The organism is Paraburkholderia sp. GAS82, assembly GCF_050436285.1.
Classification (GTDB): domain Bacteria; phylum Pseudomonadota; class Gammaproteobacteria; order Burkholderiales; family Burkholderiaceae; genus Paraburkholderia; species Paraburkholderia phenazinium_B.
Genome location: NZ_JBNDLX010000002.1, coordinates 115,344 through 230,686 on the forward strand (window position 1 = coordinate 115,344; position 115,343 = coordinate 230,686).

Below are 115,343 nucleotides of genomic sequence, written 5' to 3' on the forward strand. Positions count from 1 at the left end.
CGCTGCGTCCCTGCATGGCGCAACGCACGCGATAGATGGTCTGCGGCGTCTTGTGATCCATCGTCCAGTGGAACCCGCGCGTGGCGATCCCTTGCTGAGCGCGCCTTCGAAACATCCGCACTGCGTCCTGCAGTGGTATTTCGACGACCTTGGCGCGCTGGAGACTGCGCTTGAAAGCGACGGCGGCATCCAGGCCGCCCTCGACATTTTGGGTACGTCTTCACATCAGAGCCTCTTCGCGCAGCAGGTCATGGCTGTGCGGACATTCGCTACGCCTGCAGGTGCGGGCGCACCACAACAATCCGCCGAACGATGCACGTATCTCGTCAGCTACGAAGGCGAAGCTGACGATTTCAATGCCTGGCTCACGCACTACTTCATTCACCATCCGCCGCTCATGGCCGAGCTTCCGGGCATCCGCGAGCTGGAGATCTACACGCGGGTCGACTACCGCAGCGGCCTCGCCTTGCCGCGCGCCACGGCAATGCAGCGCAACAAGGTGGTATTCGACGATCCGCTCGCCCTGTCGGCCGCCCTGGCCTCTCCGGTCCGCGCCCGTATGAAGCGCGACTTCGATCGCTTTCCGACGTATAGCGGGAGCACCCCGCATTACCCGATGCGCAGCATTTACGGTAATCTGCGCGAGGAGCCAAGCGATCGAAGGTCATGACCAAATCAAACCCGGGCGATACCGATCTGAATCTGCTGCGCGTGTTCATGGCCATCTGGGATCTGCGCAGTCTGACTGCTGCGGGAGACCGCCTGGGCCTGACGCAACCGGCCGTCAGCCATGCACTGCGCAGACTCCGCACGCTGTTCGACGATCCGCTATTTGTCCGCACGCCTACTGGCATGGCCCCCACCGACGCGGCCGCCCACCTGTATCCGCCACTCGCCCAGGCATTCGGGATCATCAACGTCGCGGTGCAGCAGCTCACGAAATTCGACCCGGCAACGGCTGAACGGGTTTTTCGCGTATCGATGTCCGATATGTCGGAGTTCTATTTCCTGCCGCCGATCCTCGCCATGCTCGAGCACACGGCGCGCGGCATCCGGATCGAAGTCACCAATTTTCCGGTCGAATCGGTGACCGCTGCCATGCGTAGCGGCAAGGTCGATCTTGCGCTGGGTTATGTGCCGGGACTCGATCCCGGCTGCGTCAGCAAGACGCTATTCGTCGACGAGCACGTTTGCGTCGTGCGAGCCGGCCATCCTTTGCAAACGCCGGCGCCCACCAAAGAAGACCTCGCGGGTCTGCGTTACGTGTATGCCAGCACCAACGCGACTGGCCACCGAATGGTGGAGCAATGGCTGGAGGATTTGAATCTCAAGCGCGATGTCGTGTTGCGCTTGCCGCATTTCGTCGTGGCGCCCGAAATCGTCAGGCACACCGATCTCGCGGTGATTTTCCCGCGGAGCATCGCCCAGCGCTTCAATCAGAACGGGGCGTTCCGGATTCTGCCCTTGCCTTTCGCGCTCCCGCCCATCGAGATTCAGGTGCACTCGCATGCGCAGTTCTCGGCCGACCCGGGCATCGCGTGGTTGCGCGAAGCGATCTACGGAATGTTTCATCAGGCCGGCTTTTAAAACCCACTTCAAGAACTCGTTTGCCGCGCCACTCATTTGCTGCACTGATACCCGGCTCCATTTTCGGCGAATTTGACGCACCGAAATGGCGCGTTGAAACTGTTTGCCATGCGGAGCCCTCCCGATGAGGTCGCAACGCCCGACTCTTTCCTCCCGAGCAAACATGGCATCCGTGCAACCATCCACCCCGTCAATCGCAACTGCGGCGTCCAATAGTACGGCCCTTACCCGGATCGTCGTCGCCTCCGTCGCAGGCAATGCGATGGAGTGGTACGACTTCTTCGTCTACGGAACCGCTGCGGCGCTTGTCTTCGGGCAACTATTCTTTCCCGCCAATGCCGACCCGCTTATCGGTACGCTAGGCGCATTCGCTGCATTCGCCATCGGCTTCGTCGCAAGACCGCTCGGTGGCATCGTGTTCGGCCACATCGGCGACCGCCACGGCCGCAAGGCGTCGCTGGTGTGGACTTTGTTGATCATGGGTGTCGCGACCTTCGGGATCGGGCTATTGCCGACTTATGCCCAGGCCGGACTGTGGTCGCCGGCCGCGCTCGTCGCACTACGCCTGCTGCAAGGCGTGGCATCCGGTGGCGAATGGGGCGGCGGCGTGCTGATGATCAGCGAGAATGCGCCGCCGAAAAAACGCGGCTACTACGCCGCGTGGAGTCAACTGGGCGTGGGCGGCGGTTTCGTTCTGTCTTCAGGCGCCTTTCTCGCTGCGCAGGCGCTACCCCACGCGCAGTTCCTCGCCTGGGGTTGGCGCCTGCCGTTCCTCGCGAGCGTCCTGATCTTTGCGCTCGGCGTCTATATCCGCTACAACCTGCCGGAAAGCCGCGAGTTCGAAAACGCGGAGCACGCAGGCAAGACATCGCATATGCCGGTACTGGAAGCAATCAAACGGCATCCTAAGGAAATCCTGATCGCGATGGGTCTGCGCGTAGCGGAAAATGGCGGTGCGTATATTTTTCTCGCGTTCTCACTGGTCTACGGCAAGTTCGCCGGCATCGCCAGCTCGACCATGCTCACCGCCGTCATGCTGGCCATGGTGGTCGAAATGGGCGCCATGCTGCTATGGGGCAAGCTCTCGGACAAGCTGGGACGCAAGCCCGTCTACCTGATCGGTGCCGTATCGCTCATGGTCATGGCATTCCCGTTTTTCTGGCTGCTGAACACGCATTCCACGCCTCTGATCTACCTGGCACTCGTGCTAGGCACGGCGGTCTGCCACGGCGCGATGATCGGCACCCTGCCTGCGCTCGTTGGCGAGCTATTCAGCACCGAGGTGCGTTATTCCGGCGTTGCACTTGGGCACGAGGTGGCATCGATTTTCGCGGGCGGCATGTCTCCGCTGATTGCCGTTGCGCTGCTTTCGCACTACCACGCGTATTGGCCCGTTTCGCTTTTTCTCATGCTGCTCGGGCTCGTGACCGTCGTCACGCTGCGCTTCACGCACGAGACGCGCGCCTCGACGTAGCGCAGGGCCTCGTTCCTTTATAACTGGTCGAATTTGCGCACCGACTCGATCAGCAGGTTTCTCATCCACACAATGCCGTCCTCGTCGTGAAAGTGCTCGTGCCAATGCATTGTCACCGAGGCCGCCGGCAAGCGAACCGGCAGATCGTAGATCTGAAATGCCTTGGCTTTGTTCAGGATTTGCGCGAGACGCTTTGGTAGCGTCGCGTAAAGATCCGTCACCATCAGGATGTTCGGCAACGCGACGAAGTGAGGTAATTCGAGTGCGATATTACGACCGACGCCCTGCGCCCGCAGCGCGTCGTCCAAAGCGTGGTGACTGTGCTCGAGAGAACGCACCTGAATGTGCGACGCGCCAAGAAAATGCTCGAGATCGAGCTTCTTTCCCGTCGGCAAGCCTCGGCGTCGCCGCGTCATACATACGTATTCCTCTTCGAACAGCAACTGGTGGCGTGTGCGCGCCATCAGTTCGGGAAGATTGCCGATGGCAAAGTCCAGCTTGCTGGAACGCAGCGCATCTTCCATTTCCTCCACGGGCATCGGCTGCACGATGAGCCGGGTACGCGGTGCCTGTTCGTGCAATGCCTTGCAGATGACGGGCAGATAGGCCATTTCGCCCGCATCGGATAGCGATAGCCGAAACGTGCGTGTGCTCACCGCCGGATCGAATGACTCTGCGTAGCGCAGCGCCTCGCGCACGGTGTCGAGCGCACGGCCCACGATCGTCGCGAGTTCCAGCGCGATAGGCGTGGGCTGCATGCCCGAGCGGGTACGGATGAATAGCTGATCATCGAATAGTGTGCGCAGGCGGCCAAGCGCATAGCTCACGGCCGGCTGCGAAAGCGCGAGACGTTCCCCCGCCTTGGTCAAACTGCGCTCTTCCACGATGGCTTGAAACACCCGCAGAAGGTTGAGATCGATATGGTCAAGCGAAGTCATGGGAGCAGCCTATTATTTGCGTCACTTATTCGTCGACTCATTTTAGATCGATTTGACCGATATTGGCTACACGCCGAAACTAGTGAAAACGCTAGCGCGCAGCACACTGCGCCCCCGGCCCCGACACAACTTCCAAGCGACTCTACCGTGACAACCCAGAGACACTGATGAGCGACACCCACTATCAAACCATCAACACCGACGCCCTGCATCGTCGCGTACAGCCCGACCGCATTGCACCGTCCATGTACTACGACCCGGCGCTCTTCGAAGCGGAACTCGAGCGCATTTTCTACAAGACGTGGATCTGGGTCGCGCACGCAAGCGAGCTGCCGAACCCCGGCGATTTCCGCACCACGACGATTGGGCGTCAGCCCGTCATCGTGGTACGCGACAAGAGCGGCGCGGTGAACGTGTTGCAAAACCGCTGCCGCCATCGCGGCGCCACCGTCTGCGAGGAACACAAGGGCAACGCAAAAGGCTTTACGTGCCCCTATCACAGCTGGTCGTACGCGCTTGACGGCACGTTGCGCGCTCTACCCTATGGCGACGGCTACGAAGGCGTCTGCGAGAAAAACGAACTTCCGCTGAAATCGCTGCGCGTGGGCATCTATCAAGGCCTGATCTTCGCGAGCTTCAACGAAGAGATCGAGCCGCTGGAAGACTTTCTCGGCGGCGCCAAGCCGTGGATCGATCTGTTCATGAAGCAGGGCGCCGGCTATCCGATCAAGGCGAACGGCGAGCATAAGTTCAGATTCAAGGGCAACTGGAAAATCCAGCTGGAAAACACCACTGATCTCTATCACTTCCCGGTCGTTCACAAGTCGTGGATGAAATCGATCGACGACGAAACAGCCGCTGTGATCACCAGCTTCATGACAAGCGACGACGCCTTCTGCCGCTCGCTCGGCAATGGCCATAGCCTTGCGGTGCTCGTGCCGGAGCTGGTCGATCTCGACCACGACGACGGTGCACCGTTGCCCGAGCGCTTCAACGATCTCGCCACGAAGCTGGCCGAGCGTCACTCGCCCGATGAAGTCCGGCGCGTCGTGCGCTCGCTGATGGGCGTCGGCTTCAATCTGAATCTGTTTCCGAATCTGGCGTTGTCGATGGCGTTCTTCCGCGTACTGCGGCCGCTGTCTGCAGAGGAAACAGAAATCCGCCACGTCGCGCTCGCGATGGACGGCGGACCCGATGAAGCGAACCGCGTTCGCCTGCGTATTCATGAGCACTTCCAGGGTCCCTTCGGGTTTGGCAGCCCGGACGATGCGGAAGCGTGGGAACGCGTTCAGCGCGGCTCGCACGCCGGCCCCGATGTGCCGATCCTGGTAAACCGCGGGCTCAACCGCGAGGCCACCGCGGCGAACGGCGAAAAGACCGCACATGCCACCGACGAGACGGGCATGCGCGAAGCGTACAGGCAGTGGCGTGCAATGATGGAGCAGGCATGATGGATGAGCGCAACACCCCTTTCTCGCAGCAAACCTTCGCGCGGGCCGTCGAGTTCATCTGGCGCGAAGCCGAGATGCTCGACCGCCGCGACTACCGTGCATGGCTCGATCTATGGGATACCTCAGGTTTCTACGTAGTGCCGATCGATCCCAGCACGACCGACTACGCAGCCTCGTTGAACTACGCCTATGACGATCAGGATATGCGCGAAAAGCGCGTGCAACGGATGACGTCGGGCTATTCCGCATCGGCCTCAGATGCCGCACGAACCGTGCGCACCGTGTCGCGCTTCACGTTTGAAAGCACTACCTCGGAAGTGGTCGAAGTGAAATCGGCGCAGGTGATCGTCGCTTACAAGCGCGGCGTCACGACAATCTTTGCAGCAGACCTCTCGCACACGGTCAGCTTTGCGAGTGGCGAACCACGCCTCGTTGAAAAGGTCATCCGTTTGATCGATTCGACTGAAGCGCTCAGCGCAATCGGCTTCCTGCTTTGATTGCTCCATGAAAATGCATCGACCGTGAGCCGACGGACGATGCATACAACCGGTATCTCTCTCATGCCTACACTCGAAGTCTATTTGGCCGCGGGTCACAGCGATGCCAGGAAAGCGGCGTTGATTCACGGAATGACGCAAGCGACTGTCCGTGCGATCGGCGCGCCCGCCGAATCGGTGCGCGTGCTGCTCAGCGAGTTGCCCGCGGCGCACTTCGGTATTGGCGGCAAGAGCGCAGCCAACGGCGCGGCGCCATCCCTGCCGGTCATTGTCGCGATCCTGATTGCCGGTCGCACCGACGCGCAAAAGCAGGCGTTGATCTCTGCGCTCTCCGCCACCGGCGCTGCGATACTGGATGCCCCCATCGAGGCGACGCGCGTCATCATCAAGGACATTCCCAACACTGACTTCGGCATTGGCGGTCAGACGGCACGGGTGCTCGGGCGCTGACAGCTGACGGGGCGTGTGCCTCCCGACCTGTGGCGCTACCGGGATAAAAGCATATGTTGGTCGGGAATTGGTCGTACCGTCCGCAACGAATGCGCAGGAGTGAAGCGACATGACACGGAATGACAGCCCTCAAGGGCAGAGCACGCTCGAGGCACTCCAGGCGCGCATCTCGGCACTCGAAGCCGAACGCGCTGTCCGCAAGACAATCTCGCGGTATATGGCGCTTTGCGACGTTCCTTCAGCCGCCAGCAGCGGTGAATCTTTGGCGGCGCTGTTCGCCAATGACGCAATCTGGGAAGGTATTGGCTCCCAATACGCGCAGAAATTCGGTCGCCTGGAAGGACGCGCAGAAATCGTCACGATGCTGCAGCGGTATCTCCCGCCCACCCCGCACTTCACCACGAATGTGCACTTCCTGACGGCGGAAACAATCGAGGTCGCGGGCTCGTCGGCCAAGGGGCGCTGGGTAATGCTTCAGGCGTCCGGCTACGTCGACGCTCCAGCACAACTGATCTCCGCGCGCCTTGAAGTCGATTTCTCGCCCGCACCTGACGGCGACCGGTGGCTCATCCAGCATTTTCGCACCGAGCGTCTGTTCGACGCGCCCTGGCACGTCAATCCTCGAAACGACACGACATCATGACAGCCTTTATCAGTCAGTTTTCCTTACGTTCTAACGAAGCCGCGAGCGCGCCGACGATTGCGATCAAGGACACGATCGACGTTGCTGGCCACCCGACCACCGCGGGAAGCCGGGCGCTCGCCGGCTCACCACCTGCGGCACGCCATGCCGACGTGGTGCAAAACGTGCTCGATGCGGGTTGGCATATCGTCGGCAAGGCGAACATGCATGAACTGGCGTTCGGCATGACAGGTATCAACGATTTCACCGGCACACCGCGCAATCCGCAAGATCCAGTGCGAATTCCAGGGGGTTCGTCGAGCGGCTCGGCGTCGGCGGTCGGCCTCGAGCTCGTGGACGCGGCACTCGGTACTGACACCGGCGGCTCCATCCGCGGACCCGCAGCGTGTTGCGGAGTGATTGGCCTCAAGCCCACGTTCGGGCGCGTGTCGCGTGTCGGCGTCGCACCCGCCGAATCGTCGCTCGACTGCGTTGGCCCGTTTGCCCGTGACATGCGAACGCTCATCGCTGCGATGGCGGGGATCGACCCAACATTCGGTATCGGCGCCGCAAGCGAGGGGCGTACAGGGATCAACATCGCATGCGTGTCGGTGGAGGCCGACGCCGACATACTCAAGGCTGTGCAGAACGCGGTCGATCGGGTCGGAGGCAATACGCGATCTATCGAGCTTCGCCTTCTTCAAGACGCGTTCGACGCGGGACTCGCATTGATCAATGCGGAGACCTCGCGCGCTTTCGGACACCTGGCCGGAGCCGGTCGACTCGGCGCCGATCTCGAAGCGCGTTTGCGCCTCGCTGCCGCGACGACGGCCGCGCAGTTAGAGGCGGCGGAGCAGGTGCGGCGCCGGTTCACGGAGGCAGTCGACCACGCTCTCGCCGACGTGGACGTGCTTGTCATGTCCACCTTGCCTACTCTGCCCATCACAGTTGAGGCTGCGCGCAGCGGTACGTCGGTTATCGCCATGTCGTCACTAATTCGCCCGTTCAATCTGAGTGGTCATCCGGCACTCAGTATGCCGATACCTGTTGCCAATTCGTCGCTGAAAGCAGGCTTGCAGATTATCGGGCGCAAGGGTGCCGACGAACGGGTATGTGCTGTCGCAGCGTGCTTTGAGGCCGCGCTTGCGACGTGATTATCCCGGCGCCCATTATTCGCGATCCGGGAAGATTCTCTTCCGCAAAAGCGAGAATCCTCCGGATCCGGTCGCGCTCGTCCAGCGCTTTACGACGTGGCGTTCACCCTAAACTGTCGGCATATAGCCCCTTACGCCAGAAGATGACGATGCTGTGCGATGAACTGTTCTGGCGTCGTCAGCGGCTGACCAACGATTTCAGCCGCGCTGTTGTCGACGCCCACCAATAGCTGTTCCTGCTGATCGACCTTGATCGCCTTGAAATGCAATCTGATTTCGGAGAGCATTGAAGATGCATCGGCCAGATTGCTCGACTTCATGAAGGAAAGTGCGGCGTCTGGTAAGCCAACGACTCAATACGTCGACAGATATCTCACTGAGCAACACCGCGACGAGAGGGGAGACGGATGCCTGATCGCAGCATTGGGGAGCGAGATTGCGCGCGAGCCTGCGGCTCAAGCTGCATTCACGCGGCATGTGGAGGGTACGCTCAAAGGCTTAACCGAGCCACTTGCAAAGGCAAAAAAGAAAAATGCTCGTCGCGATGCGATCCATACGCTTTCGAGCATCGTCGGAGCCATCATTCTGGCTCGCGCGGTTGATGACCCTGAACTCTCGGAAGAGATTCTCCGCGAGGTGCGGGCGGTTCTGGACTGAATGCGTGCCTATCGGGTGATGTGCAATTGAACAGGCGACTGTCCCTCGTCACTCCCCTTCCTCACAGGAGCCCAACCTACCGACGTTTGCGGCGAAGTTCGCGCCCTGCGTATACAGCCAAAAAAAGGCCAATAAGCGTGGCCGCTACGGCCAACGATTCATCATGCCGTCCGCTGTCGATCGACCGCGTTGCATGAAACCAGAGGCTCATTCCGATCGCCGTCATGAGCAAGCCAAAGATAAGCCCCCACACCGGTCCCGCCGTACTAGAGCTTTCTAATCTGTGAGACATCTTCATCGCTGCACTTCCCCGCCCCGAGTTTTTTTGATTGCCGCTTCCTGCTAGTTCAGCCTTCGCGCCGCCTGGAAGTAGCGTACGCGATCAAAAAAAAGCCATCAACAGGCTAAAGCCAGAATACGGCGCACTGAACTATCATCAGAGTGCCGCGAGGCGCACCCTTCATCCGATGTATTAACGAGGAGCTGACGATGTCGATTGAAAACGTTATCTACCGTGCTCACGCCGATGTGACGGGAGGCCGCGAAGGCCGCGCCGTCGCGCCGGAAGGCGGATTGGACCTGAAGCTGACGAGACCGAAAGCGTTGGGTGGCGATGGCGAGAAAGGTACCAACCCCGAAGAGCTTTTTGCTGCTGGTTACAGCGCGTGCTTTATCGGTGCAATGCAGTTCGTTGGTCAGCGCGACAAAATCGCGGTCCCGGCAAATGTGTCGGTCAACGGAAACGTGGGTATCGGGCCCATTCCTAATGGCTTCGGCATCGAAGTCGAATTGAAGATCTCGTTGCCGGGCATGTCGCGCGAAGCGGCCCAGGATCTGATCAACCGCGCGCATATTGTGTGCCCCTATTCGAATGCTACACGCAACAACATCGACGTGACACTGACACTCGTCTAAGCCGTCAAGCGGTTCGATCCGTTGCAGGTCACGCTGATCGGTGACCTGCCGTCCCTTTACTCGGTTTGGAGCGCTGAAAGCCGTGTCAACGGCGCTTCATCTTGAGCACACGAGAAATCTGACCCAGCGTAAAACCGCTGTTCTTGACGTACTTTTCGTAGTCAAGGGGCGCGGTAAGTGATTCCTCAGTGACGTATTCCCCCATATAACGAAAGCGGTCGGACGCGGTTCGCACAAAGACAGGTACGGGTTCGGTCTGTCGCGCAAGCGTTCGACCGGCCGCACGTGAAGCCGCACTGCTGTCGCAAACAATGACGTCTGGGGCGTAGGGATTCAGATCTTGGCGCAGTCGCGCGGCGACTACCTTGCCACCCTTCACAGGCAAAAATGCCTGCTTGCATCCGCCCGTCACCCTGTGAATATCTTCCCGGGAATATTCTTTTCCGATTTCAAACATGCTCTCACTCCTGACAATAACGCCTGACTGAGGTCCAGTAGCGTCAAGCGGAGCGATGATATCGGTCCCGACCTAAATCCCTTGTAAAGAGTGTGAGTGCCTTGGTAAAGGACGTATACAGCCCAAGTCGAACAAATCGGCATACGTGCCGGCCGCGCGCGAACGGCACGACACGACATGGCGATGATGAACGCCGGCTCCAGCAGTTGCTCACTTGCCGCCAGTGACGTCGAGGAACGTGCCGGTAATGAAGGAAGCCTCGGCACTGGCTAGCCATAGGATCGCCCGCGCAACCTCTTCAGGCTGGCCGCCTCTTCCCATAGGGATCGAATCCTTGACGCGATCCACCCGTCCCGGCTCTCCGCCGCTGGCATGCATGTCAGTGTAGATGTGCCCTGGGCGAATGCAGTTGACGCGTATCCCATCCCGCGCAACTTCTTTTGCAAAGCCGGTAGTGAATGTCTCAAGAGCGCCCTTCGACGCGGCGTAGTCGACATATTCGTTTGGACTGCCAAGCCGCGCCGACGCCGACGAGATGTTGATCACGGCGCCGCCTGGTCCCTTGTGACGAAAGGACATCCGCTTCACCGCTTGCTGTGCACAGAGGATAGGACCGATCGAGTTGACAGCAAAGATGCGCTGCATCCGCTCGAACTCAAGATCCTCCAGCCGGGACTGCCGTGCAATGATCGCGGCGTTGTTCACCAGCACATCGATCCGCCCGAACTCACGGTCGATCGCGGCGAATAGCTGAGCGACCTGCTCAGGGTCCGCGCTATCTGCGCGCACAGGTAACGCTCGACGCCCCGCAGCTTCTACATCGGCCGCCACCGCAAGGGCGGCAGCTTCGTCGGAGACGAAACTGATCGCCACATCGTAGCCATGTGCGGCAGCAAGACGCGCAGTCGCTGCGCCGACGCCACGACCACCACCCGTTATCAGAATTAGCGGCGCCTGCGGGACGGTATTCATTTAGCGAACCTTCGTGTGTTGGTGGGATAACAATTGAGCGCTGGGACCGGCTGAATGCTGGCGGCTCATTGGCTACTCACCGACTGCCTTCGCCGATTCGCCCTAACGCAGACAGACAAGAATAACGATCGTGCGATGCAAAGACAAAGCAGATTAAATACGGGCCCGGGTTAGAAAAACTCTTTCGATGACGAGCACGTTGCCCTCCGCGTGAGGAATGACGATATGTGGCTTAACATTACGATCTGCCGGGAGCCGGCCCCTCTCATTTGCGAGCTTACGATAAACTGCTACACGCATCGACAGCAAGCCGTCCATGATGGGCTGCCAAATCATCGCAACCCTTCGATTCCTCACCCTTTCGATCAGCGGCCAGTTGTTCTCCATCGCTACTGCTGCAAACACTGCGAACGGTTCCTATGAAGCGAATCCCTCTGAATGCGCTGTTGCACGAAATCCGCGCCTGCACGATCTGCGCGCCCGTGCTGCCGCACGCCCCCCGCCCGATAGTCGCGGCATCCGAAAGCGCGCGGGTTCTGATAATCGGCCAGGCACCGGGGGCGCGAGTGCACGCGTCGGGCGTTCCGTGGAGCGATGCAAGCGGTACCCGCTTGCGCACGTGGCTCGGCCTCGACGATGCGACCTTTTACGACGACACGAAAGTTGCGCTTGTGCCGATGGGCTTCTGCTTCCCAGGGCGTGGCGCAAGTGGCGACTTGCCGCCACGGCCCGAGTGCGCTGCACATTGGCATCACGATCTGTTGGCACAGATGCGCTCGGTCCAGCTCACCTTGCTGATTGGTCAATATGCACAGCGCTTTGGACTCGGCGAAGCATGCGGGGAGACACTGACCGATACGCTCCTGCGATGGAGAGACTTCAGCCCGAAAATCATTCCGTTGCCCCATCCGTCGCCGCGCAACATTGCGTGGTTCAAGCGCAATCCGTGGTTCGAAGCCGAGGTGTTGCCGACGTTGCGTGAGCGTGTTGCGCAGGCGTTGTCTGCTTCTGCGTAGCGGTATGCGGCAGGTCACTGGCGCCACGAGTCAGAGCGCGGGACACTGCCGTAATTTTCAGCTAAGTTTTGATGGTCAATCTGTACACGGTACCAGGTACCACAACATTTAAAGCCTAACGCACGGGACGATCATGAAGCTCAGATGGACAGCCTTTTTTCTCGCGCTCATCGCGAGCGCACTGATTTCCGGATGCGCCACGCCGGTAGAACGGGCCAACGAGAAAGACGACCTGCTTGCAGCAGCGGGCTTTCATATTGTTCCGGTGACAACCGACCAGCAACGTTTGCAACTGAACACGTTGCCACCGAACCGTGTTGTGCAGAAGGTAAAGGACGGAAAAGCCGTCTTTCTCTACGCAGACCCTTATTCATGTGGCTGCCTGTATATCGGTGATGAAAACGCCTGGGACAACTACAAGCGGGAGCAACTTCAGCAACATTTCCTTGACCAGGAGCGCATGAGCGCCGAGATGAATGAGAATGCAGCGTGGAATTGGAGCATGTGGGGCCCGGGCTGGTGGGCCTACTAATCGAGCCCTTGCCCCCAAGCGCTCTGAATCACGCAAACTGAACGAGAGCGGAACGAACTGATTCAGCCTACAACTCGATCCTTGTCGTGGAACTGCTGCATCCAGTAAGGATATGGCAGCTGCGGCTGCGAAACCTGATTCAGGCGTTCGGTCTGCTCTGCGTTCAAGGCGATCTGCTGAGCGTCGAGGTTAGCGCTCAGTTGATCGTGCGTGCGCGCGCCTACGATGATGGAACAGATTTCGCGGCGCTGCAGAATCCAGGCCAACGCCACCTGAGCCGGCGACGCGTTCAACTCCGTGGCGATGTCGCGCAATACACCCACGACAGGATCCGCCTTTGCAGGATCGACCGGCGGAAAATTCAGCCTGGTTCGACGCCCCGTTTCGCCGCTGCTTCCCTGCGTGTACTTACCGCTCAGGTATCCGCCCGCGAGCGGACTCCACACTAGCAGCGCGACATCATTCGCCTTTGCCACGGGCGCGATCTCATGTTCGACGTCGCGGCTCGTCAGCGCATAGTGAACCTGATTGCTGACGATGCGGGCCCGGTGCGTGCGGGCGGTAATTCCCTGTGCACGCTCCAGATCGCCCGCGCTGAAGTTGCACACGCCGATGTGCCTCACCTTTCCCTGCGTGACAAGATCATCCAGCGCGCGAAGCGTTTCTTCGAGCGGAACAAGTTCATCGCGGTCGTGCAACTGAAACAGGTCGATATGATCGCGGCCAATGCGCCGAAGACTCGTTTCCACCGACCGCATGATGTGCGAGCGGCCGAGCCCAACGTCGTTGTGACCGGCTCCTGTGCGTAGCCGAACTTTGGTCGCGACCAGCATGCGCGATTCGTCGAGCCCGAGGTCGGCCAACACCTGTCCGACGACCGTTTCTGACTGTCCTTGCGAATAGGCGTCAGCTGTATCGATCAGGTTGATACCGCGCTCGACGGCCATTGCAACAAGCTGGGTGGCCTGCGCACGGTCGAGACCGGCAATTTCGCCCCAGATTCCGGTACCGGCACCAAAGGTCATGGCGCCAAGACAAAGACGGGAAATGCGCAGCCCTGAACTGCCGAGTGTGCTGTATTCCATAGCGAACCTCTTGATATGAATCTCTTGATGAACGATGGCGGAAAACACCCGGTGACGCGGCATCCTGCTCGCGTCACCGGGTGCGCCTGCTCTAACCTGCCTGGGAGACAAGGCTTCGCACGACGGTTTCCAGTTCCACTTCGCCCTTGACGATGCCCGCTTCCTCGCCTTCGAAGGCGATCCAGCCTTCATTGAACCCGTCGAGCATGCGCATACGCGGCAACGGTTCCTTCATCCCCTGAGAGCGGAACAGCGCCTCCCACGTTTCGCGCAGCACCACTTCCGCACGAACCGGACGACCGAGGACCTTTGCAAATGCCTCGGCCAGATCGTTAGGACTCACACGTTGTGGCCCCTCAAGCTCGACGACACGCACGCCGCGCCAGGTTTGTTGAAGCAGTTGTGCGGCAACTCGACCGACGTCCGCGGTTGCGACCATCGGCACAGCCTTGTCGAGCGGTTGCAGAAAGCTGGCGATCATCCCTTCGTCACGGGCCGGCGCAACGTCCCATGCGGCGTTTTCCATAAACCAGCCTGGCCGCAGGAATGTCACGGGCATCGATAACTCACGAAGCGCTTGCTCCATCAGCGTACGTTGCGTGAGCAGATTGGTCTCGGTGGCCTGCGCGCCGATCGTCGACAGGCAGACCACCTTGCCGGGTGCCGCGGACTCAAGCGCACCGCGCACGGCGTCAATGACAGCACGTGCCTCGGGAAAGCCAGGCAACGGATCGAAGTCGGATGGCGGCAGAATGAAGACCCCTTGCGTGCCCTCGAACGCGGCGGTGAGGGAAGCCGCGTCGTCCATGCTGGCTGTCACCACCTCACACCCTTGCTCGGCCCACGACCGTGCCCGGGCGGCATCGCGTACAACCGCGCGTACCGGTTGGCCCGCTGCGAGCAACGTGCGCGCCACCGCACCGCCGACCTTTCCTGTTATACCTGTGATTGCATACATTGCAGTTTCTCCTTGCATAGATAGTCGCGGCAGGGAAGTTGAACGGTCATCTCGTGCTCCCTGGAAATTGGAATGAAGTGAGGTTGAAACGTACTGTTGGGGTGCATTGTGGGCAAATTCGATAAGAAACTGAATGACATGAATGACACTTGTGAAATGACGGATAGTCACTAATGAGTCATAGTGCAGTTTTTGACGCACTGTGCAGGGTCAGCCCAATGAGATCGCCCAGCGAAAATCTCTCCAGCGGTATCAGCGTATTTGCTGCCGTCGTCGATGCGAAGACGTTCGCAGCTGCGTCCGAATTGATGGGCATGTCACCGCCCGGGGTTAGCCGGGCAATCGCCCGGCTCGAAAAGCGGTTGAAAATACGGCTCTTCAATCGGACGACCCGCGCCGTTTCCCTCACTGAAGAGGGCCGACGGTTCTATGAGCAGGTCATGCCGCACCTAAGAGGAATGGAAGAAGCGGCCACAGCCGCTGCAGGAGGCGTCGCGACAGTACGTGGAAAGCTGCGAATCAACCTTGATCCGGCCTTTTTGCGAATCGCTCTGAGCCCGAAGCTCGACGAATTCATGGATGCGCATCCTGAACTTGAACTCGAGTTCATTGCGAGAGATCAGCTTGGTGACCTCATCGTCGACGGCTTCGATCTCGCCTTGCGATTTGGCAAACCCCGTTCATCCAGTCTGGTTGCGCGAAAGCTTCTGGACACTGCAGTTGTTACAGTCGCAGCACCCTCATACCTCGCTCGCCGGGGTCGGCCAACGGAGCCCCAAGAGCTGGGGCGCGGCGTGCACAGGTGCCTCGAATTCCGGAACCCGGAAACAGGAAAGCCGTATCCGTGGGAGTTTCATCGCAAGCGCAAAAAGCTTGTTGTCGAAACGAATGGACGGCTCACGGTGAATGATCCAAGCGCGCTCCTCAATGCGTGTCTGGCAGGCTCCGGCGTCGCGCAGGTGTTGCTGCTCGGAGCCGAGCCCCTGATCCGCGAGGGACGGCTCGTCAACCTGTTCCCAGACTGGCCGGATGAGCGCTTCCCGCTCTATGCATACCATCCATCGCGGCACCACACGCCGGCCAAGACAAGGGTATTTCTTGACTTTATCGTCGCCTTGACGAGTACAACTTAGCAAATCGACTTCATGGGTCAATGAGATGCGGCGAAATCGTCGATCTTTGCAGCTGGGGATAGCGCGAACGATGCCCGCATATCCCGAGCTTCATCGACCGGCGAGCGCCCGAAAAAGCGCTTGAACTCGCGACTGAACTGCGATGGACTTTCGTAACCGACACGCGCCGACGCGGAGGCCGCCGTCAAGCCGTCGCGAATCATCAGCAAACGCGCCTGATGCAGACGCGTCGACTTGATGTATTGAATCGGCGAGGTCAACGTAACAGTTCTGAAGTTGACGTGAAACGCGGGAACGCTCATCCCCGCCTCTTCCGCAAGACTACTGACATCCAATGACTGCGCATAGTCGGTGTGAATTCGCCGCAGCGCTTTCGCCACCCGCCCGAAGCGGCCCTGATGCGCGAGCGCGGCCCTCATCGCTGCACCACGTTCCCCGATCAATACCCGGTAGCAGATTTCCCGCACGATTGCAGGCCCCAGTACCTCGGCGTCCAGCGGTGAACTCAGGGCTTGCAGCAGACGCAAGGTCGCTTCGGCCAGGTCTCCTTGAAGCGGCGTCGATACGATCCCGAGCGGTGTGCCTTGCTGATGGCGTCCGGAACGGTCGATCACCAAAATCAGATCGGTCAGTTCGATCAGATCGAGGCGCAACGTCACGGCCAGCATCGGCTCGGACTCGCTTGCTTCGGTTTCAGTCGAGAACGGCAGGGGCACGGACAGAATCAGATAGTGCTGGGCATCGTATACGTACACCTCTTCGCCCAGAAAACCCAGCTTGCGCCCCTGACACACGATCACGATGCTGGGCTCGTACAGCACCGGGGTGCGCCCCAGCGGCCGGTTCGAGCGCATGAACCGCACGCCCTCCAGCGCGGACTGGGTGTACCCCTCATTCGGCGCCAGTCGCTCAAGCAGACTCACCATTCTTGCAGAAGCAGCGTTGTCGGCAACGGTCACGAGAACTCCTCTCTCACCGGATCAGGTGGAGGAATTCTACTGGATGCGATCGACCGGCTGCGTCCACTTCAATAGGAATAGGCAATGCCGCAATTGTCGCGTGTATTCGCGCGCAGGCACCCGGCTCATAAGATTGGGTCATCGGTTGCACGGTGCAGCCGAAGCGCCCGGGAGACCGCGCCGCGATTGCCTTGCCGCTTCATGCGCAAACTTCGCTGCCTCTCCCTTGGACCAACCGGCACAGATTGCCGAAACGGAGAACGCAACGTGGCAACGCAAACCAGTCAACCTAAAGTCATCCTCATCACCGGAGCAAGCAGCGGTATCGGCGAAGCAGCGGCCCGCCTGCTCGCCGCCCAGGGACACCAGCTCGTGATCGGCGCGCGCCGCACGGAGCGACTCGCGGCGCTGGCCGAGGAGATCCAGACGAGCGGCGGCTCTGTTCGTTACCGGGCACTTGACGTCACGTCTAGCGCCGACGTCAACGCGTTCGCCCAGTTCGCATTGGACGCCTTCGGCCGCATCGACGTGATCGTCAACAACGCCGGCGTGATGCCTTTGTCACCCTTGAGCGCGACAAAAGTGGACGAATGGAATCGCATGATAGACGTGAACATCCGCGGCGTGCTGCACGGCATCGCTGCCGTCCTGCCGGTCATGGAGCGCCAGGGGTTCGGCCAGGTCATCAATATGTCCTCGATAGGCGGCCTGTCCGTCTCGCCGACGGCCGCCGTGTATTGCGCCACCAAGTTCGCCGTGCGCGCCATCTCGGACGGCCTGCGGCAAGAAACCGACAAGGTTCGCGTGAGCGTGATCTGCCCGGGCGTCGTGGAGTCGGAGCTGGCCGATTCGATCTCCGACGACACCGCGCGCGCAGCGATGCGCGACTTCCGCCGCGTTGCGCTGACGTCGGACGCGATTGCACGCTCGATCGCCTATGCGATCGAGCAACCGGCAGACGTCGATGTCAGCGAAATCGTCGTACGTCCGACGGCGAGCCCTTTCTAACCATTCTCATCCCTCAACTCGAAGGAGATATTCACCATGACTTCATCTGCGCAAACCAACCAGCCGTTCGCCGGCAAAGTCGCTATCGTCACCGGAGCGGCTAGCGGCATTGGACTCGCCACCACCGAACTGCTGCACTCGCAAGGCGCCAGCGTGATCGCCGTCGGACGCGGCACCAACGTCGAAGCGTTGGGCCGTCCGGGGATCGTCCCGCTTATCGCCGATGTCGCGCATGAGGAAAGCGCGGTGCGTGCCGTGTCCACCGCAATGGAACGCTTTGGCAAGCTAGATATTCTCGTCAACAACGCCGCGATCATCATTAACAAGCCGGTTGTCGAGATGACGCTAGACGACTGGAATAGCATTCAGGCGGTCAACTCCACCGGTGCGTTCCTGTTCTCGCGCGAAGCTATGCGCGCGATGATGCCGGCGAAGACCGGTGCCATCGTCAACGTTGGGTCGTATGCATGCTATCAGGCGTTTCCGCTGATCGCCGCCTACGCGGCTTCGAAAGGTGCGCTCGCCCAGTTGACGCGCGCCATGTCGCTCGAAGCGATCGATCACGGCATTCGTGTCAATGCCGTGGGATCCGGCGACGCGGTCACGAACATCACGAATCACATCCACAAGGATGGTCCGGCCTTCCTTGCCGAGCACGGCAAAAACTCGCCCATCAAACGGGCGGCCGACCCGCGGGAAATTGCTGAAGTGATCGCCTTTCTGGCGTCCGAGAAGGCCAGCTATATCGTCGGCGCGGTCGTGATGGCGGACGGCGGTATGAGCGTAGCGCTCAAGTAAGACTCGGACCAGATTCTTTTAAACCGTAGCATTTGGTTAATTCTGTACTACTCATTTATCAAGGAAATTATCATGAGCAATTCTGCAAAAATCTGGTTCGTCACTGGCGCATCGAAAGGCGTCGGCCAACGACTCGTGCGGCAACTCCTCGCTCGTGGCGATCACGTCGCGGCGACCTCGCGAACCGTGGCGTCGCTGACGGAAGCCATCGGCCCCGCCTCGGCACAATTTCTTCCGCTGCAAGTGGATCTGACCAGCGACCAGAGCGTACGCTCGGCCATTGAGCAAACCATCGACACGTTTGGCAAGATTGATGTGATCGTCAATAACGCCGGCTATGCCCAGCAGGGAACCGTCGAAGCCCTCTCCGAAGAAGAGCTTCGTCAAAATTTCGAAGTCAACCTGTTCGCGCCGCTGACGGTACTGCGGCACGCGCTCCCGCATCTGCGCAAGCAGCGTGGCGGGCATATCATCAACATCGCCTCGATCGTCGGTTACCAGGGCGGCTACGCCGGCTGGGGCAGTTATGTGGCGAGCAAGTTCGCGCTTGCGGGCTTGACCGAGTCGCTCGCGGTCGAGGTGGCCGAGTTTGGCATCAAGGCAACGGTGGTGTACCCGGGGCCGGTGCGCACGGAGTTTTTGTCGAGTGGCGCGCTGGCAGTGGCCAAACGCCAGATTGATGAATACACCGAAGCAAAGGCGTCGCTCGATCTGCACCTGGGCACGCTGCACGGCCATCAGGCCGGCGATCCGGACAAACTGGCCATGTTGATCATGCAGGCCGTGAACGTCGCCGAACCGCCGGTGCACCTGTTCGCCGGCAAGATCGCCAACGAACTGGCGGCACAAAAAGCCGCAGCGGTTCAACGCGACCTTGATGCATGGAAAGGCTCATCGGAAGCAACGGACTTTGCCGAGTAACGTCAAAAGCGGGCAGCGCCCAGCGATGGGCGCTGCTTTACCGGAGAAATCCAACGTTCAAGTAAATAGCGAGCAAAAATCCCTATCGTTTGCTCGAATCCGGCACTATCGTCATAGTAACGACGCGCGCCGCTGGATTACGCTGCCGGCCACATATTCTGCAGCATGGGTGCCAAGGTGGCTCGGCAAGAGTTAGCTGACCCGCGTGATCGAACGAGGCCATTTTCCACATGGATCACTACGTCTTTTCTGCCTTCGTGTTTGTGCTCGTTCTTTCGAGCGCAGCGCTAGGGTCGTATGTACGCTCAAGACTGGCAGATCACCACTTTGAGGAATCCTCGCTTGCCGCGATGCGTATTGCCGTTGGTCTCGTAGCGACGCTGTCGGCATTGGTGCTGAGTCTGCTGATTTCGTCCGGGAAGTCCTCGCTTGACCTGGTCAATACCGCGCTCCAACACAATGCTGTCACGATGATCCGGCTAGACCGAACCCTGTCCCAGTTCGGTCCATCGGCCGACGGCCTGCGCCTTCAAATAAAAAACGACTATGGCCGATGGATCTCCTTTCTGTTTTCCAACAAAACGGGAACGCCCGCAGAGGCAGAGACGCGAGAAATCCTCCAGAGTACTTACGACATTCAGGGACGCATTTTCGCTTTGCAGGCTGCCGGCCCCTCACAGGAGAGATTCCGTGACCACGCGATGGAACTTTGGGACGACATATTCGCCGGCCGCTGGCTCGCGTTCGAACACAGAAAGGGCCTGATTCCAACTCCTTTGATTGCGGTCCTCGTCGGCTGGCTGGTGGTCATATTCGGCATATTTGGTTTCAGCGCCCCAAGAAACTGGAGCATGTGCGTCGTGTTTCTTCTTTGCGCCCTATCGACTACAACTGCCGTGTTCGTTGTCCTCGATCTCGACACACCCTTCCAGGGCATGGTCAATGTATCGAAGACGCCGATGATGGATGCACTCAAGTTCATCGGCAACTCCTAGGGCGCATGACATGCTCCCTCTAAAGACATCGGGGCCCAGGCTGACGACTCCCCTCCTCATTCGACGCTAATAGTCGATTAATACACTTGACGTGTTGCGTCGATCATCATCGAGTCAAGGAGCGTCCATATGAACAAGCCGCTAAGATCCACGGCACTCGCGATTACATTGGCGTGTGTCACGCTGTCAACCGCCGCTCACGCGCGAACCGTGAGCTATCCGCATGAAGCGGCGTGCGTGGCGCCGTCTGCTACGTCATCGATCTATGCAGGTCATCACGAACAGATCGCGAACACACCACGCGGTCCGCTCGCCTACTACCGGTTTGGTCATGGCAGTCCGCTTCTGCTCGTCACGGGCTATCGCGCGACGGTGTCCGAATGGGACGCAGCGTTTCTCGCCGAACTCGCGAAACACCATGATGTCATCGTCTTCGACAATCGTGGCATCGGACGTTCGATGCCGGACGCGTCGAACTTCACCATCGACGACATGGCGAGCGATACTGCCGCATTGATCGACTCGTTGGCGCTAAAGCATGCGACGGTCGTCGGATGGTCGATGGGCGGCTCGATCGTGCAGCAACTCGCGATCGACAAGCCCCAGGCGATCGGCAAAATGGTGCTGATGAGTGCGTTGGCGCCGGGCCGAGCCGGCTCGCCGGTGCCTGCGGATGTCATGGCGAAACTGGCGGGCAGCCCTGGCGTCACGTTCAACGACATCATGGCCGTTCTGTTCCCGGCACCAAGCGTACAAGACGCCGAACGGTGCTTCGCCAAGGATATGTTCAAGCCGTCCGGCTACCAGTCATCCGCCATTTCCAACGCGGTTACGGATGGCCAATCCGCCTCGCTCAAAGAGTGGGAAACGGACGATGCAGCCGCTGATGCATTGCGCTCGGTGCGTATCGATACATTAGTGCTGTCGGGAACCGACGATGCCGTCGTCGCCAAAGAGAACGCCTTGGCGCTCACGCACTTATTGCCGCATGCTCATCTTCTGCTGGTTGAGCACGCGGGACACGCGATGATGTATCAATACCCGGTCGCACTGGCGCGTGCGATCGATTCATTCGCGCGTCACTGATGTGCTGCAATTGAGGACGCGAAAAGCGGCGAACGGGGATAGAGGACGTTGCGCCGCGCGTCCGATCATTAGCGCCAGTAGCCGTATCCATATCCATAGTGCCCATACCATCCGCCCGGGCGGCCGTAATAACCGACGACCACGGGCGGCGCATACACGGGCGGAGGGGGCGCGTAATAGATGGGCGCAGGCGGCGGTGCATAGACCGCCACGGGCGCGACGGGCACCGCGGCCACCATCGGCATCATTGGCACCGCCGGCACTCCGACGCTCAAACCGACGAATACATGAGCCTCGGCAACACTCACGAGGCCGACGCTTAACACGGCGGCGACTACCGCCTGGCGAATCCCTTTCATGTCTTTCTCCTTGACCTCCGGCGCAGCGCATTGACTGCATCGGTTGACATGCATTCTGGTCGATGAAAGTGAGGAGAGAATGAGGGACTGTTGATGGATGAAACGGCCGTGGATCGCGACGTAATTCGTTGAGACGGTGCTACATATGTCCCTCGTTTCTGCCCGATTCACGGCGTCTGCGATTCGTTTGTCTATGCGCAGAGGGCAAGTTCCGACCGTCACTCAGACGGTGAGCTGGTTTCCCTCATTCGCGAGATCGACGCAAAGTACCGTGCAGGGGGTTGCCCAAGAGCTTTTTTGAACATGGTGATGAATGCAGTCACGGACTCATAGCCGAGATCACCGGATACCCGCTGTACCGATGCCCCGCCCGCCAGTTCTCTGATGGCGAAGAGCAAATGGAATAACTGCCGCCAACGACCGAAAGTCAGCCCCGTCTCGGCAACGATCAAGCGGGCCAATGATCGCTCGCTCATCGCCACGCGCCTGGCCCATTGCTCGATTGTGCGGCGGTCACCTGGGTTGGCACGCAACGCGTTCTCAATCTCAGTTATTTTTGGATGGTCGCTGACCGGCAGGCAAAGCCTTTCCATTGGCATTCGTGCCAACTCATCCAGCAGCACGCGTGCGAGACGATCAGTATGGCTATCTGGTTCGTACTCTTGATCAATGCTGGCCAGATGCAGGATCATCTCTCTCACCACCGGCGAGATCGCGAGCGTACAACACTGCTTCGGCAAATCAACGAGGTCGGGCTCGACGAACAGGTAGTACAGCTTTGCGTTTGCTGTTGTGCGATTGCTGTGGGGCAATCCTCCGGGAATCCATACGCCACAATGCGGGGGCACCATCCACAATGCCTTGTCCACCTGGCACGTTACCGCGCCATGCAGCGCAAGCACCAGTTGACACTTGCGGTGCTGATGCACCGGGATCTCAGCTTCGTATTCCTTGACCTGAAGCCGAAACGCTAATGCGGGCCGATCGCTCCTGTCGGGATTAAGCTCAGAGATGAAGGTATTGGACGTCATTTTTCGACTGCGATCTTTACTCGCGATACGTTTGTTGCTGGCAAACATTCAAGCGCCAGTTCCCGCATGTCGCATGGGCCGCGACATGCGGTGAACACGAAGACGAGGCTCGCTATTGCAACCGATCAGGCAGACATCCGCGCCTCAAATACCGATGTTAGCTCGCTTTCCCGACTGACCTGATCACCAGACAGTGCGTATCCAGCCATTGCTCCACCCTCTTCGACAAATATCGCGTACACGCCCTTGCTATCGCTATTCTGCATCTGCCACCCACCACGGGTACCGACCGGAGGCAAGACGACGCGTACTGGGTGCGCTGGAGTCTTGACGTCGATAGGCATCGGGGGATAGTGCACCGGAGTGGCCACTCCGGTCAGCGTTGCGGCCAATGCTCGCGCCCCATGCTGAACTGGCTCGAGGAACGGCAACACGCTGCCGTCCAGTTCTGCGCAATCTCCGATTGCGTAGATGTCCGGTGCGGATGTTTGCAAATAGCGATCGACAACGATGCCCCGGTTGATCTGTAATGGCGGCTCGGCGCGGACGGTTTGCGGAATGAGTCCGATTGCGGCAATCACTACATCGCACACGATATGAAGGCCGTTGTCGCCCGTTATCACAAGCTGGCGTCCATCAGTCTCTGCGGTATCGATGGATTCGATGATCGCACCGGGATGCCACTGTACGCCCTCGGCGACCAATGCTTGCGTCACCGTGTCGGCCGCTTCGGGCGGCAAGAATCGGTCTAGCATACGCATCGACACGTCGAGCAGGTCGACGCTATAGCCTCCAGCGAGCAAATCGTTTGCGAGTTCACACCCCACCAGTCCTGCGCCGATTATCGCTACCTTTGACGCGCCGTCAAGCGCGGCAAGCAACGTCTCGTACTCCGAAAGACTGTTAACAGATAGCACCCGGCTAACGGCATTTCCACCGAACTGAGGAACCCGTGCCTGCGCCCCGACTGCCAGCACGAGCTTGCCGTACCCGATCTGCCCACCCTCGGACAGATACAGACTGTGCGCGACCGGATCGATCCACTCGACGCTCAGGTTCGGCTCGATCTCGGCATTGAGCCGTTTCGCCATCTGCTCCCTGGGCGTGCCCGCCAATTGCGCCAGGCTCATCTTCTGGGCAAAAGCATTGGACAACATCGGCTTTGAATATTGGTTGCCGTCATCGCAGCTCAACATCAACAAACCTACGTTCCGGTCGCGACGTCGTAGTTCGCGGGCCACTGTATAACCCGCGAAGCCGGTGCCAACGATAACGATAGGGTATTCGGTGCCGCGGCTCATGGTGTCACCATTTCAGACGGGTACGACAATGAGTGTGTCCACGCAGCTCGAATCGAGTACGGCGATCTTCTCGCGAAAGAGCAGACCTTCCGTAGTCTCGACGATTTCGTCATGCCATACGCCGGAAAGGAACAACATGCTGTCTCCGCTCTCCATAATCCGCACGACGGCAAACCCCATGCGCGTACGGATCGTCCCATCTTCGGTGGTCTCCACGTGCAATGCACCGAGCAAATGTCGATACCGTTGTGGCTCGAAGATATTTGCCTTTTTCATCGAGTTGATCCGGTCGATCAGCATGCCCTTGCTGTTGCACTGAATAATGCCGATAGGCAACGACTTGCGACGCGCTTCTCGCGTCGTGATCTGATAAAAGCAGACATCTTCGAAAAAGTCAGGCCACTCCTGATAGCGTTCTTCGTCGATGCAGTCAGCGTAGGCGTCGTACAGCGGCCTTACGCGATGAAAAAGTTCGGTGGATCCCGACACGATTGCCTTCCTTGAATAAGTAGATCTTATGTGCGCGGCGCACCGCGGCGGCGCCGCGCGAACTGTAGAACTATTTGCGTGAACAGGTCACAGTTGCATGTACTTGCGATACGTCTGCCAGAATCCGCGGACTGACGCTTCACTGACGCGTGATTCCTGGCTTTCAACAGTTCGCCCGCCCATTTCGAGCACTGTCTCACGGCCCTGGTTGCCGACGATCGCACGCTGGACGAAGCTTCCGATCACACCGTCTTCCATCGAAACGAGGCCCGCTGGCCCCACCAGGTTACTCAGGGCTACGCGGATATCGGTCTCTTCCTGAGTATCCGATTCGTAGCCGAACATGATCCACACGAGCTCGCAGCCGTTCACACCACGCGGAATGAGCAGACGCAATGCAAGCGAGTTCTGGATTTGCTGGACGATAAGATTGGGGAAAATGCCTTGAATGGCGTGCGTGATGCCGTCTTCGAATTCAGGCCAGCTTTTGAGAATCCGACCGTCGTGCAGCGCAAATTCGTCGTTTTGCGCACGAATGCCGCCGCTCTCGTAGTCTGTACCGCTACCGGAGTCGGTCGCCATTTTCGAGTAGCTGATGTGGTGGCCACCATCGCCCTCAAGAATCAGGCCGCCCTGCATTGAAAGCCGGTTCAGCTTGAAAGTGGTGAAGAACGTATGAAGCAGGCTTGCGTGATAGGAGTCCTTTACGTTTTCCATGTACAACTTCCAGTTGTTGTGCATGTATTGCGAAAACGTACCGAGAATCCTGATCTTCTTGGCAAAAATACGCCGGATATGGGCGCACATCTTTGGTCCAAGAAACTCCTCGAGGTCTGGCGCAGTTTCGTCGAAAGATACGAACAGGAGACCACAGAGCGTTTGGACACGCAGTTTCTGAAGATTGTGATCGCAGGTACGGAAATCTTCGGGCAAGCCACCCTTGCCGCGCACACCCTTATGGAACGCGACGGTCTTCAGGTTTCCCTCAAGATCGTACGACCAGTTATGGTAGACACATGTAAAAGCATCGCGATTACCGGTTTTCTCATAGCACAGCGTTGAGCCCCGATGCGCGCAACGGTTGACGAAGGCGCTATAGCTGTCGGCGGAACTCTTCACGACCACGACGGGCGTGTCGCCGACGAAATTTGTCTTGAAGTCGCCAACGGCAGGCACTTCCACGTCGACGCCAACAAAGTTCCATATCGGCCCCTTGAACAAGGCATCCTGTTCATTTTCGTAAAGCGCATCGTCCGTATAGATCTCGAACGGAACCCGGCTCACGCCTGCTTCCGGCCATTGGATACGTTGATCCTGCAAAACTACGTCGCCCATCCTCGCCTCCTGAAGTTACATTGAGCGCGGGCCGCCTTTCGCGACATCCGCGTTCACCCTGTTGCTGCCCCGCACTCGCTGATGAGCGCCTGAGCCGATGCTTAATTTCCGGCGTCCGGAAGGTCCACCCAGACCTCGTCGCCCCGGACGTCTACCTCATAGGTCGCCAGATCGACAGTCAGCGGCGAACAAAGCGCCTTACCCGACCGGATGTCAAAGCGCCCCTGATGCAACGGACACTCGATTTCGCCGTTCTCCTGATACCCATCACTTAGCAGAGCAAACTGATGAGTACAGATATTCGACGTTGCATACACGGCGTCACCGACGAGATACACCGCGATTCGATGCCGCCCCACACTGCAGGCCGCCGGATAGTCCGGCGATAGCTCGGACAGTTTCACAACATTCAGCCAGGACACGTTCACCCCTCCCAAGGAAAGCCGCAGTGCGGCGAACAGACGTGACGACAACGGCTTGTGTCCGTGCTGCTCTTTCGACATATCGTATATCGCATTTTTTTGGATCGCAAGTTATTTTGGCACTCCGGCTCAGTTGAATCCCTATTTGTAGGGGTTCTAAGGGCATTTTTGGGCGAGATCCAGAGGAACACCGTTCGATTTCCGCATATTTATACCAAAGTATAAATATTCGGCTACAATCTGGGCGGATTGGTGCCGCGAGGGCAAAAGGACCGGATTGCCGGCTGACGAGCAGGCTGAGCGTTCTGACTGGTACTGCATCCTGTGGAGGAAAGCGCAATGATCCGCTCGGCTGTCGCGTGTGCGAGCGAGCCCGTATAATTTCGGTCTGCGCCGGAGCTTATCCAGAACATCAATGATCCGGACATGACTAGGATGGGTTGAGAGAAATGCCAGTAAAAGCTCGAATCGGGCGCGCGCTTGCGCGCCGCGAGTCGATGCATGTTGCCATTCTGGAACAGCTTCGGCTCGATATCGTGGAAGGCCGCTGGCAAGCCGGCGAGCGCCTGCCGGAACCCCTGCTTTGTGAGGAATTTGGCGTATCGCGCACGCCGCTACGCGACGCGTTCCGGATTCTGGAAGCAGAAAGGCTAGTCGAGCTGATACCGCACGTCGGTGCCGTGGTGACGGCACCCGATGCCTCGGACATCACTGGTGCATTCGAGGTGCTGGCATTGATCGAGGGCGCCGCCGCCGAATCCGTCGCACGCAGGCAGCCCCCCGAGGTGCTAAAAAAGCTCAGCAAGACGACCGAACTCATGCAGATTGCTTTGGAAAAAGGCAATCATCGCCGGTACTTCGAGCTCAATGACGACTTCCATTACGCGATCGTCGAAGGGGCTGACAACCCCGTCATGCGACAGACTCACGAGCATCTGATGTGGCACGTGCACCGCATCCGGCACACAATCAACCGCCACCGCCCATTCAGCCGTGAGGCCGGAACGGGCGAAGAGCATCAGGCAATCATTCAGGCCATTCTCGATGGAGACGCGGGACGCGCTTTTGCGCTTTCGCGCGCGCATCTACTGGGCGTGGGTGCCGCGACTCTGACCGACGCCGGACTGGTTCAACCCGAGGCTGCAGGCGAGTCTGCCTGAGGGGCAAGCTTATTTCGCAGCTGCCGCCTGCAGGCCGCCCACCACGAAGCTCGTCAATTGCTCAAGCACCTCGACCGGATCTCCGGGATTGCAAATATCCTTGGCAAGCACTTCTAGCCGGTGACTGTCTGAGAATGCGTAAAGATAGGCGCCGATCATTAGCGTCACACGCCAGTACAGATCTTTTTCGGGCAATCCCGGCAACACCTTGCGCAGCGCGTCCACGTAAGCCTTTGTCGATTCGCTATACGCCAGACTACGCAGCTTGTACGACACTTCCGGCGGTTCGGTGTGGAGCCGCGCCTGCAGCCTGATGAAGGCCCGTCCCGAAACCGTTGCGCGCAAGTCAACGATCGGCTTCAGAAAGGCACGGACGATTTGCTCGAGCTTGGCATTGTCGCCGTGTGCCTCTATCTGTTCGAGTAGCTGCACCCGGTCAGCCGATATCTTCGTCGCGCGACGCAGAAATACCTCTTCAAACAGCTGCTGCTTGGTGCCGAAATAATAGGTGATCAGCGCCTGGGTCACACCACACGACACCGCAACCTCGCGTAGCGTCGTACCCGCATATCCGCGGTGAGAAAAATCGACCTCCGCGGCGTCCAGGATGCTTTCTTTCTGGTTCTCAGTAGCCCCTGCGGGCCGGCCCAGTGCCCCGCGACGCCGCAAAGCACCCTGAGGGTGTTCTGATTTATTCATGGCTGTAGTTTTGAAAATCCACTTTGCGGAAACGATTGCCCGCGCCTCTGTTGAGCCGCGCAAATGGAATTATACGGCCGCACAGTAAAGAACGCCTCTCGTAGCACCACCATAGTGCAACCCAGCCGACCATTACCCTGGACAACGAGTTCACATCCCGCGCATTTATCGCATACGTATACCCTGAGCAGACGTAATTATTCAATCGTATAATATTGACTGAACGTCCTTGGTCCAGGTACGAATGACAGATAAGCAACCGGTTTGCATCATGCAGAGACATCCCAGGAAATGGCTTCCGGACGAAGGGGCATTGACCGTTTTCACGCTCTGCTTCGTGGGTGGATGCATGGACTGTGTAAGTTACCTGCTGCTCTTTCATGTCCTGCTGGGCGTGATGACTGTCAACACCATGATCGGCATTATTGGAATAATTCATCACACAAATATTCACGACGCCATATTGCACCTGTCGACGGTAGCTGGATTTTTAATGATGGTGTTGGGTCATCATTTAGCAGCCAGGCGAAAAGGGAAGGCTCAGACCAGTTGCGCGTTTTATTGCCTCATCCTGGAGCTTGTCATAATCCTTGCGTACGCGTGCATTGCCAGCGAGTTGCATCACAAAGGGATGCTACGAGAGCCCAACATTATTGTGTTCGGGCTGGTATGTCTGGGCTCATTTGCTGTGTATCTTCAGAACACCGTCGTGCCGTCGACCTCGGGCTTCCCCACGTCAACGATGGTCATGACAGGCAACTACATTTCGCTGCTTACGCATTCCGTGAATATGATTTTGAGCTCCGACGAAAAGGCGAAGGCCCGTCAGGCCGCTAAGCACTTTTCGCTAGTGCACGCTCACTTTTGGAGCGGGGTTGCGGTCATGGCGTGGGCGACACAATACTTCGACTTCCTGGCTCTGTTCGTGCCGTGCCTGGCGCTTGGGTTGCTGATCTGGAAGCTCAAGGGATCAACCGCGCACACTGGCAATACGATCGTGTAGGAGAGCTGCTGCGTTTTCGCTGTCGCGCCGATCGCTTCGAGCGGTCTCTCCAAACAGTATCCGGAGTCTTTTACCCCGCCGAACACCATGTCCTTGCTGGCGTCGCGGGCTGATTGACCACAGCACACCAACCTCAAGGCGCTGCGCCAAAAGCCGCTCTACGCAACGAAACTGAGCTCCAACATATGAGGGTTTACCCCAGCTATATATAATTTTATGGCTATATAATATCAAAGCGACAGCGTTGAAAGCTTTCGCGGGCGGTAAAGACATACTTTCCGTCGATGTGGCTTTAGCTGCCGGGTGTCAGCCGTGTGGCTCGCTGCGCGGCTGGCGCTCTCGCATAAGGCCTGTCCGACCTGTGGGCAGTTCGAACGGCAGACCCAACATCGCAGTGGAGAGAAGTCTTGGAAACACGGAAAGTAAACATTCACGACGTGATCGATGAACATCGTATCGGTCGCACCCAGCGCGTCGCGCTCGCCCTGTGCGCGCTGCTGATGTTGTTCGATGGCTTCAACACGCAGACTATTAGCTACATCGTCCCTGTTCTAGCCAGCGAATGGCATCTTCCTAAATCTATCCTCGGCACCATTTTTTCAGCGGCTTTCGTGGGGCTGCTGATTGGCAATTTCGGCATCTCGCCGCTTTCAAACCGGTTCGGGCCAAAGAAGATGACTGTTTTGTCCACGGCCGCGTTCGGAGTTCTCACACTGCTCACCGTCCTGGTAACTAACGCACCGCAACTCATCGCAATCAGACTCCTTACCGGAATCGCCCTCGGAGCGGCCGCACCCTGCGCGATCGGTCTTACATCCGAATTCAGTCCGAAACGGACCCGCGCAACTTTTGTTCTGCTGATCTATGTCGGCTACTCTCTCGGCTTCACTGTAGCGGGCTTCTGTTGCGGCGCCATGATCCCAAGCTTTGGCTGGGCCGGTCCTTTATGGGTCGGTGGTCTCGGGCCTATTGTGCTGACACTGCTGCTCATTCCCTTCCTGCCTGAGTCCGCCTCTTATCTTGCGCGCCGCCGCTCACCCGTCGATCTGTTGCGTGCTGCCCAGCGGTTCTTTCCCGGGTTCATCTTGCCGAAAGACGCCGTACTGACTTCGAATGAAGACGCAACCAGCGATACACGTGTAAAAGGTCTGTTCTCCAGGAATCTTCGCCTAGGGACCTTTCTGCTGTGGGGCGTGTTCGTTATCAACCTTGCGGAATTCTATTTCCTTCAGAGCTGGTTGCCGACGGTACTGCATTCGCTGTCCTATCCCTCCGCATTTGTCGTCTGGGCGACCGCTGTGAGCACGATTGGCGGCATGGTGGCCGGTCTCCTTATGGGACCGTTGATGGACCGTATAGGCCCATACATGATCCTGTCGGCCCTCTATCTGTTCGGCGGAATATCCATGCTGGCAATTTCGGTCGCGCTCGGTGCGACGCACTGGATACTCGTGTTCGCGGTGTTCTGTGGCGGGTTCTGCATCAGCGGTGGCCAGAAAGGTGTCGTCGCTCTCGGATCGATTTTCTATCCAGCCGGGCTACGGGCGGCGGGAGTTGCATGGGCGTACGGGGTTGGCCGTCTCGGAGGCGCCGGCGGAACTTACCTGGCCGGCGTCCTGTACGCAGCGAATTGGGCACCCGATGCGATCTTCCGTGTTGCGGCAGCACCGGCCGTCGGCGCCGCGATTTTCGTCGGGATCATGGGGTTGCGTTACAGCGGTGGCCGGGCGCTCGAGCCCTCGGCGGTGGTGCGAAACATCAGATAAGTCACCGGACCGTGCGCAGGCTACGTAATACGCCTGCTGCGGTACGGTGAGGCGGTGAACGCCCGTTAAGCCGGGGACGGGCAGCGCGCCGGCACAGAAAGCACGAACCCCCATTAACCAAGTCAGGTCTTTTAACAATAATTAGGAGTCACGATGAAAAAATCATTGATTGTTTTCAGCTTATGTGCTGTCACAAGCTATGCGAATGCACAAAGCTCAGTCACGCTGTTCGGTCAGATCGATGAGGCGGTCGCGTATATTAACAACGCCGGCACCGGCTCCTCGTATCGCTTACGTAGCGGGACATGGTTAGGTTCGCAATGGGGCCTCGCCGGTACCGAAGATCTCGGCGGCGGCTACAAGGCGTACTTTCACCTTGAGAACGGGTTTGATGTGAACACCGGCAAGCTTGGACAGGATGGCCGCGAATTCGGCCGCCAGTCGTACGTGGGAATTGGTAGCCCCTACGGCAACCTGAGTCTTGGTCGTCAATACGACGAGGTCGTCGATTATGTCGGTCCGATCATGGCGAATGGCCGGGGAACGGCTCCTATCTACGACATCGATAACACTGCTAACGACTGGACCACCAGCAACTCGCTCAAGTACACCAGCCCGACCTACCGGGGTCTTTCGGTGGCCGCGCTGTATGCGTTTGGCGGAGTCCCAGGTCAGTTCTCCAATGACAGCGTGGCGAGCGTCGGCGCCGGATATACCGCCGGCCCTCTCCAGATCGGCGCGGCTTACACGTCGGTGCGTGACCCATACGCGGTGTGGTATGACAGCACCGGCGCGTCAAGCATCCTGGTTTACGGGAAGTACTTGCCTACTGCGCGAGACCTGAATATCGCGGCGGGAGGCGTTGCGTACACGTTCGGTAAGCTGACTGCCCGCGTTGCGGTTTCACATTCCGACCTCACCGATTCGATCAACGGCGCAGATGCCCAGTTCAACATCTATCTGGCGCAGGCTGACTACAGGGTTAATCCATTCCTGCGCCTCGCAGCGGCGATCGATGTGATCAATGGCAGTATCGGTTCGCTAAATCAGCATCCTAAATATCTGGAATACAACCTGGTTGCCGACTATTTCATCTCCAAGCGTACCGATCTATACATGTGGGCTATCTACGGAAAAGCGGATGGCGGTGCAACACAGATGCAGATTGGTCAACTGCCCGCGTCGTCAACCGACAAACAGTTCAATATCAATTTTGGCATTCGACATCGATTCTGAGCGTGCTGCGATCGATATCGGCAGGCTCGTAGAGCTTGCCGGCCAGGTGAGGCATCGACCAGCGAGCTCAGGCTGGCGATACCTCACCCACTCTGTACCGCGTTCGATCCCTCACGACATGAAAGTCAGATTCGCAGCCACACGAGACATGGTATCCATCACACGGCCGCTTATCGGAAGAAACGTTGACAACAGCCGCTTCGGTTTTGCGATGGCGAGTGAGCCGCTCCCAAAACGCTGGCAACATGCATTCCGTCACCATCAGTGGCGCCTGCAGTCGTGTGAATACAGATCGTCGGGCAACGAACAGATACGGCAAGCGGCCTGAAACTTGAGCCGCACCCAAACCGTAAAGTGGATGACGCGCGTTGATGCGTCGACTAGAAAGCGCAGATCGGCTTACGCTAACGTCCCCGTAAAGCAGTTCGCCCAGCGGCCGAGCACGTAACCGCCGCATCGCCTGCCATACGCCAAGGCTAGCTTCGAGGGGCGTCACGCTGTGAGCAGCGACGCAGGGAACACCATCAACGGCAAGCACAACTTCGCGTATCCACGCGCGCTCGCGGGGCGCCAGTTGCAGTGCGTCACGCTCGTCGGACCAGGGCAGCCCAACAACCTCACGCGTGACACGCACATCTACCACTCCAAGCGTGCGCAGATGCGCAGTCAGCGAACCGCCCAGCGTCAGCCAGTGTTTTTGGAAAGCATCGAGGCTGGGCCTGGCGGTCGTGCACCAGCAGCAGCCGCTAGCGGAATCAAGGTGAGTCCGCCTAGCACGCATTGTGGGCTCTTCCCGTGCGCGCAGGTCCACCGATAAGCAATGGCATATCCTGGCTAAGTGTCAGCGAACGTTCCTGCCGCTGCTTTTTTCAATTGCGCCAATTGCGTCGTCGAGCGGCATAACCGCCGCATATTTCTGCGCCATATCGAAGAGATTCGCCTCGTGCGGTGCAATTGCGCGATCTCCCACGCAATCGGCAAGGACCAGCGGTCGGAAACCGTACGACATTGCGTCCACAACGCTTGCACGCACACAACCGCTTGTCACGGCACCGGCAACCAGCAAAGTCTGTACGGCGCGCTCCGTAAGCCACGGGGCGAGTTGCGTGCCGAAAAACGCCGATGGCACCGTTTTCCGCACAACCAACTCACCGCTTTCAGGTGTGAGTTCATCGACGATGGCGCTATTGGGATTGTCTTCGGTAAGCGACGCCATGCCAGGAACCTTTACCGAGAAAACGTTGTTACTGCTTCCGTCGTCGGCGTAGACAATCCGGCTGTGTGCAACAGGCCACCGATTTCGACGCGCAAGCGCAAGCGCTTCGACAGTGCGAGCGATTGCGGGACCGATGTTTCCGCCGCCGAACACATCTGGATCTGCGAATCCAATAACGAAATCGACGATCAGGAGTCCGACATTGCCTTGAACCGGCAATGGCGTTCCGAATCCTTGCTTATGGTAAACACCCGCTTCGGCATGTTCTGAAAGATCGGTCATCGTAGTCCTTGTCAGTGTTGGGCCGTATCCGCTACCCGACCATCGGCGACGACCACTTCATCGTCGATTCGCACGGTGCAGTTACGCAGTGGAATGTCAATGTGACACGTGGTGGTGCGGCTGCCGCCGCCTTCGTTGTTAGGTCCGAGCGAGAACAGGAAATTACCCTCGAAGGCGCGCGCGTCCATTCCAATGGTTGCTTCGCGGTCGTACAGACCAAGCGTCGACCAGCGCGCACGACGTTGCAGTCCCCAGCCAATGTGGGAGATCGCGTAGCCTTCGGGATCGTTGAAGGTTTCCATGTAATCGCGCAACAGTGCAGCGTCGATGCCGCCTTCGATCTTCGTCGCATAGCCCTTTTCCACCGTCAGCACGATCGGCTCGCCGACGTAGCGTTTCTGCGGCAGCAGGATGTCGCCGCGATCGATCACGATCGTGCCACTGGCGGTTCGGTCATTCGGGAAGGTCAGTGCAAAGCCGCTAGGCCAGTGGTCCCAGCGACCCGGCTTGTCGACGAAACCATATTCGGCGATCGCAGGAAACTCACCCATAGGGCACACAAGCGATGTGCCTGCTGGCGACGTAACGCGCATCTCGCGCGCGGCGCTTATCTTTTTCGCAGCGGCCAGCACGCGCTCGCGGTCGGCGTATGTCGGTACCAGCCGCGCCAACACTTCGGGCGGCTCAACTGCAAGTAGGATCTTCGTGCCGGACTTGAGGATGTCGTGTTGCTCGGGCGAGAAAAGCAACGTCATCAGATCAAGCACGAGGTCGCTCTCTTTCAGCGCGGCAATCGCCGCGCGGTTGCCTGTCAATGGCGTCGTGCCGAGGTACGCGAGCGAGTCGCGGCTAAATGCCTTCTCGCCATTTACCGGTGGTAAGTCAAGCCGGTTGACGACTGCGCCCATCGACTGTGTTGCGATGAGTGCGCAAGCGAGAGTCTGCGGGTGCGTGGAGGAACTCGTCAAGATGGTGACGGTTTGCCCGCGTTCGAGGCGGGACAGCGTAAGCACTTCCTTCCAGGCTTCGACCAGTTGATGGTCGCTGATAGGCATGGCGGCTCCTTCGGGGCTGGCAAATAGGGGGCTGGCGAGCTCAAACGAGCGGCGCGCCGAGAAAGTCACCGAACGCCGCGTAAAAGCCCGTCGCGTTGTCCCACGGAATCATGTGGCCCGCGTTCGGCACACGCACATGCTGCATCGACGGCGTCGCACGTTGCAGTTCGGCGACATCCTCGTCACGCACAACGTCGCCGCGCTCAGCCGTGATCAGCAGAGACGGCACGTGCAGTTGCGCAGCGTCCGCATGGAAGTCGTCGATGTGAAAGCCTTCAAACGATGCAATGATTGCGCGCTCGTCGCAGGTGTGCAGCCACTCGGCTCGCAACTGGAGCTCCTGATCGGTCCACGTCGGCAAAAACGCGCGCATTGCCTCCGCGCCCACGCCGGCTCGAGCGAGCGCCATCGAATCGACGTACCACGGCAGCTTGCTTGGATACTCGCGACGGCCAGGACCCGACACCGGCGGGTCCACCAGCACGACCGATTCGAGGCCAATGGGCTTGCATGTCGCCGCGCGCGCTGCAATGCGTGCGCCCATCGAATGGCCTACAAGCGTGAATCGCTTCACACCAAGCGCGTCTGCGAATGCCACTACATCGTCGGCTTGCGCGGTCAGGCTGTAGTCAAGCGTTGGCGACGCCTCTGACAAGCCGCGGCCACGCACATCGATCACGTAGGTATCGAACTCACGGCCGAACACTTCACACACAAATCCCCACGTAATGGCGGGACTCGTGATGCCTGGAATCAGGATGATCGCGGTGCGCTCACTCCGCGTCCCATGTGTTCCACCGTAGCGGAGATAGTGCTGGCGAATACCGTTTGCGGCAACGTTCGCGCCGTACTGAAGAGTCGTAAACATAGGGGCGTCCCTGTGAATTTGCGAGGCTCAGTACGCGCCGGACAGCAACGCGCCCGCACCCGGAACGATACGTTCGAGGTCCAGTTCGCGCAGCATTGCGTACGTGGTTGCGATCGCCGCAGTAACGACCGGCTTTCCTGTCATCGCCTCGACCTTTGCAACCGCCGGCAGCGATGGCATCTGCACACACGCCGACAACACGATCGCGTCGGCATCCTGGTAGCGCAACTGCTGCACGATCGCCGGCAGGTTGGCCGGGTCGTGGCGTCCGACTTCCAGGTTGTCGGGGATTTCGAGTGCACGGTAGTCGAGCACCTCGTAGCCTTCGTTGCGGACGTAGTCGACGACCAGCTCCGTCAAAGGCTTCATGTACGGTGCAACTACAACGATGCGCTTCGCGCCGATGACCTTTAGCGCATCAATCAGCGCGCCGGCGCTGGTCAGCACCGGGGCGTGGGCGTCGTTAGCAGCCGTGTGCTTTGTGAGTCGCTCCTGCGATGCACGATGGTAGCCGTGGCCCATTGCCATGATCGCAACGAGACATGCGTAGCCGAGCACATCGACGCGCGCGTCAGACAGCTCAACCGCGCAGCGGTCGGACTCCGCATCCATTGCTGCCAGTTCTTCCTTGACGACCTTCTTCATGCGCATCCGGCTCGAATGGAACGTGAAGCGCTCCGGCCGGATGGCCTCCCGCAGGCGCAACATTGCGGGAATCTCTGTTTCCATCGTGGTATTTGAGCTCGGCACAATCTGGCCGATGCGATAAGTCTTGGTCATGTGTGTTTGCCTCGAACTCTAGATTAGCTTCGCGTTAAGCCACCGCTGCTACACGCGGCTGGAAGTCCGCCGCGTTGTATGCGTACACCCAGTCAGCCTGAATGCCCGAAGCGTGCGGATTGATCCACGACTTGAACTGATATATGAGGTCGCGTTTGCGCTGGGCGAAAAGTGTCGGGAGGTGATAGGTCCGTCCACGTTCACGCGACTCCAGCTGTACCCGGCTGGTGCGTGGAATGCGCTCTGCTTCGTAATCGCGCAGGGCCGATGCGACGTCGGTGCCGTGCCCAGCGAGCGAGCGCGCCAGCACGTAGCCATCCTCGATCGCCATCGCCGCGCCTTGAGAAAGGAACGGCAGCATGGGATGGGAGGCATCGCCCAGCAAGGTGATCCGCCCTTTCGACCACGTCGTCATTGGATCGCGGTCGAACAGACCCCATTTGAATACGGAGTCAACGCGATCAAACAACTGCGTAATGTTCGGATGCCAGCCAGCGAACGCGGCGAGCAGTTCTTCGCGAGTGCTAGGCGCATTCCACGACTCTTCGACCCACTCGGCGGTCTCATTGACTGCAACGATATTGACTGCCTGCCCGCGACGAACGTAGTAGGTAACGATATGTGATTTCGGGCCCAGCCAGAACGATGAATCAGGGCTCACGAAATCAAAGTTCCCGTCCACCGGAACAACCGCCCTGAAGCACATGTTGCCGGTGAACTTCGGCGCATCGTCGCCGAACAGTTTGTTGCGGACTGTCGATCGCACGCCGTCCGCGCCCACGATCAGATCCGCTTCGAACTCCGAACCGTCTGCGAAGATAGCTGCGGCGCTATCACCTGTTTGCCTGATATCGACACACGCCGACGAAAGCGATGCAACGCCAGCTGGCAACGAGTCGACCAGCAACTGATGCAAATCAGCACGGTGAACATGAAAAAACGGGGCATTGTAGAGACGCGGACACTCGTCCGCCAGCGGGATGCGGAAAATCTCCTTTGCCGTGTCCCAGTTGCGGCCAACGATGGCCTGAGGCAGAAACGCGACTTTTCGCAGTGCCTCTCCCAGACCCAACGCCTCAAGTACCTTGACGGCATTTGGCGTGACCTGAATGCCAGCGCCGATTTCACCGAACGCGTTAGCGCGCTCAAAGGCATGCACCTCGATCCCGTGCTGCGCGAGCGCGCTTGTGAGGGCAACACCTCCGATACCGCCGCCAACCACGCCAACCCGAAGTTTTCTAGTCATCTTGCTTACTCTCCGCTGAATGCTCGAGCCGAATCAGCCATGCGGCCCGCACTATTTGGCCATACAATTAATTTATGCGACGAACCATTCTGTTCAACGGCCGCAATCCGGCGGCTCGAGACTCAATCACGACACCCTGCAACCGAATTGTTCCGCACGGACCGGAAATACCACCGCGGATCGCGCTTACCGCTGCGGCCTTCACCTCACTGGCCGGCCGCTGTGCCTGAGTCCGCCGCGGCGATTAATTCAAACCGCAACTTTACTCAACGGTGAAGAGAGACGCGCAACGCCCCACCAATCTGCTGCATGGCAGAGTGCATCGCTTCAGTCACCGTCGACTCGAGACCACTGTCCTTGGTCGCCGCAATCATGTCGTCCAGGACCTCAGCTGCATCCGCCGACGTTTGGTCGGGCAGCACCGCGGCAATCGCATTAAGGGCACCGACAAGACCAAGGATTTGTCCCCGCATCGTTTCGAGCTCATTTTCCATCGACCACTCCTCCATAGCTTCAACGCAACTGCTGTTAGCCGACGAATGACGCCCAAGTCCTCTGCATCCGCCGTTGGTTTGTACCTGCAGTTAATTATATGATCGTAAAATTAATAGCGCAAGCCCGATTTTTGCCGTGCCGATCACCGAGCATCTACATCGGCAAGCCTGCTCGAGTTCGCCGGCAAGTCGACCAATTCCCCCAGAGGCCGCTATGCCAGTGCCGTGACGGGCAACAACGCAATGGGACTTTTCATTGGCCGCGCGGGCGCAAATTCAGCGCGGCGCAAACCGACGTCAGCACGGCCGCAAGGAAGGCAATACGATCCGTTCCGCACCGCTCCGTCCTGTCACAAACATGGTTAGTGCCCGGTGTGCTGCGTTAGGCAGAATTGAGCGTTCCGCCTGAAGACGCCTGGCCCGAGCCCACGGCCGGTCCTTCCTGCCGAAGCTGCTTTTCGCTGGTCAGACGTAGCCATACAGGGTGAAAAGCAACGAGTAGGGAATTTCGTGTCCCGCAACGTCGTACGCGACAAGGTCCACCTCTTCAACGATAAACATGGATGCGAGAAATTTCCCGATTGAGGAAAGAGTACGAGTTAAAGATGCCGCACAGTTGGGCAATTTAGCTGGGCTCATTTGACTTTGGCCAAGGTAACAATGCATTAAAGAGGGATGACGGTGGTCGCTTTGCCACCAACCCGGAATTGAGTTTCTGGATTTGTATGTTTCGGATAACTGAATTACATGTGTGTCGAAAAATGCAATCCTTGAGAGATACTCTAGCGACAATCGCCCGATCTGGATTTGGCTAAAACGACAATTTACCTCTAAAAACGGTCAACTTCGTTCGGACACGTTCGCCTACGAATTCCCTGGTCGTCGATACGGCGCGGGGCAAGATGACCCTTCGGTCGATACCCCAGACTGTAGTAGGACGTGCGAGCCGTCAGAACGAAACGGGCGAAACCTTCGACCACAAGTCCGGTTTTGAACGATTGTTGGCCGAAGTGAAGCGGCGAAAGGGCAGTACACGCAGATAGACTGACTACATCAAGAATCACGGATCCTGATTTCACAGCGGAGACATGTGATGGAATCACGCAAAGTCTACATTCACGACGTAATCGATCATTCTCGAATCGGCCGCGCCCAGTACGTCGCACTAGCGCTCTGTGCATTGCTCATGCTCTCCGATGGCTTCACCACGCAAGCCTTCAGCTACATCGTGCCCGTTCTCGCAAATGACTGGCATCTTCCAAAGTCCATCCTCGGCAGCATTTTCTCGTCCGTACTCATTGGTCTGATGATCGGAAATTTCGGCATCTCGCCCTTTGCGAAACGTTTCGGCACAAAGAAAATGACGGTATGGTCAACGGCTGCGTTCGGCTTGTTCACGCTGTTAACTGTCTTTGTAACGAACGTGCCGCAGTTGATCGCGCTCCGGCTGCTTACTGGCATCGGACTAGGATCTGCCGTACCCTGTGCCGTCGGCCTCACATCCGAATTCAGTCCCAAACGGACACGCGCAACGTTTGTTTTATTAATCTACGTCGGCTATTCCCTCGGATTTACTGTCGCGGGCTTCTGCTGTGGCGCAATGATTCCACGCTTCGGCTGGACCGCTCCACTTTGGGTGTGTGGTCTCGGGCCGATTGTTTTAACGTTACTGCTCATTCCTCTCTTGCCTGAGTCTGCCTCGCATCTTGCGCGGCACAGGTCGCAAAAAGACTTGCTTCAAATGGCGCGCCGATTCTTTCCTAAATTCAACTTACCGGACGGCGCCGTCCTAACCGCCAACGCCCATAAGAATAGCGATGGGGCCGTAAGTGGCTTGTTTTCCGCACGTTTGCGTGTCGGCACGTTTTTGCTGTGGGTTGTGTACAACATCAACCTGGCGGAATTCTATTTCCTGCAGAGCTGGCTACCGACATTTCTGCACTCCCTTTCTTACTCGCCCAGAATGGTCGTCTGGGTAACGGCCATCAGCACTGTCGGTGGCATGGCAGCCGGACTCATTTTGGGTCCGCTGATGGACCGGTTCGGGCCGTATATCATCCTCTCAGCGCTATTCCTGTTTGGCGGTATATCGATGCTGGCAATTTCTATGGCGCTTGGCGCAACACATTTTTTACTTGTGCTGGCGGCATTTTGCTGCGGCGCATGTACTAGCGGCGGCCAGAAAGGGATTGTCGCATTGGCCGCCCTCTTTTATCCAGCCGACTTACGTGCGCCCGGCGTGGCATGGGCTTCTGGTATTGGTCGTCTTGGCGGTGCCGGGGGCACCTATCTGGCCGGGGTGTTATACGCGTCGAACTGGCGGCCGGAGGACATCTTCCGCGTCGCGGCAGCTCCGGCCGTCGTCGCAGCGATCTTTGTAGGATTCATGGGCTGGCTTTACAGCGGCGACGGGTCTCTCCCGTCCTCCGCATTAACTCAGGATAGCTGACCCGTTTTCAGACGGCGGGGCACGCTAACTCAATCGCAATTCGCATTTCAAGACAAGCAGAAGTCTTGACGATAGCGATTGCTCTTTCCTTTCATACTCCTATATATTCGTCGGGCCTGTATTGCTTTCTGGCATCCTGTCTGGATTTCAGATCAGACCCGACGTGCACAACTTGCTCTACCGATTCACCAAGGAAGTGGCCTGCAATCCATGGTATCGACGATCAAAGTAGATGAGCCCGCCAATCGTCTCGCCATCGCTCAGTTTTATTTCCTGCACCTCGCAAAAGAAGACCCTGTGAGTGCCTTGGCAGACGGTGTCAATTACCTTGCAGTCGAACGCTACCAGTGCATCCTCCAGCACAGGGGCACCCGTTTTCAGGGTGCTCCACGACGTTCCGGCGAAACGCTCCTCTACGCTGACGCCCGCACCGAACCTACGGGATAGCGCCTCGTGGGAAACACTTAATGTGTTCACGCACAGTACGCCGTTTTCGATCAGCGCGTTGTGTGCCGACGACTGCTGGTTAACGCAAACGAGTAGCGTGGGTGGCGTATCGGTGACGCTGCAAACAGCTGAGGCTGCAATGCCGGCTTTCCCAGCAACGCCATCGCTGGTGACTACGTGAACCGCAGCGCCGAGCCTGGCCATCCCAGCTCTGTAGCTAAGTTGTTCTTGGCTGAGCATGATGATGTCCTTTTACCTTACTGTACCGTGTCGGGCACTTCCGCCACCACGCGGCAGGAGAGCCCGCTGAAGCCGAGGAAACCTGTCCACGCAGTGTGCATCGTGAACTCCGTCTTGCCGACCGCGTTGTAGAGCTCGTCGATCTTGTTCATATTTTCGATGATGAAGCCGCCGCGGCGACCAACCAGGAGATCTGCTGGGCCATGCTGATCACCGCGACGCAGGCCGGCAAAATCCAGACCGATGAAGCCCAGCTTCATTTTCGCCAGCGTTTCGATGAAATCCCAAGACATCTGGGGATGGCCGCGGAAATAGTCACGCGTTCCGTACGAGTACTTCGACAGGTAGCCCGTGTGGAAGATAACGAAGTCGCCTTCGCGAACGTCGTATCCTTCGAGGACCTTTTCCGTGATTTCGGTTTCGCCGACGTCGCCTACATGAACGATTACGCCTCGGCGGACGGCGTATTCAGCCGGCGGACGACCTTGTCCCTCATACACGTCCAGGTGCGTGCCGATGTGCCCCTGGGACATGAAGCTGTTCTGGTCTTGATTGGCCTTGCCAACAACGGGATCGTGCATGTCGATGGCCAACGTGAGATCGAGGAACATATTTTTTTCTCCACTAGAATTGTGAAGTACCAATGTAAGCTCCCGGGCCAGGCAGGCACCCTCTAACATAGGTCACAATCCATTCAAAACAGGACAACCGATGCAACCGAATCCGCCACTTCTCGCGGTACGTCGCGATAACTTTCCTGTCAGCGCGGTGATTCGCGAGGGAGACGCGGTGGATTTCGAGGCGCATGTGCACGCATGCGGACAACTGGTTTTCGCACAGCACGGTCCCATGCTGTTGGAGACACGCAGCGGCATCGTGCGGATGGGACCCGACCGTGCGGCGTGGCTACCTGCTGGAGAGTCGCACGCGGTGTTTCTGGACCGTCGATTCCGATATCACAGCCTTTACATCGATAGCGACTTTTGCTCGCGCGGGACGTGCGGGGTTTTCATTCTCACCCCGCTGCTTCGTGAACTCATAATCGATGTGTCGTTGTGGCCTGAGAGCAATCTGACGGCTGACGAGAAGATGCGGCGCGCGTACGTCATCGTGGACGAAATCGTGCGAGCCCCGCGAACCGGCTCATCCGTTCGCATTCCTGAAGACAAGAAGCTTGGCGTTATTTGCAGGGCAATCGAACGAGACACCTCCATCGAAAAGTCGCTCGAGGATTGGGCCGTCGAGGTTGGCGCCAGCACCAAAACACTACAGCGACTTTTTCTGGCGCAAACGGGTATGGCCTTCCAGCAGTGGCGCAATCACGTGAGGATGACAAGGGCTCTTGAAATGCACATGGCTGGCATGCGGGAGCTCGACGTTGCGCTGGCAGTAGGGTATGCCACAGAAGGCTCCTATGCGCAGGCTTTCAAGAAGTTCTATGGCCATCCCCCAAGCTTCCTGAAACGCCGTGCAACGGCCTAGGTTTCTGCCGGCGCACGGCAAGAGCCTCCCGTTGGTCTTCCCTTGTGGGAGACACGTGAAACGCACGTCGGTCTGGACGAAAGCCTTCACCGTATCCGTGCAGCGCTAAAGAAAGTACAGCAATCTGCCGATATCCTGGTGTCCTCTCCCTTCAGGTAGCCGACAATGATTGTGAACGGAAACGTAACCACTACGGGACTCGTTCCCCTACCGACGACGAATACCCCTTCTTCGAGCAATGCCGCGTCAAACTCCGCGCAGGGCACCTCCACAACAACGGATGCAAGTAGTGATGCATCCGGCACGGCGTCTGGCACGAAGCCGGCTACGGGCAGTACATCTGGAGTCTCGGGCGCCACATCGACTACCTCCTCAAGCGACTCCGGGTCAGCATTGGCCGCAGCTCAACTGCGGACAATGAAGACATGGCCGTGATGAATGTCGAGGCGTTCTCGACTGTCCACTCCTTCGATTGACCGGTAATGTTCTTCATGATGGACTTCAAACGCCGAGGGTGGCTTACCACACGGATCTCGGAGGTGATCTGGGTGTCAAATACCAAGGGTGCCATTTCCAAGGGCAGCGCTTTCTGCACGCTTGAATCCTTAGGGCGCGGCCGCATTCCCTGCCAAGTGACGACAATTGCAGATTTGGATCGGGCACGAGACGCCCTTGGATGCAGGCTTCTGTCGCGATGGAGCATTCCGGACCGAACCACCGAAGCGCCAACGGCCAAGAGTAAACAGTTGATAGAATCGATCGGCGACGCTTGCACCAATAAGGCCATCGCGGAGGAAGCTTCCCCTGGAATCGACATGGACACGTCCCTTTCCCCAGGTTTCTAACAGCGACGAGGCATCCACATGATCTCTGGAACGCCTTCTTCTTGGGCTCTTGCCGCTTCCGGTCTTGTCGCGCTCGTGGTCGCGGCGGTGATTGGCGTCGCCTGGTATGCAGGGCTTGTCGACCCGAAGGAAATGATCCGTGCCGTGATTTTCCTCGACACGGACAGGCCCCGGTTGGAGGGGCCCTATGCCGTCGGCTTCGCCAGTGTTGATGTGAAAACGGGGAGCGACGGCCCTTCGCTTCCGGTCGACATCTGGTACCCCGCACAGGCGCCCGGCGATGGCATGGGGCGCTCAATTCTGCGATGGGTCGCAGCAGTCGGACATCCTACCTCACCGCCGTTCACGCGAAATGGAAAGCTGTCCGAAGCCCGTGCTAAATATCCCCTCATCATTTACTTCCCATCATGGTTCAGTGTTCGCCAACAGAGCACATTTACGCCCGCAAACCTGGCGAGCCATGGTTTCATCGTCGCTACGGTGGACGACATCGTGCACGCCCCTCGTCTTCCCGGACGAGAGGGCACAGCTCAGGCATCGGAGATCCCCGGCGATTCGATGGAAAGCTTCGAGGCTTATCGCCCCGTCGCAGCCCTCCGGGCTGAACTGGCGGCGAAATCGGGCTCTGCCATCATCGACGCATTTCAGAATATTCCGGTGTTTGGACAACGTTTGGATATGGCGAAGGTCGGTGCCGTCGGGTTCTCGTTCGGGGGCGCGACGGCAGCGCAGATGAGTAGCGACGATCGACGCATCAAGGCCGTCGTGAATTTTGACGGCTCCTTGTATGGGCGCCCTGAACGCGGCAATGTCGAGGTGCCTTACATGATGTTCTATAGTGGTTGGACCTATCCGACTTGCGAGGAACTCCTGCATAGTGACTTCGCCACGCGGATCAACTCGGTGCTGACGGTCGAGTCAGTTGCGCACCAGATTCGCCAGGCCACGCTCCCGAACAACTGGACCTTCACGGTAAAGGGTACGGTACATGATGATTTCGCGGACAAGCTCGCGAAGCCCCCATGGAAGGCCGCATTCGACAAAACTGCAATCAACAGGGCGAAGACCTGGTCCGAGATCAATCGCTATGTTGTTGCATTCTTCACCCGCTTTTTGCTAGGCGAGAATCAGCCTTTGTTGAAGGAGCCAGCCCCGTTCGCAGAAATACGGCCCTTCATGGAGAACCAGGCGCCGCCACAAGACCGGGCATCGGCCACTGGATCCACACAATCCCGCTGTCCTTAGATCACAACGCGTTTTTGCGCGTCTGGTCGACCAGAGTTAATCTATTCGACGCCGACTCCGGCCATGGCTTTGCCACGCCGGTATATTGAGGCGACATCCTCTGCTCGTTCGAAACCAACGAAACGCGACAATGCCTTGAGATAGGATGGACTTAAGGGCAGGAAGCGTCCGAACATCTGGTCGAGTTGTGCGAGGCGGGCCCGGAACGCCCCGATATCGTATCGATACAACAGCCGCATGTATGACGAGAGGCGTTGCTTGAGCATTTCCTGATCGTCCTCCGAAAGCATGTCTAAAGAATGCCGGTGTCCCTCAGTGATCCTGAAGAAGTTCTCCATATATTGTTCTGTGAGGTCTATGGCGTTGTAGCGCGCTCCCCGGAGCCCAAGACGGCGGTGTGGTTGCTGTCTCCACGCGAAGAGCGGGTCTGCGCTCTCGACCGTCAAAACCTTTGCGCCTTTTTTTGCGAGCTTTAGCAGAAAGTCCTGGTCCTCATCTACCTTGATATTCTCGTCGAAGCCGGCCACATCCGCTATCCATTGTCTTCTGAATACGCTCTGGCCCAAATGTATTAGAGGTCCCTTGGCGAGAATTTCCAGTTCGCTCGGCTGTGAAGAAAACGCTGAGCACTCGGCGAGGCGAACCCTTCGCGCAGCATCGCCTTCGACGATGACCTCTTCCCATCGCGACATCACATAGGCGACACCCGGATCAGCAGTCCGGCAGGCGATCGACTGAAGCTGCAGTTTCGTAGGGGCCAGGAAATCGTCGGCATCCAGAAACTGAATCCAGTCTGCTGTCGTCGATTGCCATCCCAGGTTTCGGGCAGCACTAACCCCCTTGTTGGGCTGCGTGAGAATCGTCCACCGATGGCGGCAACCCTCGAGGTGCTCCCGAGCCTTCGAGACGGTATCGTCCGATGAGCCGTCATCGACGATCAGGATTTCAACCTCGTCATGCGTCTGTGACGTTACCGTCTGCAACGTAGTGTCGACATACGCGGAGGCGTTGTAGCAAGGAATGACGATGGCGATTTGCAACGATGCCCCCATTGATGGATAACTTTCGATCTCATCGCGCCAGGATTTGCGAGAGAGTGCGAAGTGTCAGTTAGCGGTCCTCAAAAGTAACGATCCACCGTCAGAGCCGGTGGCTTTCCATGGCTTGCCCCTCAAAGGGGCCTGTTCGCCATCTGTAAAAGGCAGCAACGTCAGCCGGAACAGCGGCTGACTGCTTCGGTTGTAGCGTGGCGGCTGCGCAACCCCGCCCAACCCTTCACGATTAAACGGCTGAAGCCGTCCGCCCTTACATCCCTTTCAATTTCCGGCTACAGCTGTTCAAGCCATAGGCCTGTATAAGCTCCTACACTCGAGGAGGGGCGATCTACGACGGTGAGCCCGAGTTCTGCCGCCTGCCATTCACCCAGCACCTCGTAGCCGAGGCGCTTGAAATCAGCAACGAGTTTCGAACGGTTGTAAACCTTGCAAGCGACACGAATTATTCCCGCATAATCTTGAACGACAGCGAATTCTGGACCTTCTGTCAGCGGTGATCGATTTATCAGGATATATTTTGGACGTTGTTTGATATTTTCAATGAACTCCGGCAATGGTTTGTCGAAGTAGTGAAGAGCCCCGCTCACAATCAATAAATCAAGACCTTCGGCCTGCTGCAGGTCATCGGTAAATTGAAGGTTGTCTACGTTCTTCTCGCTGGCCAATGCCCGCCCGCGCAGGATATTATCGGGCAGATCGTACACAGTCCAGATTGCGTCCGGTCTCAGGGGCAAATAATCTCGATAGCGATAGTAAAGATTGCCAACATTGCCCCCCATATCGAATATCTTTTTTATGCAAGGGATCCGGTCGCGGAGGTAATAGAAGGCGGCGTAGTCACTGGGTTTGGCCACGCGGTTGAGCTCGAACTGGTTGAGCTCGAACTGCAAGGCCGAATTTACGGGATGTTCATGGCCTCCTTTCGCATAGGGCCTGACTGCCCTTTCGGCTTCGTCAAGCGTTCGGAAGCTGCGTCTGTATCCCAGCATGCATCCGAAAATCGCGGCTCCTGAGCGAGTGCGTTCGATTCCTTCTATCAATCGGCGGCTATAACCGATCGTTCCGAGAACCCTGAAAACCTTCGCGGTCCTGACGATTTGCATATCGCGCAGCCTGATCTTCGCTTCCATTGATAGACTCCCATGCGAACATGTGCTCGCCGCTCGTAACCAGACGTCTTCCGTGCGCGAAAGTCATCGCGACACACGACCAGATTCGACAAGCCAAGTCATCCATCTGGCATAAAGTGTTGCCGATCTTCGCCCTGGCGAATGTTCGGCGTCGCTCATGCCACGCTACTTCGACAAGGATGCCGGGGGTCGCCTCAGAATAGGTCTGAGGGTTTCGAGTAGCGAGGCAATGTGCGTCGCCGTCAGCGGGCTAGGCTGGAAGGCTCTTGAGAACGGCGAGGAATTCGACCGGCTGCATCGGCGCGGCATGCAATCGTGGGAAGAGCATGATCGCACAGTCGGTGGGGCCAGGCTGCGTGCTAGATCTGCCGTAGCCTATGTGTAGCCTGGAAGGAATCGTTGAAGTCGCTACGAAGTATGAAAAACGGCTGAAAGCCTTGGTGGGCCGGGTGGGAGTCGAACCCACGGTGTCCTTTCGGAGGCGGATTATGAGTCCGCTGCCTGCAACCAGCACGGCGTCCGGCCCTGAGATGATGCGAAACCAACAAAAAGACCCGGTCTAAACAGAGGCCGGGCCTATTCGCTGATTGGCCGACATACTACACGAAAAAGGGGCTTCCGTGACCGCTCCGCGTGAGCAAAACGATCCGAAAGCCCCTATATCCGCATCAGTAGCCGGCTGCTCCTCGATCAGTTCCCTTCGAGGAACGACTTCAGCTTGTCAGAACGGCTCGGGTGACGCAGCTTGCGCAGCGCCTTCGCCTCGATCTGGCGGATCCGTTCACGCGTCACATCGAACTGCTTACCGACTTCTTCGAGCGTGTGATCGGTGCTCATCTCGATACCGAAGCGCATACGCAACACCTTCGCTTCGCGCGGCGTCAACGAGTCCAGCACGTCCTTCACGACATCGCGCATGCTCGCATGCAGCGCCGCGTCGGCCGGGGCAACCGTGTTCGTATCTTCGATGAAGTCGCCCAGATGCGAATCGTCGTCGTCACCGATCGGCGTTTCCATCGAGATCGGCTCCTTCGCGATCTTCATGATCTTGCGGATCTTGTCTTCCGGCATCTCCATCTTTTCCGCCAGCGTTGCCGGATCCGGCTCGAGACCGGTTTCCTGCAGAATCTGACGCGAAATACGGTTCATCTTGTTGATCGTTTCGATCATGTGAACCGGAATCCGGATGGTACGTGCCTGATCCGCGATCGAACGCGTGATGGCCTGACGGATCCACCAGGTGGCGTACGTCGAGAACTTGTAGCCGCGACGATATTCGAACTTGTCCACGGCCTTCATCAGGCCGATATTGCCTTCCTGAATCAGGTCCAGGAACTGCAGACCACGGTTCGTGTACTTCTTCGCAATCGAGATCACGAGACGCAGGTTGGCCTCGGTCATTTCGCGCTTGGCCTGACGCGCCTTCAGTTCGCCAGCCGCCATCTGACGGTTGGTTTCCTTCAGGTCCTTCAGCGGCAGCACGACGCGCGCCTGCAGGTCCAGCAGGCGTTGCTGCTGTTCGCGAATCGCCGGGATGTTACGCGTAAGAATCGCGCTATACGCGTGACCTTCCGTCACGATCTTGTCGGCCCACTCGAGATCCGTTTCGCTGCCCGGGAACCGCGCGATAAACTCGGCACGCGGCATACCGCACTTGTCGACCACCGTATGCAGAATCTGACGCTCGACCTGACGCACTTCGTCCACCTGGGCACGCAGCGTGTCGCACAGACGCTCGACGGTACGCGCGGTGAAGCGGATGGTCATCAGCTCGTTCTGGATCGTTTCCTGAGCCTTCAGATACGACTTCGACTTGTAGCCTTCCTTCTCGAACGCACGACGCATCTTGTCGAACCATTCGCTGATGAGGGCGAACTTCTCGAGCGAGGCACGCTTCAACGCTTCCATCTGCGCTGCGTTGGCCGTGGCTTGCGCCGCGCCATCGTCGTCTTCCTCGTCTTCCTCTTCACCCTCTTCGACTTCTTCCTCTTCGCTCTCGATCGCTTCCGCTTCCTGCACGGAGAAGCCATCCGCGTCTTCCGCGTTGGCGTCGATCAGGCCGTCGACCAGTTCGTCGATACGGATTTCCTCGTTCGCGACGCGCTCAGCCATCGCGAGGATGTCGGCGATGGTCGTCGGGCACGCGGAGATGGCCATCACCATGTGCTTCAGGCCGTCTTCGATCCGCTTTGCGATTTCGATTTCGCCTTCGCGCGTGAGCAGCTCGACCGTACCCATTTCGCGCATGTACATGCGGACCGGGTCGGTGGTGCGGCCGAATTCGGAATCGACGGTGGACAGCGCAACTTCCGCTTCCTCTTCGACTTCGTCGTCAGACGAAGCCGCCGGGGCATTGTCGTTCAGCAGCAGCGTTTCAGCATCGGGCGCCTGCTCGTAGACGGCCACGCCCATGTCGTTGAACGTGCTGATGATGCCTTCGATCGCCTCGGTCTCGGTGAAGTTGTCCGGGAGGTGGTCGTTAATTTCGGCGTACGTCAGGAAGCCGCGCTCCTTGCCGAGCTTGATCAGCGCGCGCAGTTTCGAGCGACGCTCTTCGAGTTCTTCGACGGTGCCAGGCTGGGTGGACGCGAAAGCATCTTTCAGCAGCGCTTTTTCCTTCGCGCGGCGGTCGCGTGCCTTGGCCTTTTCGCCTTTGCCCGGAGCTGCAGTAGTTTCCTCGCTCGGGGTTGCGTCGTCATCGACGGATACTTCGTTCAGCTTTTTCGTCATGGAGTTCGCCGTACCGGCTGTAGTCTCGACTCGCGGCTGTTGGACAACAGCCGGCGGAACCGTGGATACTGGAGTCTCGCGCGTTACCGCATCGTCCTGGGCGGCAACGGCTTCCCTTGCGCTTCTGGCACTCGGCCGCTTCGCAACCGGCGTGGCGGCTTTCGCCGTACTCACCGACGCCGCTTTCGCGGCGGAAGTAGTCGAGGATTTCTTCCTCACATCCGGCGTAACGCTTGCGGCAGACGCTCTTTTCGCGGAGGAAGCGGACCTGGCCCCTGTGACCTTGATGGTTGGCTCCTCGGAGCCCGTGCCTGTCCCTTTCTTTCCGCCTGTAGTCTTTGCCATTGCAATCGCCTTTCGCCTTTTGCCTGGAAAACAAACCGCTGAAAACCTTTTATTGTAGCACTCGGCCTCAGCCCACCCTTCTTACAGCCCGAGCTGACGCTTCATGTCAGCCCGTTTCTGATTCAGATCCGTCAGTTCGGCAAATTCCTCGGCGGTATGCCTCGATTGCCGCGAAAGTTGCTCGAGCCGCTCACAATAGGCGTCATAGCGCATCTTCAGGATTGCGGCCTTCAGCTCTTCACCGACAATCCTTTCCTGCTCGCGCCGTTCCTCAATAACGGCCGCATCCGTAGGGTCCTTCAGCAACAAATCCCGAACGTTTTCATCATAGTCCAGAATTTTGCGAAAGATTTCCTCGAAAGTCGGGGCGTTAGCGCCGTTTCGCAAGAGATCGGACAGCAACTGGAACTCCGCCGCATCGCCGAGCGCGCGGGCGTGCGTCGCCACTTCCTCAAAGAGCTCGCTGTGGCGCGTAATCGTCAGCAGCGCCTGCTCGGCCTCCTCGTCCAGCACCGCGACCGTCCGCGGATGCATCACCAGGTTACGGAGCGTTTTTTCCTCGATTCCGGTCACGCTGCGGCGGTCTTTGCGGGCCGGCGCCTGGCGCGCGGCCGCGGCGATCCGGGAATCGACCTCGCATAGCGCCGCCACCTCGTCGAACGGCACGTCGAGCCGGTCGGCGAACATATGCATGATCTGCGCACGCAGCGCATTGGCCGGCAGCGCCTGCAGCAGCGGCTTCGCGTCGAACAGCGCGCGCGCCCGGCCTTCCGGCTGGTCCAGCTCCTTGCCGGCCAGCACTTCGTTCAGCATGAACTGCGACAGCGGCATGGCCCGCTCCACCTGTTCGGCAAATCCCTCTGTGCCGAACTCCCGCACGTAACTGTCCGGATCGTGCTCCGTGGGCAGGAACAGGAAGCGGATGGTCCGGTTGTCCGCCGCGTGCGGCAGGCAGGCGTCGAGCGCCCGGCGCGCTGCGCGGCGGCCCGCCGAGTCGCCGTCGAAGCTAAAAATCACTGTATCCGTCTGACGCAGTAATTTTTGCACGTGAATCGGCGTGCAAGCCGTACCCAGCGTGGCGACCGCGTTCTGGAACCCTAATTGAGCCAGCGCGACCACATCCATGTACCCTTCGACCACCAGCACGTACTGCTGTTCACGAATCGCCAGACGCGCCTCGAACAGCCCGTACAACTCGCTGCCCTTGTTAAATAGAGGCGTTTCCGGCGAATTCAAATACTTGGGCTCGCCGCCGTCCAGCACCCGGCCGCCGAAGCCGATCACCTGGCCTTTGACGTTGCGGATCGGGAACATGATCCGCTCGCGAAAGCGGTCGTAGCGGCGATTCTGGCCCTGTGCGTCCGCCTTTTCGCTGACGATCACCAGACCTGACTCCACCAGCGCGTCGTCCCGATAGTTAGGAAACGCGGTTTCCAGATTCTGCCAGCCGTCAGGCGCGTAACCCAACCCGAACCGGAGTGCGATCTCGCCAGTCAAACCACGTTTTTTCAGGTACTGGATCGCGTTGGGCGCGCCGCGCAACTGCTTGCGGTAAAAATCGGATGCGGTCTGCATCACATCGGACAGCGCCGTCGTCACGGCCTTCGAAACCGCCGGCGCATAACCGCCGCCCCCACCGCCCTGATTCGGCGACGGCTCCTGCGGCACCGTCAGGCCCACTGACTGCGCCAGATCGTTGACCGCCTCGGGAAACGTCAAACCGGCATGCTCCATCAGGAAGCCAATCGCCGTGCCATGCGCGCCGCAGCCAAAGCAATGATAGAACTGCTTAGTCGGACTAACCGTAAATGAAGGACTCTTTTCGTTATGAAACGGACACAGCCCCATGAAATTAGCGCCGCCCTTTTTCAGTTGCACGTACTTACCGACCACGTCGACGATATCGACGCGGTTCAGCAGATCCTGCAGGAACGAATGCGGAATCACAGTGGGGGGCGCTACCTTTAAAACCTGAAGGCTGCGCGGCCAGCCCGTCCAGAAGCAGGCCGCACAGACCGAAAAACACCGGAAAAGCCGAATTACTTCGCCAGCGCAGCCTTGACCAGCCCGGACACAACGGTCATATCGGCGCGGCCTGCGAGCTTCGGCTTGAGGACGCCCATCACCTTGCCCATGTCCTGCGGGCCGGCGGCGCCGGTTTGCGCGACCGCTGCCTGCACTTCGGCTGCAATTTCCGCGTCCGACAGCTGCTCCGGCATGTACGCGGAGAGGATGGTGAGCTCGGCGCTCTCCTTCTCGACCAGATCCGTGCGGCCGGCCGCTTCGAACTGGCTGATGGAGTCTTTGCGCTGCTTGATCATCTTGTCGATGACCGCGGTGATAGCAGCGTCGTCGAGCACGATGCGCTCGTCGACTTCACGCTGCTTGATCGCGGCGAGCAGCAGGCGGATGGTGCCGAGACGCTCGGTTTCGCGGGCCCGCATGGCGGCCTTCATGTCGTCGTTGATCCGATCCTTGAGACTCATTACTCACCTGAATGCGTTGGAATGTAAAAAGATCTGGCCATGCGCGGTGCATCAACACAAAAACCCGCTTGGGACTGCTTCCTCAAGCGGGTTGGCGCGAATTCGCGGAGTAGATGCGGCTTGACCAGGATGGCCCTCACGGCCAGGTTGTCCGAACAGGGCTGCGTTTAGCGCCGCCACCGGTTACGTGCCGCCGCTCCGTAGGACCCGCAGCGGCGTCAGAATCAGTAAAACTTCTTTGGCAGCATCTGGCTGCGCAGCCGCTTGAAGTGGCGCTTCACCGCCGATGCCTTCTTGCGCTTGCGCTCAGCCGTAGGCTTTTCGTAAAACTCGCGCGCTCGAAGTTCGGTCAGCAGGCCGTTCTTCTCGATCGTGCGTTTGAAGCGGCGCATCGCGACTTCAAAAGGCTCATTTTCTTTTACGCGGATGATCGTCATTTTGCAATAACGGAACTTTGTAAAGGTTGAGGATTATAGCAAACCTTTCTCACAAAGACACGTCCGCGTCAAGCCCCCTTTACGTACTCTGCGGCGGCCTGGCCCGCGGCCACGCCGGAAGCCCACGCCCACTGGAAATTGTAGCCGCCAAGCCAGCCCGTGACGTCGACCGCTTCGCCGATAAAGTACAGGCCCGGTGCCCGGGCGCTCATCATGGTGGTCGACGACAGGTCGCGCGTATCGATCCCGCCGCGTGTGACCTCGGCTTTGCGGTAGCCTTCGGTGCCGTTCGGGGTAAGCGTCCAGCGTGACAGCGCCTCGCCGATGCGGCGCAGCGTCTTGTCAGGCAGATCGGCGAGGCGCGCGTCGGCGGGAATCTGGTGCGTTTCCAGCCAGACGTGGGCGAGCCGGGCGGGCACCCATTCGGCGAGCAGGTTGGCAATCTGACGTTTTGTGCTGGTCTTCGCTTCCAGCAGCGCGGCGGCGGCGTCCTGCTCAGGCAACAGATTGACGTGAATCGGCTCACCTGGCTGCCAGTAGCTCGAGATCTGCAGCACACCTGGGCCGGACAGGCCGCGATGGGTCAACAGCAGATCCTCGACGAATTCCGCACCGGTTTTCTTGCTGCCGGTCTCGATCCGCACCTCGAGCGAGACGCCAGATAGAGCCGCAAACGGATCCCAATCGGCTGCCGCAAACGTTAGCGGCACGAGAGCCGGGCGTGTGTCGATGAGCTTGTGGCCGAACTGCTTGGCCAGCCGGTAAGCAAAGTCCGTCGCGCCGATCTTCGGAATCGACAGACCGCCGGTTGCCACCACCAGCGCACGAGCGCGGATCGCTCCGGCGTGCGTATCGAGCGTATAGCCCGTGGTTGCATCGTGCCGCACCTGCTCGACGGCAAGCGGCCTGCGCCACGCGATACCGCCGGCGTCGCACTCGTTTTTCAGCACGTCGATGACTGCGTCGCTCGACTGGTCGCAGAACAGCTGGCCTTTGTGCTTTTCGTGCCACGTCACGTGATGGCGCTTGAGCAGCGCCATGAAGTCGCGTGGTGTGTAGCGCGCGAGCGCCGAACGGCAGAAATGCGGATTCGCCGACAGGTAGTTGGCCGGTCCCGCGTACAGATTCGTGAAGTTGCAGCGGCCGCCGCCGGAGATGCGGATTTTCTCCGCGAGGCGCGGCGCGTGGTCGATCAGCACGACGCGGCGGCCGAGTTGCCCGGCCACCGCCGCGCACATCATGCCGGCCGCGCCCGCGCCGATGACCGCGATATCGAAGGATTCCATGGCGCGCATTGTACCTGCGGCCCCTGCCCCGCACTGCTATACTTTAGGGCTTGCTTTTTTACTTTTCGGGCACCTGAACATGCTGGTTCTCGGCATCGAAAGCTCCTGCGACGAAACCGGACTCGCGCTCTACGACACGGAGCGCGGCCTGCTTGCGCACGCGCTGCATTCGCAGATTGCGATGCACCGGGAGTACGGTGGAGTGGTGCCGGAACTCGCGTCGCGCGACCATATCCGGCGCGCGCTGCCGCTGCTCGAAGAAGTGCTGGAGCGGGCCGGCACGGCGCGCACTGAAATCGACGCGATCGCCTACACGCAAGGGCCTGGGCTGGCTGGCGCGCTGCTGGTCGGCGCCAGCATCGCCAACGCGCTCGCCATGGCGTGGGACAAACCCACCATCGGCATCCATCACCTTGAAGGGCATTTGCTATCGCCGCTTTTGGTCGACGAACCGCCGCCGTTTCCGTTCGTCGCCTTGCTCGTCTCCGGCGGTCACACGCAGTTAATGCGCGTGTCGGATGTAGGCGTCTACGAGACGCTCGGCGAGACACTCGATGACGCCGCCGGCGAAGCCTTCGACAAGACCGCCAAGCTGCTCGGGCTCGGTTATCCGGGTGGACCGGAAGTCTCGCGGCTGGCGGAATTCGGCACGCCTGGGGCCGTGGTGCTGCCTCGCCCAATGCTGCACTCGGGTGATCTCGATTTCAGCTTCAGTGGCCTCAAGACCGCAGTACTGACGAATGTGAAAAAACTTGGCGGCGCAAATATCTGCGAACAGGCCAAGGCTGACCTGGCGCGCGGGTTCGTCGATGCTGCGGTGGATGTGCTCGCCGCCAAGTCACTGGCCGCGCTCAAAAAGACCGGGCTCAAACGGCTGGTGGTCGCGGGTGGCGTAGGCGCGAACCGGCAGTTGCGTGAAGCGCTTTCGGCGGCTGCAAAGAAGCGTGGCTTCGATGTGCACTACCCGGATCTATCGCTGTGCACCGACAACGGCGCGATGATTGCATTAGCGGGCGCGCTGCGCCTCCAGCGCTGGCCGGCGCAATCGGGCAAGGACTATGCGTTCACGGTGAAACCGCGTTGGGATCTGACCTCACTCGCGCGCTAAAAGAAGGATTGCCCAAGGGCGCATCGCATCGCAATTGAAAACGGCCGCTTTAGCGGCCGTTTTCACATCAAAGCAAAGCGCGCAGCAGCTTAGCAACTAGCTAGCCCGCTTGTCGTGCTCAATCACCGCATACGCGCTGTGATTGTGGATCGATTCGAAGTTCTCAGCCTCGAGCACATACGCTACGATCCGCGTATCCGCATTCAGACGCTGCGCCACATCACGCACCAGGTCTTCGACGAACTTCGGATTCTCATATGCGCGCTCGGTGACGAACTTCTCATCAGGCCGCTTCAGCAAGCCCCACAGCTCGCACGACGCCTCTTCCTCGGCAATCCGAATCAAGTCTTCCGCCGGCACGTCATCGGACAGTTCGGCATTGATCGTCACATGCGAGCGCTGATTGTGTGCGCCGTACTGCGAGATCTTCTTCGAACACGGGCACAGACTCGTCACCGGCACCAGCACCTTCAGAAACACGCGCATCACGCCGTTGCGGGTATCGCCGGTCAGCGTTACTTCGTAGTCCAGCAGACTTTGCACGCCCGACACCGGCGCGGTCTTGTTGACGAAGTACGGGAACGACACTTCGATGCGGCCCGCTTCGGCCTCGAGCTTCTCGAGCATCGCGGCCAGCATCTTGCGGAACGTCGACGGCTCCAGCGGAGCCTTGTTCTCTTCGAGCAGCGCCACAAAACGCGACATGTGCGTGCCCTTCTGATCGGCCGGCAGGTGGACGTCGAGGTTCCACGTGCCAACCGTCGGCTGCACATCGCCGCCCTGTGTGCGCACCGTCAGCGGATGACGCACGGCCTTCACGCCAACCCGTTGAATAGGGATCTGGCGGGTGTCGACGGTGCTCTGCACGTCGGGCATCACAAAAGCGGGATTCATTTGATTCATGTTGTTTTCCTCAGCGGCCGAGCGGAACGACCCACGCAACGGCGAACGCCGGCTGGTGCCGGCGTTGCATGATGGGCCCGCAGGCCGATCGATTCAAGTTGGAGATTGCTATAGCCGCAATAGCGCCTGCACACCCGGCGCCCGGCTCGGCCTTGCGGCTCGCTCGCCGGCTCTCTCTTACGCGACGCGCTTGACGGACTTGCCTGCGGCGCCCGTGGCGTGATCCATGAAGCGTTCGCGGATCGACTTGGCAATGCCCGCGCTATCCAGACCACACTCCGCGAGCAGCTTGGCCGGATCCCCATGATCGATGAAGCGATCGGGGAGGCCCAATTGTAGTACGGGACGCATAACCCCACTGGCGAGCAGGGCTTCGACGCAGGCCGAACCCGCGCCGCCCATGATGCAGCCTTCTTCGACCGTGACGACGTAGTCGTGGGACTCCGCAAGTTGGCGTACCAGCTCGGCATCCAGCGGCTTGACGAAGCGCATGTTCGCTACCGTCGCGTCCAGTTGCTCCGCTGCGGCGAGCGCCGGCGCGACCATCGTGCCGAACGCCAGAATCGCGATCCGCTTGCCGGCCGGCTGCGTAGTCTCGCGACGCACTTCGCCCTTGCCGACAGGAAGAGCCGTCATCTGCTTGACAGTCGCCACACCCGATCCAGCGCCGCGCGGATAGCGCACCGCCGTCGGCCCCGGCTGCTGCAACGCCGTGTGGAGCATCTGACGGCATTCGTTTTCGTCAGACGGAGCCATGACGGTCATGTTCGGAATGCAGCGCAGGAACGCCAGGTCGTATGCGCCTGCGTGTGTGGCACCGTCTGCCCCAACGAGACCCGCGCGGTCGATCGCGAAGACCACCGGCAGATTCTGCAAGGCGACGTCATGAATCAACTGGTCATAAGCGCGCTGCAGGAACGTCGAATAAATTGCCACGACCGGCTTCATACCGTCGGCGGCGAGGCCGCCTGCGAACGTCACCGCATGCTGCTCCGCAATGCCCACGTCGAAGTAACGGTCCGGGAAGCGCTTTTCGAATTCCACCAGACCCGAACCTTCGCGCATGGCCGGCGTAATGCCGACGACGCGCGAGTCGAGCTCAGCCGCATCGCACAGCCATTCGCCGAAGACATGCATGTAGGCCTTCTTCGACGGCGCAGTGGCCGGCTTGATCCCTTCCGCCGGATTGAACTTGCCCGGCCCGTGGTACAGCACCGGGTCGGCTTCGGCCAGCTTGTACCCTTGACCCTTCTTCGTCACGACGTGCAGGAATTGCGGACCGCGCAGTTCCTTGATGTTCTGCAGCGTCGGGATCAGCGAGTCGAGGTCGTGACCGTCGATCGGGCCGATGTAGTTGAAACCGAATTCCTCGAACAGCGTAGCCGGCACGATCATGCCCTTCGCGTGCTCTTCGAGCTTGCGGGCGAGGTCGAGCATCGGTGGCGCGACGCGCAGCACGCGCTCCACGCCGGCGCGCGCGGCAGCGTAGAAACGGCCCGACATCAGACGCGCCAGATGGCGATTGAGCGCGCCCACCGGCGGCGAAATCGACATGTCGTTGTCGTTGAGGATGACGAGCAATGGAACGTCGTCTTCGACGCCCGCATTGTTCATTGCCTCGAAGGCCATGCCGGCGGTCATCGCACCATCGCCGATCACGGCGATGCCCATGTGGCCCTCACCCTGCAGCTTGCTGGCGACGGCCATGCCGAGCGCCGCGGAAATCGACGTGCTGGAGTGGGCGGTGCCGAACGTGTCGTACTGCGACTCGTCGCGGCGCGGAAAACCGGAGATGCCGCCGTACTGACGCAGCGTGTGCATCTGGTCGCGGCGGCCGGTCAGGATCTTGTGCGGGTAGGTCTGATGGCCGACATCCCAGACGATCCGGTCGCGCGGCGTGTCGAACACATAGTGCAGCGCAATCGTCAGTTCGACCGTGCCAAGATTGGACGACAGGTGTCCACCCGTCTTGGAGACGCTGTCGAGCACGTAGGCGCGCAACTCGTCTGCAAGCGGTTGCAATTGGCGGCGATCGAGGCGGCGGAGGTCAGCCGGGTCGTCGATGGTTTTCAGCAAGTCGTACATCGTCGTTCCATTGTAGGAAAACTTACGCGCCCGCACTTCATTCACGCATTCGTCGTAGCAAATGCGCGGCGGCGGGCTTTCGCGTTCAGCTCACCCGGTTCACCACCAGGTCAGCCAGTTCGGCAAGACGCTGCGCCCGCGCGCCAAACGGCGCGATCGCAGCGTGGGCGTCGGTGCGCAGTTGCGCGGCGAGTTCGCGCGACGCCTCGAGCCCAATAATCGACACGTAGGTCGGCTTGCCGTCCTTCGCGTCTTTGCCTGCCGTTTTGCCGAGCGTCGCGGAATCGGTCGTGACGTCGAGAATATCGTCCACGACCTGAAACGCGAGACCCACAGCGGCCGCGTAGGCGTCGAGCGAACGCATTGCGTCCGCGCCCGGCGCTTCGCCCGCCAGTGCCCCCATGCGAACCGAAGCGCGCAGCAGCGCGCCGGTCTTCATGCGGTGCATCGTTTCGAGTTGCGGCCGGGTCAGCGTATGACCGACGCTCGCCAGATCGATCGCCTGGCCCCCAGCCATGCCGATCGAACCGCTAGCCAAAGCCAGTTCGCGCACCAGCGCCGCCTGTTGCGCCGGCGGCAGCACGTCAGCCGTCAGCGTAACGAAAGCTTGCGATTGCAGCGCGTCGCCGACCAGCAGCGCGGTCGGCTCATCATACTGAACATGCACCGTGGGTTTGCCGCGACGCAGCGCGTCGTCGTCCATGCAGGGCATGTCGTCGTGCACAAGCGAGTAGACGTGGATCATCTCCAGCGCTGCCGCGGCCGCGTCGAGGCATTCGACACGAGCGCCGGTCAGCTCGCCGGCAGCGTGGCAAAGCAACGGGCGCACCCGTTTTCCGCCGCCCAGCACTGCATAGCGCATCGCTTCGTGCAGTTGTGCCGGCTCGACGGCCGGCTCCGGCAAGTAGTGTCCGAGTGCCGTCTCGACGCGCTCGAGTACCGAGTGCATCCATTGTTCGAAAGTCATAGGTCGTCCCCGCTCTCTGTAGCGGCTGTGCCTGCGCCACTCATGGGCAACGGTTTGAGGGTCTCGCCGTCGAGGACCCGCACCTGCTGCTCGACCTTTTCCAGTTGTTGCTGGCAAAACGTCACAAGGCTCGCGCCGCGCCGGTACGCGGACAGCGATTCCTCCAGACTCAGACTGCCGCCTTCCATCCGCGCAACAAGCCCTTCCAGCTCCGCCAGCGCCGCTTCGTAATTCTCGGGCAGCGGCGTGCTGTCGACGCCCTCAGGTGTTGCAGCGGTGTCCTTCGATGCGGTCTTCGCCATGAATGGTCGCAAAATTAAAACAAGTCGGACATTCTACGGCAAAAGCGACTTATCCGATCCGCTCGACGCCCTCCGCCCCGCTTGCTCCCCTTACGGCTCAACCAGAGCGTGACAGAAAAAAATCCTTTTTGCTCGGACGAAAGGAGTGAACCATCTTCACAATTTTGACCCAAATCAGACACTTAGTCGCCCCAAGCAAGGGGAAACGGGTATAATCGCGGGCTCCCTAAATCGAATCTTCGATGGTTGGGTTGTTCACTGCTTTCACGTCTTCATCGGGAGTGGGAATGTCCAATCTGAGCAATGCATTGCAGTTGCGGTCTGTTCACAGCCAGCTGCCAGTCACGGCTTACTTTGACGAAGCGCTTCTAACGCGCGAAATCGAAACCCTTTTCAAGAAAGGTCCTCGCTACATCGGCCATGAACTCATGGTGCCAGATGCGGGGAGTTATTTTGCTTTGCCCAGCGAGAGCGAAGGGCGTGTGCTCGTCCGTAACCAGCAGTCACAAATCGAACTGCTGTCGAACGTGTGCCGCCACCGGCAAGCCATCATGCTGAACGGCCGCGGCCAGACGGAGAACATCGTCTGCCCCCTGCACCGCTGGACCTACGATCTGAACGGTCAGCTCCTCGGCGCACCGCATTTTGCGGACAACCCCTGCCTGAATCTCGGCGCCACGCCGCTGCAGAACTGGCAAGGGCTGCTGTTCGAAGCGCAAGGGCGCAACGTCGCCAAAGATCTGGCACGTCTGGGCACCAAGCAGCACTTCGACTTCTCGAACTTCATGTTCGATCATGTCGAAGTCCACGAGTGCAACTACAACTGGAAGTCGTTCATCGAGGTCTACCTCGAGGACTACCACGTCGCGCCGTTCCATCCGGGCCTCGGCAGCTTCGTCTCCTGTGACGATCTCGAGTGGGAATTTGGCGAGTGGTACAGCGTGCAGACGGTTGGCGTCCACAAGGGACTCGAAAAGCCGGGCAGTCCGACGTATCGCAAGTGGCACGATCAGGTGCTGCGCTTCCGCGAGGGCAAAGCCCCCGACTTCGGCGCAATCTGGATGGTGTACTACCCGGGCCTCATGATCGAGTGGTATCCGCACGTGCTGGTCGTTTCATGGTTGATTCCGCGCGGTCCGCAGAAAACCACCAACGTCGTGGAGTTCTACTACCCCGAGGAAATCGCGCTGTTCGAGCGTGAGTTCATCGAGGCCGAGCGCGCCGCCTATATGGAAACGGCCCGCGAAGACGACGAAATCGCCGAGCGGATGGACGCCGGCCGCCGCGCGTTGATGGAGCGGGGCGAGTCGCAGGTTGGCCCTTATCAGAGCCCGATGGAAGACGGCATGCAGCACTTCCACGAGTTCCTGCGCCGCGAGCTCGGCACGATCTGACCGGCAGCGTCATATGGCGCACGCGGTGATAGCATTCATGGAAAGACGGGCTTCGGCCCGTCTTTTTTTGTTTAGACTTAACACATCAGTCGGTTGAGCGGCTTGGGCATCGCTACATGTCCCCGCTGCACGCACCGAAGTCGTCCGTTCCGCAACTATCTTGCATGGGACCGGGGTAAGCGCTAAAGCGCTCACTCCGGCCGACAGAGGAGCCGTCATGCCGCACACTCATTACACCACGTTGATCTCCGCGACGAATCTCGCGGAACGGCTCGCCGCTGCGCCCGGCAGCGTATTCGTGATCGACTGCCGTTTCGATCTGGCCAATCCCGAAGCGGGTGCAAAGGCCTATGCCGAGGGCCACGTGCCCGGTGCGCAGTATCTGAACCTGGACCACGATCTGTCGGGCCCGAAGACCGGCGCCAATGGCCGCCATCCACTGCCGGACCGCGCCACGCTGGTCGCCGCGCTGGCCGCACGCGGCCTGAGGCAGGGTCAGCAGGTCGTTGCCTATGACGCGCAAGGCGGCATGTACGCCGCGCGCGCCTGGTGGCTGCTGCGCTGGCTCGGGCACGACGCGGTCGCGCTGCTCGACGGCGGACTGCAGGCCTGGCAGGCAGCGGGTTACGCACTGTCACAAGATGTTGCGCCGCAAAGCCCAGGCGATTTCAAGGCGGGCGCGCCGCTCGCGGTCACCTTCGACGTGCAGGCGGTGGAGCGCAATCTCAGTACGCACGAGCGGGTGGTGATCGACGCACGCGCTGCGGATCGCTATCGCGGCGAGAACGAAACGCTCGACGCGGTCGGTGGACACATCCCGGGCGCGTTGAACCGCTTCTTCAAAGACAATCTGACGGCCGACGGCCGCTTCAAGCCGGCTCATTCACTGCGAGAAGAATTCCAGGCGCTGTTGCCGGGCATCGCGCCCGATCACGTCGTGCTGCAATGCGGCTCGGGGGTGACGGCCTGTGTCAACGCATTGGCCATGGAGGTCGCGGGTCTGCATGGCGCAGCGCTTTACGCGGGATCGTGGAGTGAATGGAGTTCCAATCCGGCACGACCGGTTGCGACCGGGCCGAATCCGTAAGAGCAGATGGCGGACGGCGGGCGCGCAGCATGGCCGCCGTCATCCGCCGCGCCTTACCGACCCTTACCGGCAACGCCGACGCTATACCCCGTGCTGCTTGAACCAGACCAGCGCGCGGCGCCAGCCATCTTCGGCGTCGACCTTCTTGTAGCTCGGCCGGTAGTCCGCAAAAAACGCGTGCCCCGCATCGTCATAGACGACGAACTGCGAGCCTCTCCCTGCCTCCGGGCCCTGCGCAATCAGTTGCTTCATCTGCGCCAGCGTGTCCTGCGGAATGCTCTGATCCTGTAGTCCGTAGAGGCCCAGCACGGGCGCATGGAGATCCGCCACGCGGTCGATCGGATTTTCGGGCGTCATTGCCGTGTGATCGCCGGCCACCCGGCCGTACCACGCCACCGCCGTCTTCACGCGCGGATTGTGTTCGGCGTACAGCCACGTAATCCGCCCACCCCAGCAGAAGCCGTTGATGCCGAGCCGGTTCAGGTCGCCACCGTTCTGCCCAGCCCACGCGACCGTCGCATCGATATCGGCCAGCACCTGCTCATCGGGAACCTTGCTAACGAGTTGCTCGCTCAGTTGCTGGATCGTCGGATACACCGACGCATCGCCTTCCCGCACATAGAGGTCCGGTGCAATCGCCAGATAGCCCTGCTTGGCGAAGCGCCGGCAGACATCGGAGATATGTTCATGCACGCCGAAAACCTCGTGCACGACGATGATCACCGGCAAGTGCGTCTTGCCCGCTGGCTGCGCGCGATAGGCCGGCACCAGCGTGTCGCCGGAATGCACGGCGATTTCCCCGGCTTCGAGCCCGTCGCTATCGGTATGGATGGTTTGTGCGGACACCGGCAACACGGCGGCGGCGAATCCGCTGCCGAGCGCGGCCTTGATGAAGGTGCGTCGATTGAAGGGGACGTGTGGAACCAGGCTGTCGACTTCGGGCTTCAGCATGCGGCACTCCTTGAGTGATGGGCAGTGAACGGCGGTGACGGACGAGGCAAAGGCCACAGGATACGCTCGTGCGCATCCTCTTGCAGTGGCTTGCCTGATGTCCGTCCGGCGCCCGAATGGCGGCCTCGAGCCGCCTTCTGCACCAACCTCAGCCTCAGTGCAATTTCACCCGCGGCAGCGTCGTACGGCGCAGCCAATGCGCAAAGGTGTCGAGCACCATGCGGGCGTACCCATGCAGCGCGGCAATATGCAAGCGGTACAACGACATATACATAAAGCGCGCAAAGAGACCTTCGATCAGCATATTGCCGCCGATCACCCCGCCCATCAGGTTACCCACCGCGCTGAAATGCCCGAGCGAAACGAGCGAGCCGAAGTCCCGATAAGTGAACTCCGGCAGCGGCTTATTTTCGAGCCGCGCTGCCAGCGCAGTCAGCAGAAAACTCGCCTGCTGGTGAGCGGCCTGCGCGCGCGGCGGCACGTTGCGTTCGTTGCCCGGCCACGGGCAAGCGGCGCAATCGCCAAGCGCGAAAATGTTGTCGTCGGTTTCGGTTTGCAACGTGCGGCGCACGACCAGCTGGCCGAGCCGGTTGACCGGCAGGCCGTCGAGCTGGCTCAGGATTGCGGGAGCCTTGATGCCCGCTGCCCACACCGTCAGATCGGCACGAATCGCCTTACCGCTGGCAGTTCGCACCACTCCGGGCGCGACTTCGGCTACGGTTTCGCCGGTCATCAGCTTTACGCCCAGCTTCGTCAGCAGTTCCGCGGTCGCGGTCGACACCCGCTCCGCCAAGGCCGGCAAGATCCTTGGCCCCGCCTCGATCAGCACAATGCCGACGTCGTGGCGCGGATCGAGCTTATGCAGTCCATACGCGGACAACACCTGAGCGGTGTTGCGCAATTCCGCTGACAATTCGACGCCTGTCGCTCCGCCGCCGACAATCGCCACCTGAATGCGCGGCTCCGTCGACGGGGTCGTCGCGTCCGGCGTCGACTCCACCAGCTCGTGCGCCTGATGCTCCGCGCGCACGCAGGCCGCGATCAGGCGTTTGCGAAAGCGCTCGGCCTGACTCACCGTATCGAGCGCAAGCGAATATTCCGGCGCGCCTTGCACGCCGAAGAAATGCGTGGTGCTGCCGATGGCAATCACCAGCGTGTCGTACTCCAGTTCGCGTTGCGGCAGCAGTTCCGCACCGTCCTCGTCATCCATCACGGCCGCAAGCGTGATGCGTTTCGCCGCGCGGTCAAGGCTCTTCAGTTCGCCCTGCTGAAACTCGAAGTGATGCCAGCGCGCCTGCGCCGCATAGGCGAGTTCCTGCGTGAACGGGTCCATGCTGCCGGCCGCCACTTCGTGCAGCAGTGGCTTCCAGATATGGGTTGGATTGCGATCGACGAGCGTGACCTGCACACGCTCCTGGCCTTTGTACTTGTGTGAGGCATAGCGATCGCCAAGACGGGTCGCCAGTTCCAGTCCTCCCGCACCTCCACCAATGACGATAAAACGATGCATCGCAGTTCTCCGTATTTGCCGATCGGTTGTGCGTCGAGACGGCCCGTGTCATCCGCGTAGGGACCGTCTGTCAGAGATTGTCTGCGAGCAGCAGGGTTTGCCACAAGCCATCAAGGCGCATATGTGACATGCGCACGACGATATCGCTTGATAGTCAACTCTGCGTCAATGTGCCTCTTCCCAGTTCATGCCCGCACCCACTTCGGCGACCAGCGGCACTTTCAGCGCGGCTACGCCGCACATCAGCTCAGGTAAGCGCTTGCGTACTTCGGACAGTTCGCTGTCGGGCACTTCGAGGATCAGTTCATCGTGCACCTGCATGATCATGCGCGTGCCGACCTTCGACGCCTCCAGCCAGTCCTGCACGGCGATCATCGACATCTTGATCAGATCGGCTGCGGTGCCCTGCATTGGCGCGTTGATGGCGGCGCGTTCCGCTGCCTGACGACGCGGTCCGTTGCCGCCGTTGATTTCCGGCAGCCACAGGCGGCGTCCGAACACGGTCTGGACGTAGCCCTTTTCCTTCGCGCTCGCGCGGGTCTCGTCCATGTAACTTGCGACGCCGGGATAGCGCGCGAAGTAGCGGTCGATATAAAGCTTCGCCGCATCGCGCGTGATGCCGAGGTTGGCAGCCAGACCGAACGCGCTCATCCCGTAGATCAGGCCAAAGTTGATCACTTTGGCGACGCGCCGTTGATCGCTCGAAACTTCGAGCGGCGTCACGCTAAAGATCTCCGCAGCGGTGGCGCGGTGGATATCCTCGCCCTGCGCGAAAGCACGCAGCAGCGACGCATCGCCTGAGATATGCGCCATGATGCGCAGTTCGATCTGCGAATAATCCGCGGAGACGAGCTTGTGACCCGGCGCAGCAATGAACGCCTCACGGATGCGACGGCCTTCCGCCGTGCGCACGGGGATGTTCTGCAGATTCGGATCGTTCGAAGCAAGCCGTCCGGTGACCGCCACCGCCTGCGCATAGTTGGTATGCACGCGCCCCGTTTGCGCATTGACCATGCGCGGCAGCTTGTCGGTATACGTGGACTTCAGCTTCGACAGGCCACGGTGTTCAAGCAGCAGCTTGGGCAAAGGATAGTCTTCAGCCAGCTTCTGCAGGACTTCTTCATCGGTCGAGGGCGCGCCGCTCGGCGTCTTCTTGACCACCGGCAATTGCAGTTTCTCGAAGAAGATCTGCCCGATCTGCTTGGGCGAGCCGAGATTGAATTCGCCCTCGGCGAGGACATAAGCTTCGGTCTCCAGTTCGATCAGCCGCGCCGCAATTTCATTGCTTTGCTGGCGCAGTTTCTCAGCGTCGATCAGCACACCATTGCGCTCCATCTTGCGCAATACGCGGGACGTGGGTACTTCGATGTCGCTATACACGCGCTTCAAACCTGCGTCTGCGGCAACCTGCGGATACAACGCCTGATGCAAACGCAACGTGATGTCAGCATCTTCCGCTGCGTATTCCGCGGCCTGTTCGAGCGCGACCTCGTCGAAACCAATCTGCCCTGCACCCTTGCCCGCAACCTCTTCGTACTTGATCGTCTTGATGCCGAGATGACGCAGCGCGAGACTGTCCATATCGTGCGTGCGATGCGATTCGAGCACATACGATTGCAACAGCGTGTCGTGCTCGATGCCGTTCATCGCGATGCCGTAGTTCGCGAGCACCTGCTCGTCGTATTTCATGTGCTGACCGACTTTCTTGTGCTCGGCACTTTCGAGCCACGGCTTCAGCTTCGCGAGCACTTCGTCGCGCGGCAACTGCACAGGATGATCCGGCCCGCGGTGCCCCACCGGAATATACGCGGCCGAGTTCGCCTCGACCGACAGCGAAATGCCGACGAGTTGCGCCAGCATCGGATCGAGCGCGGTGGTTTCGGTATCGAACGCGGTCAGTTCCGCCGCATTGATTTTCGCGAGCCACGTGTCGAACTGTTCCCACGTCTGCACGGTGTCGTATTTGCGCTCGCCGTCGATCACAGGCGCCACGTCCACGCCGGCGCCAGGGCCTTCCACGACCTCCGCCACTTCGACTTCACGCAGCCACGTCTTGAAGCCGTGACGCGAGAAAATATCGCGCAGTTCATCGCGCGCTTCGGGACGGCTTGTCAGGCTCTCTTCGATCGATGTGAGATGCGGCGTCAAATCGCAAGCCGTATCCACGGTTACGAGCTTGCGCGCCATGGGCAGGAAATCCAGCGCGCGGCGCAGGTTGTCGCCTACTGCGCCTTTGATCTCGTCCGCATGAGCGACCACACCGTCGAGCGTTTCGTACTGCGTAAGCCACTTGAGCGCCGTCTTTGGACCACACTTCTCGACGCCGGGGACGTTGTCGACCGTGTCGCCGATCAGCGACAGGTAATCGACAATCCGTTCCGGCGGCACACCGAACTTGGCCACTACGCCGGCACGGTCGAGCGTCTCGTTGGTCATCGTGTTGATGAGCGTGACCTTGTCCGTCACGAGCTGCGCCAGATCCTTGTCGCCGGTCGAGACGATCACCTTCATGCCGCGCTTCTCGGCAGCGACGCTCAACGTGCCGATCACGTCATCGGCTTCGACGTGGTCGATCATCAGCAGCGGCCAGCCGAGCGCGCGCACCGCAACGTGGATCGGTTCGATCTGCCGGGCAAGGTCTTCCGGCATCGACGGACGGTTCGCCTTATAGTCGGGATACCAGTCGTCACGGAACGTTTTGCCCTTGGCGTCGAACACGCACGCGCTATACTCTGCTGTGACTTCCTTGCGCATGCGCCGCAGCATGTTGATGATCCCATACAGCGCACCCGTCGGTCCGCCATCGGGTCCGCGCAGATCAGGCATCGCATGGTAGGCCCGGTACAGATAACTCGAACCGTCAACCAGTAGCAGGGTCTTACCTTCCAGCTCAGCTTCCAGGATTCGTTCTTCAGGCATTATGAACAAGAGAAAAGTGATTCCGAGTCTGCGATCGCTCGCAGATCAAGAGCGCGCGACAGCCAAAAAGGCCCGCGCATCGTGGCAGATGTTCACGATTATGGCAGAGTTTATTGAGGCGACCGAGTACCTCTCGGAGATTCGCCCGGCTGTCAGTATCTACGGTTCGGCGCGCCTGAAACCGGCCTCGCCGTACTACAAACTCGCCACGCAAATCGCACGCAAGCTCTCCGATGCGGGCTTTGCGGTGATCTCCGGCGGCGGCCCCGGCATCATGGAAGCGGCCAACAAGGGCGCTCATGCAGGCAAGGCGCCGTCAGTGGGCCTGAATATCGAGCTGCCGCACGAGCAATCGGGCAACCAGTGGCAAGATATCTCCCTGCGCTTCCGCCATTTCTTCACGCGTAAAGTGACCTTCGTGAAGAACTCGGACGCGGTGATCGTGATGCCGGGCGGCTTCGGCACGCTGGATGAACTGGCCGAAGTGCTCACGCTCATTCAAACCAAGAAGTCGCGCCACGTGCCTATCATTCTGGTGGGTGGCGAGTTCTGGCAAGGCCTGCTGGCGTGGTTCAAGGACTCGCTGGTGCCGATGGGCCTCATCAATCCGGACGACATGAACCTGATGCAGGTGATCGACGATCCGGACCAGGTGCTCGAAGCGGTGCTGAAGTTCTACGAAGACCGCGACGAGGCAGAACCGCATCCTGCGAAGTCCGATGAAGACCGGATGTTCTATCTGTAACGTGAGTTGATCAGGCGGGCGAAGCATCCCCAGCTTCGTCCGCCTGATCGCCCTGCTCCTGTAGCCAGCGGCAAAACTGCTCGACCACCGGCGCGTGCGCGACTTCGCGGCGCGCCACCCACCAATAGCCGCGCGCGTCGGTTCGCGGAGCGTCGAGCGGCATCACGAGGCGGCCGGAAGCCAGTTCATCGGCCAGCATCGGCAATGGTCCGAGGGCGACGCCCAGTCCATCCACAGCCGCTTGCAACGCCAGATAGAAATGATCGAACGACTGCTTCTTGCGGCATTTCGCCTTCACGCCTGCCGCCGTCAGCCAGTTGCGCCACGCATCGGGCCGCGTATCGGAATGCAGCAGCACATGACGCGCGAGATCGTCGGCTACCTTGATCGGCGAGCGCTGTAATAGCGCCGGGCTGCACACGGGCAGCTCGCTCTCTCCAAGAAAGTGTCCGCTCACACAGTTCGGCCAATGTTCGGGGCCGCGCCTGACCGCGACGTCATAACCTTCCAGCATCTCGAACGGCACGCTCGACGTCGACAGCCGCAATTCAACATTGGGCATCTTGCGCTGAAACTGGTTGAGCCGCGGCAGCAGCCATTTCATGGCAAACGTAGGCAGCGCGTTGATGCGCAGCACATGCACGACGCCGCTATCGCGTAGCTGATTGGTCGCGAGGGCGATGCTGTCGAATGCGGCCTGGACGGTTGCCAGGTAGCGGCGACCATCGTCAGTGAGCCGCACGCGCTTGCCGATACGATGAAATACCTGCACGCCGACCCACGCCTCGAACGCGGCGACCTGCCGGCTAATTGCACCGTGAGTCACATGAAGTTCGTTCGCAGCCGCGGTGAAACTTTCATGCCGTGCCGCGGCTTCAAAGGCACGTAGCGCCGGAAAGGGGGGAAGATTGCGAGCCATGCTTGTGATTCTAGATCACAAAGAGACGCCCGAAAAATCGTTTTGCCCAAAGATGAATCGGAGTTAACCTCCGCAGCATGGACAACGCGGCGCACACCATGGATCAAAACCTCACTTCTACCGACGCCAGCCCTGCGTCACCGCCCACCGTCGGCGAGATCTTCAGCGGCTTCCTCGGTCTCGGGCTGATCTCGTTCGGCGGCGCCCTGCCATTGGCGCGGCGCGCGATCGTCGAGCGGCGCCGCTGGCTCAGCGCCTCGGACTTCACCGATCTGCTCGGCCTGTGCCAATTCCTGCCGGGCGGCAACGTGATCAATCTTTCGGTGGCGATCGGCATGCGCTTTCGCGGCCTGCCGGGCGCACTGGCAGGCCTGCTTGGGTTGATTGCGGGGCCGTCGCTGGTCGTGATCGGCCTCGGTGTGCTGTACGAGCACACGCAGAACGATCCGCATATCCGTCATCTTTTTGCGGGACTCGCGGCCGCGGCTGCGGGCCTGCTGATCGCGATGGCGGTAAAGATCCTGCTGCCGCTATGGCGCAAACCGGCCGCGATCGCTATTGCCGCACTGGGCTTCGTGGCGATCGCGCTGCTGCGTTTCCCTCTGCTGCCCACCATGCTGGTGCTCACACCGCTGAGTATCTATCTCGCATCGAGGGCCGCACGATGAGCAGCACCCTGATTTCACTCGCCATCATTTTCAGCCAGTTATCGCTGCTTGCCTTCGGCGGCGGCAATACGATCCTGCCGGAGATGCAGCGCCAGGTGGTGGACGTGCATCACTGGATGCCGGCCAGCGAGTTCAGCGCGCTCTTCGCGCTGGCACAGGCCGCGCCCGGCCCGAACCTGATGGTCGTGACGCTGGTGGGATGGCACGTGGCCGGATGGGCGGGGATGCTGGTGACCTCGGTTGCGAAGTTCGGTCCGTCTTCGATTGTGACGATCCTCGCGCTCAAGGCCTGGGAGCGCTTTAAGGACCGCCCGTGGCGGCGCTATGCCCAAGCCGGACTGGTGCCGGTGACGGCGGGGCTAGTGGCGGCAAGTGCTGCGCTGATCGCGCATGCGTCGGATACGACGTTGATTGCATGGGCCATTACCGCCGTATGCGCCGTGCTGGCGATCAAGACGCGCATCCATCCGTTGTGGCTGCTGGCCGCCGGCAGCCTGATAGGGCTAACCGGCCTTGGCCAGTTCTAGAGCGAGCAGGTTACGGTTATTGGAAGGCCACCTCAGCAAAGCTGCGCAGCTTGCGGCTATGCAGACGATGCAGACCGTTCATGCGCAACAACTCCATCGCCTTCACGCCGATCTGCAAGTGCTGATCCACCTGCGCCCGATAGAACTGGTCGGCCATGCCCGGCAGCTTCAGTTCGCCATGCAAGGGCTTGTCCGAGACGCAAAGTAAGGTGCCGTAAGGCACGCGGAACCGGAAGCCATTCGCGGCAATCGTCGCGCTTTCCATGTCCAGCGCAATCGCCCGGCTCTGCGAGAGACGCTGCACCGGTTCGCGGTGATCGCGCAATTCCCAGTTGCGGTTGTCGACGCTCGCCACCGTGCCAGTACGCATCACGCGCTTCAGTTCGACGCCGTCGAGCTGCGTCACCTGCGCGACCGCCCGCTCCAGCGCCACCTGCACTTCTGCGAGCGCAGGAATCGGCACCCACAATGGCAGATCGTCGTCGAGCACGTGGTCTTCACGCACGTAGCCGTGCGCCAGCACGTAGTCGCCCAGACGCTGCGTGTTGCGCAAGCCGGCGCAGTGGCCAAGCATGACCCACGCATGCGGGCGCAGCACGGCGATGTGATCGGTAATGGTCTTCGCGTTCGACGGGCCCACACCAATGTTGATCATCGTGATGCCGCTGCCGTCTGCACGCTTCAGATGGTATGCGGGCATCTGCGGCAAGCGCGGCGGTGCCGTGCCTTCGACGGCCTGTTCGCCGAGATTCTCGTTGTAGGTGATCACGTCGCCCGGCTCGACGAACGACGTGTATTCGCTGCGATAGGCGCGCAACTCTTCGTCGTCCGTATGTCCCATCATCGTGCGGCCGAGTTTGACAAACTCGTCAATGTAGAACTGGTAGTTCGTGTAGAGCACGTAGTTCTGGCAGTGCGTAGGCGACGTCGCCGTGTAATGCTTGAGCCGATGCAGCGAGAAGTCGACCCGCGCGGCCGTGAACAGCGCGAGCGGATGCGGCTCGCCGGGCCCCGGCTCGTAGGTGCCGTTGACAATGCGATCGTCCAGAAAGCGCAGATCTGGCGTATCGAACACATCGCGAATGCCAAGCAGCCGCTCGCGATCGAGGTCACCTTCGAGGTGGATCCCTTCCGCAAAGGCGAAATGAACCGGAATGGGCTGATCCGACACGCCCACTTCGATCTGCACGTGATGGTTTTTCGCCAGCAGACGCAGCTGCTCACGATAATAGTTGCCGAACAGGTCGGGCCGCGTCACGGTAGTTTCGAACACGCCCGGGCCAGCCACGAAGCCATAGGACCGGCGCGAATCGATATGCGTGTTGACCTCGGTCGACACCCTGACAAACGGGTAACACGCACGCACCCGGCGCTCGAACAGCTCATTACGCCGGTAACGCGCGAAGGCATCGCGCAGGAATGAGGTGTTGGCTTCGTAGATAGCAGACAGGTGAGTCACGGCATCCGCAGCGTCGTCGAAGGCCTCGGTCGGGAAGTCATTGGCGGGTGTCTGCACCGCGCGCTGATTGGTGTTGTTGTTCATCTTCGTTCGCCTCGAGTGATGAATCCACATTACCACGGAAACCTGACCGTTTGGTCATCCGGGGACGGACCAGCGGGCGTCGGCACGTTTGAGCGCATGCCGCGCACACGAAGCGCGAAAGCGGCGCAAAATAAGCCTGACGCTCCGCGTGGGCAAGGCTGGATTTGCTAGAATCGGGGCACCTTATTGGAGAATGACCATGAAGCCGCTCCTTCCCGTCGCCGTTGCTTTGGCGCTCGCCATCGGCAACACCGCGATGGCTGCCCAGCCCGCAGACGCAACGCCGCCCGCCAGCCCGCCCTTGTCCGCCAATGAACAGGCCGGGCTGCCTGACCTGGCCGCGATCAACCGTCCGGCCGCTGAGGTCAGCTCGAAGGTCGAAATCAACCAGCCGCGGCTGCCGAGTTTCTACGAAAAGAGCCCGAACGGCACTGAAATTACCGAATATCGCGACAAGGGTAAGCCGGTAGAAATCGACGTGCATTCGAATTTCGGCACGAGCTATCACATGGGCGCACCGCTCGACACATCGCCTACCGCAAACAACAGCGGCCATCCGAGCACGCGTCTGCCGTCCATGAGCCTGAGCTACTAATCGATCGTTTGAGTGCGGCCCAGCAGCGGAGCGCGGGTGGCTCCGCTTGCATGCAGTGAATCGCCCGCGGCCTGGCGCCCGGGCCTTCAACCGGTTTGTCCCGCTTGCCCTGATTACCCATACCTTGCCGCACTGGCCGCACCGCGCCAGCCCGACCACCTGATCCGACGTTTCCCGCATGGCTGTCTTCACTGCTGTCACCGAACCCCAACTGGCTGAATGGATGCGACATTACGATCTCGGCGAAGTCGTCGAGTTTCGCGGCATTTCCTCGGGTATTGAAAACAGCAACTTCTTTCTGACGACGACGCGCGGCGAATACGTCCTCACGATTTTCGAAAAGCTGACGGCCGGGCAACTGCCGTTCTACCTCGACCTGATGCAGCATCTGGCCGCGCACCAGGTGCCGGTGCCGGACCCGATGCCGCGCGAAGACGGCGACCTGTTCGGCATGCTGCACGGCAAGCCAGCCGCTATCGTGACCAGGCTTGAGGGTGGACCGGAACTGGCGCCAGGCGTCGAGCACTGCATCGAGGTCGGTCAGATGCTGGCGCGCATGCACCTTGCGGGGCGCGACTACCCGCGTCATCAGCCGAATCTGCGCAGCCTCTCGTGGTGGCAGGAAACCGTGCCGAGCGTGCTACCGTTCCTCACCGACGCACAGCGTGCGTTGCTCAGCGAAGAACTCGCGCACCAGCAGGCTTTTTTCGCCTCAGCGGACTACGCCGCACTGCCCGAAGGTCCGTGCCACTGCGATCTGTTCCGCGACAACGTGCTGTTCGCCCACGCGGCGCCGGCCAGCGGGCACACAGTGCGTCTGGGCGGCTTCTTCGATTTTTATTTTGCCGGCTGCGACAAATGGCTGTTCGACGTGGCGGTAACCGTCAACGACTGGTGTGTCGATCTGACGACCGGCAAGCTGAACGACGCGCGCGTCGAGGCGATGCTGCGCGCCTATCAGACTGTACGGCCGTTTACCCCCGCAGAGAACCGTCACTGGGGCGACATGCTGCGCGCGGGCGCGTACCGCTTCTGGGTCTCGCGCCTGTATGATTTTCATATGCCGCGTGCGGCCGAACTGCTCAAGCCGCACGACCCGGGCCATTTCGAGCGCATTCTGCGCGAACGCCTTTCCGGCGTTGCACTTCCAGGCATCCATACCTCATGCAACTAATTGAAGTTCCCGCGAAGACCGGCTATGTATGGTTTCGGCAAGGTATCTGGCTGTTTCGCAAGAACCCGCTCGCCTTCCTGACGCTGTTCTTTGCGTATCTGCTGGTGATGACGCTGGTCGCGCAGATTCCTTACGTCGGCGGCGTGCTGCCGCTCGCGTTCATTCCGGGCGTCGCGGTGGGCTTTATGGCCGCCTGCCGCGACACGATCGCGGGCAAACCGGTGTTTCCCACCATTCTGGTAGACGGCTTTCGCTCGTACGGCTCGGTCGTCGCCAAACGCCTGCTTCTGCTTGGGGTGCTGTACCTCGTCGCGATGGCGCTCGTGCTGGCCGGCTCGGCGCTCGCCGATGACGGCATGCTGCTCAAGGTCATGCTGGGCACGACGACGATGGACCCGGACACGATCGTCAACAGCAACATCACGATGGGCTTCCTTGCAGCGCTGGTCTTCTATATTCCGGTGGCAATGCTGTTCTGGTTCGCGCCGATCCTCGCTGCGTGGCACGACGTGTCGCCCGTCAAGGCGATGTTTTTCAGCATCGTCAGTTGCTGGCGCAACCGCGGCGCCTTTATCGTGTTTGGCGCGCTGTGGTTTGCGGTGGCCACTACCGTCTCGTTCGGACTGACGGCGCTCATGCAGGCGCTCGGCGCGGGAGATTTCGCAGTCGCCGCGCTGATGCCGGCCACGATCATCGTCACGACGATGCTCTACTGCTCCTTCTATGCTACCTATCGCGGATGTTTTGGGGTGCAAACGTCCGACACGCCTGATCTGCCCACCACGCCGGCTAGCTGAAGTCTTATCTTTACGCGCTGCGCCCGGATTGCTGTCCTTAGCCGGTCGCATGCTGCGTGCACGGCGGAATTACGTCACAATTGCTTTGTGCGCAATCCATTTGCGTGCATCCTTTTGACTGAGCCGCGTCATGACCCAACGCCCCGCCCTTCCGCTTACGCTCGACGAGCAACTCTGCTTCGCGCTCTATTCGACCTCGCTCGCCATGACGAAGGCGTATAAGCCGTTGCTCGAAAAGCTCGGGCTAACCTATCCGCAGTACCTCGCCATGCTGGTGCTCTGGGAAAGCGACGATGTGACCGTGAAGGACATCGCGGCGCGGTTGAATCTCGATTCCGCCACCGTCACGCCGCTGTTGAAACGGCTCGAAACGCAGGGTTATCTCGAGCGGACGCGCGGCGTCGAAGACGAGCGGCTGGTTTATATCCGGCTCACCAAGCAGGGCGCGGCGCTCAAACGCATGGCGCGCGACGTGCCCGCCGATATTTTCTGCGCTACGCAACAGTCCCCGGAATTCCTCATCCAGTTGCGCGACGATCTGACACAGTTGCGTGGCACGCTCAACGACTATCTCGACCACTAGTTCGCACGACCTGCAGGGCAGGCTATCATTTTCATTTGCAATTTCGTTTGCACACTAATGATTAGTGAGCTATCTTTATAGCATGCCGATTCGACGATGGTCAGCGCGAAGCGCGGCAATCTTCCGACCCAAACCAAGGAGCAGCGAAATGAGCGTACTTTACAAGGCAACGGCAACCAGCACGGGTGGACGCGATGGCCGCGCGGTATCGTCGGATCAGGTTCTGGATGTCAAGCTGGCTGCGCCGCGCGAACTGGGCGGCAATGGCGCGGTCGGAACGAATCCAGAGCAACTCTTCGCCGCCGGGTACTCGGCTTGCTTTCTTAGTGCGATGAAGTTTGTCGCCGGTCAGCGCAAGCAGGCGTTGCCCGCGGACACGACGGTCACGGCAGATGTCGGCGTAGGCCCGAACGACAATGGCGGCTTTGCACTGGACATCGAACTGCGGGTGTCACTGCCGGGTCTCGAGGCCCAAGCGGCCCGCGAACTGGTGGACGCGGCGCATCAGGTCTGCCCGTACTCGAACGCCACGCGCAATAATGTTGACGTGCGCTTGCAGGTCGCCTGACCTGAGACTGCGCTCCCACTCCATCAATCGATACTCATGACGCGCGTCCGACGCCTGAATAACGAATTCGACACCGGCCTCGTCTGGTTTCGCCGCGATCTTCGCAGCACGGACCAGGCCGCGCTTTACTACGCGCTGAAGCATTGCCGACGGGTCTGGTGCGTCTTCGTATTCGACACGACGATCCTGCAGCCGATCATCGAGACATGGCGTAGCCGCCGGCCGGATCATCTACCCGAAGACCGGCGCGTCGAATTCATTCGCGCCGCGCTGGAGGAACTCGATCAGGCGCTGCGTCAGAATGGCGGCGGCCTGATCGTGTTGCATGACGATGCCCGCCATGCGGTTCCTGCACTGGCGGCGCAACTCGAGGTCGAAGCGGTCTTCACGAACCATGATTACGAACCCGCTGCGATCGAACGTGACGAAGCGGTACACGAACAGTTGGCCGAGCAGGGTCGCCAGTTGATCACGTTCAAGGATCAGGTGATCTTTGAACGCAACGAGATTCTCACGGGACAGGGCAAGTCGTTCACGGTGTTCACACCGTACAAGAATGCGTGGTTGAAGCAGCTCAACGCCTTCGATCTCAAGCCGTATCCAGTCGAGACGTATTTGGCGCATCTGGCCGCTCCGCCGACTGGGCTGGATCGCGGCCTGCCCACGCTCAAACAGTTGGGCTTCGCGCCCAGCAATCTCGCCGAACTGAAATTGCCTACCGGCATGAGCGGCGCCCAGCATCTGCTCGACGATTTCCTCACCCGGATCGCGGGCTACGGCGAACGTCGCGATTTCCCGGCCGTAAAGGGTCCGAGTTATCTCTCGATGCATCTGCGTTTCGGTACCGTGTCGATCCGCACATTGGCGCGGCTCGCGCACGAGATCTCATTGCAGCCGGACGGACAAGGCGCGGCGACATGGCTCTCTGAGCTGATCTGGCGGGATTTCTATTTCATGATCCTGTCGTATCACCCGAAGCTATCGAGCGGGTCGGCATTCAAGGCCGAGTACGACAAATTACGTTGGGAAACCGGTCCGCAAGCCGACGCCGCGTTTGCAGCATGGTGCGATGGCCGCACCGGCTACCCTCTGGTCGACGCAGCCATGCTGCAGCTGAACCAGACGGGCTACATGCACAACCGGCTGCGCATGGTAACGGCGAGTTTTCTGGTGAAGGATCTGGGAATTGACTGGCGCCTCGGCGAGCGCTATTTCGCCGAGCAATTGAACGACTTCGATTTTTCGGCCAATAACGGCGGCTGGCAATGGGCGGCGTCAACGGGCTGCGATGCGCAACCGTACTTCCGGATTTTCAACCCGGTGACCCAATCGGAGAAATTCGATCCGGAAGGGCGCTTTATCAAACGCTACCTTCCGCAATTGTCGAACGTGCCGCCGAAGTGGATTCACGCGCCCTGGCTGGCTGGCGTGGAACGTCTGGCGGACTTCGGGGTGACGCTTGGAAAAAACTACCCGGCGCCGATCATCGATCACGCGGAAGCGCGTGAACGGACCTTGGCCCGATTCGGCAAGTAACTCACTCGGGCGATTCACCCGCTAGTAAGCACTCACATGATCGAACCACAGTAACGCAGGTAAAGCTACCTACAGCCTGCTTAGTGCTGGGTCATCCACGCCGGGTGACGCGTCGCGGCTTCACGGTCGAGCTTGCGCATACGAAACTCGAGGTCGTACAGGTCCGTGGCTTCAGCCAGGTAAGCGTCGCTACGCTCTTTGGCCATCTGGTCAGCGGATTTCGTCAGGAACAGGAACAAGCGGGTCAAGAGATACATGGTGAACCTCGGACAGTGATCTAGGGTTAATTCCTAGTGGATAACCCGTATTATAGGGAAAACCCTATGCCCTGCCAAGATATCTTTTCCGAGGTGTTGCTCTACTGCTCTCCGGCTTCAATCTTTTTCCCGCTAAGCCCGTCCCGACGCGGCTCCCACGGAAACACGCTCGGTCTCGCGAGTCGCCGTCGCGCGTCGCTGATATTTGAAAAACTCCCAGATCAGCGCGGTGGCATCGGGTCCTTTGGACGAATGGAACGGCACCGCGTCGTCGCCACCGCTCCACGCATGACCCAGAGCCTGAACGCGGCACATACGCACCACGCGCCGTCCGCCCCGGATATAGTCGCGCGTCACGACACCCGCTTTGCGCTCCTCCCGCTCTTCACCCGCTATGAGCTTGCCCTCGGCATCCACCAACCCGTTCAGGCGCAGAAACTGGGCCGTCAACTGCTCCGCATTGGCCGGCGCGACCACATGATCCGCGTCGCCATGGACAATGACGGCGGGCATACCGGGAAAACCTCGGACATCGACAGCTTCGTCGACCAGCACGATCGGGTCGTGCCGTGTACCGCGCCGCATGACGTCCATTGCCGCGATCCCCGAGCGGGCCTCGCCGAACGCCGGTCCAGAATGCATCGCAACCGCGGCAAACCGTTCGGGATAGTGCGTCGCGAGCAAGGCCGTCAGCCCTGCTCCCGCCGACAACCCCGCCACATATACGCGCTCACCATCGAAGCCATGTTCGGCGACCAGCGCGTCGACCAGCGACACCACGGCGCGCGCCTCGGCGCCGCCGGCGGTGTCACTGGCGTCGTACCAGTGCCAGCAAAGGTGCGCGTGGACATGCTTGGACTGCTCGGGGTACACCACTGCAAAGCCGAACCGATCGGCGAGCAGGTTCATGCGAGTGCCCTCGGCGAATTCGTCGATGGACTGCTTGCAACCATGCAGCATCACAACGAGCGGCAGCGGCGCAGACGGCGTCCCCGGCGGCACATACAAGCCATATTGCAGATGATTGACCAGGCGCCCCGGCGCAGCCGGCGCCGAATGGAACGAGCGCGTCCACGATCCGCTCGCCCAGGCGGCTGCCCGCGGACGCACACGCGATTCGCGCGCGCCCGGCCGGGGCGTCTCGCGTTTGGCGGGCGTACGCAGTGTGGGTACGGGTTTGACCGGTTTGAGCTTGGCGGACACTTTGCCCGTCGGCCGGGTTGGCCGCGCGGCCGTGCGCTTGACGTCGCGCGCGTGTTTGGCCTGAATCGACATTAGACGCTTCAGACCGCCGAGCCAGATTTTCGTCAGACTTTTTGCCATCGGATGGTGACCTCGCAAAAAGGGACCGATACTGTTCTACAAAACCTCAGGTTCGAACCGTAGGTCGTTGTGCAATGCACAATAACACCAATTCCGATGCTGCGCCGAACGCCTGGCGCATCCCTATTTCCGGGCTCGCAGTCACGCAGTGTCTGGCTGTCCGCGGTGGTACGGCGCATTGCCAAGACTTTTTGCCCAGGGTTTCATACGTAAGCAGGAGTAACCGGCAGATCGGCGCCTCCCGCCAAAACGGCGCCAAACGGCCGCCCTGCAAACTCCGTCGGGCACTCCCGTCTATACTGACAGTCAGATAGATTGAACACGTAAACCCTGTCTTGATCCTTGTCGGCCAGATGGACGGCTGGCGCGTTAAATATAACTACGGTCCTGATTCTACGCGGCGCTTACCACGTTTCCCTTCCATGCCTGACTTGTCCTATCACCTTTGGTATTCGATCACCAGCCTCGGCGGCGCCGGCCTGACGCTGCCGCTCGCCATTGCGATCGCGCTGTGGCTGGCGCTCGGCTACTCGTGGCGCATGGCGGCGGGCTGGCTATTGCTGCTGAGTGCGGCAATCGGCGTCGTGACCGTCACCAAGCTGGCTTTTCTCGGCTGGGGCGTCGGCGTGCGCGAACTGGATTTCACCGGCCTGAGCGGTCACGCCATGCTGTCCACCGCCGTCTATCCGGTTGCCCTGTTCCTGATGCTGCTGCCCGCACGGCCCAAGTTTCGCCTTGTGGGCGTGTTGCTCGGACTGGTCGCGGGCATCGCGGTAGGGATGTCACGTGTGGTGCTGAGTGCGCACTCGCCTTCTGAGGCGATCACCGGCTGTATAGTCGGTGCGGTGACCGCGCTGCTGTTCGTGCGCTGGTCGTGGGATGCAGAGCCGGGCCGCTTGTCCGCGGTGCCCGTCGCTGTCAGCCTCATGATGCTGACGGTCGGACTGCACGGCGTCCATGTGCCGACACAGCGCTGGGTGACGCACATTGCCCTCAAGGTATCCGGCCACGATCGGCCGTTCATTCGTGCGCGTTGGAAGGCGGGTCGCTACGACTCTCCGAGTGCCGCGCCGCTGTCGCAAACTCAAAACACCTTGGCGCCGCCGGTTCTTTTGAACAACGATAGCGTGTGACGGCGCGGCAGCGCTGACCGTCGGGGTCAGGTCGCCGCCATCACAGCAGGCGCAGCCGCTCACAGCAGGTAGAGGAAAGAGGCATAGCCTCTTTCCGGTCATGCTACATAGCCCGCAAACAGCCGGGTCGCACCCAAATCGATTCGCCATCCTATGCGCCAGGATCGCCAAACAGCTCGATCCTAAGTCGCGTACTGCCCAATCCCATTACCGAACGACCAGTTTTCCTTCGGCACGTCGACGAGATTCACAAACACGTCTTCCGGCCTCACGCCTGGACTTTCCGCCAGAAGCTCCGCGATCCGCCTGTACAGCGCCTTTTTCAGCTCGACGGTGCGCGTATTGTTCGCGGTGATCTGGATCAGCACGAGATCGTCGCTACGGTTGATGTCCAGGTAGTGCTTGCCATAAAAGAAGTTGTCCTCATCGTGCTCGGTGACGACCATGAACAAGTCGTCCTCCGGCACATTGAACACCTCAATCAACGAACGTTGAATGCCTTGTGTGAGGGCCTTCCGGTAAGCCGCCGGCTTGCCGGCGCGGACAGCAATTCGGGTGAACGGCATGATGAAAGCTCCTTTCGATGAAGATTGAGTACACAGCTTAGGCCGCATCGATCATAATTGACAGACATCATCGGCTATTTCATATATTTTCAATTGAAATGAAAGTACTCGATCTCGATGCGGTTCGCGCGTTCGTTCTGGTCGCCGATCTGCACAGCTTCACTCGCGCGGCGGATGCGCTCGATACCACGCAGTCGGCCGTAAGTCTGAAGCTCAAGCGGCTGGAGGCGCATCTAGGCAAGCAGCTGGTAGAACGCACGCCGCGTGTCGTACGGCTGTCCGCGGATGGCCACGCGTTTCTCATGGCCGCGCGCGATCTGCTGAACGCACATGAACGGGCGCTTGGTTCGTTGTCGGTGGAACGGCGCAGGCTGGCGTTGGGGTTGAGCGAGCATGTCGCCGGCAGAGACCTGCCGGACTTGCTGGCAAAGCTCAACAGCTACGATCCGGGGCTGGTAATCGAACTGCATCTGGGCATGTCGTCGGCACTGCTGGCACAGTTCGACGAGCGACGGCTCGACGCGGTGATCGTCCGCTACGAGCCTGAGGATGCGCCGCGCGACGATGCGACGGTGCTTTCCAGCGAACCACTCGGCTGGCTCGCGGCGCCGGAGTGGCTGTTGCGGGTCGGCGAGCCGCTGCCGCTCGCGCTACTCACTGCGCCGTGCAATGTGCGCGCTGTGGCAATTCATTCGCTGGACGAAGCGGGCATCGCGTGGCGCGAAGCGTTTGTTGGCGGTGGAGTGGCTGCTGTCGGCGCAGCGGCGGCGGCCGGTCTGGCTGTGGCGCCGTTGGCGCGACGGGTGGCCCCGCGGAGGTTGATCGACGTCGGTGAGAGGCTTGGCTTGCCGCCGTTGCCGGAATCGCGCGTCACACTGCATTCGCGGTTGCGGGACGCGCGATCGGTGGAGACGCTGAGATTGCTGGCCGGTGGGTTGGGAAGTGGGGTTTAGAACGCCAGGTAAAAGTACTCGCCACCAGCGCCGGCTCGGGCACCAGGCCAAAGAGCAAGCCCACTCCAACCACACGAACTCAGTGCAGGATCGGCGGCAGATTGCTGCTCTGGGCTACAGGTCTTGCCGCCGTATCAGCCATCGTGGCAACCGGCTGCGCAGGTGCCGGTCTCGGCGCGACGCCCGCCATTGTGGACGCCGGTTGTGTCGAAACTGGTTTTGCAGCGACTTTCTGCTGCTTGCGCGGCATCGCCTTGGGATGTACTGCCGCCATCTGCACATGCCCACCACCGGAGCGCGCCGTCTTGACCGGCTTGTGCGATGCGCTCCTGGCGCCAGCCATCCGTACAGTTCCAGCATGTGCAGACCTACCGGATGCACCTGCACTTGCAGCGACCCTCACGGGGGACGTCGCTTGACGCGCGAGGTGCGTCTTGGCTCCAGGAGCAGCATGGACCGACGCCACCTTTTTGAGAGGCACCGCCTTGTGTCCCTTACCTGCCGTCACGCCCTTCCTCGCATCCACAGGCACAGCCGTACGCCCCTTGGCCCGCTTTACCGGATGCGCCGCCTCAGGCGGATTCCACACCTCCGAATACTGGGCCGCCTGCGCTTGCGCCGTCGCCACACCACAAGCTACTGCCACCACCGCTACCGCCACTGCTCGCACCCACATCGCCCGCCGCTCCTCGTCATCCCGTTCGCTTGTTGGGACGCGATTATACCCAATTATCCTTGCAATAATCCATATCTGGACTAATATTGATACAAAGTACAGATAAGGACCAGACCACATGCCTCACGCCGCCCGTCTCACCCCCGACGATCCGCCGCTACGCCGGCCCGTCACGGAACCCTCGCTGACCGAAATGTCGGCGGCGGGCCTGCGCGCCTTCTTCAAGATCGCGCGCGACTGGGATCTGAGCACAGACGAGCAGATCATCCTGCTCGGCTCGCCGGGACGCTCGACGTTCTTCAAATGGAAGGCCGAGCCGCAAACAGCACGGGTGGGGCGCGACACCGTCGAACGGCTTTCGCTGCTGCTCGGCATTTACAAAGCATTGCAGATCCTGTTGCCGCAGCCCGCCGCAGCCGACGGCTGGATCAAGCGCCCCAACAGCGCGGCGCCGTTCGGCGGCCGCCGCGCGCTCGACCGGATGCTCGCCGGCAATATCAGCGACCTCGTCGCCGTGCGCCAATATCTCGATGCGATGCGAGGCGGCTGGGCGTGACAGAACTGTATTGGCAGGACCGCTGGCGCGTGACGCCGCTCGACTGGTCGCCCGCGTATCGCGTCATTCCGACGCGCTTCCCCGCGGTGAATCTGTACGACCGGGTCGCCTCTCCCGAAGACTTCGACGCGCTTTACGCGCTCGAGGCAATGACCAATGACCGCTTACGCACTGAAGTCGGCGAACTCGATCTGGTGCCGCGCGAGGAACGACGCTTCGGTCCCGGATATGGGCCGATCATGGCCGCGTTCACGCATCTGAATCCGCTTGGCAGCCGCTTTTCGGACGGCAGCTACGGCGTGTTCTACTGCGCCCGTTCACGCGCCACCGCGATCGCGGAGACGCGCTATCACACCGGCAAATTCCTCGCGGCTACCGCCGAGGCGCCGACGCGTCAGCAGATGCGTCTATACACGGTGATCGCGGGTGGCGAGGTGGCTGATCTGCGCGGCGACGCATCGCTAGATCCCGCGGTTTTATCACCGCACGACTACAGCGCCGGGCAAGCGGCAGGTCGCGCAATACGCGAGGCGGGTGCGCCAGGAATCGCCTATCCGTCCGTACGCGATCCCGGCGGAGAATGTCTCGCGGCGTTCAGAACCACGCTGTTGCGAGACTGCCACCACGCGGCCTATCTGGAATACAACTGGAACGGCAACGCCGTCGATATGGTGTTCGAACTGAATCAGGTGGGATAGGAGCGACCGCTAAAGCGGTCCGCTCAAGGCAACGCGAGCGCTGCGGCGCCTACGGCGCGCGCCGTCTCGACAGTCACCGACCAGCGCTCGATCTTGCGGGCCTCGACCAAAGTCAGCTTGCCGCCCGGCCCGAACGCCCCGGTGTCGATGAACACCTGCGCACCGATCTGCTGAACTTCACGCATCGGCGTGTGGCCGCAGTAAGTGAGCGACAGACTGCGCTGCCGGCTCGGGTCGCCGTTGCCCATGGCAAGCCGGCGCCCCCACAGCATTTGCTGCCGTTCGTCGGCGGAAAAGTCGGCGAGGTCGAGATCGGTGTCTGTACCGAAGAATTCCGCATGCAGCACATTGAAACGCTCGCGGCCGGTGCCGACCACGCGTGCCAGCGGCAAACGGGACAAACGTTGCGCGTAGTGCCGCAGCTTCTCATCCGGCAATTCCGCCGCCCAGGTGCCGCCAATGCCGTACCACCACTGCCGGCGCAAGCGCCCTTCGGCGACGGCACACAGCGTGTCTTCGTGATTGCCGAGCACGGCGTAAAACCAGGGCTTGTCGAGTAACGCCAGCGCCTCCTCGGACTGGGTGCCGCGATCGATCAGATCGCCAACCGAAAACAGCCGGTCCCGCGACGGATCGAACTCCACCTCGCGCAACAGATAACGCAACGCGTCGACGCAACCATGCAGATCGCCCACGACAAAGTCGCGGCCGGTGCGGTTGACGTCGTGATGCTCGACGGTAGTAACGATTGCAGGAGTCATGGGGACCATAATAGAACGCGAACGCAAAGTGCGTATGCGCGCTTTCCATCTTTTCTTAAACGGTTGCTGCGCGGCATGACCTGCCGCGGTCTGCTTTTTGTTGGATCAGCGATGCAACCCGGAAAGGCATCCCGGACTGCACCGCAATTTTCAGACCTGAACGGTCATTGTTGCTGCGCCCGCAGTTTCGCCACCTGATCGACGGACAATGTGGCTTGCGGGTTACCAAACTGCTTCGTCACATAGTTCGTGATCGCCGCCACCTGATCGTCAGTAAGTTCTCCGCCGAATGCCGGCATCAGCACATCGGACTGCTTCGTCGTGCGGCTGACGCCGTGCAGGATCACCATCGCCAGATTCGCCGGATCGTTCGCGCCGGCCGTCGAGTTGTGGAGCAGCGAAGGATACGCCCCGGGCGCACTCGCGCCGGTACCTTGCCCCGTCCAGCTATGACACGACGCGCAGTTGGCGACAAACAGTTGCGCGCCGTTCACGCCGGTAACCTCGGTGCCGCGCAGCGCGGTCACGTCGCTGGCGGGCGTACCCAGCTGGTCGCGCGGATGCGTTTCGCCGCCGCTCACCGGTGTAACTGAACGCAGGTACGTCGCGATCGAACGCAGATCTTCAGGCGTCAGATACTGCGTGCTGTCCTCGACGACCTGGCCCATCGGTCCCGCCGCGTTTGCACGGCCCGGCACGACACCCGTCGACAAGTATTTGACCAGATCATCGTCGCTCCAGTTTCCGATGCCGCTATTTTTATCCGGCGTGATATTGAATGCGTGCCAGCCGGCCTGGGTTGCGCCAGAAAAGCGATCGGTCGACTTCAGTCCTTGCAGGATGTTGCGCGGCGTATGGCACTCCTCACAGTGCGCGAGCCCTACCACCAGATAAGCACCGCGATTCCATTCCGCGCTCTGCCTGGGATCGGGCACGAAGCGCCCTTCGGTGAAATTGAACATATTCCAGAACACCATCAGCCAGCGCTGGTTGAACGGAAAGCGCATTTCGTTGCGCGGCGGCGCGTAATGGATAGGCGGCAGCGTGTTCAGATAGGCGCGAATCGCCTGCACATCTTGCCCGGTGACCTTCGTGTACTCGGCATAAGGGAATGCCGGATAGAGCCGCTCGCCGCCTTTGCCGATGCCCTCATGCATCGCGCGCTGGAAATCGGCGTCGGTCCACTGGCCGATACCGGTGTCCGGGTCCGGTGTAATGTTCGGCGTATAGATCGTGCCGAACGGTGTGGCAATCGGCAAACCGCCGGCAAACGGGCGGCTTTTATCGGCCGTGTGGCACGCCACGCAATCGCCGGCACGCGCGAGGTATTCGCCGCGCTTCACCAGATCCGGATCGGAGGATGCAGTCCCGCTCGGCGCGGCGTCCCCGGATGACGGCGAGTCATCGGCCATCGCCTGGGTAATCGGCGATTCGTCGTCGCGACGCACCGGCGGACCATAGGCGTTGTCCCACGCGAGATACATCGCAAACAGCGAGAAAGCAGCGGCAAGCGTCGCCATCCGGATACGGCGGCGGCGCACGCGCTGTGCGAGCAAACCGGCCGGCTGCACGCGAGACGTTTTGTTCGTCATTGTGGCTCTCCGGCTCGGTTCAGATTTCATGCTTGAGCTTGTCGGCCAGCTTGAGCGACAAGGCCGCAATCGTCAGCGTGCAGTTCACCGAGGCAGCCGTGGGCATGACACCGCTGCTCGCGATGAACAGATTCGAATGGTCGTGCGTACGGCAATCCGCATCGACGACGGAATCCGCCGCATCGTTGCCCATGATCGTGGTGCCCATGATGTGATTGTTCGGCGCGAAGGTGTCGTCGAACGAGACCTCGGTGCCGCCGAACAGCGCTGCGATCTGCGCATACAGTTCATGCGTGTTGGCTGCGCTCTTCTTTACGTAGTCGTTGATCGAGTAGTAGATCTCGGGCTGCGGAATACCGAGCGAATCCTTTTGATCCGCGGAGGGCACGATACGGTTCTGCGGTTCGGCCAGATGCTCGTGGAAGCTGTTAATGTTCAGCGTGCGCGCCGCGCGGTCGCGAATCTCACGGTCCAGTTCGGCGCCCGTCACGCCTTTTTTGATCAGACCGGCGGTGACCGCCATCGTCGGCACGCCGTTGGAGAGATGCAATTTTTTCGCTGCGTATTCGGAGCGGAACGCGCCGTCGCGGAAGTTCACCACCGAGGTCATTTCCATCGGCCCGCGTCCCGGCCACAGCGGTTCGTTGGCAAGGAAAGTCACACCCGTGCCTGGATGGTCCATCAGATTGCGGCCCACCTGGTCGGAGCTGTTGCCGATGCCGTGCGGAAACTTATCGGAGGTCGACATCAGCATCAGTTTGGGTGTTTCGATGCCGTTCGCCGCGAGCACGAACAGCTTGCCGCTCACGCGGGTGCTGTTGCCGTTCGGATCCTTATAGTGGACCGCGGTAATGAGCCCACTGTTGTCCGCTTCGACGCGATACACGACGGCTTCCGGGATCAGCTTCGCCCCCGCTTGCTCGGCCTTCTCCGCATGCACCACGCCGTTATACATGGCGGCGATCGGGCAGATCGGCATGCAGTTGTTGTTGCCGCAACAGGTGGGGCGAGCGTCGTAGGGCCGGCTGTTGCGCGCCACCGGCTCGGGCACCACCTTGAAGCCTTGCGCGTTGAGCACGTCGCTAAAGCGCTGATCCATGTACGACAACGGCAACTGACTCATCGGATACGGCTTCGAGCGCGGCGAGCCGAGATCGATCCTGCTGTCCGGACCCGACACGCCAAGCTGCAGTTCAGCAGCGGAGTACCAGGGTTCCAGCGTTTCATACGGATATGGCCAGTCGCGGCCCACGCCGTATAACTTCTTCAACTGGAAGTCCGAGGGAAGCAGGCGCCACGCGGCAGCCGCCCAGTGCCAGGTGGTGCCGCCCACCAGCCGCACATACTGCGAGTTGTACGGATACTCGCCTTTCTGGATCAGGTAGTTGTTGGCCGGCGCATACTCGGGATGCGGCGCGTACGGCGTGGAGGGATAAGGTGTCGCAAAGTCGTCTTTGACTGGCGAGTTACGGAAGTTCTCGACGATCTGCCAGCGCGGAATACGCGGCCCGGCTTCGAGCACGATCACCGAAGCGCCGGCCAGTGCCATCTGATGCGCGACCAGACCACCCGCAACGCCCGAGCCGACTACAACGACGTCGGCGGAATTGGAATTTGCCATTGTTGCCCTCTGTTGCTGCTTGCTTATTTATGCATGCCGCAGTCGCAGACGACGCGAGCCACGACACGTTCGAGAGGCATGCTGTGCTTCAAGCGCCGGCTGGCTTTTGTGTCCAGTAGAACGGCACGTCGCGGCAATAGGACGGAATGGTCAACACGTCCCTGACCGGATCGAACATCAACGCGCTTTCGTAGGCCACCACCTGGACATGCGGCATCTCGCCGACAAGTCCGAGATACCACGCGCGCATGATGGCGCTCACCGTCTTCGCGAGCACCGGTTGATCGGTCTGCAGCGCTTGCGTGACCGTGTCCGATGGCACACCGCCGTGACCTTGCAGCCACGTATTGAGCGCGCTGACGTTCTGCGGGAACTGGGCGTCAGCGTGGACTAACGCATCGTAGACACGCTTGGCGAGGACCGGGTTGAAGCTGGTTCGAGCAGTTAAATGCTGGGACAACGCAAGGAAAGCATCGAGTCCGCCGCCTGCGGGCGCGTCGGCAAAGGCGGAAGGAATGCCGAATGACATCCCGAAGCGTCCAGCGCTCGTGAACGCCAGCGCAGCAGCCGCTGCGCATGCGCCGAGCAGCCACGTTCGGCGGCCGGCTGATTGGACATACGTCACCCTGGGGTGCGCATGATTTTTATCGTTATGTTGGACATCTGTCATGGCGGCTCCACAGATGATGAATCGATTTTCAACCGGCCAACATTGCGGGTATTGGCATGCCTACCCTGCAAGTTGTTCCGGTCGCCCGCCCCAAACCTGGTCTGCGCCGCTTAAGCGGTCTCGTCTTAATGCTGCTGCGATATGAAAAGAAATGACAAAGTGAAAGCCCGGCGCAAGGCCGTTGCGACAGACTATAGCTGCCTCACGAGCATTCGACAATTGGCGCCGGAAGCTCAAGGTAGAATCCGCCACCCTCAATCCTGCTTGATACCGCACATGCCAACGAATTTTTACCCGCAGGTTCTACGCAACCGTCCACGCATGGTTGTCGCGCTTGGAATCGGTATCATCGGCGCGCTGGTGGTGCCCGCCCACATGCGGCCGATGGTGCGCGTGCTGGCTGGATGGGACATCACAGTCTGGTTGTACCTCGTGCTCATCTGGCTGCATATGGCCAAGGCAGATGAACACGACGTCCGCGAATTCGCGCAACGCGACGACGAAAATGCCGGCGTCGTCCTGTTCGTCATCTGCCTGGCGACGCTGGCGAGCATCGCGGCCATCGTCCTCGAACTGGCATCCGCAAAGAATCTCGCCGCCGCGTCGACGCTCGCGCACTACCTGCTCACAGGCCTGACCATGTTCGGCGCATGGTTCCTGATTCCGACCATTTTCACGCTGCACTACGCACGCCTCTACTACACTCCGGACGCGCACGAAAGCGCCTTGCTATTCCCGGATGACAAGCTCGAACCGAACTATTGGGACTTCCTGTACTTCTCGTTCACCATCGCGGTGGCGTCCCAGACCTCGGATGTGGTGCTGCGATCGCGCACGATCCGGCGTGCCGCATTGGCGCAATCGATCCTGTCGTTCTACTTCAACGTGGCCGTGCTAGGCCTATGCGTCAACATCGCGGCCGGACTGCTCGGCTCGTAACGCAACTGGACCAGCGCACCAGGATGCGCCCATAATCAGACCCGCCGGCATCGTGAATTGTTAACGGTACCGGCCGCAGAAATCCGTTTCGTGTAAAACCCGCTGGGCGCTCACCCGATTTACACGCCGGCCGCGGACCAGAAAACCTGCGGCACCGACGCGCTCCCTGAGTACTCGCACTTCCCTCCGTTTTCGCGGCAGCTATAGCCGCTGGCACAGCGTTTGCTGCAGACTTTACATTTATCTGGTCCAGAACCGCGCGACTGGCGCATGCGCGTGCGTAGTGTTCGTTACTGCCCGGCGGGCAAGCGATCTTTGCACTACATTGACCAGTACGCACGTTGAATTCACGCAGCGTGCGGCCTCCGGCTCTGGAAGCCCCAAACAGCGGTGTAATCGCATCCCGATGCATCTACATCGCGGCAGGACGAATCTGGAAACGACCGATGGAACCTTCACCAAGGTATGCGCCGCGGATCTATTTTCTCCACTCTCTCCTCGTCGGGCCGCTCGACGCGTGGCCAGCGCAATTTGCGCACGCCGCCGAGCTAGGCTTCGACCATGTGCTGATCGGCGCGCTGTTCCAGCCCGGACGGGCGGGACACGCGCAGATTGTCAGCGATCACCGTAAGCTGCACCCTGTCTTCGGCACGCAGCAGGACGCGCCCGAAGCGCTACGCGGCCTTACCGCCGCGGCGGGCCAGCACGGCCTGAAAGTGCTGACGGACGTCGTGATCGATCGCTTCGCGGCAGACAGCGCCCTCTTCTCCGAGCACCCCGACTGGTTTCATCCGTTCGAATCGGAAGAGGCACGACTCGATCCGCGCCACGCGCATCGCGAGGACAACGTCGCCTATGTGAACTTCGGCAACGAGGGCAGCACCGCCGCCCTTCTCGCCTGGTGGACTCGCGAACTGATCGGGCTCGCCGAAGCGGGCGTCGCCGGTTTTCGTTTCGATTCGCCGCACCGCGTGCCGATCGCGTTTTGGCGCCAGCTTGGTGCAGCCGTGCGGGAGCAGTATCCGGAGATCCGCTTTCTTGCGGCCACACCGGGTCTCGCACGCGGCGATCTGCAACCTCTCGACGACGCGGGCTTCGACAGCGTGTTCTCGTCAGTGCGCTGGTGGGACTTCCGCTCCAGCTGGATGACCGACGAGCATGCCGCGCTGATTCGCATCGGCGCACCGATCGCGTTTCCGGAAGCGCCGTATGGCACTCGCCTCGCCGCCGATCTCGACGACGTACACGATGCCGCGATGCTCGAGCGCGCCTACCGCCGCGCGCTGTTCACCGCCGCGTCGACCGGCACTGGCTGGCTGCTGCCGATGGGCTTCGAATACGGCGTCGCGACACCGATGTCGTACACACGTGCCAATGCCGCGCAATACGGCGAGCAGTGCAAGACGGCGCGCTTCGACCTGTCAGGGCCGGTCAAGCACATCAACGAAGTGTTAAGTGCGTCCGAGCCGCTGCAGAGCGTCGGCGAACTGCGCGCGCTGAGTGGTCCGAGCGCGCCCGCGGCAGTGCTGTTGCGCGGCGATCGGCTTGATTTGCGCGACAGTCAGCAGGCGATCCTGATCGTCATCAACCCGGACTTGGGCACGCCGTTGCGGGTCGATCCCGCGCGTTTCCTCGCCGGGGTGCCTGGCAACTTCACGCGCTTCGTACCGCTCGATGCCGCCGCGAACGCCAAACCCGCGACGCTGAGCCCCTTTACGCTCGGACCCGGCGCCTGCCGCCTGTTTGGCGCGCAAGCCGAAAAGCCGGTGCGGCTCGCCCCGCCCATCGACAAGGCGGGCAGCAAACGCAGCGGCCGCAAATCGGTGCTGGAAGCCATCTCTGCCCCACGCGTGGCGATCGAAAGCGTGACGCCGTCGGTCGACAATGGACGCTTCGTCGTTAAACGCAATGTAGGCGAGCGGGTCGAGGTGAAAGCTGCGATCTTCGCGGAAGGGCACGACAAGATCGCCGCCGCCGTGATGTGGCGCGCCGCCGACGAAACCGCCTGGCACGAAACGCCGATGTTCCCCGCACCACCCGCCGGCAACGACCTGTGGCACGCGCGCATCCCGCTCGAACGAGTGGGCCGTCATGAATTCACGGCGCTTGCATGGCGCGACGACTTCGCCTCGCTGGTCGAGCACGTGCAGAAGAAGCTGAAGGCCGGGCAAACGGTGGAGCTAGAAATCGCCGAAGCGGGCCATCTGTTCGCGCTGGTGCTGGCCGAAGTGGAAACGGTGGAAGGCGCGGTAACTGAACCGCTCGAACATATCGTCAAGGTCTTCACCAAAGCCGACGCGGACACCAAGCTCGCCCTGCTGCTCGCCCCCACCACGGCCAAAGCAATGGCTGCGGCTCGTCATCGGCCGTTCCAGACACGCGATCCGGTCACGTACCGCATCGATGCCGAACGGACCGCCGCGCGCTTCGCAAGCTGGTACGAGATCTTCCCGCGCTCGATGAGCGACGACGAAACACGGCACGGTACCTTCGCGGATGTCACGAAGAAACTGCCGCGCATCCGCGACATGGGTTTCGACGTGCTGTACTTCCCGCCGATCCACCCGATCGGCGTCGCGAATCGCAAAGGCCGCAACAACACGCTAACCGCGCAACCGGGCGACGTCGGCAGCCCCTACGCGATCGGCGGAGCGGAAGGCGGCCACAGCGCCGTCCATCCAGAATTGGGCACGCTCGAAGATTTCAAGCAGATGCTGGCTGCCGCACACGAGCATGGTCTCGAGATCGCGCTCGACTTCGCGATCCAGTGCTCGCCGGATCACCCGTGGCTGAAGGAGCATCCCACCTGGTTCGCGTGGCGCCCCGACGGCACGCTGAGGTACGCCGAGAACCCGCCAAAGAAGTACCAGGACATCGTCAACCCGGACTTCTATGCGCACGACGCCAAGCCCGACCTGTGGCTCGCATTGCGCGACGTCATCCTGTTCTGGATCGAAGCGGGCGTGCATATCTTCCGCGTCGACAATCCCCATACGAAACCGCTGCCGTTCTGGGAATGGATGATTAACGACGTGCGGGCGCGCTATCCCGACACGATCTTCTTCGCAGAAGCCTTCACGCGGCCGCGCATGATGTATCGCCTCGGCAAGATCGGCTACTCCATGTCGTACACGTATTTCACGTGGCGCGAATCGAAGCGCGAGTTCACCGATTACCTGACCGAACTCACGCAGACCAACGTCCGCGATTACTACCGGCCGAACTTCTTCGTCAACACGCCGGACATCAACCCGCGGCATCTGCAGTCCTCGGGACGCGCGGGCTTCGTGATGCGCGCCGCACTGGCCGCGACGCTTTCGGGCCTGTGGGGCGTGTACAGCGGATTCGAGCTTTGCGAAGCAGCGGCGCTGCCCAACAGCGAGGAATACCTCGACTCCGAAAAGTATCAACTGCGCGCGTGGGACTGGGACCGTCCCGGCAACATCGTCGGCGAGATCACTGCCCTGAACCGGATTCGCCGCGCCAACCCCGCGCTGCAATCGCATCTGGGCATCACGTTCCTACCGGCGCACAATGACCATATCCTGTTCTTCGAGAAAGCCACCGAGGCGCGCGACAACGTGATCGTCGTCGCCATCAATCTCGATCCGTTCAACGAACAGGGCGCGGATGTCGAGCTTTCATGGGACACCTTTGCGCATTGGCATTTGCACGATCACGCGGCGCTCGAAGTCGTGGACCAGATGACCGGTGCCCGCTCCGAGTGGTACGGCCGCTGGCAGCATGTACAGCTGAACCCGAGCGTCATGCCGTTCGCGATCTGGCGCATTGCGCCAGCCGGCGGCCTGCCACCCGAGCCCCCCAGCGCAGACGACGATAGCGGCAGCCATGCAGACGCTGGCGCCCAACCCCCGACCGAAGGTGCCTAATGAAACGTGACGACCCGACCGAGAGCACGTCGCAAGCCCTCACCGCAGAAGCTGCAGTTACAGGCACGGGCAGCCGCGCGGCGAAACCGAAGCCAGGCCGCCGCGGCAAGGTTTCGACGCTTAGCGACGATCCGCTCTGGTACAAAGACGCGATCATCTATCAGGTGCACATCAAGTCGTTCTTCGATGCGAATAACGACGGCGTGGGAGATTTCCCCGGACTGATCGCCAAGCTCGACTACATTGCCGAACTCGGCGTGAACGCGATCTGGCTGCTGCCGTTCTATCCATCGCCGCGCCGCGACGATGGCTACGACATTGCCGACTATCGCAACGTCCATCCGGATTACGGCCAGCTTTCCGATGTGAAGCACTTCATTCAGGAAGCGCATGCCCGCGGCATTCGTGTGATCACCGAACTGGTCATCAACCACACGTCTGACCAGCACCCGTGGTTCCAGCGCGCCCGTCTTGCGAAGCCCGGATCGAATCATCGCAACTTCTACGTCTGGTCCGATACCGATGAGAAATACACCGGCACGCGGATTATCTTCATCGATAGCGAGCCGTCGAACTGGACCCACGATCCCGTGGCCGGGGCGTACTACTGGCATCGGTTCTATTCGCACCAGCCCGACCTGAATTTCGACAATCCGGCCGTGCTGAAAGAAGTGCTGCAGGTCATGCGCTTCTGGCTCGACATGGGCATCGACGGGCTGCGTCTCGATGCAGTGCCTTATCTGGTGGAGCGCGAAGGCACCAACAACGAGAACCTGCCGGAAACGCACGCAATCCTGAAGAAGATTCGCGCCACCATCGACGCGGAGTATCCGAACCGCATGCTGCTCGCCGAAGCGAACCAGTGGCCGGAGGATGTGAAGGAGTATTTCGGCGACGAAGACGAATGCCATATGGCATTCCACTTCCCGCTGATGCCGCGCATCTACATGTCGATTGCCAGCGAAGACCGCTTCCCGATCACCGACATCATGCGGCAAACGCCGGATCTCGCCGAGACAAACCAGTGGGCCATTTTCCTGCGCAATCACGATGAACTGACGCTCGAAATGGTCACGGATTCGGAACGCGACTATCTGTGGAACACCTATGCGAGCGACCGCCGCGCGCGACTGAACCTCGGCATCCGGCGCCGTCTTGCGCCGCTGATGGAACGCGACCGTCGCCGCATCGAGCTGATCAACTCGCTGTTACTGTCGATGCCCGGCACGCCCGTGATCTATTACGGCGACGAACTCGGCATGGGCGACAACATCCACCTCGGCGACCGCGACGGCGTGCGTACGCCGATGCAATGGTCATCGGACCGTAACGGCGGCTTCTCGCGCGCCGATCCGGAGCAACTGGTGCTGCCGCCGGTGATGGGTTCGCTGTACGGCTTCGATGCGGTCAACGTCGAAGCGCAGAGTCGCGATCCGCACTCGCTGCTGAACTGGACGCGCCGCATGCTCGCCACGCGCCGCGCCAAGCAGACCTTCGGGCGCGGCACGATCCGCTTCCTGAAGCCGGCCAATCGCAAGATTCTCGCGTATCTACGCGAATTGCCGGGCGAGCCGACCATTCTGTGCGTCGCGAATCTGTCGCGTGCACCGCAGGCGGTCGAACTCGATCTCTCCGAATTCGCGGGCTCCGTGCCGATAGAGATGACCGCGGACTCCGTATTCCCGGCGATTGGTCAGCTCACCTATCTGCTGACCTTTCCGCCCTACGGCTTTCTGTGGTTCCTCATCTGTCCGGGAACCCAGCGTCCGACGTGGGCACAACCGCACTCGGAGCCGTTGCCCGAGTTCGTGACGATTGTGATTCGCGAAGGCCAGGCTGGCCCGACGCCGGAGAACGTCCGGCTGCTCGAATCGGAAGTGTTGCCTTCGTGGTTAAGCCGGCGCCGCTGGTTTGCGTCCAAGGATGAGCCGTTGCACGCCGTACGCCTTGCGGCACTGACGACAATCCCGAACGGCGGCTTCGCCTTCACCGAGATCGAAGCAGACGTTGGCGATCACACCGAACGCTATGTGTTGCCGATTGCGATTACATGGGGCGGCGAAACCACCACGCCTCTGTTCATGCAACTGGCACTGGCGCGCGTGCGCCGCGGCCGCAACGTCGGCCACCTGACGGATGCGTTCGCACTGCCGATCTTCGCCCACAACGTTCTGCGCAAGCTGCGTGAACGCGCGGTCGTGCCGACGGTGCAGAAAAGCGAAATCTGCTTCATCCCGACCGATCGCTTCGACGCACTCGATCTGGGCGACCGCCCCGAGATTCGCTGGCTGGCAGCCGAGCAAAGCAACAGCTCGCTGATCATCGAGGACGCCGTGGTCCTGAAGCTGGTACGGCGCCTCGTGAGCGGCATCCACCCTGAAGCGGAAATCAGCCGCCATCTGACGAAGATCGGCTACGCGAACACCGCGCCGCTGTATGGCGAAGTGGTGCGTATCGATCCCGCCGGTGTGCCGCACACGCTGTGCATCCTGCAAGGCTTTATCGACAACCAGGGCGATGCGTGGAACTGGGCGCTCGATTATCTGCGCCGCACGATCGACGATCTCGCGCTCGCCGTCGATGCCGACGACGCTGTCCCCGATCCGGAAAAGGAAGCGCAGGCTATCGAAGGCTACCGGGCTATGGCCGGCATCATCGGCAGACGCCTCGGTGAGTTGCATGTCGCGCTCGCCGCGCCGTCGGACGATCCAGCGTTCGCACCGGAGCCGGCCACACCCGAGCAGATTCGCGCGTGGACCGAAGGCACGCAAAGCATGCTCTCCACGGCGCTCGACCTGCTCTCGCATCGCATCGATCAGTTGACCGACGATACGAAAGAGCTCGCGCAGAGCCTGCTCGATCGTCGTGGAGCCCTCACCGAAGCAGTGGCGAAGCTCGTACCTGCGGATGCGGGCGCCTTGCGCACACGGATTCACGGCGACTTCCACCTCGGGCAAGTGCTGGTCGCCCAAGGCGATGCGTATCTGATCGACTTCGAAGGCGAGCCGGCGCGCACGCTTGACGAACGTCGTCAGAAGTCGAGTCCGATGCGCGATGTCGCCGGTCTGCTGCGCTCGTTTTCGTATGCAAGCGCAGCGGCGCAATCCACTACGGAAAGCGCTCCGCAACAGACCGCAGACCGCAAGCGCGCGCTGTTCGACCGTTTCCGCGTCTACGCTGCCGAGAGCTTCCTCGGCGAATACCGTGCAGCGATTGCCGCTGCCGCACAACCGCTAGTCGCGCCCGCGTCGGAACAGGGTCTGCTCGATCTCTTCCTGATCGAAAAGGCCGCTTACGAAATCCGCTACGAGGCCGCCAATCGTCCGACGTGGCTCGGCTTGCCGGTGCGTGGTCTAGCCGCGCTCGCGAGCCGGATGCTCGGCGATACGGGTACTCCCCACGATACATCGACGCCAGGCTCCTCTGGCGCCACACCGCCTAACCCGGCTGAGGGCGATTATGAGTGAATACGATCCGACCGCCGACCTGCAACCGCTCGATCTCGACGCACTAGTCGAAGCGCGGCACCCTGATCCCTTTTCGCAACTGGGCCTGCATCAGAGCGACGCGGGACCCGTGGTACGCGCACTCTTGCCGAATGCCGCGCATGTCACGGTCATTTCACGCGCCGACGGCTCGACACTCGGCGAGTTGCAGAAGATTCATCACAACGGACTGTTCGTCGGCCGCGTCAGTGCAGCCGTTCCGTACCGGTTGCGCATCGACTGGCACGGACCGGTGCAGGAAATCGAGGATACCTATTCGTTTGGGCCGATCCTCGGGGATGAACCGCTGCACCGCCTGGCCAACGGCGACCCGTATGCGGTGCTCGAGTGCCTCGGCTCGCGTCCGATGGAAATTGACGGCGTGCCCGGCGTGCGCTTTGCGGTGTGGGCGCCTAACGCACGGCGCGTCTCGGTGGTCGGCGACTTCAACTCGTGGGACGGCCGACGCCATCCGATGCGCCTGCGTCATCAGGCCGGCGTGTGGGAGCTGTTCGTCCCGCGTGTCGGTGCCGGCACGCGCTACAAATACGAACTGCTTTCGCGCGACGGCCATCCGTTGCCGCTGAAAGCCGACCCCTGCGCAATGCAGACCGAGAAGCCGCCGGCGACGGCATCAGTAGTCGCGCACGTCGATGAGATCGAGCAGTTTCCGTGGACCGACGCCGCATGGATTCAATCACGTGGCGCCAATCAGACGCCACGCTCGCCGATCTCGATCTACGAGGTGCACGCCGAGTCATGGTTGCGAATCGCCGAAGACGGCCACCGTGGCCTCGACTGGAGCGAACTCGCAGACCGGCTGATTCCGTACGCCCAGGGCATGGGGTTCACGCACATCGAATTCATGCCGATTGCCGAGCATCCGTTTGGCGGCTCATGGGGCTATCAACCGTTGGGGCAGTTCGCGCCGTCGGCGCGCTTCGGGAAACCCGAACAGTTTGCGCAGTTCGTCAATCGCGCACACGAAGTCGGGCTCGGCGTGATCCTCGACTGGGTGCCGGCGCACTTTCCGAACGACGCGCACGGCCTCATCAATTTCGACGGCACGCCGCTCTACGAACACGCTGATCCGCGCGAGGGCTATCACCAGGACTGGAACACGATGATCTACAACCTCGGCCGCAACGAGGTGAGCGCGTTCCTGGTGGCCTCGGGGCTGGCGTGGCTCAAGCGTTATCACGTGGACGCCTTGCGCGTGGATGCCGTTGCCTCGATGCTTTATCGCGACTACTCGCGCGCCGCTGGCGAATGGGTGCCGAATATCTATGGCGGCAGAGAGAATCTCGAATCCATCGCGTTTCTCAAACGGCTCAATCATGAAGTCGGCTATGTGCCGGGCGTACCTGGCGCGATCACGATCGCCGAAGAATCCACGGCGTGGCCGGGTGTCACCGCGCGCGTCGAAGACGGCGGCCTGGGCTTCGAATTCAAGTGGAACATGGGCTGGATGCATGACACGCTGAACTACATGCACGAGGACCCGGTGTACCGCCGTTACCACCACCACAACATGACGTTCGGGATGGTGTACGCGTATTCAGAGTGCTTCGTGTTGCCGCTCTCGCACGACGAAGTGGTACACGGCAAAGGCTCGCTGCTCGGCAAGATGCCGGGCGACCGCTGGCAACGCTTCGCCAACCTGCGTGCGTATTTCGGCTTTATGTGGACCCATCCCGGCAAGAAGCTGCTCTTCATGGGCGGTGAGTTCGGTCAGATGGCGGAGTTCGATCACGACGGCTCGCCGCATTGGCATCTGCTCGACGATCCGCTCCACCACGGCGCGCAAAAACTGGTGCGCGACCTGAACCACCTGTACTGCGACGAGCCGGCCCTGTACACGCTCGATTGTGAACCCGGCGGCTTCGAATGGCTGATCGGCGACGATAGCGACAACAGCGTGTTCGCTTATCGACGCGTCGATGGCGCGGGCCGCGAACTGGTGGTGGTCTGCAACTTCACCCCGGTGCCGCGTCTGGGCTATCGCCTCGGCATGCCGCTCGCCGGACGCTGGAGCGAAGTGCTCAACACCGACGCCAGCGTGTATGGTGGCTCGAATGTCGGCAATGCCGGGCTGATCTATACCGAGGAGATCTCGAGCCACGGCAAGCCGCAATCGGCCTCGCTGATTTTGCCGCCGCTCTCGACGATCGTACTGCGCGCGGATAATTAGGCCACTGACTCAAGCCAACCGGACTGAGGCGGCTAAGACAAAGAACGGGTGGGCGCCCCGCAAGACACGACCAATCAGAACAAGGACGGGAACCATGTCGCATGTATTACCCGACCGGCTGTTGCCGGGCTCGCCCTATCCACTAGGGGCGAGCTGGGACGGCCTCGGTGTCAACTTCGCGGTGTTTTCGGCCAATGCCCAGCAGATCGAGCTGTGCCTGTTCGATCCGACCGGCCGCAAGGAAATCAGGCGCTTTACGCTGCCCGAGTGCACGGACGAGGTCTGGCACGGCTATCTGCCGAACGCGCATCCCGGCACCGCCTACGGCTTTCGCGCGCACGGCCCCTATCAGCCGCAGAACGGACACCGTTTCAATCCGCACAAGCTGCTGCTCGACCCCTACGCGCGCAAGCTGGTCGGACAGTTCCGCTGGTCCGATGCGCTGTTCAGTTACCGCGTGCATTCGAACCGGCTCGATCTTTCGATCGACCGGCGCGACTCGGCGCCGGGCATGCCGAAGTGCGTGGTCATCGACGAAGCGTTCGACTGGTCGCACGACGCACGGCCGAACGTGCCGTGGGGCGAGACCGTCATCTACGAAACGCATGTGCGTGGTGCCTCGATGCTGCGGCCCGATCTGCGCACGCATGAGCGCGGCACATTTGCGGCACTGTCCTCGCCGGAATTCATCGACCATCTGCAAAAGCTCGGTGTAACTGCGGTCGAACTGCTGCCCGTGCATGCGTTCCTGAACGACCGCTTTCTGGTGGAGCGCGGGCTGCGCAACTACTGGGGTTACAACACCGCGTCGTTTTTTGCACCGGAGCCGTCGTATCTGAGCACGCACCGGCTCGACGAAATGCGCATTGCCGTGCGGCAGTTGCATGCCGCGGGCATCGAAGTGATCCTCGATGTGGTCTACAACCACACCTGCGAAGGCGGCGAGATGGGCCCGACGGTCTCGTGGCGCGGGCTCGACAACGCCAGCTACTACCGCCTCGTGCCCGGCGACGAGCGTCACCATATCAACGATACCGGTTGCGGCAACACGCTGAACCTGCCGCATCCGCGCGTTCTGCAGATGGTGATGGATTCGCTGCGCTACTGGTCGACAAAATTCAACATCGACGGCTTCCGCTTCGATCTCGGCGTGACGTTAGGCCGCGAGCACTCGGGCTTCGATCCCGGCTCGGGCTTTTTCGACGCACTGCGCCAGGATCCGATCCTGTCGCAACGCAAGCTGATTTCCGAGCCGTGGGACATCGGCCCCGGCGGCTATCAGCTCGGCAATCATCCGCCGGGCTTCGCCGAATGGAACGACCGCTTCCGCGATACCGTGCGCCGTTTCTGGCGCGGCGACGCAGGGCTGCGGCCCGATCTTGCGGCGCGCCTCACAGGCTCCGCGGATCTGTTTAACCGCCGCTTCAGAAAGCCGTGGGCGTCGGTAAATTTCGTCGCATCGCACGATGGCTTTACGCTCGCCGACATGACTGCGTACGAGCAAAAGCATAACGAAGCCAACAACGAAAATAACAACGACGGGCATAACGAGAACTGCAGTTCCAACTGGGGCGTGGAAGGTCCGACGGAAGATCCCGCGATTCTGGAAACTCGCGCGCGCGTGGCGCGCTCGCTAGTGGCGACGCTGTTCATGGCGCTCGGCACGCCGATGCTACTGGCCGGCGACGAAGCCTGCCGCACGCAGAACGGCAACAACAATGCCTACTGCCAGGACAACGAATTATCATGGATCGACTGGGAGCGCGCGGGCTCGGAAGAAGGTCGCAGGATGACCGAGTTTGTGGCTCGCGTGATTGGCTTGCGCAAGCAACATCCGCTGCTGCGCGAGACGCGTTTTCTGTTCGGCGACCGCGAAGTGCTGCCCGGCCTCTACGACATTGGCTGGTTCGACGAGCGCGGTGATCCCTTGACCATCGAAGCCTGGCAAGACCCTGAAGGACGCGCGCTGACGTTGCGCCGCGCCGGTCCCGGAATCAATGGCGAAACCGAAGTATTGTTGATGATGCTCAATGCGTCGGGCGACACGTTGCGTTTTTCGCCGCCCCCGCCGCACCTGGAATGGCGCATGCTGCTAGATACCGCGAACCCCGATTCGCCAACTCATCCGCTGGCCATGCCGGAGGTCGAAGTGGCGGCACACGGCCTCGTCATCCTGGCCGCGCAAGCGGTAGGAGATGCGGATTGGCAGGCCGGCTGGAAAGCGGGTCCGCAACACGGTCAGCGGCTATTGACGGCGTTGCCGCCTGATCCGGGCACGCAGTCGCCCACCGACGGCGAATCGCACACGTAATGTCGTGCGGACCCGAGGTGGCGGAGCAAAACCGAATGGTGATGAATCATGTCCGAAAGTCCGATTGATCCTCATGCGCGTCATCATGCGCATTGCCTGCCGTTTGGCGCGCAGTTGCTCGGCGCAGCGAGCGCCAGGCCGCGCACGCGCTTTCGCTTCTGGGCGCCGTCGTGCAAGGCGGTACAGCTAGAGATCGAAGGCCCGGCGGCTGCTGCCGGCACTCACGAAATGACGTCGACCGGTAACGGCTGGTTCGAAACTGAGGTCGATTGCGGCGTGGGCACCTTGTACCGCTACCGGCTCGATGGTGAACTGGCCGTGCCCGATCCTGCTTCGCGCTTCCAGCCGCAGGACGTGCATGGTCCAAGCGAAGTGATCGATCCGCGCGCCTACACATGGCAGCACGCGCATTGGCATGGCCGGCCGTGGGAAGAGACCGTCTTGTACGAATTGCATGTCGGCACGCTCGGCGGCTATGCCGGCGTGATGAAGCGTCTGCCTGCGATTGCCGAACTGGGCGTGACGGCCATTGAATTGATGCCGCTAAACGACTTTCCGGGTGAACGAAACTGGGGCTACGACGGCGTGCTGCCTTACGCCCCTGATTCGGCCTATGGCCGCCCCGACGAGTTGAAAGCGCTGATCGACGCGGCCCATGGTCTCGGTCTTAACGTGTTCCTCGACGTCGTCTACAACCACTTCGGCCCCGACGGTAACTATCTGCATCAGTACGCCAAGCCGTTCTTTCGCGAAGGCACGCATACGCCCTGGGGACCGGCGATCGATTTCAATCGCACGGAAGTCAGCGATTTCTTCTGCGATAACGCGCTCTACTGGATCAACGAGTATCGCTTCGATGGCCTGCGCTTCGACGCCGTGCACGCCATCGACAATCACGATTGGCTGCGCGATCTCTCGGACCATATTCGCGCCAAGGTGAGGCATGGTCGTCATGTGCATCTGGTGCTCGAAAACGAGCACAACTCGGCCAGTCTGCTCGAAACGCATTTCGATGCGCAGTGGAACGACGATGCGCACAATACGCTGCACGTTTTGCTGACCGGCGAGACCGAAGGCTATTACCACGCGTTTGCGGATCAGCCGATCCGCAAACTGGCTCGCGTGCTTGGCGAGGGCTTTGTGTACCAGGGCGAGCCTTCACCGATCCACGACGGCAAGCCGCGCGGCGAACCAAGCGGACACGTGTCGCCCACTTCGTTCGTGATGTTCCTGCAGAATCATGACCAGATCGGCAACCGTGCCTTTGGCGAGCGTCTGCGCAAGCTCAGCACTCCAGACGCGCTGCGTGCTGCCACCGCCCTGTTGCTGCTATCCCCGCAGATTCCGCTGCTGTTCATGGACGAGGAATTCGGCTCCGACCAGCCGTTCCTCTTCTTCACCGACTACGCGGGTGACCTCGCCGACGCCGTGCGCGAAGGACGGCGCCGCGAGTTCGCGCGCTTCGCTTCCTTTAGCGACGAAAAACGCCGCGCGCAGATTCCCGACCCCAACGCGCCGCAGACCTTCGCCGCATCGTCGCCGCCCGTGGATAACGCTGCACACCCTAACGCTCAGGAACGACTCGACTGGATGCACTTCTATAAATCCGCGCTCGCCGTGCGCGCCAAGCTGATTACACCGCGCCTCGAGCATTCAAAGGCACTCGGTGCAAGCGTGCTCACTGCGCAGGACGGCAGCGACACCAACGCGCTTGTCGCCCGCTGGCGGCTTGACGATGGCGAGACGCTTTCCATTGCGCTCAATCTGGGTTCCGACGACGTGAAGCTTTCCGACATACCCCCAGGCAAGGTAATCTTCGAGACCCCGCCGCGTGCGCGCGATCGTATCGAGGGCCATCAGCTACCGTCGCATACATGCATCGCGTGGATGACTGGCGACGTCTGCGAATACGCCAACACTCACGATGCGCGCAAGGTGATCGAACGGGAGTGGCACGCATGAGCCCCGCTCGTCGCCCTGCCGGTTCGATCGACAACCTCGCCGCCCGCGCCGGCTTCGAAGTCGAATGGGAAAATGCGCACCACGTTACGCAGCGCGTACCCGAAAGCACGCTCTCCGTGCTGCTCGACCGCATGGGTCTGCCGTGCGGCAACGCGACCCAGACGCGCCAGAGCACCGCGGCGCTCGAAGCAGAACTGTCCGGCCGCAAGCTGCCGCCACTGATGACCGCCGAATGCGAGCGCGGCATCGCGCTGCCGCTGGCCGCGGTCAAATCCGGCAGCCACTATCGGATCGAACTCGAAAGCGGTTCGCAAATCGATGGCCGCTTCACGGCGCCAAAAGGCGAAGCGGCGCTGCTGTCGCCGATCGATGAACCCGGTTATCACACGCTCATCATCAACGATCACCGCGTCACGCTCGCGGTCGCGCCGGCACGCTGCTATACGGTGGCGGATGCATGGCAGGCGTCGCGGAACGAGCCGATGCCGCCGTTGTGGGGCGTGGCTGCACAACTCTACGGCTTGCGCCGCACCGGCGACGGCGGCATTGGCGACTATTCCGCGCTGGCGCGTCTCGCCGTCGAAAGTGCGAAGCGCGGCGCCCACGCGCTCGCCGTCAGCCCCACGCATGCGATGTTCAGCGCCGAGCCGGAGCGCTTCAGTCCGTATTCGCCGTCGTCACGCTTGTGGCTCAACGTCACGCATATCGATGTCGAGGCTGTGTTCGGCGCGCAAGCGGCACGCGCTGCTATCGACGCTGCTCAAGCCGGCGATACGTGGACGCAATTGGAAAGGCTGAACCTGATCGACTGGCCGAAGGCGGTCCGACTGAAGCTGAAGGTGCTGCGCACATTGTTCGAACAGTTCTGCGTGCACGATCGCGCTCAAGACGCGCCGCTTGCGCTCGAATTCAACGCGTTCTGCGTGCACGGCGGCCGCTCGCTGGAAGATCACGCGCGCTTCGAAGCGTTGCAGGCGGTACAGCTTGCCCAAGCCGAGCCCAACGGACACTGGCGTAATTGGCCCGAAGCGTGGCGCAATCCGCGCAGCGCGGAAGTCGAAGCGTTTGCCAACGCGAACCGGCATGAGGTGGAGTTTTATCTGTTCCTGCAATGGCTCGCCGCCAAGGGACTCTCGCAAGCCCAGCTCGCGGCCCGCGATGCGGGAATGGCGGTCGGCCTGATCGCGGACCTCGCCGTCGGCTGTGACAGCGCGGGCAGCCATGCGTGGTCGTATCGCGACGACATGCTGCAAGGCGTGTCGGTCGGTGCACCGCCGGATCTGTTCAACCAGGCCGGTCAGGCGTGGGGGCTTACCACGTTCTCGCCGCGTGCCATGCGCACCCAGGGATTTTCGGCGTTCATCGACATGCTGCGCGCCGCGTTTGCGCATGCGGGCGGCGTGCGCATCGACCACATTCTCGGACTGCGCCGGCTGTGGCTCGTGCCCGATGGCGAAAGCGCGGCTAACGGCGCGTATCTGCGCTATCCACTCGAAGACATGCTGCGGCTAATCGCGCTCGAATCGTGGCGCCATCGCTCGATCGTGATTGGCGAAGATCTCGGCACAGTACCGCCGGGCTTCCGCGAGCGGCTCGACGAGCATGGCATCGAGGGCATTCGCGTGCTGTGGTTCGAAGGCAGCGAATCGGGCAAAGGCTTCAAACCGCCGAATCGTTGGGATCGCAATGCAGTGGGCACGACCACCACCCACGACCTGCCGACCGTCACCGGATGGTGGCGCGGCGCCGACATCACCTGGCGCAACCGCATCGGCCAGACCATGCCGCGCGCCGATGGCCGCGACCCTGTCGAAGTGGCGCAAGCCGAGCGTGCCGAGGATCGCGCTTTACTGTGGGATGCGTTCCAGCAAGCAGGCGTCGCCGCGAAGGATGTGCCCGCGCCGCCGCCCGAAAGCGCACCTGTGGATGAAGCGCTTGCCTTCGTTGCCGCTACGCCGTCGCCGCTCGTCACGTATCCGCTCGAGGATCTGCTCGCGCTCGAAGATCAACCGAACCTGCCGGGCTCGATCGACGAGCATCCGAACTGGCGCCGGCGTCTCGTGCTGCCGATCGATGAGCTGTTCGACGAGCCGGCCTTCAGCGACCGGCTGCTGGCGGTCGACCGGGCGCGCAGCACCGCTGCTTCGGCTGCCACCCCGGCTTCTGCCTCCGCCACTTCAGCTTCCGATTCCACCACCGCTTCTTCGGGGCCCGACACACCATGACAGTCCCGCGTTCCACACTCCGGCTTCAGTTCCACAAGGACTTCACGTTCGATGATGCGCTCGCACGCGTCGAATACTTCGCTGCGCTCGGCGTCAGCCATCTGTACGCGTCGCCGATCACGACAGCCGAGCCCGGTTCGATGCACGGCTACGACACGGTCGACTACACCCAGGTGAGCGCCGAATGCGGCGGCGAAGCGGGCCTCAAACGGCTCGTCGACAAACTGCGCGAACGCGGCATGGGACTGATTATCGATGTGGTTCCGAACCATATGGGTGTGGGCGGATCGAGCAACGCATGGTGGCTCGATATTCTCGAGTGGGGGCGTCACAGCGCCCACGCGCGGCATTTCGACATCGACTGGCATTCGCCCGATCCGGCATTGCGCGGCAAGGTGCTGATGCCGTGTCTCGGCGCACCGTACGGCGACGAACTCGCGGCCGGCCGGATCGAACTGCATTTCGCCGCCGACACAGGACGCTTCTACGTGAGCTATGGACCTCACGTGGGACCGATCTGTCCGATCGACTATCCGTCGATTCTGCAGAGCGCCGAACGCGCCGATCTGGGTGCACTCGCCGAACGCTTCCAGGGCTTGACCACACAGCCCGCAGACCAGCCCCGCGCCGCCGAAGCGTGCGAGTTGCTACGAGAATTCGTCGCGCAGAACGGTACGGAAGCGATCGACGCGGCGCTGGCAAACTATGCGCCCGGCGAAGCAGTCACACGCGATCGGCTGCATCGTCTGCTGGAACGGCAGCACTTCCGGCTCGCGTGGTGGCGCACCGCGTCGGACGAAGTGAACTGGCGGCGTTTCTTCGACATCAGCACGCTGGCAGGCGTGCGCGTCGAGCGGCCCGAAGTGTTCGACGCGGTGCACGCGCTGCCGTTTCGCCTCTACGCGGAAGGCGTGATCGACGGCGTGCGGATCGACCACGTGGACGGCCTTGCGGAGCCGCGCGAGTACTGCCAGCGGCTGCGGCAGCGGCTCAACGAATTGCGCGAAGGCGAACCGTATATCGTGGTGGAGAAAATCCTCGCGCGCGGCGAGCCGTTGCGCGACGACTGGCCCGTCCACGGCACAACCGGCTACGACTTTATGACCGACGTCGGCGCGCTTTTGCACGATCCGGCCGGCGCCGAACCGCTCGCCACGACATGGGCCGAGCTGAGCGGAAGAAGTGTGGATTTCGCCGATGAAGCGATGATGGCGCGACGCAAGATTCTCGCGGAGAACCTTTCGGCAGAACTGGACCGCGCAGCGCGGGCGTTGCACCGGATCGCGCGCGATTCGCTTGGTACGCGCGACTTTACGTTCACTGCATTGCGCCGCGTGCTGACCGAGCTCGTGGTGCACTTCCCCGTGTATCGTGTGTATCCGCAGAATGGTCTGCGTACCGAAGCCGACAACGTCTATTACAACCAGGCGCTGGCTGGCGCGAAACAAACGCTCTCGCCTGCCGATCACGCCACATTGGAACAGGTCGACGCCTGGTTAGGCGGCAGCGCAGCTGAAGACGCCGCGCCGGTTCGTTCAGCCGCCAACGCGCAGCCTGGTTCGAACAACGCGCCGCTCAGCCACTCGGGATCGTCGCGACGCACTGCGCAGACGTTATTTTCGCAACTGACTGCGCCTGTGGCCGCAAAAGCGGTCGAGGATACGGCGTGCTATCGCTATGGACGCCTGTTGTCGCGCAATGAGGTGGGTTCAGACCCGGCTGAGTTCGCCATTTCGGTCGATCAGTTTCATACATCCAACCTCGAACGCGCGCGACGTTTCCCGCATGCGATGCTTGCGACCGCTACGCACGATCACAAACGCGGCGAGGACGTACGCGCCCGTCTTGCAGTGCTCAGCGAAATCGCTCAGGACTGGTGCGCAACGCTGCGCGCATGGTCGACGCTAAACGCGCCACACCGCCGCGCGCCCGACGGCAGCGTGGGCACCATGGACCACGACTGGGCGCCCGGTCCAGCAGCCGAGGCGATGCTGTATCAAACGCTGGTGGGCTGCTGGCCGCCCAATCTTTCGCCCGACGACGAAGCCGGCGTGAAGGCCTTGGCTGAACGGGTCGCGCAATGGCAGTTGAAGGCACTGCGCGAAGCGAAACTGCGCACGTCCTGGCTTGCGCCTGACGAAGCGTATGAGAACGCGTGCCGCGATTTCCTGTTCGATATCCTCGCACCGCAACGGCGCGACGGCTTCCTGAGCGAGCTCTCCGGACTGGTGGCACGCATTAGCCAGGCCGGTGCGATCAATAGCCTGCAACAGACCGTGCTCCGGCTCACGTCACCAGGCGTCCCGGATCTGTATCAAGGCACCGAGTTGTGGGATTTCAGCCTCGTCGATCCCGACAACCGGCGTCCCGTCGATTTTGCACAGCGCCAGGCGTGGCTCGTTGAGACGCCGCCGTCGGAGTTTTTGCCGGACTGGCGCAGCGGACGAGTCAAGCTGGGTGTCATACAGCGCTTGCTGTCGTTGCGCGCGCATCTGCCCTCGTTACTGAGCGATGGCGCGTATCTGCCGCTGACGGTCACGGGCAAGCACGCGGCACACGTGGTCGCGTTTGCGCGCAGGCATAACAACGCCTGGGCCGTTATCATCGTCACGCATCTCGCTGCGGGTTTGCTGGGCGCAGATAGCGATTTACCGCTCGTCGATGCGGCACAGTGGGACGATACTGCGGTCGCGATGCCGGATGAGTTAACATCACGTGCGCTGTTCGACTGGATGAGCACCGCCGCGCCCAAAGTCGAGGACGATGGCGTGCTCTATCTGCGCGACGCACTGGCGACGATGCCGGTAGCCGTGCTGGTAGAGGACGGGGTGCCGCGAGCTTAGTGTTTTTGCACGCCAGAGCCAAATGATGCTCATCGGCGAGTCTAACGGCCACCTTGCAACCTTGACTGCGAGAAAGCCTATGACGCTGGACTGGTCGAGTATCCGTAGCGGCGGAGCCGATGCACTGCACGGCGCGATCGTCGAACTATCCGGCTGGATGATCCCGCTCGACGCCACAGCGGATAAAGCCGACTATTTTCTTTTGGCGGCGGATGCTCCTTGCTGCGGCGGTTGTTTGCCGCGCGATCCGCTGTCGTCCATCGAGGTGTATGCGGCCGCGCCTTGCGCGCCGCAGGAGCATGCCGTCACTTTCACGGGGCGCTTGCAGCGACTGATCGACGATCCTGCGGGTTGGCGCTATCAACTCATTGATGCCACACCACTCGATTTGCAGCCTGAACGTGAACCGCGCAGCGCGAGTCGGCGCGCGTTTCTCGCTTCAGGCGCTGCGCTGGGGCTCGCGGCCTGCGCGCCTGGGCGCTTCGCCGGTTACACCGAGAAACCGGATGCTGGGGCAGTCCATGCCGGGGCTTCGGACGCCGCTGCGTCGAGCGCTGCTCGAGCGTCGGATAGCACGCTCGCCTGGCGCACTCCCGACACGCTGACCATGGACATGCACAGCCACGCCGGACGCGTGATTGTCTCGCGCGATCCGGCGATCGGCGCTAACCGCCCTTTTCTTCCCCTCGCAGCGCCGATGCGCGCCGGCGGCATGAACGTCATCTGTCTCGCCATCGTCACCGACACTACAGTGACTCACGTCACTGCAGACCACAAGCGTATCGAAGCATGGCGCATTCCTCAGGATGGCGAACTATACGCTCTCGGGCAAGCTGAATTCAAACGTGCCCATGAGCTGGTTGAACGCGAGCAGATGCAGGTTGTGACGAACACGGCGTCGCTGTCTGCGAACGCAAAAGCAGGTCCGAGTGTCATCATCGCCGCTGAGGGTGCGGACTTTCTGGAAGGTCAAGTCGATCGCGTCGATGAAGCCTATACGCTGCATCAACTGCGCCATCTGCAGCTCACACATTACCGGGTCAATGAACTCGGCGATATTCAGACCGAGCCGCCGGTGCACGGCGGGTTGACCGACTTCGGCGCGGACGTGGTGCGCCGTTGCAACCAGCTAGGCATTGTCGTGGACGTTGCGCACGGCACCTACGATCTGGTCAAGCGTGCCGCCGATACAACGACGAAGCCACTCATCCTTTCGCATACCGCCTTGGCGACTCACCCATCAGCGCGTAGCCGTCTTATCACACCGGACCATGCGCGCGTGATCGCAGGCACCGGCGGCGTGATCGGCGTGTGGCCGAGTTCAGGAACGTTCGCCGATCTGCAGGCCATGGCGCACGGCTACAAACGCATGGCCGATGTGGTGGGCGTCGAACATGTCGGGTTAGGCTCGGATATGCTCGGCTTCATCTTGCCGCCGGTGTTTCGCAGCTATGAGCAATTGCCGTCGCTGGCCGATGCGTTGTTGGCGGAGGGCTTCAGCAAAGACGAGGTGGGAATGATTCTCGGCGCCAATTACCGGCGGGTGTTCGAGGCTTCTGTTGGTTGAAGGCGGCAAGCGTCGACCGCGGCCGTTGCCTCACGTCGCAGGGCTACCGTCTACCGCCCGGCCGCCCACAGCAGCGACAGACCCGAGGACAACATCAACCCGTCGACCACCAGCTTGAACGTGTTCGGACTCATGCGCACCACCACGTGGCGCGCGGCAAACGAGCCGGCCATCAGCGCCGAACCTGTAATCAGGCCATCGAATATCACATGCAAGGGCAACGCGCCAAAGTGCTTGAACACAGCGACTTTGGTGCCGTACACCGCCAATGAACCCGCGGCCTCAGTGGCGAGAAACGCACCCTTCACGAGCCCGTACGACATGAACACCGGCACGGTAATCGGCCCGGTCGAAACCACGATGCCCGTCAGGAAACCCACCACGCCGCCAATCAAGGCGAGATGCAACAGCGAGAACTTGATGGAACGACGCGCGAGCCAGCGCCGTGTCGGCACCATCGCCAGGAAGAAGATGCCCAGGGCGAGTTCGACGGCATGAGGCGGCAACGCCAGCAGCGTACGCACGCCAAGCGCAGCGCCCGGCACCGCAGTCGAGCAATATGCCGCACAGGCTCGCCAGTCGACTTCACGCCACCACGCGAGGACCTTGCCGAGATTGCCCATGATTGCGGCAATCGCCATGATCGGCACCGCTTGCTGCGGACCGAACAGCATGACGAGCACAGGCATCAACATCATCGACGAACCTGTGCCGATCACGCCGCTTAGCATGCCGGCCAGCAGACCTACGCCCAATACAAGCAGATATCCCATAGCAGGCGCCCCTTAACCGCCCTCATCATCGAAATGTTTTGGATAAACCCGCACCAGCAGAATGCGCGGCCCCTTCATCTTCTTGACGACGATATCGAAGCGATCGAACTCCACGCGCTTACCCTCCGTTGGAATATCGTTGAGCGCCTGGATCACCAGACCGCCGACCGATTCGGCCCGCCCCTCGTCAATATCGATCCCCAGCGCCCGTTCCAGCGACACCACCGGCAAACTGCCCTTGCCCATCAGCGTGCCGTCGTCCATCCGCGTCCAGTCGGCATCGCCCTGGCGGAATTCGTCGTGAATCTGCCCGACGAGCGCGCCAAGCAGATTGTCGAGCGTGAGAAAGCCGATCGGCGCCGCGTTCTTGTGTCCTACCAGCGCCATATGCGGCGCGCCCTTGCGGAACCGTCGGAACAGCTCAAGCGCGGGCATATCCGGTTTCACGTACTGAACCGGGCGGACATACTTCGAGAGATCGTCGAGCGTGCTCCCGGCCTGGCGTGCCAACAGCAGATCCTTCAAGTGAATCATGCCGGCCACGCGCTCGCCTGAGTCGTCTTCGAACAGCGGATAGCGGCTGAAGCGATGCCGCGCCACCACCTGCATGTTTTCGCGCAACGGCAGATCGCGCCGCAGTCCGACCATCTCGTGAGCCGGCCGCATCAGATCGGAAACCGTCATGCGCGAGAAGTCCAGCGAATGCGCGATCGTGTTCCATTCGTCCTGGCTATACGCGCCTTCAGTCGCGCCCACGCCGGGTGCGATATTGGCATGGCGGCCACGCAGGATCAGTTTCAGTTCTTCGGTGGAGTAATGCGCGTCGCCGCCATGATCCGCCGTCAAGCCCGCGAGACGAAGCACCGCGTTGGCGCTGGTGTTGAGCACCCAGATTGCCGGATACATCGTCCAGTAGAACGCATACAGCGGCGTGGCAGCCCACAGCGAAAGCCTCTCGGACTGACGGATCGCCAGTGACTTCGGCGCCAGCTCGCCCACCACGATATGCAGGAACGAAATGCACGAGAAAGCGAAGAACAGCGAGACGCCGTGAATCACGTTCTCCGATTCGATCCCCAGCACGCGGAATATCGGCGTCAGCAGATCCGCGAAGGCCGGCTCACCGATCCAGCCAAGGCCCAGCGAAGCAAGCGTGATACCGAGCTGGCACGCCGACAGGTACGAGTCCAGATGCCCATGCACCTTCGCCAGCAAGCGGCCGCGCACGCCGTGTTGCGCGGCGAGACTCTTGACGCGCGTTTGCCGCAACTTCACCAGGCCGAATTCGGCCGCGACAAAGAACCCGTTGAGCGCAACGAGCAATAACGCGCCGATAAGGGCGAAGACCTGAGTCAAGTGAAAAGGCTCCGGCAACAAAAGTCGTCAGTATAGGGGCGAAAGCAATATGAAAGAGTTTCGGCGGGCGACGAAGTTTGCGCGCCGCCTGGCACTGTGCCTTCAAGGCGCGGCGAGCGGAATGCGCAGTGCAAGCGTCGCCGGTTGGCCGTCCTGCATCTCGCCTTGCTCGAAGGTGCCGCCGTGGGCTTCGGCCACACGCTTGCACAGCGCCAGCACCCACGCGATCCGGCCCGCTTCACGCGGCGCGCGCGCCTGGGCACGTGCGAACGGTTCGAGCAGGTGTGGGAGCGCAGGATCGTCGAGGACCGCCGGACTTGCGTCAAAGGTGACCAGCGCGTGCCATGCGGTGGCGTCGGCACTGGACGCAAGCGTGACCTTCGCGCCATCCGCGCTCGCTTCGACCGCGAACGTAAGCATCAGCCACAGCGCCGCGGCGAGACGCTCGCGGTCGCCGCTGAACTGCTCGGTGGAAAGGCCCGAGTCGAACGCGACCGACACGCCGCGCGACCTCGCGAGTCCCGAACGCACTTCGTCAGCCGAATCCGAGAACAAAGCCTGCAGCGGAAACGGCGAGCGGGCAAGCGCCAGGTTGCGCGTTCCCGCGCGGGTCGTATCGACGATCGATTCCAGCAGCTTGACCTGTTGATCCACCCCGCTACGGATACCGACGATGGCGCGCTGCGCGGCAGGGTCGTTGGCGTCGAGCTTGCGCTCGAGCACATACGCCCAGCTATGGATCGCATTCAGCGGACCGCGTAAATCATGCGAGACCAGCGACAGCACGTGGTCGCGCATGAACAGCGCAGCCTCGGCGCACAGATGCGCAGTGCGTTCGGACAAGGAAGCGCCGGAAGCGGTCTGCTGGCCGCTGCCGGCTCCGGTGGAAGACGTTGTCACGATCTGGGCCCTCTAGGCAGTGCATATGGATGAACAGAGTCCTCATTATAGGCACGCTCCCCCGCGAATCAGGACGCAGTTGTGTCGCCAATGCGTCGCACTGTCCGCTCATGCGCCGCATGCCCGGCAAGAACCCGGGTGTTCTGGGCGATGCCGCCTCAAACGCCTACAATGTCGGTTTTTACGACTTGTCCCAAGGAGCAACTCATGTCGACCGTGACTACCGATTCCGGCCTTAAATACGAAGATCTGACCGAAGGCACCGGCGCTGAAGCGAAAGCCGGCCAGACCGTCAGCGTCCACTACACGGGCTGGTTGACCGACGGCCAGAAGTTCGACTCCAGCAAGGACCGTAATGATCCGTTTGCGTTCGTGCTGGGCGGCGGCATGGTCATCAAGGGTTGGGACGAAGGCGTGCAGGGCATGAAGGTGGGCGGCGTGCGCAAGCTGACGATTCCGCCGCAACTCGGCTACGGCGTGCGCGGTGCAGGCGGCGTGATTCCGCCGAATGCGACGCTCGTGTTCGAAGTCGAACTGCTCGACGTCTAAGTTTTCCCCGCTTGCTTGCCGATGAGCCACGCCGCCGTCACCGGCCCCAGCGTTTCGTTGCGCCGTTATGGTGCGATCGAAGCGACGGACCTGCACGACTTTCATCAGGTCGTGCTGGGGCTCGACGGCGCGATGGTGATGACGGTGGATGGCATCGGCCAGCAGATCGATTCAGGCTCGGCGTGGCTGATTCCCGCGGGCGCGCAGCATGACTACGCGGGCATCGGCGAGAACCGGCAACTGGTGCTCGATTTGCCCGCGGCGTCGATGGCCGTGCCGGAGCGTTTGTTTGACCGCGCGCGAGCGGTGTCGGTAGATGCTTCGTTGAAGCAGCTTGTACATCGCATCGCCGCAAGTGCGATGGGCCACACACCGGCCGCCGACGATGTGAGCACGCGGCGGTTTCACTGGGATGCCGCCGCGCGTTTGTGCGCGGCCATGCTGGCGGATGCCGGTACGACGCGATCCGCGACGGTCAGTGGCGCGCTGGGCGCAGGTCTCGACTTCGCACGCATCGACCGCTGGTTACGCGCGCATTTGTCGGAGCCGTTACGCATCGCCGATCTTGCCGCGCATTGCGGCTTCGGCATGCGGCGTTTCCATCAGTTGTTCATCGAAGCGTTCGGTGAGACGCCGAATCGCTATCTGCAGCGTCTGCGGCTCGATACCTCGATCACCCTGCTCGCGGATCCCCGGCATTCGTTGACCGATATCGCGCTTGATGTCGGCTTCGGCGATCAAAGCGCCTATACGCACGCTTTTACGCGGCGTTTTGGGCTCGCGCCGGGTCAATGGCGCGCCGTGCGCCACTGACCCCAGCTGCGGGCCCGAAAACAACTTACGACCTGAGATTTACCCCGCCAGGCCGCGCGCCAGATCGTTGCGGATATCGCCCGCATTCTCCAGCCCGACCGCCAGACGAATCAGCCCTTCCGAAATGCCCGCTGCCGCACGCGCTTCGGGCGTGATGCGGCTGTGCGTCGTCGTAGCAGGATGGGTGATGGTCGTGCGCGTATCGCCGAGGTTCGCGGTGATCGAACAGATCTTCGTACCGTCGATCACGCGCCATGCATTCGCACGCTGCGCTTCGGGCGTGTCGCCCTTCAACTCGAACGACACAACCGCGCCACCGGCTTTCTGCTGACGTTTGGCAATTTCGTACTGCGGATGCGATTCCAGCCCCGGATAGAACACGCGATTCACCGCCGGATGCGCTTCCAGCCAGCGGGCGATTTCCAGCGCGTTATCGGACTGCTTTTCAACGCGCAGTGAAAGCGTTTCCATGCCCTTGAGCAACACCCACGCGTTGAACGCGGACAGTGTCGGCCCGGCGCTGCGCACGAACGGGAACACCTTTTCCATGATGAACTGCTTCGAGCCGACCAGCGCACCGCCAAGCACGCGGCCTTGGCCGTCGAGGAACTTGGTGGCCGAATGCATCACGACGTCCGCACCGAGCTTCAACGGCTGCTGCAGCGCCGGGCTGCAGAAGCAGTTGTCGACCACGAACAGCGCGTTCGACGCCTTCGCAATCTTGCCGATCGCTTCGATATCGGCGATCTCGGTCAGCGGATTCGATGGCGTTTCAAGGAAGAACATCTTCGTCTCGGGACGCACGGCTTCTTTCCACGCGTCCAGATCCGTCGGATCGACAAACGTAGTCACAATGCCGAACTTGCTGAAGATCTGCGAGAACATGCCGAGCGTCGAACCGAACAGGCTCCGCGAGCTGACGAGGTGATCGCCCGCCTGCAACGCCGACATCACCACCGACATGATCGCGCTCATGCCCGAGGCCGTCGCGATGCAGGCCTCGCCGCCTTCGAGCGCGGCCAGACGGTCCTGGAACATCGTGACCGTAGGGTTCGTGAAGCGCGAGTAGGTGTAGTTGTCCTCGGAATTCTTGAAGCGTTCGGCAGCGTCGGCGGCGCTTGTGAACACAAAGCTCGACGTCAGGAAAATCGCTTCCGAATGCTCGTTGAAGTCGCTGCGCAGCGTGCCCGAGCGGACTGCGAGGGTGTCGAAATTCAGGGAGTCGTCCATGTTGGTTCTAGTTCCATTTTCCACGTGTCGTCACGTGT

The 115,343-nt window shown here is 60.8% G+C and carries 103 protein-coding genes and 1 tRNA gene (1 of these 104 only partly in view); 52 read left to right on the plus strand and 52 right to left on the minus strand.

From position 1 onward, the window contains the following. From P3T17_RS06860 to P3T17_RS06870, 3 genes are all read left to right on the plus strand, one after another. Nucleotides 1-670, plus strand: partial view of an ethyl tert-butyl ether degradation protein EthD gene (locus P3T17_RS06860; RefSeq protein WP_429405649.1) — the 3' portion only. Its footprint begins 65 nt before the window's first position; only the last 670 of its 735 coding nucleotides appear in the window; its start codon lies off the left edge, out of view; the stop codon is at nt 668-670. Further along, nucleotides 667-1,587, plus strand: coding sequence for a LysR family transcriptional regulator (locus P3T17_RS06865; RefSeq protein ID WP_429289220.1), 921 nt, complete (start codon nt 667-669; stop codon nt 1,585-1,587). Before P3T17_RS06860 ends, P3T17_RS06865 begins: the two co-directional genes overlap by 4 nt. Before the next feature lie 163 nt (nt 1,588-1,750). Continuing rightward, nucleotides 1,751-3,061, plus strand: coding sequence for an MFS transporter (locus tag P3T17_RS06870; protein WP_429405651.1), 1,311 nt, complete (start codon nt 1,751-1,753; stop codon nt 3,059-3,061). A gap of 17 nt (nt 3,062-3,078) precedes the next feature. Here P3T17_RS06870 and P3T17_RS06875 read toward each other — a convergent pair whose 3' ends face one another. After that, the gene (locus P3T17_RS06875; RefSeq protein ID WP_074266518.1) at nt 3,079-3,999 is read right to left on the minus strand and encodes a LysR family transcriptional regulator; all 921 of its coding nucleotides are present in this window, start codon (nt 3,997-3,999) and stop codon (nt 3,079-3,081) included. 167 nt (nt 4,000-4,166) lie between these two features. Between P3T17_RS06875 and P3T17_RS06880 the strand changes: the two genes are divergently transcribed. From P3T17_RS06880 to P3T17_RS06900, 5 genes are all read left to right on the plus strand, one after another. Beyond that, a complete protein-coding gene (locus tag P3T17_RS06880) occupies nt 4,167-5,450 on the plus strand; it encodes an aromatic ring-hydroxylating oxygenase subunit alpha (protein WP_074266519.1) in 1,284 nt (427 codons plus the stop codon). Continuing rightward, nucleotides 5,447-5,947 (plus strand): aromatic-ring-hydroxylating dioxygenase subunit beta, encoded by a 501-nt coding sequence (locus P3T17_RS06885; RefSeq protein WP_429405653.1) that lies wholly within the window; start codon nt 5,447-5,449, stop codon nt 5,945-5,947. Before P3T17_RS06880 ends, P3T17_RS06885 begins: the two co-directional genes overlap by 4 nt. Before the next feature lie 63 nt (nt 5,948-6,010). Then, a complete protein-coding gene (locus tag P3T17_RS06890) occupies nt 6,011-6,397 on the plus strand; it encodes a tautomerase family protein (RefSeq protein ID WP_429405654.1) in 387 nt (128 codons plus the stop codon). 109 nt (nt 6,398-6,506) lie between these two features. Further along, nucleotides 6,507-7,040 carry a nuclear transport factor 2 family protein gene (locus P3T17_RS06895; RefSeq protein ID WP_429289215.1) on the plus strand — a complete coding sequence of 178 codons (534 nt, stop codon included), beginning with the start codon at nt 6,507-6,509 and terminating at the stop codon, nt 7,038-7,040. Next, nucleotides 7,037-8,173: an amidase gene (locus tag P3T17_RS06900; protein ID WP_429405656.1), complete on the plus strand. Its 1,137-nt coding sequence runs from the start codon at nt 7,037-7,039 to the stop codon at nt 8,171-8,173. The genes P3T17_RS06895 and P3T17_RS06900 overlap by 4 nt, the downstream gene beginning before the upstream one ends. A gap of 131 nt (nt 8,174-8,304) precedes the next feature. Here P3T17_RS06900 and P3T17_RS06905 read toward each other — a convergent pair whose 3' ends face one another. Then, on the minus strand, nt 8,305-8,493 hold the full coding sequence (locus tag P3T17_RS06905) for a hypothetical protein (RefSeq protein ID WP_429405658.1): 189 nt from the start codon (nt 8,491-8,493) through the stop codon (nt 8,305-8,307). Here P3T17_RS06905 and P3T17_RS06910 point away from each other — a divergent pair. Together P3T17_RS06910 and P3T17_RS06915 are read left to right on the plus strand one after the other, a co-directional pair. Beyond that, a complete protein-coding gene (locus P3T17_RS06910; protein ID WP_429405660.1) occupies nt 8,492-8,830 on the plus strand; it encodes a hypothetical protein in 339 nt (112 codons plus the stop codon). The genes P3T17_RS06905 and P3T17_RS06910 overlap by 2 nt on opposite strands. 489 nt (nt 8,831-9,319) lie before the next feature. After that, entirely contained in the window at nt 9,320-9,745 is a 426-nt protein-coding gene (locus P3T17_RS06915; protein WP_429405661.1) for an organic hydroperoxide resistance protein, read from the plus strand. 85 nt (nt 9,746-9,830) lie between these two features. Here P3T17_RS06915 and P3T17_RS06920 read toward each other — a convergent pair whose 3' ends face one another. Together P3T17_RS06920 and P3T17_RS06925 are read right to left on the minus strand one after the other, a co-directional pair. Further along, nucleotides 9,831-10,202, minus strand: coding sequence for a hypothetical protein (locus tag P3T17_RS06920; protein ID WP_074266526.1), 372 nt, complete (start codon nt 10,200-10,202; stop codon nt 9,831-9,833). A gap of 210 nt (nt 10,203-10,412) precedes the next feature. Then, nucleotides 10,413-11,174, minus strand: a complete 762-nt coding sequence (locus P3T17_RS06925) for a glucose 1-dehydrogenase (protein WP_429405662.1) — start codon at nt 11,172-11,174, stop codon at nt 10,413-10,415. 419 nt (nt 11,175-11,593) lie between these two features. Between P3T17_RS06925 and P3T17_RS06930 the strand changes: the two genes are divergently transcribed. Continuing rightward, a complete protein-coding gene (locus tag P3T17_RS06930; protein ID WP_429289209.1) occupies nt 11,594-12,190 on the plus strand; it encodes a uracil-DNA glycosylase family protein in 597 nt (198 codons plus the stop codon). 133 nt (nt 12,191-12,323) lie between these two features. After that, the gene (locus P3T17_RS06935) at nt 12,324-12,722 is read left to right on the plus strand and encodes a hypothetical protein (RefSeq protein ID WP_074266530.1); all 399 of its coding nucleotides are present in this window, start codon (nt 12,324-12,326) and stop codon (nt 12,720-12,722) included. Nucleotides 12,723-12,784: 62 nt separating this feature from the next. Here the strand turns inward: P3T17_RS06935 and P3T17_RS06940 are convergent, their stop codons facing one another. Together P3T17_RS06940 and P3T17_RS06945 are read right to left on the minus strand one after the other, a co-directional pair. Further along, nucleotides 12,785-13,807, minus strand: a complete 1,023-nt coding sequence (locus P3T17_RS06940; protein WP_429405664.1) for an aldo/keto reductase — start codon at nt 13,805-13,807, stop codon at nt 12,785-12,787. Nucleotides 13,808-13,898: 91 nt separating this feature from the next. Then, the gene (locus P3T17_RS06945; protein ID WP_429405666.1) at nt 13,899-14,765 is read right to left on the minus strand and encodes an NmrA family NAD(P)-binding protein; all 867 of its coding nucleotides are present in this window, start codon (nt 14,763-14,765) and stop codon (nt 13,899-13,901) included. A gap of 218 nt (nt 14,766-14,983) precedes the next feature. Between P3T17_RS06945 and P3T17_RS06950 the strand changes: the two genes are divergently transcribed. Continuing rightward, a complete protein-coding gene (locus P3T17_RS06950; protein WP_074266532.1) occupies nt 14,984-15,898 on the plus strand; it encodes a LysR family transcriptional regulator in 915 nt (304 codons plus the stop codon). Nucleotides 15,899-15,915: 17 nt separating this feature from the next. Here the strand turns inward: P3T17_RS06950 and P3T17_RS06955 are convergent, their stop codons facing one another. Further along, the gene (locus P3T17_RS06955; protein WP_429406444.1) at nt 15,916-16,824 is read right to left on the minus strand and encodes an AraC family transcriptional regulator N-terminal domain-containing protein; all 909 of its coding nucleotides are present in this window, start codon (nt 16,822-16,824) and stop codon (nt 15,916-15,918) included. Nucleotides 16,825-17,124: 300 nt separating this feature from the next. On the opposite strand from P3T17_RS06955, the gene P3T17_RS06960 reads away from it, so the two are divergent. From P3T17_RS06960 to P3T17_RS06980, 5 genes are all read left to right on the plus strand, one after another. Continuing rightward, nucleotides 17,125-17,865 (plus strand): SDR family oxidoreductase, encoded by a 741-nt coding sequence (locus P3T17_RS06960; RefSeq protein ID WP_429405667.1) that lies wholly within the window; start codon nt 17,125-17,127, stop codon nt 17,863-17,865. A gap of 36 nt (nt 17,866-17,901) precedes the next feature. Beyond that, a complete protein-coding gene (locus P3T17_RS06965) occupies nt 17,902-18,663 on the plus strand; it encodes an SDR family NAD(P)-dependent oxidoreductase (RefSeq protein WP_429405669.1) in 762 nt (253 codons plus the stop codon). A gap of 72 nt (nt 18,664-18,735) precedes the next feature. Beyond that, entirely contained in the window at nt 18,736-19,584 is an 849-nt protein-coding gene (locus tag P3T17_RS06970) for an SDR family oxidoreductase (RefSeq protein ID WP_429405671.1), read from the plus strand. Nucleotides 19,585-19,814: 230 nt separating this feature from the next. Beyond that, nucleotides 19,815-20,579 (plus strand): hypothetical protein, encoded by a 765-nt coding sequence (locus P3T17_RS06975; protein WP_074266537.1) that lies wholly within the window; start codon nt 19,815-19,817, stop codon nt 20,577-20,579. Nucleotides 20,580-20,708: 129 nt separating this feature from the next. After that, nucleotides 20,709-21,665, plus strand: a complete 957-nt coding sequence (locus P3T17_RS06980) for an alpha/beta fold hydrolase (protein ID WP_429405674.1) — start codon at nt 20,709-20,711, stop codon at nt 21,663-21,665. A 68-nt stretch (nt 21,666-21,733) separates the two neighbouring features. On the opposite strand, the gene P3T17_RS06985 is transcribed toward P3T17_RS06980, so the two are convergent. The 6 genes from P3T17_RS06985 to P3T17_RS07010 all read right to left on the minus strand — a co-directional run bounded on the left by P3T17_RS06985 (nt 21,734) and on the right by P3T17_RS07010 (nt 26,683). Then, complete coding sequence (locus P3T17_RS06985) at nt 21,734-22,024, minus strand: hypothetical protein (RefSeq protein WP_074266539.1); 291 nt, start codon at nt 22,022-22,024, stop codon at nt 21,734-21,736. A gap of 218 nt (nt 22,025-22,242) precedes the next feature. Further along, nucleotides 22,243-23,055 (minus strand): AraC family transcriptional regulator, encoded by an 813-nt coding sequence (locus P3T17_RS06990; RefSeq protein ID WP_429406446.1) that lies wholly within the window; start codon nt 23,053-23,055, stop codon nt 22,243-22,245. 125 nt (nt 23,056-23,180) lie between these two features. Next, nucleotides 23,181-24,356, minus strand: coding sequence for an FAD-dependent oxidoreductase (locus tag P3T17_RS06995; protein WP_429405676.1), 1,176 nt, complete (start codon nt 24,354-24,356; stop codon nt 23,181-23,183). Nucleotides 24,357-24,368: 12 nt separating this feature from the next. Continuing rightward, complete coding sequence (locus P3T17_RS07000) at nt 24,369-24,845, minus strand: aromatic-ring-hydroxylating dioxygenase subunit beta (RefSeq protein ID WP_429405679.1); 477 nt, start codon at nt 24,843-24,845, stop codon at nt 24,369-24,371. 87 nt (nt 24,846-24,932) lie between these two features. Then, nucleotides 24,933-26,165: an aromatic ring-hydroxylating oxygenase subunit alpha gene (locus P3T17_RS07005; RefSeq protein ID WP_429406448.1), complete on the minus strand. Its 1,233-nt coding sequence runs from the start codon at nt 26,163-26,165 to the stop codon at nt 24,933-24,935. Nucleotides 26,166-26,281: 116 nt separating this feature from the next. Next, nucleotides 26,282-26,683: a non-heme iron oxygenase ferredoxin subunit gene (locus P3T17_RS07010; protein ID WP_429289198.1), complete on the minus strand. Its 402-nt coding sequence runs from the start codon at nt 26,681-26,683 to the stop codon at nt 26,282-26,284. A gap of 416 nt (nt 26,684-27,099) precedes the next feature. Between P3T17_RS07010 and P3T17_RS07015 the strand changes: the two genes are divergently transcribed. Continuing rightward, nucleotides 27,100-27,762, plus strand: a complete 663-nt coding sequence (locus P3T17_RS07015) for a GntR family transcriptional regulator (RefSeq protein ID WP_429405681.1) — start codon at nt 27,100-27,102, stop codon at nt 27,760-27,762. 9 nt (nt 27,763-27,771) lie between these two features. On the opposite strand, the gene P3T17_RS07020 is transcribed toward P3T17_RS07015, so the two are convergent. Next, nucleotides 27,772-28,461 (minus strand): TetR/AcrR family transcriptional regulator, encoded by a 690-nt coding sequence (locus P3T17_RS07020; RefSeq protein ID WP_429289196.1) that lies wholly within the window; start codon nt 28,459-28,461, stop codon nt 27,772-27,774. Between the two features lie 271 nt (nt 28,462-28,732). Between P3T17_RS07020 and P3T17_RS07025 the strand changes: the two genes are divergently transcribed. The 3 genes from P3T17_RS07025 (at nt 28,733) to P3T17_RS07035 (ending at nt 32,466) form a co-directional block, all read left to right on the plus strand. Next, nucleotides 28,733-29,464, plus strand: coding sequence for a YoaK family protein (locus tag P3T17_RS07025; protein ID WP_429405682.1), 732 nt, complete (start codon nt 28,733-28,735; stop codon nt 29,462-29,464). Between the two features lie 407 nt (nt 29,465-29,871). Then, the gene (locus P3T17_RS07030) at nt 29,872-31,230 is read left to right on the plus strand and encodes an MFS transporter (RefSeq protein WP_429405684.1); all 1,359 of its coding nucleotides are present in this window, start codon (nt 29,872-29,874) and stop codon (nt 31,228-31,230) included. A 153-nt stretch (nt 31,231-31,383) separates the two neighbouring features. Further along, a complete protein-coding gene (locus tag P3T17_RS07035) occupies nt 31,384-32,466 on the plus strand; it encodes a porin (protein WP_429405685.1) in 1,083 nt (360 codons plus the stop codon). Nucleotides 32,467-32,533: 67 nt separating this feature from the next. Here the strand turns inward: P3T17_RS07035 and P3T17_RS07040 are convergent, their stop codons facing one another. From P3T17_RS07040 to P3T17_RS07070, 7 genes are all read right to left on the minus strand, one after another. Further along, the gene (locus P3T17_RS07040; protein WP_429289394.1) at nt 32,534-33,247 is read right to left on the minus strand and encodes a chorismate--pyruvate lyase family protein; all 714 of its coding nucleotides are present in this window, start codon (nt 33,245-33,247) and stop codon (nt 32,534-32,536) included. Between the two features lie 60 nt (nt 33,248-33,307). Beyond that, entirely contained in the window at nt 33,308-33,964 is a 657-nt protein-coding gene (locus P3T17_RS07045) for an isochorismatase family protein (protein ID WP_429289395.1), read from the minus strand. An 11-nt stretch (nt 33,965-33,975) separates the two neighbouring features. Next, nucleotides 33,976-35,019, minus strand: a complete 1,044-nt coding sequence (locus P3T17_RS07050) for a 2,5-dihydroxypyridine 5,6-dioxygenase (RefSeq protein ID WP_429405688.1) — start codon at nt 35,017-35,019, stop codon at nt 33,976-33,978. A gap of 40 nt (nt 35,020-35,059) precedes the next feature. Further along, nucleotides 35,060-35,887 (minus strand): alpha/beta fold hydrolase, encoded by an 828-nt coding sequence (locus P3T17_RS07055; protein ID WP_429405690.1) that lies wholly within the window; start codon nt 35,885-35,887, stop codon nt 35,060-35,062. A 27-nt stretch (nt 35,888-35,914) separates the two neighbouring features. After that, complete coding sequence (locus tag P3T17_RS07060; protein WP_429405692.1) at nt 35,915-36,667, minus strand: maleate cis-trans isomerase family protein; 753 nt, start codon at nt 36,665-36,667, stop codon at nt 35,915-35,917. A 34-nt stretch (nt 36,668-36,701) separates the two neighbouring features. After that, entirely contained in the window at nt 36,702-37,913 is a 1,212-nt protein-coding gene (locus tag P3T17_RS07065) for an FAD-dependent monooxygenase (RefSeq protein WP_429405694.1), read from the minus strand. Between the two features lie 266 nt (nt 37,914-38,179). Continuing rightward, complete coding sequence (locus P3T17_RS07070; protein WP_429289400.1) at nt 38,180-38,407, minus strand: hypothetical protein; 228 nt, start codon at nt 38,405-38,407, stop codon at nt 38,180-38,182. Nucleotides 38,408-39,500: 1,093 nt separating this feature from the next. On the opposite strand from P3T17_RS07070, the gene P3T17_RS07075 reads away from it, so the two are divergent. Next, complete coding sequence (locus P3T17_RS07075) at nt 39,501-40,856, plus strand: MFS transporter (RefSeq protein WP_429405695.1); 1,356 nt, start codon at nt 39,501-39,503, stop codon at nt 40,854-40,856. Nucleotides 40,857-41,033: 177 nt separating this feature from the next. Here the strand turns inward: P3T17_RS07075 and P3T17_RS07080 are convergent, their stop codons facing one another. Both P3T17_RS07080 and P3T17_RS07085 read right to left on the minus strand, forming a co-directional pair. Then, nucleotides 41,034-41,543: a flavin reductase gene (locus P3T17_RS07080; RefSeq protein ID WP_429289402.1), complete on the minus strand. Its 510-nt coding sequence runs from the start codon at nt 41,541-41,543 to the stop codon at nt 41,034-41,036. A gap of 17 nt (nt 41,544-41,560) precedes the next feature. Beyond that, nucleotides 41,561-42,154 (minus strand): cyclase family protein, encoded by a 594-nt coding sequence (locus P3T17_RS07085; protein WP_429405697.1) that lies wholly within the window; start codon nt 42,152-42,154, stop codon nt 41,561-41,563. Nucleotides 42,155-42,254: 100 nt separating this feature from the next. Between P3T17_RS07085 and P3T17_RS07090 the strand changes: the two genes are divergently transcribed. Together P3T17_RS07090 and P3T17_RS07095 are read left to right on the plus strand one after the other, a co-directional pair. After that, entirely contained in the window at nt 42,255-43,025 is a 771-nt protein-coding gene (locus tag P3T17_RS07090; RefSeq protein WP_429289404.1) for an AraC family transcriptional regulator, read from the plus strand. An 863-nt stretch (nt 43,026-43,888) separates the two neighbouring features. Further along, the gene (locus P3T17_RS07095) at nt 43,889-45,115 is read left to right on the plus strand and encodes an alpha/beta hydrolase family protein (protein WP_429405699.1); all 1,227 of its coding nucleotides are present in this window, start codon (nt 43,889-43,891) and stop codon (nt 45,113-45,115) included. 41 nt (nt 45,116-45,156) lie between these two features. Here the strand turns inward: P3T17_RS07095 and P3T17_RS07100 are convergent, their stop codons facing one another. The 8 genes from P3T17_RS07100 to P3T17_RS07135 all read right to left on the minus strand — a co-directional run bounded on the left by P3T17_RS07100 (nt 45,157) and on the right by P3T17_RS07135 (nt 54,584). Further along, nucleotides 45,157-46,155 carry a glycosyltransferase family 2 protein gene (locus tag P3T17_RS07100; protein WP_429405701.1) on the minus strand — a complete coding sequence of 333 codons (999 nt, stop codon included), beginning with the start codon at nt 46,153-46,155 and terminating at the stop codon, nt 45,157-45,159. Between the two features lie 287 nt (nt 46,156-46,442). Continuing rightward, entirely contained in the window at nt 46,443-47,300 is an 858-nt protein-coding gene (locus tag P3T17_RS07105) for a methyltransferase, TIGR04325 family (protein WP_429405703.1), read from the minus strand. Nucleotides 47,301-47,738: 438 nt separating this feature from the next. Beyond that, nucleotides 47,739-47,826 (minus strand) — tRNA-Ile (locus tag P3T17_RS07110). Between the two features lie 164 nt (nt 47,827-47,990). Continuing rightward, nucleotides 47,991-50,375 (minus strand): RNA polymerase sigma factor RpoD, encoded by a 2,385-nt coding sequence (rpoD, locus tag P3T17_RS07115; protein WP_074266545.1) that lies wholly within the window; start codon nt 50,373-50,375, stop codon nt 47,991-47,993. A gap of 81 nt (nt 50,376-50,456) precedes the next feature. Then, the gene (gene dnaG / locus P3T17_RS07120) at nt 50,457-52,322 is read right to left on the minus strand and encodes a DNA primase (RefSeq protein ID WP_429405704.1); all 1,866 of its coding nucleotides are present in this window, start codon (nt 52,320-52,322) and stop codon (nt 50,457-50,459) included. A gap of 92 nt (nt 52,323-52,414) precedes the next feature. Continuing rightward, on the minus strand, nt 52,415-52,861 hold the full coding sequence (locus P3T17_RS07125) for a GatB/YqeY domain-containing protein (protein WP_429405706.1): 447 nt from the start codon (nt 52,859-52,861) through the stop codon (nt 52,415-52,417). Nucleotides 52,862-53,085: 224 nt separating this feature from the next. After that, nucleotides 53,086-53,298 carry a 30S ribosomal protein S21 gene (gene rpsU / locus P3T17_RS07130; protein WP_074266548.1) on the minus strand — a complete coding sequence of 71 codons (213 nt, stop codon included), beginning with the start codon at nt 53,296-53,298 and terminating at the stop codon, nt 53,086-53,088. Between the two features lie 68 nt (nt 53,299-53,366). Beyond that, nucleotides 53,367-54,584, minus strand: coding sequence for an NAD(P)/FAD-dependent oxidoreductase (locus P3T17_RS07135; protein ID WP_429405708.1), 1,218 nt, complete (start codon nt 54,582-54,584; stop codon nt 53,367-53,369). A gap of 79 nt (nt 54,585-54,663) precedes the next feature. Here P3T17_RS07135 and tsaD point away from each other — a divergent pair, with 79 nt between their 5' ends. Beyond that, entirely contained in the window at nt 54,664-55,692 is a 1,029-nt protein-coding gene (gene tsaD, locus P3T17_RS07140) for a tRNA (adenosine(37)-N6)-threonylcarbamoyltransferase complex transferase subunit TsaD (protein ID WP_429405710.1), read from the plus strand. Nucleotides 55,693-55,788: 96 nt separating this feature from the next. Here tsaD and folE2 read toward each other — a convergent pair whose 3' ends face one another. The 4 genes from folE2 to P3T17_RS07160 all read right to left on the minus strand — a co-directional run bounded on the left by folE2 (nt 55,789) and on the right by P3T17_RS07160 (nt 59,949). After that, a complete protein-coding gene (gene folE2 / locus P3T17_RS07145; protein ID WP_429405712.1) occupies nt 55,789-56,595 on the minus strand; it encodes a GTP cyclohydrolase FolE2 in 807 nt (268 codons plus the stop codon). A gap of 177 nt (nt 56,596-56,772) precedes the next feature. Next, nucleotides 56,773-58,680: a 1-deoxy-D-xylulose-5-phosphate synthase gene (gene dxs / locus P3T17_RS07150; RefSeq protein ID WP_429405714.1), complete on the minus strand. Its 1,908-nt coding sequence runs from the start codon at nt 58,678-58,680 to the stop codon at nt 56,773-56,775. An 85-nt stretch (nt 58,681-58,765) separates the two neighbouring features. After that, nucleotides 58,766-59,647: a polyprenyl synthetase family protein gene (locus tag P3T17_RS07155; RefSeq protein ID WP_074266553.1), complete on the minus strand. Its 882-nt coding sequence runs from the start codon at nt 59,645-59,647 to the stop codon at nt 58,766-58,768. After that, the gene (locus P3T17_RS07160) at nt 59,644-59,949 is read right to left on the minus strand and encodes an exodeoxyribonuclease VII small subunit (protein WP_429405716.1); all 306 of its coding nucleotides are present in this window, start codon (nt 59,947-59,949) and stop codon (nt 59,644-59,646) included. Before P3T17_RS07160 ends, P3T17_RS07155 begins: the two co-directional genes overlap by 4 nt. 287 nt (nt 59,950-60,236) lie before the next feature. Here P3T17_RS07160 and P3T17_RS07165 point away from each other — a divergent pair, with 287 nt between their 5' ends. Both P3T17_RS07165 and P3T17_RS07170 read left to right on the plus strand, forming a co-directional pair. Further along, on the plus strand, nt 60,237-61,343 hold the full coding sequence (locus P3T17_RS07165) for an aromatic ring-hydroxylating oxygenase subunit alpha (protein WP_429405718.1): 1,107 nt from the start codon (nt 60,237-60,239) through the stop codon (nt 61,341-61,343). 217 nt (nt 61,344-61,560) lie between these two features. Next, nucleotides 61,561-62,430: a sulfurtransferase gene (locus P3T17_RS07170; RefSeq protein ID WP_429405720.1), complete on the plus strand. Its 870-nt coding sequence runs from the start codon at nt 61,561-61,563 to the stop codon at nt 62,428-62,430. Nucleotides 62,431-62,511: 81 nt separating this feature from the next. Here the strand turns inward: P3T17_RS07170 and P3T17_RS07175 are convergent, their stop codons facing one another. The 3 genes from P3T17_RS07175 to polA form a co-directional block, all read right to left on the minus strand. Further along, complete coding sequence (locus P3T17_RS07175; RefSeq protein ID WP_429289409.1) at nt 62,512-63,381, minus strand: dienelactone hydrolase family protein; 870 nt, start codon at nt 63,379-63,381, stop codon at nt 62,512-62,514. 154 nt (nt 63,382-63,535) lie between these two features. After that, the gene (locus P3T17_RS07180; RefSeq protein ID WP_074266558.1) at nt 63,536-64,891 is read right to left on the minus strand and encodes an NAD(P)/FAD-dependent oxidoreductase; all 1,356 of its coding nucleotides are present in this window, start codon (nt 64,889-64,891) and stop codon (nt 63,536-63,538) included. A gap of 165 nt (nt 64,892-65,056) precedes the next feature. Then, nucleotides 65,057-67,810: a DNA polymerase I gene (gene polA / locus P3T17_RS07185; protein WP_429405722.1), complete on the minus strand. Its 2,754-nt coding sequence runs from the start codon at nt 67,808-67,810 to the stop codon at nt 65,057-65,059. Between the two features lies 1 nt (nt 67,811). On the opposite strand from polA, the gene P3T17_RS07190 reads away from it, so the two are divergent. Beyond that, on the plus strand, nt 67,812-68,555 hold the full coding sequence (locus P3T17_RS07190; protein ID WP_074266560.1) for a TIGR00730 family Rossman fold protein: 744 nt from the start codon (nt 67,812-67,814) through the stop codon (nt 68,553-68,555). A 10-nt stretch (nt 68,556-68,565) separates the two neighbouring features. On the opposite strand, the gene P3T17_RS07195 is transcribed toward P3T17_RS07190, so the two are convergent. Then, complete coding sequence (locus P3T17_RS07195; RefSeq protein WP_429405724.1) at nt 68,566-69,474, minus strand: transcriptional regulator GcvA; 909 nt, start codon at nt 69,472-69,474, stop codon at nt 68,566-68,568. Nucleotides 69,475-69,572: 98 nt separating this feature from the next. Between P3T17_RS07195 and P3T17_RS07200 the strand changes: the two genes are divergently transcribed. Together P3T17_RS07200 and P3T17_RS07205 are read left to right on the plus strand one after the other, a co-directional pair. Next, entirely contained in the window at nt 69,573-70,142 is a 570-nt protein-coding gene (locus P3T17_RS07200; protein ID WP_429405726.1) for a chromate transporter, read from the plus strand. Beyond that, entirely contained in the window at nt 70,139-70,669 is a 531-nt protein-coding gene (locus P3T17_RS07205; protein ID WP_074266562.1) for a chromate transporter, read from the plus strand. Before P3T17_RS07200 ends, P3T17_RS07205 begins: the two co-directional genes overlap by 4 nt. A gap of 16 nt (nt 70,670-70,685) precedes the next feature. Here the strand turns inward: P3T17_RS07205 and P3T17_RS07210 are convergent, their stop codons facing one another. Then, on the minus strand, nt 70,686-72,212 hold the full coding sequence (locus tag P3T17_RS07210) for an AMP nucleosidase (protein ID WP_074266563.1): 1,527 nt from the start codon (nt 72,210-72,212) through the stop codon (nt 70,686-70,688). A gap of 199 nt (nt 72,213-72,411) precedes the next feature. Here P3T17_RS07210 and P3T17_RS07215 point away from each other — a divergent pair, with 199 nt between their 5' ends. The 6 genes from P3T17_RS07215 to P3T17_RS07240 all read left to right on the plus strand — a co-directional run bounded on the left by P3T17_RS07215 (nt 72,412) and on the right by P3T17_RS07240 (nt 77,465). Beyond that, nucleotides 72,412-72,807: a hypothetical protein gene (locus P3T17_RS07215; RefSeq protein WP_074266564.1), complete on the plus strand. Its 396-nt coding sequence runs from the start codon at nt 72,412-72,414 to the stop codon at nt 72,805-72,807. 178 nt (nt 72,808-72,985) lie between these two features. Continuing rightward, a complete protein-coding gene (locus P3T17_RS07220) occupies nt 72,986-73,981 on the plus strand; it encodes a homoserine kinase (RefSeq protein WP_429405728.1) in 996 nt (331 codons plus the stop codon). Further along, nucleotides 73,972-74,778: a BPSS1780 family membrane protein gene (locus tag P3T17_RS07225; protein ID WP_429289414.1), complete on the plus strand. Its 807-nt coding sequence runs from the start codon at nt 73,972-73,974 to the stop codon at nt 74,776-74,778. Before P3T17_RS07220 ends, P3T17_RS07225 begins: the two co-directional genes overlap by 10 nt. Nucleotides 74,779-74,908: 130 nt before the next feature. Next, the gene (locus P3T17_RS07230) at nt 74,909-75,361 is read left to right on the plus strand and encodes a MarR family winged helix-turn-helix transcriptional regulator (protein ID WP_074266567.1); all 453 of its coding nucleotides are present in this window, start codon (nt 74,909-74,911) and stop codon (nt 75,359-75,361) included. 148 nt (nt 75,362-75,509) lie between these two features. Then, on the plus strand, nt 75,510-75,929 hold the full coding sequence (locus P3T17_RS07235; RefSeq protein WP_429289416.1) for an organic hydroperoxide resistance protein: 420 nt from the start codon (nt 75,510-75,512) through the stop codon (nt 75,927-75,929). A 36-nt stretch (nt 75,930-75,965) separates the two neighbouring features. Continuing rightward, nucleotides 75,966-77,465, plus strand: coding sequence for a cryptochrome/photolyase family protein (locus P3T17_RS07240; protein WP_429405730.1), 1,500 nt, complete (start codon nt 75,966-75,968; stop codon nt 77,463-77,465). Nucleotides 77,466-77,545: 80 nt separating this feature from the next. Here P3T17_RS07240 and P3T17_RS07245 read toward each other — a convergent pair whose 3' ends face one another. Together P3T17_RS07245 and P3T17_RS07250 are read right to left on the minus strand one after the other, a co-directional pair. Continuing rightward, nucleotides 77,546-77,722 (minus strand): DUF3563 family protein, encoded by a 177-nt coding sequence (locus P3T17_RS07245; protein ID WP_074266570.1) that lies wholly within the window; start codon nt 77,720-77,722, stop codon nt 77,546-77,548. A gap of 132 nt (nt 77,723-77,854) precedes the next feature. Next, nucleotides 77,855-79,045 carry an extracellular catalytic domain type 1 short-chain-length polyhydroxyalkanoate depolymerase gene (locus P3T17_RS07250; protein ID WP_429405732.1) on the minus strand — a complete coding sequence of 397 codons (1,191 nt, stop codon included), beginning with the start codon at nt 79,043-79,045 and terminating at the stop codon, nt 77,855-77,857. A 422-nt stretch (nt 79,046-79,467) separates the two neighbouring features. Here P3T17_RS07250 and P3T17_RS07255 point away from each other — a divergent pair, with 422 nt between their 5' ends. After that, nucleotides 79,468-80,178: a phosphatase PAP2 family protein gene (locus P3T17_RS07255; RefSeq protein WP_074269233.1), complete on the plus strand. Its 711-nt coding sequence runs from the start codon at nt 79,468-79,470 to the stop codon at nt 80,176-80,178. A gap of 182 nt (nt 80,179-80,360) precedes the next feature. Here the strand turns inward: P3T17_RS07255 and P3T17_RS07260 are convergent, their stop codons facing one another. Next, nucleotides 80,361-80,744: a tautomerase family protein gene (locus P3T17_RS07260; protein WP_429405734.1), complete on the minus strand. Its 384-nt coding sequence runs from the start codon at nt 80,742-80,744 to the stop codon at nt 80,361-80,363. A gap of 98 nt (nt 80,745-80,842) precedes the next feature. Between P3T17_RS07260 and P3T17_RS07265 the strand changes: the two genes are divergently transcribed. Continuing rightward, the gene (locus P3T17_RS07265) at nt 80,843-81,697 is read left to right on the plus strand and encodes a LysR substrate-binding domain-containing protein (protein WP_429405736.1); all 855 of its coding nucleotides are present in this window, start codon (nt 80,843-80,845) and stop codon (nt 81,695-81,697) included. 79 nt (nt 81,698-81,776) lie between these two features. Here the strand turns inward: P3T17_RS07265 and P3T17_RS07270 are convergent, their stop codons facing one another. Then, nucleotides 81,777-82,040: a hypothetical protein gene (locus P3T17_RS07270; protein WP_429405738.1), complete on the minus strand. Its 264-nt coding sequence runs from the start codon at nt 82,038-82,040 to the stop codon at nt 81,777-81,779. 526 nt (nt 82,041-82,566) lie between these two features. On the opposite strand from P3T17_RS07270, the gene P3T17_RS07275 reads away from it, so the two are divergent. Together P3T17_RS07275 and P3T17_RS07280 are read left to right on the plus strand one after the other, a co-directional pair. Then, nucleotides 82,567-82,929 carry an MbcA/ParS/Xre antitoxin family protein gene (locus P3T17_RS07275; RefSeq protein WP_143787722.1) on the plus strand — a complete coding sequence of 121 codons (363 nt, stop codon included), beginning with the start codon at nt 82,567-82,569 and terminating at the stop codon, nt 82,927-82,929. Continuing rightward, on the plus strand, nt 82,926-83,627 hold the full coding sequence (locus P3T17_RS07280) for an RES family NAD+ phosphorylase (protein ID WP_429405740.1): 702 nt from the start codon (nt 82,926-82,928) through the stop codon (nt 83,625-83,627). The genes P3T17_RS07275 and P3T17_RS07280 overlap by 4 nt, the downstream gene beginning before the upstream one ends. A 23-nt stretch (nt 83,628-83,650) precedes the next feature. On the opposite strand, the gene P3T17_RS07285 is transcribed toward P3T17_RS07280, so the two are convergent. The 4 genes from P3T17_RS07285 to P3T17_RS07300 all read right to left on the minus strand — a co-directional run bounded on the left by P3T17_RS07285 (nt 83,651) and on the right by P3T17_RS07300 (nt 88,271). Next, entirely contained in the window at nt 83,651-84,388 is a 738-nt protein-coding gene (locus P3T17_RS07285; RefSeq protein WP_083611770.1) for a metallophosphoesterase, read from the minus strand. Nucleotides 84,389-84,552: 164 nt separating this feature from the next. Further along, nucleotides 84,553-85,980: a c-type cytochrome gene (locus tag P3T17_RS07290; protein ID WP_429405742.1), complete on the minus strand. Its 1,428-nt coding sequence runs from the start codon at nt 85,978-85,980 to the stop codon at nt 84,553-84,555. Nucleotides 85,981-85,999: 19 nt separating this feature from the next. After that, nucleotides 86,000-87,601, minus strand: a complete 1,602-nt coding sequence (locus P3T17_RS07295; RefSeq protein WP_429405744.1) for a GMC family oxidoreductase — start codon at nt 87,599-87,601, stop codon at nt 86,000-86,002. A gap of 88 nt (nt 87,602-87,689) precedes the next feature. After that, nucleotides 87,690-88,271 (minus strand): sugar dehydrogenase complex small subunit, encoded by a 582-nt coding sequence (locus tag P3T17_RS07300; RefSeq protein ID WP_429405746.1) that lies wholly within the window; start codon nt 88,269-88,271, stop codon nt 87,690-87,692. A gap of 276 nt (nt 88,272-88,547) precedes the next feature. On the opposite strand from P3T17_RS07300, the gene P3T17_RS07305 reads away from it, so the two are divergent. The 9 genes from P3T17_RS07305 (at nt 88,548) to P3T17_RS07345 (ending at nt 109,684) form a co-directional block, all read left to right on the plus strand. After that, nucleotides 88,548-89,210 carry a DUF1345 domain-containing protein gene (locus P3T17_RS07305; protein ID WP_074266583.1) on the plus strand — a complete coding sequence of 221 codons (663 nt, stop codon included), beginning with the start codon at nt 88,548-88,550 and terminating at the stop codon, nt 89,208-89,210. A 446-nt stretch (nt 89,211-89,656) separates the two neighbouring features. Continuing rightward, nucleotides 89,657-93,100 (plus strand): maltotransferase domain-containing protein, encoded by a 3,444-nt coding sequence (locus P3T17_RS07310; RefSeq protein WP_429405748.1) that lies wholly within the window; start codon nt 89,657-89,659, stop codon nt 93,098-93,100. Continuing rightward, entirely contained in the window at nt 93,100-96,567 is a 3,468-nt protein-coding gene (gene treS / locus P3T17_RS07315; RefSeq protein WP_429405750.1) for a maltose alpha-D-glucosyltransferase, read from the plus strand. The genes P3T17_RS07310 and treS overlap by 1 nt, the downstream gene beginning before the upstream one ends. Then, entirely contained in the window at nt 96,560-98,776 is a 2,217-nt protein-coding gene (gene glgB / locus P3T17_RS07320) for a 1,4-alpha-glucan branching protein GlgB (RefSeq protein WP_429405752.1), read from the plus strand. Before treS ends, glgB begins: the two co-directional genes overlap by 8 nt. A gap of 94 nt (nt 98,777-98,870) precedes the next feature. Beyond that, nucleotides 98,871-101,087, plus strand: a complete 2,217-nt coding sequence (glgX, locus tag P3T17_RS07325; RefSeq protein ID WP_074266587.1) for a glycogen debranching protein GlgX — start codon at nt 98,871-98,873, stop codon at nt 101,085-101,087. 48 nt (nt 101,088-101,135) lie between these two features. Beyond that, nucleotides 101,136-103,049, plus strand: a complete 1,914-nt coding sequence (gene treZ, locus P3T17_RS07330) for a malto-oligosyltrehalose trehalohydrolase (RefSeq protein WP_429405754.1) — start codon at nt 101,136-101,138, stop codon at nt 103,047-103,049. Next, nucleotides 103,046-105,274, plus strand: coding sequence for a 4-alpha-glucanotransferase (malQ, locus tag P3T17_RS07335; RefSeq protein WP_429405756.1), 2,229 nt, complete (start codon nt 103,046-103,048; stop codon nt 105,272-105,274). The genes treZ and malQ overlap by 4 nt, the downstream gene beginning before the upstream one ends. Next, a complete protein-coding gene (gene treY, locus P3T17_RS07340) occupies nt 105,271-108,117 on the plus strand; it encodes a malto-oligosyltrehalose synthase (RefSeq protein ID WP_429405758.1) in 2,847 nt (948 codons plus the stop codon). The genes malQ and treY overlap by 4 nt, the downstream gene beginning before the upstream one ends. Nucleotides 108,118-108,196: 79 nt before the next feature. Next, nucleotides 108,197-109,684, plus strand: coding sequence for a dipeptidase (locus P3T17_RS07345; protein ID WP_429405760.1), 1,488 nt, complete (start codon nt 108,197-108,199; stop codon nt 109,682-109,684). A 50-nt stretch (nt 109,685-109,734) separates the two neighbouring features. On the opposite strand, the gene P3T17_RS07350 is transcribed toward P3T17_RS07345, so the two are convergent. From P3T17_RS07350 to P3T17_RS07360, 3 genes are all read right to left on the minus strand, one after another. Further along, on the minus strand, nt 109,735-110,457 hold the full coding sequence (locus P3T17_RS07350) for a sulfite exporter TauE/SafE family protein (RefSeq protein ID WP_074266592.1): 723 nt from the start codon (nt 110,455-110,457) through the stop codon (nt 109,735-109,737). A gap of 12 nt (nt 110,458-110,469) precedes the next feature. Further along, nucleotides 110,470-111,813, minus strand: coding sequence for a hemolysin family protein (locus P3T17_RS07355; protein ID WP_429405762.1), 1,344 nt, complete (start codon nt 111,811-111,813; stop codon nt 110,470-110,472). Between the two features lie 102 nt (nt 111,814-111,915). Continuing rightward, nucleotides 111,916-112,713, minus strand: coding sequence for a sensor histidine kinase (locus P3T17_RS07360; protein WP_429405764.1), 798 nt, complete (start codon nt 112,711-112,713; stop codon nt 111,916-111,918). Between the two features lie 207 nt (nt 112,714-112,920). Between P3T17_RS07360 and P3T17_RS07365 the strand changes: the two genes are divergently transcribed. Both P3T17_RS07365 and P3T17_RS07370 read left to right on the plus strand, forming a co-directional pair. Beyond that, nucleotides 112,921-113,262, plus strand: coding sequence for an FKBP-type peptidyl-prolyl cis-trans isomerase (locus tag P3T17_RS07365; protein WP_122157632.1), 342 nt, complete (start codon nt 112,921-112,923; stop codon nt 113,260-113,262). 21 nt (nt 113,263-113,283) lie between these two features. Further along, on the plus strand, nt 113,284-114,075 hold the full coding sequence (locus tag P3T17_RS07370) for a helix-turn-helix domain-containing protein (RefSeq protein ID WP_429405766.1): 792 nt from the start codon (nt 113,284-113,286) through the stop codon (nt 114,073-114,075). Between the two features lie 39 nt (nt 114,076-114,114). On the opposite strand, the gene P3T17_RS07375 is transcribed toward P3T17_RS07370, so the two are convergent. Beyond that, a complete protein-coding gene (locus P3T17_RS07375) occupies nt 114,115-115,305 on the minus strand; it encodes an O-succinylhomoserine sulfhydrylase (RefSeq protein ID WP_074266597.1) in 1,191 nt (396 codons plus the stop codon). Between the last annotated feature and the right edge of the window lie 38 nt (nt 115,306-115,343).

Coding starts and splice junctions, on each gene's coding strand:
- P3T17_RS06865 (WP_429289220.1), top strand. CDS start 667: ATGACCAAATCAAACCCGGGCGATACCGATCTGAATCTGCTGCGCGTG.
- P3T17_RS06870 (WP_429405651.1), top strand. CDS start 1,751: ATGGCATCCGTGCAACCATCCACCCCGTCAATCGCAACTGCGGCGTCC.
- P3T17_RS06875 (WP_074266518.1), bottom strand. CDS start 3,999: ATGACTTCGCTTGACCATATCGATCTCAACCTTCTGCGGGTGTTTCAA.
- P3T17_RS06880 (WP_074266519.1), top strand. CDS start 4,167: ATGAGCGACACCCACTATCAAACCATCAACACCGACGCCCTGCATCGT.
- P3T17_RS06885 (WP_429405653.1), top strand. CDS start 5,447: ATGATGGATGAGCGCAACACCCCTTTCTCGCAGCAAACCTTCGCGCGG.
- P3T17_RS06890 (WP_429405654.1), top strand. CDS start 6,011: ATGCCTACACTCGAAGTCTATTTGGCCGCGGGTCACAGCGATGCCAGG.
- P3T17_RS06895 (WP_429289215.1), top strand. CDS start 6,507: ATGACACGGAATGACAGCCCTCAAGGGCAGAGCACGCTCGAGGCACTC.
- P3T17_RS06900 (WP_429405656.1), top strand. CDS start 7,037: ATGACAGCCTTTATCAGTCAGTTTTCCTTACGTTCTAACGAAGCCGCG.
- P3T17_RS06910 (WP_429405660.1), top strand. CDS start 8,492: ATGAAGGAAAGTGCGGCGTCTGGTAAGCCAACGACTCAATACGTCGAC.
- P3T17_RS06905 (WP_429405658.1), bottom strand. CDS start 8,493: ATGAAGTCGAGCAATCTGGCCGATGCATCTTCAATGCTCTCCGAAATC.
- P3T17_RS06915 (WP_429405661.1), top strand. CDS start 9,320: ATGTCGATTGAAAACGTTATCTACCGTGCTCACGCCGATGTGACGGGA.
- P3T17_RS06920 (WP_074266526.1), bottom strand. CDS start 10,202: ATGTTTGAAATCGGAAAAGAATATTCCCGGGAAGATATTCACAGGGTG.
- P3T17_RS06925 (WP_429405662.1), bottom strand. CDS start 11,174: ATGAATACCGTCCCGCAGGCGCCGCTAATTCTGATAACGGGTGGTGGT.
- P3T17_RS06930 (WP_429289209.1), top strand. CDS start 11,594: ATGAAGCGAATCCCTCTGAATGCGCTGTTGCACGAAATCCGCGCCTGC.
- P3T17_RS06935 (WP_074266530.1), top strand. CDS start 12,324: ATGAAGCTCAGATGGACAGCCTTTTTTCTCGCGCTCATCGCGAGCGCA.
- P3T17_RS06940 (WP_429405664.1), bottom strand. CDS start 13,807: ATGGAATACAGCACACTCGGCAGTTCAGGGCTGCGCATTTCCCGTCTT.
- P3T17_RS06945 (WP_429405666.1), bottom strand. CDS start 14,765: ATGTATGCAATCACAGGTATAACAGGAAAGGTCGGCGGTGCGGTGGCG.
- P3T17_RS06950 (WP_074266532.1), top strand. CDS start 14,984: ATGAGATCGCCCAGCGAAAATCTCTCCAGCGGTATCAGCGTATTTGCT.
- P3T17_RS06955 (WP_429406444.1), bottom strand. CDS start 16,824: ATGGTGAGTCTGCTTGAGCGACTGGCGCCGAATGAGGGGTACACCCAG.
- P3T17_RS06965 (WP_429405669.1), top strand. CDS start 17,902: ATGACTTCATCTGCGCAAACCAACCAGCCGTTCGCCGGCAAAGTCGCT.
- P3T17_RS06970 (WP_429405671.1), top strand. CDS start 18,736: ATGAGCAATTCTGCAAAAATCTGGTTCGTCACTGGCGCATCGAAAGGC.
- P3T17_RS06975 (WP_074266537.1), top strand. CDS start 19,815: ATGGATCACTACGTCTTTTCTGCCTTCGTGTTTGTGCTCGTTCTTTCG.
- P3T17_RS06980 (WP_429405674.1), top strand. CDS start 20,709: ATGAACAAGCCGCTAAGATCCACGGCACTCGCGATTACATTGGCGTGT.
- P3T17_RS06985 (WP_074266539.1), bottom strand. CDS start 22,024: ATGAAAGGGATTCGCCAGGCGGTAGTCGCCGCCGTGTTAAGCGTCGGC.
- P3T17_RS06990 (WP_429406446.1), bottom strand. CDS start 23,055: ATGACGTCCAATACCTTCATCTCTGAGCTTAATCCCGACAGGAGCGAT.
- P3T17_RS06995 (WP_429405676.1), bottom strand. CDS start 24,356: ATGAGCCGCGGCACCGAATACCCTATCGTTATCGTTGGCACCGGCTTC.
- P3T17_RS07010 (WP_429289198.1), bottom strand. CDS start 26,683: ATGTCGAAAGAGCAGCACGGACACAAGCCGTTGTCGTCACGTCTGTTC.
- P3T17_RS07015 (WP_429405681.1), top strand. CDS start 27,100: ATGCATGTTGCCATTCTGGAACAGCTTCGGCTCGATATCGTGGAAGGC.
- P3T17_RS07020 (WP_429289196.1), bottom strand. CDS start 28,461: ATGAATAAATCAGAACACCCTCAGGGTGCTTTGCGGCGTCGCGGGGCA.
- P3T17_RS07025 (WP_429405682.1), top strand. CDS start 28,733: ATGCAGAGACATCCCAGGAAATGGCTTCCGGACGAAGGGGCATTGACC.
- P3T17_RS07035 (WP_429405685.1), top strand. CDS start 31,384: ATGAAAAAATCATTGATTGTTTTCAGCTTATGTGCTGTCACAAGCTAT.
- P3T17_RS07040 (WP_429289394.1), bottom strand. CDS start 33,247: ATGCGTGCTAGGCGGACTCACCTTGATTCCGCTAGCGGCTGCTGCTGG.
- P3T17_RS07045 (WP_429289395.1), bottom strand. CDS start 33,964: ATGACCGATCTTTCAGAACATGCCGAAGCGGGTGTTTACCATAAGCAA.
- P3T17_RS07050 (WP_429405688.1), bottom strand. CDS start 35,019: ATGCCTATCAGCGACCATCAACTGGTCGAAGCCTGGAAGGAAGTGCTT.
- P3T17_RS07055 (WP_429405690.1), bottom strand. CDS start 35,887: ATGTTTACGACTCTTCAGTACGGCGCGAACGTTGCCGCAAACGGTATT.
- P3T17_RS07060 (WP_429405692.1), bottom strand. CDS start 36,667: ATGACCAAGACTTATCGCATCGGCCAGATTGTGCCGAGCTCAAATACC.
- P3T17_RS07065 (WP_429405694.1), bottom strand. CDS start 37,913: ATGACTAGAAAACTTCGGGTTGGCGTGGTTGGCGGCGGTATCGGAGGT.
- P3T17_RS07070 (WP_429289400.1), bottom strand. CDS start 38,407: ATGGAAAATGAGCTCGAAACGATGCGGGGACAAATCCTTGGTCTTGTC.
- P3T17_RS07075 (WP_429405695.1), top strand. CDS start 39,501: ATGGAATCACGCAAAGTCTACATTCACGACGTAATCGATCATTCTCGA.
- P3T17_RS07080 (WP_429289402.1), bottom strand. CDS start 41,543: ATGCTCAGCCAAGAACAACTTAGCTACAGAGCTGGGATGGCCAGGCTC.
- P3T17_RS07085 (WP_429405697.1), bottom strand. CDS start 42,154: ATGTTCCTCGATCTCACGTTGGCCATCGACATGCACGATCCCGTTGTT.
- P3T17_RS07090 (WP_429289404.1), top strand. CDS start 42,255: ATGCAACCGAATCCGCCACTTCTCGCGGTACGTCGCGATAACTTTCCT.
- P3T17_RS07095 (WP_429405699.1), top strand. CDS start 43,889: ATGATCTCTGGAACGCCTTCTTCTTGGGCTCTTGCCGCTTCCGGTCTT.
- P3T17_RS07105 (WP_429405703.1), bottom strand. CDS start 47,300: ATGGAAGCGAAGATCAGGCTGCGCGATATGCAAATCGTCAGGACCGCG.
- rpoD (WP_074266545.1), bottom strand. CDS start 50,375: ATGGCAAAGACTACAGGCGGAAAGAAAGGGACAGGCACGGGCTCCGAG.
- P3T17_RS07125 (WP_429405706.1), bottom strand. CDS start 52,861: ATGAGTCTCAAGGATCGGATCAACGACGACATGAAGGCCGCCATGCGG.
- rpsU (WP_074266548.1), bottom strand. CDS start 53,298: ATGACGATCATCCGCGTAAAAGAAAATGAGCCTTTTGAAGTCGCGATG.
- P3T17_RS07135 (WP_429405708.1), bottom strand. CDS start 54,584: ATGGAATCCTTCGATATCGCGGTCATCGGCGCGGGCGCGGCCGGCATG.
- tsaD (WP_429405710.1), top strand. CDS start 54,664: ATGCTGGTTCTCGGCATCGAAAGCTCCTGCGACGAAACCGGACTCGCG.
- folE2 (WP_429405712.1), bottom strand. CDS start 56,595: ATGAATCAAATGAATCCCGCTTTTGTGATGCCCGACGTGCAGAGCACC.
- dxs (WP_429405714.1), bottom strand. CDS start 58,680: ATGTACGACTTGCTGAAAACCATCGACGACCCGGCTGACCTCCGCCGC.
- P3T17_RS07155 (WP_074266553.1), bottom strand. CDS start 59,647: ATGACTTTCGAACAATGGATGCACTCGGTACTCGAGCGCGTCGAGACG.
- P3T17_RS07160 (WP_429405716.1), bottom strand. CDS start 59,949: ATGGCGAAGACCGCATCGAAGGACACCGCTGCAACACCTGAGGGCGTC.
- P3T17_RS07165 (WP_429405718.1), top strand. CDS start 60,237: ATGTCCAATCTGAGCAATGCATTGCAGTTGCGGTCTGTTCACAGCCAG.
- P3T17_RS07170 (WP_429405720.1), top strand. CDS start 61,561: ATGCCGCACACTCATTACACCACGTTGATCTCCGCGACGAATCTCGCG.
- P3T17_RS07175 (WP_429289409.1), bottom strand. CDS start 63,381: ATGCTGAAGCCCGAAGTCGACAGCCTGGTTCCACACGTCCCCTTCAAT.
- P3T17_RS07180 (WP_074266558.1), bottom strand. CDS start 64,891: ATGCATCGTTTTATCGTCATTGGTGGAGGTGCGGGAGGACTGGAACTG.
- polA (WP_429405722.1), bottom strand. CDS start 67,810: ATGCCTGAAGAACGAATCCTGGAAGCTGAGCTGGAAGGTAAGACCCTG.
- P3T17_RS07190 (WP_074266560.1), top strand. CDS start 67,812: ATGAACAAGAGAAAAGTGATTCCGAGTCTGCGATCGCTCGCAGATCAA.
- P3T17_RS07195 (WP_429405724.1), bottom strand. CDS start 69,474: ATGGCTCGCAATCTTCCCCCCTTTCCGGCGCTACGTGCCTTTGAAGCC.
- P3T17_RS07200 (WP_429405726.1), top strand. CDS start 69,573: ATGGATCAAAACCTCACTTCTACCGACGCCAGCCCTGCGTCACCGCCC.
- P3T17_RS07205 (WP_074266562.1), top strand. CDS start 70,139: ATGAGCAGCACCCTGATTTCACTCGCCATCATTTTCAGCCAGTTATCG.
- P3T17_RS07210 (WP_074266563.1), bottom strand. CDS start 72,212: ATGAACAACAACACCAATCAGCGCGCGGTGCAGACACCCGCCAATGAC.
- P3T17_RS07215 (WP_074266564.1), top strand. CDS start 72,412: ATGAAGCCGCTCCTTCCCGTCGCCGTTGCTTTGGCGCTCGCCATCGGC.
- P3T17_RS07220 (WP_429405728.1), top strand. CDS start 72,986: ATGGCTGTCTTCACTGCTGTCACCGAACCCCAACTGGCTGAATGGATG.
- P3T17_RS07225 (WP_429289414.1), top strand. CDS start 73,972: ATGCAACTAATTGAAGTTCCCGCGAAGACCGGCTATGTATGGTTTCGG.
- P3T17_RS07230 (WP_074266567.1), top strand. CDS start 74,909: ATGACCCAACGCCCCGCCCTTCCGCTTACGCTCGACGAGCAACTCTGC.
- P3T17_RS07235 (WP_429289416.1), top strand. CDS start 75,510: ATGAGCGTACTTTACAAGGCAACGGCAACCAGCACGGGTGGACGCGAT.
- P3T17_RS07240 (WP_429405730.1), top strand. CDS start 75,966: ATGACGCGCGTCCGACGCCTGAATAACGAATTCGACACCGGCCTCGTC.
- P3T17_RS07245 (WP_074266570.1), bottom strand. CDS start 77,722: ATGTATCTCTTGACCCGCTTGTTCCTGTTCCTGACGAAATCCGCTGAC.
- P3T17_RS07250 (WP_429405732.1), bottom strand. CDS start 79,045: ATGGCAAAAAGTCTGACGAAAATCTGGCTCGGCGGTCTGAAGCGTCTA.
- P3T17_RS07255 (WP_074269233.1), top strand. CDS start 79,468: ATGCCTGACTTGTCCTATCACCTTTGGTATTCGATCACCAGCCTCGGC.
- P3T17_RS07260 (WP_429405734.1), bottom strand. CDS start 80,744: ATGCCGTTCACCCGAATTGCTGTCCGCGCCGGCAAGCCGGCGGCTTAC.
- P3T17_RS07265 (WP_429405736.1), top strand. CDS start 80,843: ATGAAAGTACTCGATCTCGATGCGGTTCGCGCGTTCGTTCTGGTCGCC.
- P3T17_RS07270 (WP_429405738.1), bottom strand. CDS start 82,040: ATGGCTGGCGCCAGGAGCGCATCGCACAAGCCGGTCAAGACGGCGCGC.
- P3T17_RS07275 (WP_143787722.1), top strand. CDS start 82,567: ATGTCGGCGGCGGGCCTGCGCGCCTTCTTCAAGATCGCGCGCGACTGG.
- P3T17_RS07285 (WP_083611770.1), bottom strand. CDS start 84,388: ATGACTCCTGCAATCGTTACTACCGTCGAGCATCACGACGTCAACCGC.
- P3T17_RS07290 (WP_429405742.1), bottom strand. CDS start 85,980: ATGACGAACAAAACGTCTCGCGTGCAGCCGGCCGGTTTGCTCGCACAG.
- P3T17_RS07295 (WP_429405744.1), bottom strand. CDS start 87,601: ATGGCAAATTCCAATTCCGCCGACGTCGTTGTAGTCGGCTCGGGCGTT.
- P3T17_RS07300 (WP_429405746.1), bottom strand. CDS start 88,271: ATGACAGATGTCCAACATAACGATAAAAATCATGCGCACCCCAGGGTG.
- P3T17_RS07305 (WP_074266583.1), top strand. CDS start 88,548: ATGCCAACGAATTTTTACCCGCAGGTTCTACGCAACCGTCCACGCATG.
- P3T17_RS07310 (WP_429405748.1), top strand. CDS start 89,657: ATGGAACCTTCACCAAGGTATGCGCCGCGGATCTATTTTCTCCACTCT.
- treS (WP_429405750.1), top strand. CDS start 93,100: ATGAAACGTGACGACCCGACCGAGAGCACGTCGCAAGCCCTCACCGCA.
- glgB (WP_429405752.1), top strand. CDS start 96,560: ATGAGTGAATACGATCCGACCGCCGACCTGCAACCGCTCGATCTCGAC.
- glgX (WP_074266587.1), top strand. CDS start 98,871: ATGTCGCATGTATTACCCGACCGGCTGTTGCCGGGCTCGCCCTATCCA.
- treZ (WP_429405754.1), top strand. CDS start 101,136: ATGTCCGAAAGTCCGATTGATCCTCATGCGCGTCATCATGCGCATTGC.
- malQ (WP_429405756.1), top strand. CDS start 103,046: ATGAGCCCCGCTCGTCGCCCTGCCGGTTCGATCGACAACCTCGCCGCC.
- treY (WP_429405758.1), top strand. CDS start 105,271: ATGACAGTCCCGCGTTCCACACTCCGGCTTCAGTTCCACAAGGACTTC.
- P3T17_RS07345 (WP_429405760.1), top strand. CDS start 108,197: ATGACGCTGGACTGGTCGAGTATCCGTAGCGGCGGAGCCGATGCACTG.
- P3T17_RS07350 (WP_074266592.1), bottom strand. CDS start 110,457: ATGGGATATCTGCTTGTATTGGGCGTAGGTCTGCTGGCCGGCATGCTA.
- P3T17_RS07365 (WP_122157632.1), top strand. CDS start 112,921: ATGTCGACCGTGACTACCGATTCCGGCCTTAAATACGAAGATCTGACC.
- P3T17_RS07370 (WP_429405766.1), top strand. CDS start 113,284: ATGAGCCACGCCGCCGTCACCGGCCCCAGCGTTTCGTTGCGCCGTTAT.
- P3T17_RS07375 (WP_074266597.1), bottom strand. CDS start 115,305: ATGGACGACTCCCTGAATTTCGACACCCTCGCAGTCCGCTCGGGCACG.